Origin of the sequence: Bradyrhizobium tropiciagri, assembly GCF_018130505.1 — a bacterium.
GTDB classification, from domain to species: domain Bacteria; phylum Pseudomonadota; class Alphaproteobacteria; order Rhizobiales; family Xanthobacteraceae; genus Bradyrhizobium; species Bradyrhizobium tropiciagri_B.
This window is the reverse complement of the sequence record NZ_JAFCKH010000004.1, coordinates 390,763-501,745: the sequence shown is the minus strand read 5'-3', so window position 1 is coordinate 501,745 and position 110,983 is coordinate 390,763. Positions and strand designations below refer to the sequence as shown.

General features: G+C 65.0%; 112 protein-coding genes and 4 tRNA genes (2 of these 116 running past the window's edge). 44 read left to right on the top strand and 72 right to left on the bottom strand.

Annotated features, from left to right (window positions below; translation table 11 throughout):
* The 5 genes from JQ633_RS13170 to JQ633_RS13150 all read right to left on the bottom strand — a co-directional run.
* A protein-coding gene (locus tag JQ633_RS13170) for a valine--tRNA ligase (RefSeq protein WP_211985436.1) crosses the window boundary here: on the bottom strand, positions 1-1,650 show its 5' portion. It extends 1,215 nt beyond the left edge of the window; 1,650 of the gene's 2,865 nt are visible here — the first part of the coding sequence; its start codon is at positions 1,648-1,650; the stop codon falls past the left edge of the window.
* 136 nt (positions 1,651-1,786) lie between these two features.
* The gene (locus tag JQ633_RS13165) at positions 1,787-2,539 is read right to left on the bottom strand and encodes a PopZ family protein (protein WP_211985435.1); all 753 of its coding nucleotides are present in this window, start codon (positions 2,537-2,539) and stop codon (positions 1,787-1,789) included.
* Between the two features lie 334 nt (positions 2,540-2,873).
* A complete protein-coding gene (locus tag JQ633_RS13160; RefSeq protein ID WP_211985434.1) occupies positions 2,874-4,253 on the bottom strand; it encodes a TolC family outer membrane protein in 1,380 nt (459 codons plus the stop codon).
* A 213-nt stretch (positions 4,254-4,466) separates the two neighbouring features.
* Positions 4,467-5,132 carry a protein-L-isoaspartate O-methyltransferase family protein gene (locus tag JQ633_RS13155; RefSeq protein ID WP_211985433.1) on the bottom strand — a complete coding sequence of 222 codons (666 nt, stop codon included), beginning with the start codon at positions 5,130-5,132 and terminating at the stop codon, positions 4,467-4,469.
* A 149-nt stretch (positions 5,133-5,281) separates the two neighbouring features.
* Entirely contained in the window at positions 5,282-5,461 is a 180-nt protein-coding gene (locus JQ633_RS13150) for a hypothetical protein (protein ID WP_211985432.1), read from the bottom strand.
* Positions 5,462-5,845: 384 nt separating this feature from the next.
* On the opposite strand from JQ633_RS13150, the gene JQ633_RS13145 reads away from it, so the two are divergent.
* Positions 5,846-5,920: transfer RNA gene (locus JQ633_RS13145), tRNA-Asn, on the top strand.
* A 36-nt stretch (positions 5,921-5,956) separates the two neighbouring features.
* Here the strand turns inward: JQ633_RS13145 and JQ633_RS13140 are convergent.
* Complete coding sequence (locus JQ633_RS13140; protein ID WP_211985431.1) at positions 5,957-6,442, bottom strand: DUF1772 domain-containing protein; 486 nt, start codon at positions 6,440-6,442, stop codon at positions 5,957-5,959.
* An 80-nt stretch (positions 6,443-6,522) separates the two neighbouring features.
* On the opposite strand from JQ633_RS13140, the gene JQ633_RS13135 reads away from it, so the two are divergent.
* Positions 6,523-7,188: a TetR/AcrR family transcriptional regulator gene (locus tag JQ633_RS13135; protein WP_211985430.1), complete on the top strand. Its 666-nt coding sequence runs from the start codon at positions 6,523-6,525 to the stop codon at positions 7,186-7,188.
* A 286-nt stretch (positions 7,189-7,474) separates the two neighbouring features.
* On the top strand, positions 7,475-7,657 hold the full coding sequence (locus tag JQ633_RS13130) for a hypothetical protein (RefSeq protein ID WP_211985429.1): 183 nt from the start codon (positions 7,475-7,477) through the stop codon (positions 7,655-7,657).
* A 43-nt stretch (positions 7,658-7,700) separates the two neighbouring features.
* Here the strand turns inward: JQ633_RS13130 and JQ633_RS13125 are convergent.
* A tRNA-Cys gene (locus tag JQ633_RS13125) sits at positions 7,701-7,774 on the bottom strand.
* A 298-nt stretch (positions 7,775-8,072) separates the two neighbouring features.
* Here JQ633_RS13125 and JQ633_RS13120 point away from each other — a divergent pair.
* From JQ633_RS13120 to JQ633_RS13110, 3 genes are all read left to right on the top strand, one after another.
* Positions 8,073-8,240, top strand: a complete 168-nt coding sequence (locus tag JQ633_RS13120) for a hypothetical protein (RefSeq protein ID WP_211985428.1) — start codon at positions 8,073-8,075, stop codon at positions 8,238-8,240.
* 397 nt (positions 8,241-8,637) lie between these two features.
* Positions 8,638-9,081: a DUF4145 domain-containing protein gene (locus JQ633_RS13115; RefSeq protein ID WP_211985427.1), complete on the top strand. Its 444-nt coding sequence runs from the start codon at positions 8,638-8,640 to the stop codon at positions 9,079-9,081.
* Between the two features lie 315 nt (positions 9,082-9,396).
* The gene (locus tag JQ633_RS13110) at positions 9,397-10,467 is read left to right on the top strand and encodes an acyltransferase family protein (RefSeq protein WP_211985426.1); all 1,071 of its coding nucleotides are present in this window, start codon (positions 9,397-9,399) and stop codon (positions 10,465-10,467) included.
* Positions 10,468-10,484: 17 nt separating this feature from the next.
* On the opposite strand, the gene JQ633_RS13105 is transcribed toward JQ633_RS13110, so the two are convergent.
* The 6 genes from JQ633_RS13105 to JQ633_RS13080 form a co-directional block, all read right to left on the bottom strand.
* Positions 10,485-11,198 carry a tRNA-uridine aminocarboxypropyltransferase gene (locus tag JQ633_RS13105; RefSeq protein ID WP_211985425.1) on the bottom strand — a complete coding sequence of 238 codons (714 nt, stop codon included), beginning with the start codon at positions 11,196-11,198 and terminating at the stop codon, positions 10,485-10,487.
* A 72-nt stretch (positions 11,199-11,270) separates the two neighbouring features.
* Positions 11,271-12,179 carry a thermonuclease family protein gene (locus JQ633_RS13100; RefSeq protein ID WP_211985424.1) on the bottom strand — a complete coding sequence of 303 codons (909 nt, stop codon included), beginning with the start codon at positions 12,177-12,179 and terminating at the stop codon, positions 11,271-11,273.
* 256 nt (positions 12,180-12,435) lie between these two features.
* The gene (locus JQ633_RS13095) at positions 12,436-15,540 is read right to left on the bottom strand and encodes an efflux RND transporter permease subunit (protein ID WP_211985423.1); all 3,105 of its coding nucleotides are present in this window, start codon (positions 15,538-15,540) and stop codon (positions 12,436-12,438) included.
* Complete coding sequence (locus JQ633_RS13090) at positions 15,537-18,683, bottom strand: efflux RND transporter permease subunit (RefSeq protein WP_211985422.1); 3,147 nt, start codon at positions 18,681-18,683, stop codon at positions 15,537-15,539. The genes JQ633_RS13095 and JQ633_RS13090 overlap by 4 nt, the downstream gene beginning before the upstream one ends.
* A 48-nt stretch (positions 18,684-18,731) precedes the next feature.
* On the bottom strand, positions 18,732-20,171 hold the full coding sequence (locus JQ633_RS13085) for an efflux RND transporter periplasmic adaptor subunit (protein ID WP_211985421.1): 1,440 nt from the start codon (positions 20,169-20,171) through the stop codon (positions 18,732-18,734).
* Positions 20,161-21,594, bottom strand: a complete 1,434-nt coding sequence (locus tag JQ633_RS13080; protein ID WP_349631560.1) for an efflux transporter outer membrane subunit — start codon at positions 21,592-21,594, stop codon at positions 20,161-20,163. Before JQ633_RS13080 ends, JQ633_RS13085 begins: the two co-directional genes overlap by 11 nt.
* A gap of 642 nt (positions 21,595-22,236) precedes the next feature.
* Here JQ633_RS13080 and JQ633_RS13075 point away from each other — a divergent pair.
* Positions 22,237-23,271 (top strand): cysteine synthase A, encoded by a 1,035-nt coding sequence (locus JQ633_RS13075; protein ID WP_211985419.1) that lies wholly within the window; start codon positions 22,237-22,239, stop codon positions 23,269-23,271.
* Between the two features lie 102 nt (positions 23,272-23,373).
* Here the strand turns inward: JQ633_RS13075 and JQ633_RS13070 are convergent, their stop codons facing one another.
* The 4 genes from JQ633_RS13070 to JQ633_RS13055 are packed head-to-tail and all read right to left on the bottom strand — an operon-like array spanning position 23,374 to position 27,891.
* Positions 23,374-24,114 carry an amino acid ABC transporter ATP-binding protein gene (locus JQ633_RS13070; RefSeq protein ID WP_249159231.1) on the bottom strand — a complete coding sequence of 247 codons (741 nt, stop codon included), beginning with the start codon at positions 24,112-24,114 and terminating at the stop codon, positions 23,374-23,376.
* Between the two features lie 11 nt (positions 24,115-24,125).
* Entirely contained in the window at positions 24,126-25,649 is a 1,524-nt protein-coding gene (locus tag JQ633_RS13065; RefSeq protein WP_211985418.1) for an amino acid ABC transporter permease, read from the bottom strand.
* Complete coding sequence (locus tag JQ633_RS13060) at positions 25,646-26,851, bottom strand: amino acid ABC transporter permease (RefSeq protein WP_211985417.1); 1,206 nt, start codon at positions 26,849-26,851, stop codon at positions 25,646-25,648. The genes JQ633_RS13065 and JQ633_RS13060 overlap by 4 nt, the downstream gene beginning before the upstream one ends.
* Before the next feature lie 23 nt (positions 26,852-26,874).
* Entirely contained in the window at positions 26,875-27,891 is a 1,017-nt protein-coding gene (locus JQ633_RS13055; protein WP_211985416.1) for an amino acid ABC transporter substrate-binding protein, read from the bottom strand.
* A gap of 322 nt (positions 27,892-28,213) precedes the next feature.
* On the opposite strand from JQ633_RS13055, the gene metC reads away from it, so the two are divergent.
* The 5 genes from metC (at position 28,214) to JQ633_RS13030 (ending at position 33,982) form a co-directional block, all read left to right on the top strand.
* Positions 28,214-29,410: a cystathionine beta-lyase gene (metC, locus tag JQ633_RS13050; protein ID WP_211985415.1), complete on the top strand. Its 1,197-nt coding sequence runs from the start codon at positions 28,214-28,216 to the stop codon at positions 29,408-29,410.
* Between the two features lie 275 nt (positions 29,411-29,685).
* A complete protein-coding gene (cpaB, locus tag JQ633_RS13045) occupies positions 29,686-30,489 on the top strand; it encodes a Flp pilus assembly protein CpaB (protein ID WP_211985414.1) in 804 nt (267 codons plus the stop codon).
* Positions 30,490-30,526: 37 nt separating this feature from the next.
* A complete protein-coding gene (locus JQ633_RS13040) occupies positions 30,527-31,975 on the top strand; it encodes a type II and III secretion system protein family protein (RefSeq protein ID WP_249159295.1) in 1,449 nt (482 codons plus the stop codon).
* A gap of 28 nt (positions 31,976-32,003) precedes the next feature.
* Positions 32,004-32,726 (top strand): CpaD family pilus assembly protein, encoded by a 723-nt coding sequence (locus JQ633_RS13035; protein ID WP_211985412.1) that lies wholly within the window; start codon positions 32,004-32,006, stop codon positions 32,724-32,726.
* Entirely contained in the window at positions 32,723-33,982 is a 1,260-nt protein-coding gene (locus JQ633_RS13030) for an AAA family ATPase (RefSeq protein ID WP_211985411.1), read from the top strand. Before JQ633_RS13035 ends, JQ633_RS13030 begins: the two co-directional genes overlap by 4 nt.
* Before the next feature lie 244 nt (positions 33,983-34,226).
* On the opposite strand, the gene JQ633_RS13025 is transcribed toward JQ633_RS13030, so the two are convergent.
* Positions 34,227-35,045: a tetratricopeptide repeat protein gene (locus tag JQ633_RS13025; RefSeq protein WP_211985410.1), complete on the bottom strand. Its 819-nt coding sequence runs from the start codon at positions 35,043-35,045 to the stop codon at positions 34,227-34,229.
* Between the two features lie 149 nt (positions 35,046-35,194).
* Positions 35,195-35,440 carry a PilZ domain-containing protein gene (locus tag JQ633_RS35520; RefSeq protein ID WP_211985557.1) on the bottom strand — a complete coding sequence of 82 codons (246 nt, stop codon included), beginning with the start codon at positions 35,438-35,440 and terminating at the stop codon, positions 35,195-35,197.
* Between the two features lie 230 nt (positions 35,441-35,670).
* Between JQ633_RS35520 and JQ633_RS13015 the strand changes: the two genes are divergently transcribed.
* The 3 genes from JQ633_RS13015 to JQ633_RS13005 all read left to right on the top strand — a co-directional run bounded on the left by JQ633_RS13015 (position 35,671) and on the right by JQ633_RS13005 (position 38,384).
* Positions 35,671-37,356: a Na/Pi cotransporter family protein gene (locus tag JQ633_RS13015; RefSeq protein WP_211985409.1), complete on the top strand. Its 1,686-nt coding sequence runs from the start codon at positions 35,671-35,673 to the stop codon at positions 37,354-37,356.
* Between the two features lie 97 nt (positions 37,357-37,453).
* Positions 37,454-37,999 (top strand): DUF3990 domain-containing protein, encoded by a 546-nt coding sequence (locus JQ633_RS13010; RefSeq protein ID WP_211985408.1) that lies wholly within the window; start codon positions 37,454-37,456, stop codon positions 37,997-37,999.
* Positions 38,000-38,027: 28 nt separating this feature from the next.
* Positions 38,028-38,384: a hypothetical protein gene (locus JQ633_RS13005; protein WP_211985407.1), complete on the top strand. Its 357-nt coding sequence runs from the start codon at positions 38,028-38,030 to the stop codon at positions 38,382-38,384.
* On the opposite strand, the gene JQ633_RS13000 is transcribed toward JQ633_RS13005, so the two are convergent.
* The 8 genes from JQ633_RS13000 to JQ633_RS12965 all read right to left on the bottom strand — a co-directional run bounded on the left by JQ633_RS13000 (position 38,381) and on the right by JQ633_RS12965 (position 51,894).
* Positions 38,381-39,706: a hypothetical protein gene (locus JQ633_RS13000; protein WP_211985406.1), complete on the bottom strand. Its 1,326-nt coding sequence runs from the start codon at positions 39,704-39,706 to the stop codon at positions 38,381-38,383. The two genes, JQ633_RS13005 and JQ633_RS13000, sit on opposite strands and share 4 nt — an antisense overlap.
* Before the next feature lie 233 nt (positions 39,707-39,939).
* Positions 39,940-40,278, bottom strand: a complete 339-nt coding sequence (locus JQ633_RS12995) for a lipid-A-disaccharide synthase N-terminal domain-containing protein (RefSeq protein ID WP_211985405.1) — start codon at positions 40,276-40,278, stop codon at positions 39,940-39,942.
* A gap of 27 nt (positions 40,279-40,305) precedes the next feature.
* A complete protein-coding gene (locus JQ633_RS12990) occupies positions 40,306-41,106 on the bottom strand; it encodes a glycosyltransferase family 2 protein (RefSeq protein ID WP_211985404.1) in 801 nt (266 codons plus the stop codon).
* Positions 41,107-41,164: 58 nt separating this feature from the next.
* On the bottom strand, positions 41,165-42,010 hold the full coding sequence (locus tag JQ633_RS12985; RefSeq protein ID WP_211985403.1) for a phosphatase PAP2 family protein: 846 nt from the start codon (positions 42,008-42,010) through the stop codon (positions 41,165-41,167).
* Between the two features lies 1 nt (position 42,011).
* Complete coding sequence (locus tag JQ633_RS12980; protein ID WP_433995649.1) at positions 42,012-43,757, bottom strand: ArnT family glycosyltransferase; 1,746 nt, start codon at positions 43,755-43,757, stop codon at positions 42,012-42,014.
* 61 nt (positions 43,758-43,818) lie between these two features.
* Complete coding sequence (pbpC, locus tag JQ633_RS12975) at positions 43,819-45,870, bottom strand: penicillin-binding protein 1C (RefSeq protein WP_249159294.1); 2,052 nt, start codon at positions 45,868-45,870, stop codon at positions 43,819-43,821.
* Between the two features lie 59 nt (positions 45,871-45,929).
* A complete protein-coding gene (locus JQ633_RS12970; RefSeq protein ID WP_211985400.1) occupies positions 45,930-51,134 on the bottom strand; it encodes an alpha-2-macroglobulin family protein in 5,205 nt (1,734 codons plus the stop codon).
* Between the two features lie 385 nt (positions 51,135-51,519).
* Positions 51,520-51,894, bottom strand: coding sequence for a hypothetical protein (locus JQ633_RS12965; protein WP_211985399.1), 375 nt, complete (start codon positions 51,892-51,894; stop codon positions 51,520-51,522).
* Between the two features lie 309 nt (positions 51,895-52,203).
* Here JQ633_RS12965 and JQ633_RS12960 point away from each other — a divergent pair.
* From JQ633_RS12960 to JQ633_RS12945, 4 genes are all read left to right on the top strand, one after another.
* Positions 52,204-52,280 (top strand) — tRNA-Arg (locus JQ633_RS12960).
* A 103-nt stretch (positions 52,281-52,383) separates the two neighbouring features.
* A complete protein-coding gene (locus tag JQ633_RS12955) occupies positions 52,384-52,536 on the top strand; it encodes a hypothetical protein (protein WP_211985398.1) in 153 nt (50 codons plus the stop codon).
* Positions 52,537-52,640: 104 nt separating this feature from the next.
* Positions 52,641-53,024, top strand: a complete 384-nt coding sequence (locus JQ633_RS12950; RefSeq protein WP_211985397.1) for an acyltransferase family protein — start codon at positions 52,641-52,643, stop codon at positions 53,022-53,024.
* A complete protein-coding gene (locus JQ633_RS12945; protein WP_211985396.1) occupies positions 52,940-53,653 on the top strand; it encodes an acyltransferase family protein in 714 nt (237 codons plus the stop codon). The genes JQ633_RS12950 and JQ633_RS12945 overlap by 85 nt, the downstream gene beginning before the upstream one ends.
* Before the next feature lie 69 nt (positions 53,654-53,722).
* Here JQ633_RS12945 and JQ633_RS12940 read toward each other — a convergent pair whose 3' ends face one another.
* A complete protein-coding gene (locus JQ633_RS12940; RefSeq protein ID WP_211985395.1) occupies positions 53,723-55,921 on the bottom strand; it encodes a hypothetical protein in 2,199 nt (732 codons plus the stop codon).
* A gap of 1,546 nt (positions 55,922-57,467) precedes the next feature.
* Between JQ633_RS12940 and JQ633_RS12935 the strand changes: the two genes are divergently transcribed.
* Positions 57,468-57,755 (top strand): DUF5658 family protein, encoded by a 288-nt coding sequence (locus JQ633_RS12935; protein ID WP_211985394.1) that lies wholly within the window; start codon positions 57,468-57,470, stop codon positions 57,753-57,755.
* Between the two features lie 490 nt (positions 57,756-58,245).
* Positions 58,246-58,545: a hypothetical protein gene (locus tag JQ633_RS12930; protein ID WP_211985393.1), complete on the top strand. Its 300-nt coding sequence runs from the start codon at positions 58,246-58,248 to the stop codon at positions 58,543-58,545.
* Positions 58,546-58,595: 50 nt separating this feature from the next.
* On the opposite strand, the gene JQ633_RS12925 is transcribed toward JQ633_RS12930, so the two are convergent.
* From JQ633_RS12925 to JQ633_RS12915, 3 genes are all read right to left on the bottom strand, one after another.
* A complete protein-coding gene (locus JQ633_RS12925; protein ID WP_211985392.1) occupies positions 58,596-58,838 on the bottom strand; it encodes a hypothetical protein in 243 nt (80 codons plus the stop codon).
* Between the two features lie 751 nt (positions 58,839-59,589).
* Positions 59,590-59,823: a YdeI/OmpD-associated family protein gene (locus JQ633_RS12920; RefSeq protein ID WP_249159292.1), complete on the bottom strand. Its 234-nt coding sequence runs from the start codon at positions 59,821-59,823 to the stop codon at positions 59,590-59,592.
* Complete coding sequence (locus tag JQ633_RS12915; RefSeq protein ID WP_349631556.1) at positions 59,823-60,203, bottom strand: cupin domain-containing protein; 381 nt, start codon at positions 60,201-60,203, stop codon at positions 59,823-59,825. Before JQ633_RS12915 ends, JQ633_RS12920 begins: the two co-directional genes overlap by 1 nt.
* Before the next feature lie 164 nt (positions 60,204-60,367).
* On the opposite strand from JQ633_RS12915, the gene JQ633_RS12910 reads away from it, so the two are divergent.
* Positions 60,368-60,781: a hypothetical protein gene (locus JQ633_RS12910; protein WP_249159229.1), complete on the top strand. Its 414-nt coding sequence runs from the start codon at positions 60,368-60,370 to the stop codon at positions 60,779-60,781.
* Positions 60,782-61,184: 403 nt separating this feature from the next.
* Here JQ633_RS12910 and JQ633_RS12905 read toward each other — a convergent pair whose 3' ends face one another.
* From JQ633_RS12905 to JQ633_RS12895, 3 genes are all read right to left on the bottom strand, one after another.
* Positions 61,185-61,838: a 2-dehydro-3-deoxy-6-phosphogalactonate aldolase gene (locus JQ633_RS12905; protein WP_211985391.1), complete on the bottom strand. Its 654-nt coding sequence runs from the start codon at positions 61,836-61,838 to the stop codon at positions 61,185-61,187.
* Positions 61,835-62,764 carry a 2-dehydro-3-deoxygalactonokinase gene (locus JQ633_RS12900; RefSeq protein WP_211985390.1) on the bottom strand — a complete coding sequence of 310 codons (930 nt, stop codon included), beginning with the start codon at positions 62,762-62,764 and terminating at the stop codon, positions 61,835-61,837. Before JQ633_RS12900 ends, JQ633_RS12905 begins: the two co-directional genes overlap by 4 nt.
* A gap of 312 nt (positions 62,765-63,076) precedes the next feature.
* Positions 63,077-63,295, bottom strand: coding sequence for a hypothetical protein (locus tag JQ633_RS12895; protein ID WP_211985389.1), 219 nt, complete (start codon positions 63,293-63,295; stop codon positions 63,077-63,079).
* Between the two features lie 198 nt (positions 63,296-63,493).
* Here JQ633_RS12895 and JQ633_RS12890 point away from each other — a divergent pair, with 198 nt between their 5' ends.
* Positions 63,494-63,673: a hypothetical protein gene (locus tag JQ633_RS12890; protein ID WP_211985388.1), complete on the top strand. Its 180-nt coding sequence runs from the start codon at positions 63,494-63,496 to the stop codon at positions 63,671-63,673.
* A 26-nt stretch (positions 63,674-63,699) separates the two neighbouring features.
* Here JQ633_RS12890 and JQ633_RS12885 read toward each other — a convergent pair whose 3' ends face one another.
* Together JQ633_RS12885 and JQ633_RS12880 are read right to left on the bottom strand one after the other, a co-directional pair.
* Complete coding sequence (locus tag JQ633_RS12885; protein ID WP_211985387.1) at positions 63,700-63,948, bottom strand: hypothetical protein; 249 nt, start codon at positions 63,946-63,948, stop codon at positions 63,700-63,702.
* A gap of 141 nt (positions 63,949-64,089) precedes the next feature.
* Entirely contained in the window at positions 64,090-64,266 is a 177-nt protein-coding gene (locus JQ633_RS12880) for a hypothetical protein (protein WP_211985386.1), read from the bottom strand.
* A 171-nt stretch (positions 64,267-64,437) separates the two neighbouring features.
* On the opposite strand from JQ633_RS12880, the gene JQ633_RS12875 reads away from it, so the two are divergent.
* On the top strand, positions 64,438-64,671 hold the full coding sequence (locus tag JQ633_RS12875; protein WP_211985385.1) for a hypothetical protein: 234 nt from the start codon (positions 64,438-64,440) through the stop codon (positions 64,669-64,671).
* A gap of 208 nt (positions 64,672-64,879) precedes the next feature.
* A complete protein-coding gene (locus JQ633_RS12870; RefSeq protein WP_211985384.1) occupies positions 64,880-65,236 on the top strand; it encodes a DUF6481 family protein in 357 nt (118 codons plus the stop codon).
* 72 nt (positions 65,237-65,308) lie between these two features.
* On the opposite strand, the gene JQ633_RS12865 is transcribed toward JQ633_RS12870, so the two are convergent.
* Complete coding sequence (locus JQ633_RS12865) at positions 65,309-65,539, bottom strand: pentapeptide MXKDX repeat protein (RefSeq protein WP_211985383.1); 231 nt, start codon at positions 65,537-65,539, stop codon at positions 65,309-65,311.
* A 334-nt stretch (positions 65,540-65,873) separates the two neighbouring features.
* Here JQ633_RS12865 and dctP point away from each other — a divergent pair, with 334 nt between their 5' ends.
* From dctP to JQ633_RS12850, 3 genes are read left to right on the top strand one after another with little or no spacing between them, the layout of a single operon-like run.
* On the top strand, positions 65,874-66,896 hold the full coding sequence (gene dctP, locus JQ633_RS12860; protein WP_211985382.1) for a TRAP transporter substrate-binding protein: 1,023 nt from the start codon (positions 65,874-65,876) through the stop codon (positions 66,894-66,896).
* Positions 66,896-67,447 carry a TRAP transporter small permease gene (locus tag JQ633_RS12855; protein WP_433995651.1) on the top strand — a complete coding sequence of 184 codons (552 nt, stop codon included), beginning with the start codon at positions 66,896-66,898 and terminating at the stop codon, positions 67,445-67,447. The genes dctP and JQ633_RS12855 overlap by 1 nt, the downstream gene beginning before the upstream one ends.
* Complete coding sequence (locus JQ633_RS12850; RefSeq protein ID WP_211985380.1) at positions 67,444-68,802, top strand: TRAP transporter large permease; 1,359 nt, start codon at positions 67,444-67,446, stop codon at positions 68,800-68,802. Before JQ633_RS12855 ends, JQ633_RS12850 begins: the two co-directional genes overlap by 4 nt.
* A gap of 67 nt (positions 68,803-68,869) precedes the next feature.
* Here JQ633_RS12850 and JQ633_RS12845 read toward each other — a convergent pair whose 3' ends face one another.
* The 4 genes from JQ633_RS12845 to JQ633_RS12830 all read right to left on the bottom strand — a co-directional run bounded on the left by JQ633_RS12845 (position 68,870) and on the right by JQ633_RS12830 (position 74,679).
* On the bottom strand, positions 68,870-69,778 hold the full coding sequence (locus JQ633_RS12845) for a hydroxymethylglutaryl-CoA lyase (protein WP_211985379.1): 909 nt from the start codon (positions 69,776-69,778) through the stop codon (positions 68,870-68,872).
* On the bottom strand, positions 69,775-71,781 hold the full coding sequence (locus tag JQ633_RS12840) for an acetyl/propionyl/methylcrotonyl-CoA carboxylase subunit alpha (RefSeq protein ID WP_211985378.1): 2,007 nt from the start codon (positions 71,779-71,781) through the stop codon (positions 69,775-69,777). The genes JQ633_RS12845 and JQ633_RS12840 overlap by 4 nt, the downstream gene beginning before the upstream one ends.
* Before the next feature lie 2 nt (positions 71,782-71,783).
* Positions 71,784-73,388, bottom strand: a complete 1,605-nt coding sequence (locus JQ633_RS12835; RefSeq protein WP_211985377.1) for a carboxyl transferase domain-containing protein — start codon at positions 73,386-73,388, stop codon at positions 71,784-71,786.
* A 118-nt stretch (positions 73,389-73,506) separates the two neighbouring features.
* Positions 73,507-74,679, bottom strand: a complete 1,173-nt coding sequence (locus JQ633_RS12830) for an isovaleryl-CoA dehydrogenase (protein WP_211985376.1) — start codon at positions 74,677-74,679, stop codon at positions 73,507-73,509.
* Between the two features lie 194 nt (positions 74,680-74,873).
* On the opposite strand from JQ633_RS12830, the gene JQ633_RS12825 reads away from it, so the two are divergent.
* Both JQ633_RS12825 and JQ633_RS12820 read left to right on the top strand, forming a co-directional pair.
* Positions 74,874-75,536, top strand: coding sequence for a TetR/AcrR family transcriptional regulator (locus tag JQ633_RS12825; RefSeq protein ID WP_249159227.1), 663 nt, complete (start codon positions 74,874-74,876; stop codon positions 75,534-75,536).
* Positions 75,533-76,030 (top strand): Lrp/AsnC family transcriptional regulator, encoded by a 498-nt coding sequence (locus JQ633_RS12820; RefSeq protein WP_211985375.1) that lies wholly within the window; start codon positions 75,533-75,535, stop codon positions 76,028-76,030. Before JQ633_RS12825 ends, JQ633_RS12820 begins: the two co-directional genes overlap by 4 nt.
* Positions 76,031-76,144: 114 nt before the next feature.
* On the opposite strand, the gene JQ633_RS12815 is transcribed toward JQ633_RS12820, so the two are convergent.
* Positions 76,145-76,450 carry an ETC complex I subunit gene (locus JQ633_RS12815; RefSeq protein ID WP_211985374.1) on the bottom strand — a complete coding sequence of 102 codons (306 nt, stop codon included), beginning with the start codon at positions 76,448-76,450 and terminating at the stop codon, positions 76,145-76,147.
* Positions 76,451-76,690: 240 nt separating this feature from the next.
* Between JQ633_RS12815 and JQ633_RS12810 the strand changes: the two genes are divergently transcribed.
* The gene (locus tag JQ633_RS12810; RefSeq protein ID WP_211985373.1) at positions 76,691-77,854 is read left to right on the top strand and encodes an OpgC domain-containing protein; all 1,164 of its coding nucleotides are present in this window, start codon (positions 76,691-76,693) and stop codon (positions 77,852-77,854) included.
* Positions 77,855-77,879: 25 nt separating this feature from the next.
* Here JQ633_RS12810 and JQ633_RS12805 read toward each other — a convergent pair whose 3' ends face one another.
* Entirely contained in the window at positions 77,880-79,697 is a 1,818-nt protein-coding gene (locus JQ633_RS12805; protein ID WP_211985372.1) for a carbamoyltransferase family protein, read from the bottom strand.
* A gap of 359 nt (positions 79,698-80,056) precedes the next feature.
* On the opposite strand from JQ633_RS12805, the gene JQ633_RS12800 reads away from it, so the two are divergent.
* Positions 80,057-80,353 (top strand): hypothetical protein, encoded by a 297-nt coding sequence (locus JQ633_RS12800; RefSeq protein WP_211985371.1) that lies wholly within the window; start codon positions 80,057-80,059, stop codon positions 80,351-80,353.
* Positions 80,354-80,674: 321 nt separating this feature from the next.
* Here JQ633_RS12800 and JQ633_RS12795 read toward each other — a convergent pair whose 3' ends face one another.
* The 3 genes from JQ633_RS12795 to JQ633_RS12785 all read right to left on the bottom strand — a co-directional run bounded on the left by JQ633_RS12795 (position 80,675) and on the right by JQ633_RS12785 (position 83,782).
* Positions 80,675-81,451 (bottom strand): cyclase family protein, encoded by a 777-nt coding sequence (locus tag JQ633_RS12795; RefSeq protein WP_211985370.1) that lies wholly within the window; start codon positions 81,449-81,451, stop codon positions 80,675-80,677.
* Between the two features lie 403 nt (positions 81,452-81,854).
* Positions 81,855-82,292: a DUF2721 domain-containing protein gene (locus JQ633_RS12790; protein WP_211985369.1), complete on the bottom strand. Its 438-nt coding sequence runs from the start codon at positions 82,290-82,292 to the stop codon at positions 81,855-81,857.
* Positions 82,293-82,345: 53 nt separating this feature from the next.
* On the bottom strand, positions 82,346-83,782 hold the full coding sequence (locus tag JQ633_RS12785) for a DUF1254 domain-containing protein (protein ID WP_211985368.1): 1,437 nt from the start codon (positions 83,780-83,782) through the stop codon (positions 82,346-82,348).
* 338 nt (positions 83,783-84,120) lie between these two features.
* Here JQ633_RS12785 and JQ633_RS12780 point away from each other — a divergent pair, with 338 nt between their 5' ends.
* Positions 84,121-84,591 carry a hypothetical protein gene (locus tag JQ633_RS12780; protein ID WP_211985367.1) on the top strand — a complete coding sequence of 157 codons (471 nt, stop codon included), beginning with the start codon at positions 84,121-84,123 and terminating at the stop codon, positions 84,589-84,591.
* 92 nt (positions 84,592-84,683) lie between these two features.
* Here JQ633_RS12780 and JQ633_RS12775 read toward each other — a convergent pair.
* From JQ633_RS12775 to JQ633_RS12760, 4 genes are all read right to left on the bottom strand, one after another.
* Positions 84,684-84,760 (bottom strand) — tRNA-Pro (locus JQ633_RS12775).
* A 67-nt stretch (positions 84,761-84,827) separates the two neighbouring features.
* On the bottom strand, positions 84,828-85,265 hold the full coding sequence (locus JQ633_RS12770) for a DUF192 domain-containing protein (RefSeq protein WP_211985553.1): 438 nt from the start codon (positions 85,263-85,265) through the stop codon (positions 84,828-84,830).
* A gap of 194 nt (positions 85,266-85,459) precedes the next feature.
* Entirely contained in the window at positions 85,460-86,125 is a 666-nt protein-coding gene (locus JQ633_RS12765) for a cold-shock protein (RefSeq protein ID WP_211985366.1), read from the bottom strand.
* A gap of 199 nt (positions 86,126-86,324) precedes the next feature.
* Complete coding sequence (locus tag JQ633_RS12760; protein ID WP_211985365.1) at positions 86,325-87,086, bottom strand: SIR2 family NAD-dependent protein deacylase; 762 nt, start codon at positions 87,084-87,086, stop codon at positions 86,325-86,327.
* A 215-nt stretch (positions 87,087-87,301) separates the two neighbouring features.
* On the opposite strand from JQ633_RS12760, the gene JQ633_RS12755 reads away from it, so the two are divergent.
* Positions 87,302-87,463 carry a hypothetical protein gene (locus JQ633_RS12755; protein WP_211985364.1) on the top strand — a complete coding sequence of 54 codons (162 nt, stop codon included), beginning with the start codon at positions 87,302-87,304 and terminating at the stop codon, positions 87,461-87,463.
* Positions 87,464-87,577: 114 nt separating this feature from the next.
* Here the strand turns inward: JQ633_RS12755 and JQ633_RS12750 are convergent, their stop codons facing one another.
* Complete coding sequence (locus JQ633_RS12750; protein ID WP_211985363.1) at positions 87,578-87,853, bottom strand: hypothetical protein; 276 nt, start codon at positions 87,851-87,853, stop codon at positions 87,578-87,580.
* A gap of 660 nt (positions 87,854-88,513) precedes the next feature.
* Between JQ633_RS12750 and JQ633_RS12745 the strand changes: the two genes are divergently transcribed.
* A complete protein-coding gene (locus JQ633_RS12745) occupies positions 88,514-88,687 on the top strand; it encodes a hypothetical protein (protein WP_211985362.1) in 174 nt (57 codons plus the stop codon).
* A gap of 457 nt (positions 88,688-89,144) precedes the next feature.
* Here the strand turns inward: JQ633_RS12745 and JQ633_RS12740 are convergent, their stop codons facing one another.
* Positions 89,145-89,312 (bottom strand): hypothetical protein, encoded by a 168-nt coding sequence (locus JQ633_RS12740; RefSeq protein ID WP_211985361.1) that lies wholly within the window; start codon positions 89,310-89,312, stop codon positions 89,145-89,147.
* A gap of 455 nt (positions 89,313-89,767) precedes the next feature.
* On the opposite strand from JQ633_RS12740, the gene JQ633_RS12735 reads away from it, so the two are divergent.
* The 3 genes from JQ633_RS12735 to JQ633_RS12725 all read left to right on the top strand — a co-directional run bounded on the left by JQ633_RS12735 (position 89,768) and on the right by JQ633_RS12725 (position 91,416).
* Complete coding sequence (locus tag JQ633_RS12735) at positions 89,768-90,220, top strand: VOC family protein (protein WP_211985360.1); 453 nt, start codon at positions 89,768-89,770, stop codon at positions 90,218-90,220.
* 4 nt (positions 90,221-90,224) lie between these two features.
* On the top strand, positions 90,225-90,437 hold the full coding sequence (locus JQ633_RS12730) for a hypothetical protein (protein WP_211985359.1): 213 nt from the start codon (positions 90,225-90,227) through the stop codon (positions 90,435-90,437).
* A 337-nt stretch (positions 90,438-90,774) separates the two neighbouring features.
* Positions 90,775-91,416, top strand: a complete 642-nt coding sequence (locus tag JQ633_RS12725) for a glutathione S-transferase family protein (protein WP_211985552.1) — start codon at positions 90,775-90,777, stop codon at positions 91,414-91,416.
* Positions 91,417-91,432: 16 nt separating this feature from the next.
* Here JQ633_RS12725 and JQ633_RS12720 read toward each other — a convergent pair whose 3' ends face one another.
* Both JQ633_RS12720 and JQ633_RS12715 read right to left on the bottom strand, forming a co-directional pair.
* The gene (locus JQ633_RS12720; protein ID WP_211985358.1) at positions 91,433-91,675 is read right to left on the bottom strand and encodes a hypothetical protein; all 243 of its coding nucleotides are present in this window, start codon (positions 91,673-91,675) and stop codon (positions 91,433-91,435) included.
* A gap of 143 nt (positions 91,676-91,818) precedes the next feature.
* Positions 91,819-92,076, bottom strand: coding sequence for a PilZ domain-containing protein (locus JQ633_RS12715; protein ID WP_211985357.1), 258 nt, complete (start codon positions 92,074-92,076; stop codon positions 91,819-91,821).
* Between the two features lie 279 nt (positions 92,077-92,355).
* Between JQ633_RS12715 and JQ633_RS12710 the strand changes: the two genes are divergently transcribed.
* Together JQ633_RS12710 and JQ633_RS12705 are read left to right on the top strand one after the other, a co-directional pair.
* Positions 92,356-93,696, top strand: coding sequence for a molecular chaperone (locus tag JQ633_RS12710; RefSeq protein WP_211985356.1), 1,341 nt, complete (start codon positions 92,356-92,358; stop codon positions 93,694-93,696).
* A 68-nt stretch (positions 93,697-93,764) separates the two neighbouring features.
* A complete protein-coding gene (locus tag JQ633_RS12705; RefSeq protein ID WP_211985551.1) occupies positions 93,765-94,112 on the top strand; it encodes a hypothetical protein in 348 nt (115 codons plus the stop codon).
* Here the strand turns inward: JQ633_RS12705 and JQ633_RS12700 are convergent.
* Positions 94,109-94,372: a hypothetical protein gene (locus tag JQ633_RS12700; protein WP_211985355.1), complete on the bottom strand. Its 264-nt coding sequence runs from the start codon at positions 94,370-94,372 to the stop codon at positions 94,109-94,111. The genes JQ633_RS12705 and JQ633_RS12700 overlap by 4 nt on opposite strands.
* A gap of 112 nt (positions 94,373-94,484) precedes the next feature.
* On the opposite strand from JQ633_RS12700, the gene JQ633_RS12695 reads away from it, so the two are divergent.
* The 3 genes from JQ633_RS12695 to JQ633_RS12685 all read left to right on the top strand — a co-directional run bounded on the left by JQ633_RS12695 (position 94,485) and on the right by JQ633_RS12685 (position 95,706).
* Positions 94,485-95,087 (top strand): RNA ligase family protein, encoded by a 603-nt coding sequence (locus tag JQ633_RS12695; protein WP_211985354.1) that lies wholly within the window; start codon positions 94,485-94,487, stop codon positions 95,085-95,087.
* Positions 95,084-95,290: a hypothetical protein gene (locus JQ633_RS12690; RefSeq protein WP_211985353.1), complete on the top strand. Its 207-nt coding sequence runs from the start codon at positions 95,084-95,086 to the stop codon at positions 95,288-95,290. The genes JQ633_RS12695 and JQ633_RS12690 overlap by 4 nt, the downstream gene beginning before the upstream one ends.
* A gap of 236 nt (positions 95,291-95,526) precedes the next feature.
* Positions 95,527-95,706, top strand: coding sequence for a hypothetical protein (locus JQ633_RS12685; protein WP_211985352.1), 180 nt, complete (start codon positions 95,527-95,529; stop codon positions 95,704-95,706).
* On the opposite strand, the gene JQ633_RS12680 is transcribed toward JQ633_RS12685, so the two are convergent.
* On the bottom strand, positions 95,703-95,954 hold the full coding sequence (locus JQ633_RS12680) for a hypothetical protein (protein WP_211985351.1): 252 nt from the start codon (positions 95,952-95,954) through the stop codon (positions 95,703-95,705). The two genes, JQ633_RS12685 and JQ633_RS12680, sit on opposite strands and share 4 nt — an antisense overlap.
* Before the next feature lie 266 nt (positions 95,955-96,220).
* Between JQ633_RS12680 and JQ633_RS12675 the strand changes: the two genes are divergently transcribed.
* The gene (locus JQ633_RS12675; RefSeq protein ID WP_211985350.1) at positions 96,221-97,357 is read left to right on the top strand and encodes an acyltransferase family protein; all 1,137 of its coding nucleotides are present in this window, start codon (positions 96,221-96,223) and stop codon (positions 97,355-97,357) included.
* A 24-nt stretch (positions 97,358-97,381) separates the two neighbouring features.
* On the opposite strand, the gene JQ633_RS12670 is transcribed toward JQ633_RS12675, so the two are convergent.
* The 16 genes from JQ633_RS12670 to JQ633_RS12595 form a co-directional block, all read right to left on the bottom strand.
* The gene (locus tag JQ633_RS12670; protein WP_211985349.1) at positions 97,382-98,077 is read right to left on the bottom strand and encodes a hypothetical protein; all 696 of its coding nucleotides are present in this window, start codon (positions 98,075-98,077) and stop codon (positions 97,382-97,384) included.
* Positions 98,078-98,171: 94 nt separating this feature from the next.
* Positions 98,172-98,390, bottom strand: a complete 219-nt coding sequence (locus tag JQ633_RS12665) for a hypothetical protein (protein ID WP_211985348.1) — start codon at positions 98,388-98,390, stop codon at positions 98,172-98,174.
* A complete protein-coding gene (locus tag JQ633_RS12660) occupies positions 98,387-98,785 on the bottom strand; it encodes a hypothetical protein (RefSeq protein ID WP_211985347.1) in 399 nt (132 codons plus the stop codon). Before JQ633_RS12660 ends, JQ633_RS12665 begins: the two co-directional genes overlap by 4 nt.
* Entirely contained in the window at positions 98,785-99,186 is a 402-nt protein-coding gene (locus JQ633_RS12655; RefSeq protein WP_211985346.1) for a DUF1515 domain-containing protein, read from the bottom strand. The genes JQ633_RS12660 and JQ633_RS12655 overlap by 1 nt, the downstream gene beginning before the upstream one ends.
* The gene (locus JQ633_RS12650; RefSeq protein WP_211985345.1) at positions 99,183-99,536 is read right to left on the bottom strand and encodes a hypothetical protein; all 354 of its coding nucleotides are present in this window, start codon (positions 99,534-99,536) and stop codon (positions 99,183-99,185) included. Before JQ633_RS12650 ends, JQ633_RS12655 begins: the two co-directional genes overlap by 4 nt.
* Positions 99,496-99,900: a hypothetical protein gene (locus tag JQ633_RS12645; protein ID WP_211985344.1), complete on the bottom strand. Its 405-nt coding sequence runs from the start codon at positions 99,898-99,900 to the stop codon at positions 99,496-99,498. The genes JQ633_RS12650 and JQ633_RS12645 overlap by 41 nt, the downstream gene beginning before the upstream one ends.
* A complete protein-coding gene (locus JQ633_RS12640) occupies positions 99,897-101,123 on the bottom strand; it encodes a peptidoglycan-binding protein (protein ID WP_211985343.1) in 1,227 nt (408 codons plus the stop codon). Before JQ633_RS12640 ends, JQ633_RS12645 begins: the two co-directional genes overlap by 4 nt.
* A gap of 66 nt (positions 101,124-101,189) precedes the next feature.
* Positions 101,190-101,726, bottom strand: coding sequence for a DUF4376 domain-containing protein (locus tag JQ633_RS12635; protein WP_211985342.1), 537 nt, complete (start codon positions 101,724-101,726; stop codon positions 101,190-101,192).
* A gap of 24 nt (positions 101,727-101,750) precedes the next feature.
* Positions 101,751-103,118: a hypothetical protein gene (locus JQ633_RS12630; RefSeq protein WP_211985341.1), complete on the bottom strand. Its 1,368-nt coding sequence runs from the start codon at positions 103,116-103,118 to the stop codon at positions 101,751-101,753.
* On the bottom strand, positions 103,115-103,822 hold the full coding sequence (locus tag JQ633_RS12625) for a hypothetical protein (RefSeq protein ID WP_211985340.1): 708 nt from the start codon (positions 103,820-103,822) through the stop codon (positions 103,115-103,117). Before JQ633_RS12625 ends, JQ633_RS12630 begins: the two co-directional genes overlap by 4 nt.
* 10 nt (positions 103,823-103,832) lie before the next feature.
* On the bottom strand, positions 103,833-104,945 hold the full coding sequence (locus JQ633_RS12620; protein ID WP_211985339.1) for a baseplate J/gp47 family protein: 1,113 nt from the start codon (positions 104,943-104,945) through the stop codon (positions 103,833-103,835).
* A 22-nt stretch (positions 104,946-104,967) separates the two neighbouring features.
* Positions 104,968-105,627, bottom strand: a complete 660-nt coding sequence (locus JQ633_RS12615; protein WP_211985338.1) for a phage GP46 family protein — start codon at positions 105,625-105,627, stop codon at positions 104,968-104,970.
* Positions 105,624-106,277 carry a phage baseplate assembly protein domain-containing protein gene (locus JQ633_RS12610; RefSeq protein ID WP_211985337.1) on the bottom strand — a complete coding sequence of 218 codons (654 nt, stop codon included), beginning with the start codon at positions 106,275-106,277 and terminating at the stop codon, positions 105,624-105,626. Before JQ633_RS12610 ends, JQ633_RS12615 begins: the two co-directional genes overlap by 4 nt.
* A 4-nt stretch (positions 106,278-106,281) precedes the next feature.
* The gene (locus JQ633_RS12605) at positions 106,282-107,331 is read right to left on the bottom strand and encodes a phage baseplate assembly protein (protein ID WP_211985336.1); all 1,050 of its coding nucleotides are present in this window, start codon (positions 107,329-107,331) and stop codon (positions 106,282-106,284) included.
* Entirely contained in the window at positions 107,332-108,588 is a 1,257-nt protein-coding gene (locus JQ633_RS12600) for a DNA circularization N-terminal domain-containing protein (protein WP_211985335.1), read from the bottom strand.
* Positions 108,585-110,983, bottom strand: partial view of a phage tail tape measure protein gene (locus JQ633_RS12595; RefSeq protein WP_211985334.1) — the 3' portion only. The gene runs 160 nt beyond the window's last position; the window shows 2,399 of its 2,559 coding nt (coding positions 161-2,559); its start codon lies beyond the right edge, outside the window — the gene reads right to left on this strand; its stop codon occupies positions 108,585-108,587. Before JQ633_RS12595 ends, JQ633_RS12600 begins: the two co-directional genes overlap by 4 nt.

The window sequence follows — 110,983 nt, the reverse complement described above, 5'->3', positions numbered from 1 at the left end:
CATGAAATGCAGGCCCATCATCATCATGCGGGCGACCCAGAAGAAGATGATGTCGAAGCCTGTGACCAGCGTGTTGGTCGGGTAGTAGCGCGCGACTTCCGGGGTGTCGTCCGGCCAGCCCAGCGTCGAGAACGGCCACAGCGCCGAGGAGAACCAGGTATCCAGCACGTCCTCGTCGCGGGTGATGAAGCCTTCGCGCCTGGCGGGATCAGTGGCCATCTCATGGCCCTGCTCCGGCGTGATGACCTCCTGCTCGACGTAATAGCCGAGCGCGTTGCCGACCGCCTCTTCTTCGGTCTCGGCGACGAACACCTTGCCGTCCGGCCCGTACCAGGCGGGGATCTGGTGACCCCACCAGAGCTGGCGCGAGATGCACCAGGGCTGGATGTTCTCCATCCACTCGAAATAGGTCTTTTCCCAGTTCTGCGGCACGAACGTCGTCTCGCCCGAGCGCACCGCCGCCATCGCCGGCTGCGCCAGCGTGTGCGCGTCGACGTACCACTGGTCGGTCAGATACGGCTCGATCACGACGCCGGAGCGGTCGCCATGCGGCACCATGTGGGTGTTCGGCTCGATCCGCTCGAGGAAGCCGAACTCCTCCAGCCGCGCCACGATCTTCTTGCGCGCGGCGAAGCGCTCGATCTTGTCGAACTCCGCGGCGAATTCGGCCGAGCCTTCCGGCAGACCGCGCAGATAGTCCTCGTTGTCGGTCAGGCTGAGGCAGCCCTCCTGGTCGAGCACGCTGATCTGCGGCAGGTCGTGGCGCTTGCCGATCTCGAAATCGTTGAAGTCGTGCGCCGGCGTCACCTTGACCGCGCCGGAGCCCTTCTCCGGATCGGAATAGTCGTCAGCGACGATCGGAATCTTGCGCCCGACCAGCGGCAGGATGACGTTCTGGCCAACCAGCTTGTCGTAGCGCTCGTCGTCCGGATGCACCGCGACCGCGGTGTCGCCGAGCATCGTTTCGGGACGGGTCGTCGCCACCACGATGAACGAAGCGGGATCCTCGGGGCTAAAGGTCCGGCCCTCGATCGGATAGCGCAGGTACCAGAGATGGCCCTTGACCTCGACCTGCTGCACCTCGAGATCGGAGATCGCGGTGAGCAGCTTCGGGTCCCAGTTGACCAGCCGCTTGTCCTTGTAGATCAGCCCCTCGCGGTGCAGCTCGACGAACACCTTGACGACGGCGCGCGACAGGCCCTCGTCCATCGTGAAGCGCTCGCGCGACCAGTCGCAGGACGCGCCGAGACGCTTCAGCTGGTTGACGATGGTGCCGCCGCTCTCGGCCTTCCACTGCCAGACCCGCTCAAGGAATTTGGCGCGGCCCATGTCGCGCCGGCCCGGCTCCTGCCGTTCCATCAGCTGCCGCTCGACCACCATCTGGGTGGCGATGCCGGCATGGTCGGTGCCGGGCTGCCACAGCACGTCGCGGCCGCGCATCCGCTCGAACCGGCACAGGATGTCCTGCAGCGTGTTGTTGAGGGCGTGGCCCATATGCAGCGAACCGGTGACGTTCGGCGGCGGGATCACGATGGTGAAAGGCGCAGCGTCCTGGCGTTCCGGCCGTCCGGCCTTGAACGCACCGCTGTCCTCCCAAATCTGGGACATCCGGCGCTCGATATCGGCGGGCTGGTAATTCTTCTCGATCATGACACTGCAATATGGGGATGTGGAAACGGCTAGAAAGCCGCCTGAACGCACCAAGTCAACCGGACCGGCCCGCGGAAAGTGTAATTAGCCCATTTTGGGGTGGCCGAATCAGGGCCGATGGCGCTCCGGCGCAGGATCAGCGGCCGCGCGATACCCGTTCGATCTCGGCCTTGACGATCCGCTCGACCAGCCCCGGCAGATTGTCGTCCAGCCAGTTCTTCAGCATCGGCCGCAGCATCTCCTTGACCAGATCCTCCAGCGTCCGCGCATTGTTGCTGAGCACGGTGTTGGCCAGCGAGTTGAAGGCGGATTCGACCGCCCGCATCGTGGTTCCGGAGATGATCGGCTGGATCGCGGCGGCGTCGAGCGGCGGTGGCGGCTCGCGGACATCGTCCTGGACCGGCGCCCTCACCCGTCCGGACGGATCGGTGAACTCGACGTCGTCCTGCGGCTCAACCTTGCGGAACGAGGGTTGCGCCGGCGAAGCGGCGGCGGGCTGCGGCACCGCCATGTCGTCGGTGAGCTCGAACACGTCGCCGTCGGGCTGCGGCGGCCTGACCTCGGACGGCTGCGTCGCCTCGTCGAGGCTGGCGAGCAACGAATCGATATCGTCCTGGCTGTTGCTGGGCGCCGCAGCGGGTGCGGCGGACGCGGGCTTGGGTGCGGGCGCGGCGGCCTTCGCGGCCGGCGGCGTCGGTGCAGGCGGCGAGCTCTTCATGGCGGGCTTGGGTTGCGGTGGCGGTTCGACCTTGGGCGGCGCCACAGCGGGAGCTGCAGCAACCGGCTTCTCTGCAGCGGCCGGCTTCGCCTCGTCGTCGGCAATGATGCGACGGATCGACGCCAGAATCTCCTCCATCGAGGGCTCTTGGACCTTTGCAGGTTGCGTCATCTCCGACTCCACATCGAAACCATTTTACATCAAGCCCGAGAGGATTCGCCGGTTCCGATGATGCGAGCTGGGATTTTCATTGCTCCCGCCCGACTTGTCCCCAGATCAAGCCCGCCAGAGGCTTTTGCGCAGCCTCATGTCCTCCAGGCAGTCCTGGCGCCCGTCCCCGGCACCACGCCACGCGCTATGGCATTGGCCTCGCCGCGAATCGCCGTTCTGCCCGATAAAACGGTATGTCAGGGCATTTATCGATTGCAAGCAAACGCGCCCGCTTGTGGTCCTGATTGAACTCAGAACCACAAGCTAGACGCGACAAGCGACGTTGATATGGCGATTACTTGCCGTCGGGCGTGCGAACGCCGGCCCAATTGTCGCGAACCTGCTGGTAGTGCACGCTCGCATCGTAGACGTTGGTCTTCAGGCCAAGCACCGTCGGCGCCAGCCGGCCCACCGCATTGAGCACGTTGTACGAGGCAACGACGCGGTCATGCTGCGCGGTGACCAGCGAGTTGCGCGCATTGACCAGCGCCTGCTGCGCGTTCAGCACGTCGAGCGTGGTGCGTTGGCCGGCCTTGGCCTCTTCGCGGACGCCGTTCAGCGCGATCTCGGAGGCCTGCACCTGCGATTGCGCCGAGGCCACCTGCGCCTTGCCGGCGACCAGCTGGCCCCATGCGGTGACGACGTTGGCGCGCGCCTGGTCGCGCGTCTGTTCCAGCACCAACCGTTGCTGGGTCAGCGTTTCCTTGGACTGCCGGATCAGCGAATATTCCGAACCGCCCTGGTAGATCGGCACCGTCAGCTGAACTGCGGCCCCCGCAGTGAAGGTACGCGAAACCGTCAAGGACTGCTCATAGCCCTGGCTCGCGGACGCCTGCAGATTGACGGACGGGAACAAGGCTCCCTCGTTGATCTTGACCTGCAGGAAGTTGACGTCGACGCCGAACATCGCCGAGGTGACGTTCGGATTCTGGGTCAGGCTGAGCTCGACTGCGGCCGCCAGCGTGGCGGGCAGGAAGCGATCGACCGGCGAACCGGGCGCAAGATTCTGCGGCTCGTTGCCGATGATGCGGCGGAAGTTCGAGCGCGTCGTGGTCAGGTTCGATTCGGCCGTGAGCTGCTGGGTCTTGCCGGCCGCGAGCTGCGCCTCGGATTGCGCAACGTCGGTTCGTGTCACCTCGCCGACATTGAAGCGGTCCTGGGTCTGCTTCAGGGTCTGCTCGAGCACGCGGGTGTTGCTGCGCTGAACCTCGACGATCGCCGAGTCGCGCAGATAATCCATATAGACGGTGGCCGCGTTCAACAGCACGGTCTGCTCGAGCACCCGCAGGCCTTCGCGCGCCGACGACACCTGGCTTTCGGCCGCGCGCACGCGCTGTGGCGTCTGCGCGTTGAACAGGGATTGATTGACGGTGAGGCCGACGCTGCGCGGCGCCTGATTGCCACTGATCGGATTGCTGCCCGTCAGAGCGGTGTCGCTGTACTGATAGCCGCCGCTTGCCGTCAGCGCGGCCCTCGGCCGGTAACCGGAAAGCGCCTGCGGCACGTTCTCGTCGATCGACCGAACCTGTGCGCGCTGCGAGTTGAGCTGGGGATTGCTTTGGTAAGCCCGCACCAGCGCCGCCTCGATCGTATCGGCGAGTGCGGGCACCGGGCCCATCTCCGCCAATAGAAGGACTGCAGTCGCAGCCGCGGTGATAAGTTTCACCCCTCGCATCCCCGGTAATCCATTCATTTGTAGTCGCCAGCCCACGAAACGCAGACGAGCGTCGCCCTAAGCCGAAGTGAGTCCCGCCTCACCTTAGTCCGCAGCTAGGGTCAACGGAACCACCCCGCAACGGAACGCGGTGGAAACTCTTCACGTGGGGCAAACGGGCCACACTTCTGATTCAGAACGGTATTTTATCAGCTAGCGCAGCGCGGTCAGGAATCAGAAGACGAAGGCGGGCAGCCGCTCCAGCCCGGGCAGGACGGGAGCCGAAGCGTCGAACAGCTCGCGGTGGCCGTAGTCGGCGTGGGAATGGGTCACCAGGCTGGCCCGCGGCGGCGCCGTCAGGCCGAACACGCCGACCAGCCGGCCGCCCTCCTTTAGCTGGCCATAGAGCCCGGTCGGGACGATCTCGGTGGCGCCGTTCAGGACGATGACGTCGAACGGCCCGGCCCCAGCGTCGCCGTCGGCGGCAGCGGCGGTCTTCACGGTCACATTCTGAATGCCGAGCTGGGTCAGGGCGGCGCCCGCCGTGGCGGCCAGCGCCGGGTCGCTCTCGGTGGCGCTCACCTCGCCGGCAAAAGCCGCCACTACCGCGGCGGCGTAGCCGCTCGCCGCGCCCACGACCAGGACGCGGTCGGTGCCCTTGATGTCGGCCGCCTGCAGCATCCTGGCGAGCAGCGCCGGCTGGATCAGGCAGCGCTTCGCGGCGCCGGCGGCGGCGACATCGAGGTCGAGATCCAGATAGGCCAGCGCCTGCTTGTCGGCCGGCACGAACGCCTCGCGCGGCACGGCCAGCATGGCTTCGAGGATTCGCTCGTCGGTGACGTCGCTCGGACGCACCTGACCATCGACCATATACTGGCGCGCGGTCGAAAATCCGGACATTGGCTGAGACCCTGCAAGTCGTGCGGCATCGCCGCTGGAGGAGCTAGAACAGGGCCACTTTTGGAGCATGCTCCGTCAAAACGCAACACGCCGTTCGCAGGCGCAAACCGACTGCACGGCCGCCGGACGGGGCTGAATATTCGGCCGACTTACTCGATCGTGACGGCGAGCCGGCCGATCAACCGGGCCACCTCGTCGAGATGCCCCGAATCCTGATCCTCGACGGCCTTCGCCAATCGGCGCAGGCACTCGTCGTCGCTGATCTCGGGCGCATCCGATGGCACCAGTGTCGGCTGCGGTGTCGACAGGTCGAACGGGATCACAGACATGGACAATCACCTCTCAGGACCCGGCGAATGAGAAGATCATCGGCTATTGAGTCGATTTAGCGACTGATCCGGCCTGTCGACACCCAACCACGCGCTTGTGATCGAGAGAATCGGCGGTCCTCGCCCTCATGACCGGCGGCGATCACCATCACGGGGGGAATCAAGCGCCCGCAAATGCCTCGCCATTTGGCACCCCGGGGGTCTTACGGAGCCGGCCGCAAAGCCGACGGGACCAGCAAATACTGCGATTTCAAGCGGGCAAGCCCTGCTGCAACAGAGGCTTTACCGTCCCTGTTAAAGTTTCGCGGGAGGTGCCATTTGGTTCTTTGCAAGGCCGAAAGGCTTTGTTATACGCTGCCCGCTCGCGAACGGAAGTTCGCCTATTCCTCGGTAGCTCAGCGGTAGAGCATTCGACTGTTAATCGAATGGTCGCTGGTTCGAATCCAGCCCGGGGAGCCAGTTCTGGCCCCATCGACACATCACCATCGACCATCGCTAGCGCGCGGCAATTGCGACGATGAAGAGCGCGACCGACAGCGTGCAGGCGATCGTGCGCACGTGATTCCAGAAGGTCCAGTCGGACAGATAGCGCACCCAGACCGGCGCCGCGGCGCTGCTCGCCGGGTCGAGCGCGGCGAGCTGGTTGTTCAGCGGCACGTTGAAGATCACAGTCACTACGAACATCCCGACGACATAGAGAACGCCGCCGCAGATCGCCGCGATCGCGCCGGGCTCCTGCCACCGCACGCAAGCCAGCGCCGCCAGCACCGCGCATGCCAACGTCGTGCCGAAGAACAACGGCATGAACAGCGAGCGGACGATGTCGACATTGATCGCGTTCATCGCCGAGATCCCGGCGGCCTGCCCGATCCGGCCGAGCGCGGTCATGATGAAGGCCGAGAACGCGAAATAGAGCCCGGCAAGCAGGCCGCAGCCGATCGCGGCAAACCACAGCAGCGCGGACATCAGGAGCTGGCGCATGCTTCCTCCGAATGCGAGAGTTGCTCGTATTTATAAAATGCGATAATCTCTCGCATTAGAGACGTCAATCGGAGAGCGCGATGGCGAGACGAAAGGCCGCGGGGCCGCTTGCTGCGCCGCCCCCGGGCGCGCCGCCCGCATCGGGGCTGGCGCGGCTTGCACCGATGCAGCGGCGCAGCCGCGAGCGCTTCGAGCGCATCCTCGCCTGCGCCGCCGAGATCATCGCCGAGAAGGGCAGCGAGGCGTTCCGCATGAGCGACGTGGTCGAGCGCAGCGGCATCGCCTTCGGCTCGCTCTACCAATACTTTCCCGACAAGGCGGCGATCGTCGGCACGCTGGCCGAACGCTACAACGCAGTGGGGCGCGGCTGCGTCGCGCGCGACCTCGCCACGATGAAGACGATGCGCGACCTGCACCCTGCCCTGTGCCGCATCACCGACAGCTACTACGAGATGTTCATGCGCGAGCCCGTGATGCGCGACATCTGGCAGGCGACCCAGGCCGACCGCGCGCTGCAGCGGCTCGACGCCGAGGACACCGCCTTCCTCGCCGGGCTGCTCGCGGACGCCGTCAGGCGGGTTGCGCCGGACCTGCCGGCCGCGGCGCTCGCGACCTTCGCCGCGCTGACCATGACGCTGATCGCGGCCGCCGTGCGCCACGCGATCACGCTGCCGCCGATGCAGGCGCGGCGTTCGCTCGACCAGTTCAAGGCGATGCTGCCGCACGACCTTGCCAAGCTGACCTGAGCGGACGATTGCGGACACGCCGCGCCGCTCTCGTTGTCACGTCTCCCTAAAATTCCTGCGATATTTAACGGTTAGGAATACTGGCGAGATTGCGAGTGGGTTTTTCGTAGATTGTGATCTGCTTCACATTTGGTGCGACCGCGCCGACCTAGGTTCCGCGGGAGGTATCAGCCGTTTATTAACCAAGCCGGGCGCCATCGTTCTTTTCATAAAATTCGAACGATTCGCTCAATCCGGACCGAAGACCGTTTTGCGACCATGGCGCTCTCGAACCTCGGAGAGCGCAATGAGCGAAGTCGAATTTGAACTGGTGCTGGACGCCGTGCGAACGGCGGTCGCGCCCATTGCCCAGGAGGATTTCTTGGCCCAGCCGTCGCCCCGTATCCAGCCGCCGCCGCGGGCTGCCAACGACAATACGGCGCCCTGGCCGCTGATTCCGTTTCCTGAAGGCTGGTATGCCGCATGCTGAAGCGGCGTCTCATCGAATGGCCGTAAGCGCTTGATGAGATGAATGGAGGCCACGACCAGAATTGAACTGGTGTACACGGTTTTGCAGACCGTTGCGTAACCACTCCGCCACGTGGCCCCAATGACGGGCGATTGATATAGCCCTCCAAGCGCTTAGGCAACCTTCCTCGCGCCGAAAATTGTTTAGTTCTGAAACTGCGGAGTCGTGGCACTTCTGAAACCTGTGTGCCCGGTCTGTTCTCAATTGCGCTGGGACCACACCCAAGCCCCCGTCCGATGCCGCTCCGGCAGCGACTAAAGGCGCTTACGAAGGAGCCGTCGCGTGCCCGCGCGATGACGACAATCCTCCCGCAACAATCGGACGAGAAGCGCGCCGCCGGCGAGACGTTCACGCTGGACGACTGCCCGCTGGCGGCATGACAGAGCTCGAGGAAGCCGAGCTGACCGACGGCCAGGGCCGAGCCCTGTCCGGCCACCGATCGAAGGCCTATAAAGGCGATGCGAAGCAGACAGAGAAGCGGGCTCTGGCAGCGACGAAGAAGCGTTACGCGCACAGGGTGGCGATGCAGGAGATCGAGGCGTAAGCGCCGGCCGGACCGCCGGCCAACCGAAGACAGTTGTGACGCAAGCGACAAACCGTCATATGTAAGTACCCGCCCACATTGCAGAGCCTTAGTTATGCTATTTCAGATTAAACATTATTGCCCTGATCCAAAATGCGGAAACTACGTCGACTTTTCTGCCTCTCAAATTGGCGAAGTAGTTAAGCGGGAGCCGGATCCGAGCGAACCCGCAAGATGGCGCAACGTTTCCGGGACAGTGCTAGCTCAGAAAGGAGCCCTCGACAGTGTCGAGGGGTGCGCGCTGTCGCGCTGCCCGCTCTGTGGTGAGCCACTCTTAATCATCTTCCGGACGCTCCGGCATTTCTTGAACGAAGCCCTTCAAGTGTCGCGCCATCCGCAGAACTCGCACTTTAGGCTGATGGCCAACGACAACATCTTGATTGTGAGAACCTACCCACAGAGCCGAGAGCCGATTGCCCATCCAACATGGCCCGAGGAGATCCGAGAACCATTCGTCGATGCGCAGAAGATGCTCTCCGAAAACAAAACACCGAGCTTCATCATCGGCGGTTGCCGCGCGGTTCTCGACGTTGCGACCAAAAAGCTGGGTGGGAACAGCGCCAATTTGGCTGGCCGTATTAGTGAGCTTGCCCAAAAAGGCATCATCACCGGCGGCCTGCGGGAATGGGCTGACAAGCTCCGGCTCGACGGGAACAATGCCCTGCACGAGCTCAAAGGTGACCGAGATGGTGCCATTCAGCTCGTCGAGTTTATTAGGGTTTTCTTACACGTGGCATTCGAATTGCCAGCCGCGATCCGGGAAAAGTCCCCGCCCGATCAGAATTCTGAAACTGGCGAATAATCCAGCAGGATCAACAGGGCTAAATCCGGTTCCTTTCCGGAACCGCACGTTGTTTTCGCTGGCAAACCCGTCTGCTTTGCCAGACCGTTGCGTAACGACTCCGCCACGTGGGGGAGCCTAGGCAACTCCTCTCACGCAGTTTGCCGCCGGGTTCCGAAACTCGCAACCATTGCCCTTCCGAAACCCGCTTCGCCTCAGCCACATCCGGCCGCGTCGACCCGTCCGATTGTCGGGTCCGGGACAGGGTGATAAGCCCCCTCACACTCGACAGGAAACGGCGCCGATCATTGCCGGCGCCCCTCTTCCGGGCAGTGGATGGCGCGCAGTCGATTAGGATTTCTCGACGGTCTTCGCGGCTGGGGCGCGGTCAGCGTGGTGGTCTATCACGCCTTCGCCAGTGGCCTCGCGCCGGCACCCGGCTTCGAGCAGTTGCGCTACTTCGTGCTCCTGAACGGCTTTTTCGCGGTGCAGGTGTTCTTCCTCGTCTCGGGCTTCGCGCTCTCGTTCCGCTATTTGGCCGACGGCAATCTGGCAAAGCTGGCCGAGATCGCCGCCGGCCGCTATGTCCGGCTCGCGATCCCCATTCTGGCGGCCTGCGCCGTGGTGCACGTCGCGATGCTGGCGGGCTGGTTTTCGGGCGATCGGTTGCCGAAGTTCGCGCCGTTCCTGACGTTCGATCCGACGATCACGCATCTATTGAAGTTCGGACTGTTCGACGTCTTCTTCGACTACATCCCCGCCGAGAGCTATATCGGGCCGCTCTGGACGATGCGGCCGGAACTGCTCGGCTCCTACCTGCTGCTCGGTTCGGTCGTGGCGTTCAGGCCGGTACCGTTTCGCATCGTGCTGTTCTGCGCCATAGCCGCGGCACTGTTTTGGTCAGCCACCACGATCGGCCCCTACCTCGCGATGTTCATGATCGGCGCGGTCCTCGCCGACTGCTTCAATCGCGGCTGGCTGGACCACCTGCCCAGCCGCCTCGCTTTGGTGCTGATCGTGTTCGGAGTCTGCGCCGTTGCCTTGCCGATCGACATGGACAAGTGCCTGATCATCGGGGCGGTTCCGTTCATGGTCGGGTGCATCGCGCACCCCACCGTACGGAGCTGGCTGGAAAGCCCGCTGTCGCGCCGGCTCGGTGAGCTTTCGTTTCCGCTCTATCTGATCCATGGACCGGTCAACAACATCATCGGCGAGCCGCTGATGCGGAGCGCGAGCAGTCTGGCCTGGAAGATATCGATCGACCTGCTGATCATCGCGCTCGCGTTTCTCGCGGCCATCGCCTTCAAGCCGATCAATGACCGTGCGATCAGATGGTCACACACTTTCGCCCTGTGGGTGCTGCGGCCGTTTGCGCAAAGACCCAAGGCGGCGCAGCCGCTCGATTGAGACGGCCTGCCAATCAGCTAACGCCTGCGCCGGCGAAAATCCCGCTTTTTCGGCTTCGGCGCCAGTTCGGGCATTTTGGCCTGCACCTCGCGGAAGCGCGCCAGCATCCGCTCGAAACTGTCGTTCAGGGTCGCCGCGATATCCGGCCGCTTCTGCAGGCCGGCCAGCATCACCGCCGCCGCCTCGATGGTGGACAGGCCGTCGCGGCGCGGTTCGCGGCGCAGCTGGCCGTAGCGCGAGGGCCGCTTCGGGCCGAGGATGACGCGCTGGCACTTCAGCATCCACGGATTGCGCCACCACAGCGCCTTGGCCTGGCTCCAGGTGCCGTCGAGCAGCACGATGCCCTCGATGCGGCCGAGGATGCTGCGCTGGCTCGGCTCGAGTTCGCCCTTGCGGTTGATGGCGACGATCTCGGCGTCGGTGTCGAGGTCCTCGACCTTGGCCGAGCCGAGATACAGCACGGCCCAGCGCGACGGGTCGGCCACCGGCCGACCGAGCGCCTTGGCAAGGCCGGGCCAGGACAGGCCGATCCGGACCACCGCGTTCTCGAAGTGCTGCGCCGTCAGCCGCGCGGTACCGAGCGCCCTGTCCTGCTCCTGCGGATGCAGCAGGATCAGCAGCTGGACGCGGCTTTCGATCGGCGTGACGCTGTCGCAGATGCAGAGCGGCACTGGCTTGCCGCAATGCGGGCAGTCAGCCACGACATCGGGGGCTTCAAGAGGATTCGACATTCAACGGCTATACGCCGTGAATGGCCAAATCAGCAACACAAACACGAGGCCGGCCTCGCTCGGGCCTTTTCGCTAAACGGGCGGATCGGGCGCAATGATCAGAGCCTCGGGGTTGAAGCGAAGCGATAGCCGGTCCCCGGAGATCTCATAAGTATCGTGCATGTTGGCCTTTTCGCCGTTCGGAAGACGCAACGTGTCGTCGCGCCTGACCGGGTCCTCGCGTATCCAGCCGTCGAATTCGGACAAGCCGTCGTGGCCCTCACGGAAATAGGTGACCAGTCGCCTGAACAATTTGGGCCACATCACCAGGGTTTGGACATCATCGAGCGAGGCGATCGTAGCCGAATTTCCAACCCCGACGCTTTCGCTGCCGAACATTCCACCACCATTACCCCTGGCCTGCGCGATGATGGCACGCAAACGCTCAATCAGAGCGATCGGCATCGTGTCATAGGGTTCGACATAGGCGAGGCCCGAGCGGACCAGAATGGCGTTCACGCTGTCGTTGAGGCGCGCATCGTCGACAAAGAACGGCTGTCCATCTTCCGCCGGAGCTACGCCGACATAGACCAGTCCGAGCAAGCGGCCGTTGGACTCGATGCCATTGGCGAGCACGTATCCCGGCAAGGGGTCGACGTCGACCGACGACACGATGTTCGGCTCGTCGCCGAAGAATTTGACATGAGTGTAGCCGAGCAGCGCGAGATTCTTGTCGCGGGCGCCGAAGGCGAACGTGTCGGCCTGATGAGCCCCGTCAAAGTGCGTTTCCAGCGTATCGATGCCTTCGTAGCGAACGTTGATGCCATTCGACCTGATGTCCGGCGGCCGTGCGGAAAAGCGCGGCAACGAGGCGAGGAGCTGGAGGCTGGCCGGCTCGAAGCGAATGGTGTCGCCGTCCGGCTGCGGCCCTCGCCGCGGATCGTCGGCGCGATGAATACGAAACTGACCGCGGAGAACCGTATACCGTGCGTTGGCCATCATAGCCTCCTTCAGCAATACGACATCGAGTTGGCGGAGCGCGCTCGGCGCATCGCCGGCAACTGAGCCTAGCATCCTGACTGCAACCTAAAGTGTGAAGACGACAACAATTCGCCCCTGCCACGTCGGACCGCAGCGAGGCGCGGCACGATCGACAAGCCGTTCTGGTGCTTGCCGAAAATCGCGTTTCCTCCGCTCCGATGCGGGGTGCGGCATTTTGCCGGGCATCGACGAGCGATTTTCGGAATGGAGCTTCGGATTACTCCGCGGGCGCGGGTACGGCCGACGGCGCGGAGCGCCGCCGCAGCCGGTCGATCAACAGGTAGATCACCGGCGTCGTGTACAGCGTCAGGATCTGCGACACGAACAGGCCGCCGATGATGGTGATGCCGAGCGGCCGACGCAGCTCCGTGCCGGGGCCGGTGGCGATCACCAGCGGAATGCCGGCGAACAGCGCCGCCATCGTCGTCATCAGGATCGGACGGAAACGCGCCCGGCAGGCCTCGAAGATCGCATCGCGCGACGACAGGCCCTGATGGCGCTCGGCCTCGAGCGCGAAGTCGACCATCATGATGCCGTTCTTCTTGACGATGCCTATCAACAGGATGATGCCGACGAAGGCAATCACCGTCAGCGGCGTGTTGGTGACCTGCAGCGCCAGCAGCGCGCCGAGGCCGGCCGACGGCAGGGTCGAGATGATCGTGATCGGATGCGCCAGGCTCTCATAGAGCACGCCGAGCACGATATACATCGCGACCAGCGCGCCGAGGATCAACAGCGGCTGCCGCCCGCTGGTCTTGTTGAAATCGCCGGCATTGCCGTCGAAGCTACCGCGAATGCCCTCCGGCATATGCAGCTCGTTGACCGCCTGCTGGATGTTCGTGGTCGCGACCTCCAGCGGCACGTCGGGCAACAAATTGAACGACACCGTGGTCGAGGGGAAGCCGCCGGAGTGGTAGACCGCGAGCGGCGACAGGCCGCGCTGGTAGTGCACCACGGCCGACAGTGGCACCTGGGCGTCGCCGGCGCCGGCAACGTAGATGCGCTCGAGGTTCGACGGATCGCTCTGGAATTTCGGATCGATCTCCAGCACCACCATGTACTGGTTGCGCTGGGTGTAGACGATCGAGATCTGCCGCTGCGCGAACGCGTTGTTGAGCGCGTTGTCGATGTCCTGGACGCGGACGCCGAGGCTGGAGGCGGTCTTGCGATCGATCACGAGGTTGAGCTGCAGGCCGCCCGGATCGCGGTCCGAGGAGACGTCGGTGATGCCCTCGACGGTCTCCATCCGCTTGGCGACGATCGGCGCCCATTTCTGCAACAGCTCGAGATCGGTCGAGGCCAGCGTGTACTGGTAGTCGGAATCGCTCTGCCGGCCGCCGGTGCGGATGTCCTGCGCCGCGAACATGAACAGGCGGATGCCCGGCACCATGAACAGGTTGCGGCGCAGCCGGTCGATCACCTGCGCGGTCGACAGCCCGCCGCGCTCCTCCGGCGGCTTCAGGCTGATGAACATGGTGCCGCGGTTCGAGGTCGCCCCGCCCGGCCCGCCGCCGGAGCCGACCGACGAGCCGATGCCGGCGACCGCGGGATCGGCCATCACGATGTCGGCCAGCCGCTGCTGCAGTCCGAGCATCGCCTGGAACGAGATGTCCGCCGAGGCGCGCGTCGAGCCGATGACGAAGCCGCTGTCGTCGGTCGGGAAATAGCCCTTCGGCGTCTTGATGTAGAGCGTCACCGTCAGCGCGATGGTGGCGAAGAACACGATCAGGGTGAGGAACGGATAGCCGAGCACGATCCGCAGCGTCGCGGTGTAGAACGCGACGATCCGCGACAGCGTGCCCTCGATGGCGCGGTCATACCAGGTGGCATGCTCCGAGGTCGCTTCCTTGATGTAATGCGCGCAGATCATCGGCGTGATCGTCAGCGACACCACGGTCGAGACTGCGATCGCAAACACCAGTGTCAGCGAGAATTCGCGCAGCAGCCGACCGACCACGCCGTCCATGAAGATCAACGGCGTGAACGCCGCGATCAGCGACAGCGAGATCGACAGCACGGTGAAGCCGATCTGCTTGGCGCCTTCGACCGCAGCGGGATACGGCGCCATGCCCTGCTCGAGATTGCGGTACATGTTCTCGATCATCACGATGGCGTCGTCGACCACGAAGCCGACCGAGATCGCCAGCGCCATCAGCGACAGATTGTCGATCGAGAAGCCGGCCAGCCACATCCCGGCGCAGGTGCCGGCCAGCGCCAGCGGCACCGAAACGCCGGCCGCAATGGTCGGCACCATCCGGCGCAAGAACACGAACACCACCACCATGACCAGCACCACGGTCGCCAGCAGCGTGAACTGCATGTCCTCGACGCTGGCGCGGATGGTGCCGGTGCGGTCGACCAGGGTCGAGATCTCGACGCCGGCCGGGATCCATTTCTTCAGCTCCGGGATCAGGGCGCGGACGCGATCGACGGTGTCGATGACGTTGGCATCGCCCTGCTTGGTGATCTGCATCAGCACCGCCGGCTGCTTGTTGAACCAGGCGATCGAGCGCGAATTGCGCACGGAATCCTCGACCTCGGCGACGTCGGCGAGGCGGACGTAATTGCCGTTCGAACTCTTGATGATGATGTCGCGGAACTCGGCCGCGGTGCGCATCTGCTTGTTGATCGACAGCGTCTCGCTCTGCCGGCCGCCGTTGAAGATGCCGACCGGCCCGAGCGGATTGGCGTTGATGATGGCGAGCCGCACGTCGTCGGTCGCGATCCCGGCATTGGCCAGCGACACCGGGTTGAGCGCGATCCGCACCGCCGGCTGATCGGCGCCGGAGACGGTCACCTCGCCCACCCCCGGCACCTGCGAGATGCGCTGTGCCAGCACGGTGTCGGCGACGTCGTACATCGCGCTGGTCGAGATCGTCTTCGAGGTCAGCGCCAGCACGAACACCGGCGCTGCGGCCGGATTGGCCTTGCGGAACTTGGGCAGCGACGGCAGGTCGCTCGGCAGGTCGGCCAGCGAGGCGTTGATCGCGGCCTGCACGTCGCGCGCGGCGCGGTCGATGTCGCGGCCGATCGAGAACTGCACCTGGATGCTGGTGGTGCCGAGCGAGCTCGTCGAGGTGATCTGATCGACGCCTGAGATGGTGCCGAGCTTGCGCTCCAGCGGCGCGGCGACGGTCGCGGCCATCACGGACGGATCGGCGCCGGGCCGGCTCGCCGAGACGCGGATGGTCGGGAAATCGACGTTCGGAACCGACGACACCGGCAGGAACTGGTAGGCCACCGCCCCGATCAGGAACAGTCCGATCGCAAGCAGCGTGGTGCCGACCGGCCTGCGGATGAACGGCTCCGAGATCGACATCACTGCATGCCCTCGGTCGCCCCCGGAATCGGCGGGCCCCGCGGACCGGCTTCCGGCACCGCCTGTTCGATCCGGCGGTTGAGCCGGTCGAGCGCGAGGTAGATCACCGGCGTCGTGTAGAGCGTCAGCAGCTGGCTGAGCAGCAGGCCGCCGATGATCGAGATGCCGAGCGGAAAGCGCAGCTCGGCGCCGGTGCCGCTTTCGATCGCGAGCGGCAGCGCGCCGAACAGCGCCGCCAGCGTCGTCATCATGATCGGACGGAAGCGCAGCAGGCAGGCCTGCACGATCGCATCATAGGACGACATGCCCTTGTGGCGCTCGGCCTCCAGCGCGAAGTCGATCATCATGATCGCGTTCTTCTTGACGATGCCCATCAAGAGGATGATGCCGATCAGACCGATCACCGAGAGGTCCTGCCCGCACAGCATCAGTGCGAGGATCGCACCGACGCCGGCCGAGGGCAGCGTGGAGAGAATGGTGATCGGGTGGATGTAGCTCTCGTAGAGCACCCCGAGCACGATGTAGATCGTGACGATCGCGGCCAGGATCAGCCAAGGCTGCCCCGCGAGCGAGCGGGCGAATTCGGCGGCATCGCCGGAATAGATGCCGGCGATGCTGCCGGGCATGCCGATCCGGGTTTCGATCCGCTTCACCGCCTCGACCGCGTCGCCCAGCGCCTCGCCCGGCGCCAAATTGAAGCTGAGCGAAGCCGACGGAAACTGGGCCTGGTGCGAGATCGCGAGCGGCGCGGTGGTCCGCGTCAGCGTCGCCACCGCCGACAGCGGCACCTGTCCGGCCGGGCTGCCGGCGGTTGCCGCGACACCCGGGACGTACAACTTCGACAGGATCGAGGGATCGCGCTGATACATCGGCAGCGCTTCCAGCACGACGCGGTACTGGTTGGCCTGGCCGTAGATGGTCGAGATCTGCCGCTGCGCGAAGGCATCGTTCAGCGTGTCGTTGATGACCTGCAGGCTGACGCCGAGCTGGCCGGCGCGCTGGCGGTCGATGTTGAGCGCCGCGCGCAGGCCGCCCTCTTGCGCCTCCGACGAGACGTCTCGGAAGATCGGATCGCGGCGCATCTCGGCGACCAGCTTCTGCGCCCATTGCGCGACCTCGGCGGCGTCGGTGCCGGTCAGCGTGTACTGGTATTGCGAACGGCTCGACTGCGTCGAGATCTGCACGTCCTGCACCGGCTGGAAATAGACGGTCATGCCGGGAACGCCAGCCACCTTCTGCTTGAGGCGCTCGACAACCTTGGCAACGCCATCGGGCCGCTCGTCGAGCGCCTTCAGCGTCATCACGAGGCGCCCAACATTGGTCGTCGGGTTGACCGAGCCCGAGCCGATCACCGACACCACGCCGACCACGTCGGGATCGGCCTTGATGATGTTGGAGACCTCGGTCTGCCGCCGCTGCATCTCGGCGAACGACACGTCGGGGCCGGCCTCGGTTACCGCCGTGATCGAGGAAGTATCCTGCAGGGGCAGAAAGCCCTTTGGCGCGAGCACATACATCACCAGCGTCAGCGCGATGGTCGCGAAGGTCACGAACAGCGTCGCCCGCTGGCGTTGCAACACCCAGAGCAGCGTACGGTGGTAGACCGCCACCATCCAGTCGATGAAGCGGCTGATCGCGGCGAGGCCGGGGATCGCGACTTCCTCGTGGATGTTCTTGAGCAGCCGCGAGCACATCATCGGCGTCAGCGTCAGCGAGACGATCGCCGAGGTCACGACCGCGATCGTCAGCGTCAGCGCGAATTCGCGGAACATGCGCCCGACCAAGCCGGACATGAACAGCAACGGGATGAACACCGCGATCAGCGACACCGTCAGCGAGATCACGGTGAAGCCGATTTCGCTGGCGCCCTTCAGCGAGGCCTCCATCACCGTCTCGCCCTCTTCCATGTGGCGGACGATGTTCTCGATCATGACGATGGCGTCGTCGACCACGAATCCGGTTCCGATGGTCAGCGCCATCAGGGACAGGTTGTCGAGGCTGAAGCCGGCGAAATACATCACGCCGAAGCTGGTGATCAGTGACAGCGGCAGCGCGACGCCGGCGATCAGGGTCGCGCGAAGCGACCGCAGGAACAGCAGCACCACCAGCGTCACCAGCACGACGCTGAGCACCAGCGTGAACTGCACGTCGTGCACCGATGCGCGGATCGTCACGGTGCGGTCGGAGACGATGGTCAGGTTGACGCCGGCCGGAACCGCGCGCTGCATCCGCGGGATTTCGTTGCGGATCTGCTTGACCACGTCGATGACATTGGCGCCCGGCTGGCGCTGGATGTCGATGATGACCGCCGGCGTGCCGTTGTACCAGCCGCCGGTACGGTCGTTCTCCAGCCCGTCGATGATCTGGGCGACGTCGCCGATCGTGACCGGCGAGCCGTTGCGATAGGCGATGATAATCGGTCTGTAGGCGTCGGCCGCGGCGATCTGGTCGTTGGCGGAGATGGTATAGGATTGCTGGGCACCGTCGAGCGAGCCCTTCGGCCCCGACACGTTGGCGCCCGCGATCGCGTTGCGCAGATCCTCCATCGAGATGCCGTAGGCGGCGAGCCGGGCGAGATCGGCCTGCACCCGCACCGCCGGCTTCAGGCCGCCGAGGATCGAGACCCGCCCGACGCCGGAAATCTGCGCCAGCCGCTGCCCCAGCAATGTGTCGGCGAGGTCGCTCATCGCCCGCAGCGAGATCGTCTCCGAGGTCAGCGCCAGCGTCATGACCGGCGCGTCGGCCGGGTTCACCTTGTTGTAGACCGGCGGGTACGGCAGCGTCTTCGGCAGGATGCCGGCGGCGGCGTTGATCGCGGCCTGGACGTCCTGGGTGGCGCCGTCGATGTCGCGGTTGAGGTCGAACTGCAGCGAGATCTGGCTGACGCCGAACGAGCTCGTCGAGTTCATCGACGACAGCGACGGGATCTGGCCGAGCTGCCGCTCCAGCGGCGCCGTGATCAGCGACGCAATGACGTCGGGGCTGGCGCCCGGCAATTGCGTCGTCACTTGAACAGTTGGGAAATCGACCTGCGGCAGCGCCGAGACCGGCAGCGCCCAATAGCCGAGCGCGCCCCCGATCATCAGGGCGATGCCGAGCAGCGAGGTCGCGATCGGCCGGCGGATGAACGGTTCGGAGACGCTCATGGCTGCGTACTCGCAGTCAGATCGATCATTACGGGGCCGGTGGTTGGGTCATGGCTGCTTCGCCGCGCCGCCTGACTGTTCGCCCCCTGCCGCCGGCGCCGGTCCGGTCTGCCCCTTCTGATCGCCTTCGCTGTGCTCGTGGCGGCCGCGATGCTCGCCGTTCTTGCCCTGCCAGTCCTTCTTGCCGTCGCGGCCCTGACCGTCGCCGCCCTGACCACCGCGCTTGCCGTCGGGATTGCGGCTGCGCTTGCGCGGCGCGAGATCGGCGGCCGGCGCGCCGTCGTCCTTGCCGACCACGACCTTGGAGCCATCGGCGAGATTGGCAAAGCCGGTCGTCACGACACGGTCGGATGTGGTGAGCCCGCTCGCGATCACGGCGTCATGCTCGTTCTGCTGCGTCACCGTCACGGGCTTGGCGGTGACGATGTCGCCCTCGCCGATCACATAGCTGAACGTGCCGGCCGGGCCGCGCTGCACGGCCGAGGTCGGCACCACGATGGCCTGCGACAGGGTCTCGACCTTGAGGCGGACATTGACGAACTGGCCCGGCCAGAGCTGGTAGTTGGCGTTGGGGAATTCGGCCTTCAGCTTCAGCGTGCCGGTGGTGGGATCGACCTGGTTGTCGATGCCGGTCAGCTTGCCGGTGTCGATCACGGTGACGCCGTCATTGCCGAATACGTCGACCGCAAGCTGGCCCTTCGCCGCGGCCGCATTGACCCGCATGATCTGCTGCTGCGGCAGGCTGAACCACACCGCGATCGGCTGAAGCTGGGTCAGGATCACGAGCCCGGTCGCATCCGCCGCGTGGATGATGTTGCCCTGGTCGACCTGGCGCAGGCCGGCGCGGCCCGACATCGGCGCGATGATCTTGGTGTAGCCCAGGGTCGCGCCGGCATTGTCGATCGCGGCCTGGTCGGCCTTGATCAGCGCCTCCTGCTGGGCGACCAGCGCGCGCTGCGTGTCAGCCTGCTGCTTGGAGCCGGCGTTGCTCGCCGCAAGCTGTTCATAGCGGGCGAGATCGAGCTTCTGGTTGGCGAGCAGCGCAACGTCCTGCGCCTTCTTGGCCACCGCCTGGTCGTACTGGGCCTGATAGATCGCGGGATCGATCTCGCCGAGCACGTCGTCCTTCTTGACGTCCTGGCCCTCGATGAAATTCACCTTGATCAGCTTGCCGTCGACCTGCGAGCGCACGGTCACCGTGTTGAGCGCCTTCACCGAGCCGACGCCGTCGAGATAAACCGGCACGTCCTGCACGCGCGGCATCGCCGCCAGCACCGGCACCGGCAGGTCGGGCCGGCCGAACGCGCCGCGGCCACCGCCGCCACCCTGCTTGGGCTGGAACGCCATCCAGCCGAGATAGCCGAGCCCGCCGAGGATCACGAGCGTGACGAGCAGCGACACCAGGCGCCCAAGCACGCGCGAGAGCACGCTGCGCCTGGGCGGCGCCTTGCTTTTGTCGTCGTCTTTCGCGTCGGGCTTAAAGAGCATCGACCGGTCTTTCCATCTTCGGTTCCCAGCCGCCCCCCAACGCCTGATACAGGCTCACGATCGCCAGCAGCCGGGCCAGTTGGGCCTGCGAATAGGCATCTTCGGCCTGGAACAGGGTCAGCTGGGTGTTTAGCACAGTTACGATGTCGGCGGTGCCGGCCCGCAGCTGCTGCTCGGCCAGCTGGAACGCGCGGCGCGAGGCCGACAGCACGTCGCGCTGCAGCTGCAGCTTGCGCGTGGTCTCGCGAATCGCGACCAGCGCATTGTCCACGTCGGTGAAGGACTGCACCACGGTCTTGCGATAGGTCTGCAGCAGCTCGTCCTGCCGCGCCTTGGCATTCTCGAAATTGCCGAGGATCCTGCCGCCGTCGAAGATCGGCTGGGTCGCGCTGCCGACCAAGCTGAAGAACGCCGCATGCGGCTGGAACAGCGAGACCAGCGCCTGGCTCTGGTAGCCGCCGTTCCCGGTCAGCTGGATGCTCGGAAAGAACTGCGCCCGCGCGCTGCCGACGTTGGCGGTGGCCGAGGCGAGCTGCGCCTCCTGCCGGCGGATATCCGGGCGCTGGGTCAGCAGCTCCGACGGCAGGCCGGGCGTCACCTTCGGAATTGCGATGGCGTTCAGCGTGCCGCCGGCGATGCGCACGCTCTCCGGCGGCCGCGACACCAGCACCGCCAGGGCGTTGATGTTCTGGTCCAGCGTCTGGCGCAGCGGCGGCACCAGTGCGCGCTGGTTGGCGAGCACGCTCTCCTGCTGCGCGACGTCGAGGTCGGTGCCGGTGCCGGCCTTGAAGCGGTCCTTGATGGCGTTGAGGATGCGCTCGGCGCTGGCGATGTTGCGCTGGGCGGTGCGCAGCCGGTCCTGGGTGGCGAGCACGGTGAAATAGGCATTGGCGACCGTCGTCATCGTGGTCAGCGCCGTCACCTCGCGGTCAAACCGGCTGGCGACCGCGGTCTCCTCGGCAGCCTGCAGCGCGTCGCGGTTCTGGCCCCAGAAGTCGAGCTGATAGCTCGCGCTCAGCGAGGCGCTGTAGTTCACCACCTCGCGGCCGCCATTGGTGAGGCCGCTGGCGCTCGAACCGGAGGTCCGCGAGTAGGTTTCCTGCCCGCCGCCGTTCAGCGCCGGCAGCAGCGCCGCGCCGGCCTGCCGCGCCAGCGCGTCGGCCTGGCGAAACCGCGCCACCGCGGCGGCGATATCGAGGTTGACGGTCTGCGCCTCTTCCATCAGCTGCGTCAGCTCGGTCGAGCGGAAAGCGCGCCACCAGTCGAGCGTCGGCGCCGCGTCACCGGGCTTGCCGAGCCGCGCGGCCTTGTAGCCCTGCGGCACGTCGAGTGCCGGATCGGGGATGTCCTGGGTCAGGATGCAGCCGGCAGAGGTCACGAGCAGCCCAAGCGCGACAAATGACCGTCCCGCCAGCCGCCGCACGCGGACAGCGAGGCCGGGCCGGCCTTGGAGTACCGTCGCGAATGGAGATTGGGTCACACCCGTTCTCCGCCGAGCACAGACCTCGCCCGTGGCGCACGGGCGGCGCGTTCGGCAGTGGTCTGAGAGACGTTCACGGGGCAATACTTCCAATGGAACCGGTTTGTCCCATACTACCCTTGGGACAATGGGGCGGACAGTCCTGCCCGGACTGCATCCACGGTGTTCTCAGACCGCCGGAAACCTCGCCTCAGCCTATTTTTCAAGGCATTTGCGGGTGAACGACGGCCGCAACAGCCGCGTGATTCTTACAAAGATTTCATGGGGATTTCTCGGCCCCTGTTGCGCCGAATCCGCAGCGCAGCAGTCGGCACGATCACGGGGAATCGATCCCGGGAGCGCAGCTCACCGGATTGCGCGCAAACTGGCGCGAAACGCCGATCGGCAGCGCGATCGTGCCAGACAACTTCATCGCCGCAAAACCAGTTTCTCCGCGACATCGGAAATGCGCCCAGCCTCGTCCCGATCGCGCCGAACCCGGCCCTCGCCGCAGTGCAAAAGCCCTTTCCTTTTTCGATCAGCACACTAGGTTCGCAGCACAGGACCCTGCAAGTAAGACTCGGACAGACAAAGAAATTCCCCGACATGACATTCAACAAAGACGTCATCGAAGCGATAGGCAACACGCCGCTGATCAAGCTGAAGCGCGCCTCCGAGCTGACCGGCTGCACCATCCTCGGCAAGGCCGAGTTCATGAACCCCGGCCAGTCGGTCAAGGACCGCGCCGGCAAATGGATGATCCTGGAAGCCGAGAAGCGCGGCGACCTGAAGCCGGGCGGGCTCGTCGTCGAATCGACGGCCGGCAATACCGGCATCGGGCTCGCGGTGGTGGCTAGCGCGCGCGGCTATCGCACCCTGATCGTGATTCCGGAGACGCAGAGCCAGGAAAAGAAGGACATGCTGCGGCTGTGCGGCGCCGAGCTGGTCGAGGCGCCGGCGCTGCCGTTCTCCAACCAGAACAACTACCAGCATCTCGGCCGGCGCCTCGCCGATCAGCTGCGCAAGACCGAGCCGAACGGCGTGCTGTTCGCCGACCAGTGGAACAACCTCGACAATCCCAAGGCGCATTACGAATCGACCGGACCCGAGATCTGGCAACAGACCGGCGGCAAGGTCGACGGCTTCATCTGCTCGGTCGGCACCGGCGGCACGCTCGCCGGCATCAGCCGCTATCTGAAGGAAAAGAACAAGGACATCGTCACCGCCTGCGCCGATCCGCACGGCTTTGCGATGTACAATCTGTTCAAGAACGGCGAGGTCAAATCGACCCCGGGCGATTCGATCACCGAGGGCATCGGCCTCGGACGCAAGACCTCGGTCGTCGAGACCGCGAACGTCGACACCGCGTTCCTCGTCTCAGACGAGGACGCCGTGACCATCATCTATGAGCTCCTGGAGCACGAAGGCCTGTGCCTCGGCGGCTCGACCGGCGTCAACATCGCGGGTGCGATCCAGCTCGCCAAGCAGCTCGGCCCCGGCAAGACCATCGTCACCATCCTCGCGGACTCCGGCAATCGCTATCAGTCCAAGCTGTTCAATCCGGCCTTCATGCGCTCGAAGAACCTGCCGGTGCCGGAATGGCTGGAGAAGCGCAGCAACATCGAGCTGCCCCTCGTTTGAGCCGCGAATCCGTAGGGTGGGCAAAGCGAAGCGTGCCCACCTTCACGAGCACGCCGAGAATGGTGGGCACGTCGCTTTCGCTCCTTTGCCCACTCTACGACATCACCTCAAGATCTGGCTGAGGAACAGCTTCGACCTTGCGTGCTGCGGGTTCGCAAAAAATTCCTGCGGCGTGTTCGACTCGATGATCTGGCCGGCGTCCATGAACACGACGCGGTTGGCGACCTCGCGGGCAAAGCCCATTTCGTGGGTCACCACCAGCATGGTCATGCCTTCCCGGGCGAGATCGACCATGGTGTCGAGCACCTCCTTGACCATTTCCGGGTCGAGCGCCGAGGTCGGCTCGTCGAACAGCATCACCTTCGGGTTCATGGTCAGCGCGCGGGCGATCGCGACGCGCTGCTGCTGGCCGCCCGACATCTGGCCGGGAAACTTGCTGGCCTGATGCGGAATCTTGACCCGCTCGAGGAATTTCATCGCGGTCGCCTCGGCATCCTTCTTGGGGATGTTGCGCACCCAGATCGGCGCCAGCGTGCAATTGTCGAGCACGGTGAGATGCGGAAACAAATTGAAACTCTGGAACACCATGCCGACTTCGCGGCGCACCTCGTCGACGCGGCGCAGGTTCGGGCCGAGCTCGATGCCGTCGACCACGATCTCGCCCTCCTGGAACTCCTCCAGCGCGTTGATGCAGCGGATCAGCGTCGACTTGCCCGAGCCCGAGGGACCGCAGATCACGATGCGCTCACCGCGGCCGACCTCGAGGTTGATATCGCGCAGCACGTGGAAGTCGCCGTACCATTTGTTGAGACCGGAAATCTTGACGATCGGATCTGTGGACATGGTGACCTTGTTCAGTTGCGGCGGTGGGCGTTGAGCCGGTTTTCGACGAACAGCGAATAGCGCGACATGCCAAAGCAGAACACGAAGTAGATCATCCCGGCAAAGGCGAATCCAGTGAACGCGGTGGTCGGGGTCGACCAGGTCGGATCGGAGAACGTCGCGTGCAGTGACCCGAGCAGGTCGAACAGCGCCACGATCGAGACCAAAGACGTATCCTTGAACAGCGCGATGAAGCTGTTGACGAGGCCCGGGATCACGTGCCGGAGCGCCTGCGGCATCACGATCAGCGACGTCGTCTTCCACCAGGACAGGCCGAGCGCGCTCGCCGCCTCGCCCTGCCCGCGCGGGATCGCGGCAAGGCCGCCGCGCACCACCTCGGCCTGATAGGCACCGGCGAACAGCGCGATGCCGATCAGCGCGCGGACCAGGCCGTCGACGTTGAAATTGCCGGGCAGGAACAGCGGCAGCATGTAGGTCGCGAAGAACAGCACCGTGATCAGCGGCACGCCGCGCCAGAACTCGATGAACGCGATCGAGAAGATCCGGATCAGCGGAATGGTCGAGCGGCGGCCGAGCGCCAGCGCGATGCCGATCGGCATCGAGGTGACGATGCCGGTGACCGAGACCACCAGCGTCACCAGGAGGCCGCCCCACAGCCGCGTGTCCACGATCTGCAACCCGCCGCGGTCGAGTCCCATCAGCTTGATCACGGCGGCGATGCCGGCAAAGGTCGCAAGGCTAGCGAGCAGCGCGCGATGCCCGGTGCGCAGGCCGCCGCCGAGGAAGAACAGGATCAGCGAGACGATCACCGTGGTTAGCAGGAAGTCGAACCACAACGGCTGGTTCGACATCTGCAGCTGCTCGCGCAGCCAGGCCAGCGGGAAGATCACCCAGCCGATCAGGCCGCCGATCAAGACAATGAGCTTGCCGATCCCCCAAAGCAAAGGACCAGCGATCACGGAATTCTGGCTGAGATTGACCAGCACGGTCCCGGCATTGACGATGCTGTCGTCGAACAGCTGCAACAGACTCGCGGCCCAGCTGACGCCGAAACCAGCGAGCCCGCCGCCGCGCAGCAGGAAGAATGCGACCACCGGAAAGGCGAAGAAGAACAGGCTCGCATTGACGCCCTTGGCCGGCAGGCGCGGGATCAGCAGCGGCAGCAGGAGCACGACCGCGAGGATGAAGGTCAAATTGACGCGCCAGCGCTCGGCTTCCGGATAGAAGCCGTAGATCAGCTGCGTCAGCTTGGCCTGGATGTAGGGCCAGCAGGCGCCGACCTGGTGCCCGACAGTCTCCGCCAGGCACGCGTTGCGGTCCTTACCGCTCCAGACCGCATCGACCAGCAGGAATTTCAGCGCCGGGATGATGGTGTACCAGAGCAGCAGCAGGCCCAGCACGGTGAGCAGGATGTTGGTCGGCGAATTGAACAGCCGCGTGCGCAGGAAGCCGATCAGGCCGGTGGTCTTCACCGGAGCCGGACGTTCGGGCACGAGGTCCTGCCGGACGAAGGACGACGCGGTGATATCCGTCATGCCCCCAGGCTCCGGTTGATGCGCCAGCCATAGACGCTCATGATCGCGCTGGTGACCAGCGAGATCATCAGATAGACGCCCATCGTGATGGCGATGATCTCGATCGCCTGCCCGGTCTGGCTCAGCGTGGTGCCGGCGAACACCGAGACCAGATCGGGATATCCGATCGCGACCGCCAGCGACGAGTTCTTGGTCAAATTGAGATACTGGTTGGTCAGCGGCGGTACGATCACGCGCATCGCCTGCGGCACCACGATCAGCCGCAAGGTGGCGCCTCGCGACAGGCCGAGCGAGGAGCCGGCTTCCATCTGGCCCTTGTGGACCGACAGGATGCCGGCACGCACGATCTCGGCGATGAAGGCCGCGGTATAGGTCGACAGCGCCACCAGCAGCGCGACCAGTTCCGGAATGACGCGCGCGCCGCCGGCGAAATTGAAGCCCTTCAGCTGCGGCATCTCGAAGGTCAGCGGCAATCCGAACACCAGCATCGTGGCCAGCGGCAAGCCGATGACGAGGCCCAGCACATAGGGCCAGATCCGGATCGCCTGCCCGCGCTGGAACAGCGCCCGGCGGGCATAGCTGCGCAGCACCAGCGCGCCGACGATGCCGATGGCGATCGCGGCCAGGAAAGGATCGAGCCCCGCCTCGCCGATCGGTTTCGGGATCACCAGGCCGCGGTTGGACAGGAAGAACGCGTTGAACAGCGTGATGCTCTGGCGCGGCCCCGGCAGCGCCGCCAGCACCGCGAGGTACCAGAACAACAGCTGGAACAGCAGCGGCAGATTGCGCACGGTCTCGACATAGATCTCGCCGATCCGCGCCAGCAGCCAGTTCGGCGACAGCCGGCAAAGCGCCAGCACGAAGCCGATGATGGTGGCGAGCACGATGCCGATCACCGCGACCAGCAGCGTGTTCAGGAGGCCGACCAGGAACACGCGCGTGTAACTGTCCGATCCCGAATACGGGATCAGGTTCAGGCTGACGTCGAAGCCCGCGGTGTTCTTCAGGAAGCCGAATCCGGAGGCGATCCGCTGCGTCTCCAGATTGGCGCGGGCATTGGCCACGATCTCATAGGCGACCCAGGCCAGCACCGCGGCAAACACGATCTGCACGGCAAGTCCGGTCCAGCCGGACTTGCCGCCGAGCGTCCGCTTCAGGCGGAAGATGAGTTGCGGCGGTGGTTTTCGGGGCTCTGGCGTCATCGCCGCAGTCGCCTCGTCGTCGATCAGCGGATCGGCGGCGCGTACTGGATTCCGCCCTTGCTCCAGAGATTGTTGAGGCCACGCGCGATCTGCAGTTTCGAACCGGCGCCGACATTGCGGTCATACATCTCGCCGTAATTGCCGACCGCCTTGATGATCCGCGAGAACCAGTCCCTGGTCAGGCCGAGCTGCTCACCGAGATTGCCGTCGGTGCCGAAAGCGCGCTTCAGGTCCGGCTTGTCGGATTTCGCCATCTCGTCGACGTTCTTCTGGTTGACGCCGAGCTCCTCGGCATTGATCTGGGCGAACAGCACCCATTTGACGATGTCGAACCACTGGTCGTCGCCGTGGCGGACCATCGGGCCGAGCGGCTCCTTGGAGATCACCTCGGGCAGCACGACATGGTCGGCGGGGTTGGCGAGCTTGAGGCGCTGGGCGTAGAGCTGGGAGACGTCTGAGGTGAACACGTCGCAGCGGCCGGTCTCGTAGGCCTTCACGGTCTCGTCGGCGCCGGCGAACGCGATCACCTCATACTTCATGTTGTTGCCCTTGAAGTAGTCGGCGAGGTTCTGCTCGGTGGTGGTGCCGGTCTGCACGCAGACCGAGGCGCTGTTCAGTTCCAGCGCCGAGTTCACCTTCAGCGACTTCTTCACCAGGAACCCCTGCCCGTCGTAATAGGTCACGCCGGTGAAGTTGGCGCCGAGCGAGGTGTCGCGCGACAGCGTCCAGGTGGTGTTGCGCGACAGCACGTCGATCTCGCCGGACTGCAGTGCGGTGAAGCGGTCCTTGGCCGACAGCGGCACGAACTTGACCTTGGTCGGATCGTCGAAGATCGCGGCTGCGATGCCGCGGCAGAGATCGACGTCGATCCCGGTCCAGTTGCCCTTGTCATCCGGCGTCGAGAAGCCCGGCAGGCCTCCGCTGACGCCGCAGGACAGCTGGCCCCGCTCCTTGACCGTCTTGAGGGTTTGCGCCGAGGCGGCCTGAGCCGACAGGGCAGCGACAGCGGCAAGTGTGAAAACCAGGGAAACGCGTTTCATGGGCGGGCCTTTCAGGGTCGTCCGGTGGTGGACGTTTGCGTGCGATCGCCTCGCGTTCACGGGCCAGCCCAATGGATCCCCTGCGGCAGATAGGACTGATCCGGCGGGCAATTTGGACGTGCACGGCGGCCAGGCAACGGATCGCAGGTCGCGGCAAGCCCCTCAACGTGCGGCGACTGGTAGTTGCGGCGCATCACATAGCGACTGGCGAGCCGGGTCAAGGGGTTGACGCGGCTCTTCCGCGTCCTGTTAGTAACAGCTCCCGGCCGCGATCCTCCCGACGCGTGACGGCTGTGGCAAAAAGTCTAATGGCGACGACCTCATGACCTCCTCCGACGGCTCCGCCCCCACCCACCCGCAACATCCAGCAACTCGCCTCGTCACGACCGGGCGCGACACCAAGGCGCAGAAGGGTTTTGTCAATCCGCCGGTATTCCACGGCTCGACCGTGCTCTACCCGACCGCGGAGGACCTGCATGCCCACCGCGCCGACTTTACCTATGGCCGGCATGGCACCCCGACCACGCGGGCGCTGCAGGACGTGCTGATGGCGCTGGAGGGGCCGCAATGCGCCGGCGTCGGCCTCGCCCCGTCAGGGCTTGCCGCGATCTCGACCACGCTGCTCGCGGTGCTGAAGGCCGGCGACCATCTGCTGGTCTGCGACAACGCCTACCGGCCGACGCGCAATTTCTGCAACGGCATGCTCCAGCGCCTCGGCGTCGAGACCAGCTATTTCGATCCCATGATCGGCGGCGGCATCGCGGCGCTGTTCAAGCCGAACACCCGCGCGGTGCTGGTCGAGGCGCCGGGCTCGCAATCGTTCGAAATGCCCGACATCCGCGCGATCGCGGACGCGGCGCATGCCCACGGCGCACTCGTGATCGACGACAACACCTGGGCGACGCCACTGTATCACCGTTCGCTGGAGCAAGGCGTCGACATCAGCATGCAGGCCGGCACCAAATATATCGGCGGCCATTCCGATATCATGTTCGGCACCATCTCGGCGAATGCCAAGGCCTGGCCGCTGGTCAGCGAGGCGATCCGCCTGCTCGGCGTCTGCGCCGGACCCGACGATGTCTATCTCGCGCTGCGCGGCGTACGCACCCTGTCGGTGCGGCTTGCGCAGCATCACCACTCCGGTCTCGAAATGGCGCGCTGGCTCGCAGCGCGGCCCGAGGTCGCGCGCGTGCTGCACCCTGGCCTCGAGACCGATCCGGGCCACGCGATCTGGAAGCGCGACTTCACCGGCGCCTCCGGCCTGTTCAGCATCGTGCTGAAGCCCGCGCCGCAGAGCGCCGTCGATACGATGCTCAATACGCTCACGCTGTTCGGCATGGGCTTTTCCTGGGGCGGCTTCGAGAGCCTCGCAATCCCGTTCGACTGCAGCGAGTATCGCACCGCGACCGCCTGGGCGCCTGGCGGGCCGACGCTGCGGCTGCATATCGGGCTCGAGAATCTCGACGACCTCAAAGCCGATCTCGATCGCGGCTTCGCGGCGCTGAAGGCCGCACTCTGATCTGCGCGCGCGTTAGACGAAATTAACCACGAGCGATCTGCTTACGCGCGTTGTCGAGCGCGATGGCGTTGCGCGTGTCGCCTGAGCGACCTCCGGGATTCTGCGGAGATGCGGCCGCGAGAATAACCAGCCGTTCACCATCCCCACCAATCCCTTAATCGTCAGCGTCTGCTGGCAAGTTCCCTTATACTTTTGCGGCCGTAGTCATGCTCACGGGAAGGGCTGTCGTGCCGCAAGGTCGCGACTGCCCGGTGTAAGGGCATTCAGTCAGTCGCATGAAGACGGCACGCATCGTGGTCCTCGCCATTGCCGGCGTCGCAGGCCTCGCGGCCACCTACCTCGCGAGCATTGGCGAACAGAAACCGGTGGCCGTCGCGCCGCCGGTCGTCCAGTTGCCGACGGCCGAGGTGCTGGTGGCCAAGACCGATATCGGCCTCGGCCAGGCGGTCAAACAAGAAGATCTGCAATGGCAGCGCTGGCCGGCCGAGACCGCCAGCACCGCGTTCCTGCGCCACGACACCAATCCCGATGCGATGAAGGACGTGATCGGCTCGATCGCGCGCTTCCCCTTCATCGTCGGCGAACCGATCCGCGAGCAGAAGCTGGTGAAGGCCAATGGCAGCGGCTTCATGGCCGCGATCCTGCCCTCCGGCATGCGCGCGATCTCCACCGAAATTTCGCCGGAGACCGGCGCCGGCGGCTTCATCCTGCCCGGCGACCGCGTCGACGTGATCTTCTCCAGGCGCGAGAAGAATCCCGACAAGGTTGGCGCCGACGTCGTCTCCACCGAAGTCCTGCTGTCCAACGTCCGCGTGCTCGCGATCGACCAGGCGCCGAAGGAGAAGGACGGCAGCAACTCGCTGGTCGGCAAGACCGTGACGCTCGAGCTCAAGCCCGAGCAGGCCGAGACGCTCGCGCGCGCCCGGCAGGGCGGCGTCGTCACGCTCGCGCTGCGCAGCATCGTCGACGTCAACGAGAAGCCGGACGAGACCTCGAACAGCGACCATGCCCCGAAGCGGGGCGAGAGCATCAGGGTGGTGCGCTACGGCGTGCCCAGCTCTCAGACGACACAGAAGTGATGGGGACTTCGACATGACATCCGGTGCCAAACAATACATGAAGCGGACCGCGCTGGTCCGCGCCCTGCCCTTCACGGCCGTCGCCGTGCTGCTGGCGCTGCCGATGCTGGCGCCGGCGATCGCCGCCGACACCGACAAGAATGCCGATGTCGCGGTGACCGGCGGGCTGCCGGTCAAGACCCGCTTCCTCTCGCTCGGCGTCGGCAAGTCCGTCGTGGTCGACCTGCCGCGCGAAGCCAAGGACGTCCTCGTCGCCGATCCCAAGATCGCCAACGCCGTGATCCGCTCGGCGCAGCGCGCCTACATCATTGGTGCTGCGGTCGGCCAGACCAACGTCGTGTTCTTCGATGCCGACGGCCAGCAGGTCGGCTCCTACGACATCGCGATCAAGCGCGACCTCAACGGCATGCGCGCGGCGCTGAAGCAGATGCTGCCGGGCGTCAACATCGAGGGCGTCGGCGACAGCGTGGTGCTGACCGGTACGGTGGCGAGCCCGGTCGAGGCCCAGCAGGCCGGCGACGTCGCCGCCAAGCTGGTCGGCAGCGCCGACAAGGTCGTCAACTCGATCGTGGTGCGCGGCCGCGACCAGGTGATGCTCAAGGTCACCGTCGCCGAGGTGCGGCGCGACGTCATCAAGCAGCTCGGCGTCGATCTCAGCGCCAGCATGAACTTCGGCACCGCCGCCGTGGTCTTCAACAACAGCAACCCGTTCACCGCGAACAGCGGCCCGCTGGTCGCCAACCAGCTGACCGGTGCGGCGATCAACAAGCTGGGCCAGGCGTCGGTGACCGCGACCTTGCGCGCGATGGAGAGCGCCGGCGTGGTGCGCACGCTGGCCGAGCCCAATCTCACCGCGATCTCCGGCGAGTCCGCGACCTTCGTGTCGGGCGGCGAGTTTCCGATCCCGACCGGCGTGACCTGCCAGACCTCGAGCACCGGCACGATCGGCAATTGCGTGCAGACCGTCAGCTTCAAGAAATTCGGCATCTCGCTCAACTTCACGCCGGTGGTGCTGTCCGAAGGACGCATCAGCCTGAAGGTGATGACGGAAGTGTCTGAGGTCTCGACCGAGAACGCACTGACCGGCGGCGCCGGCGGCACCACGATCCCCTCGATCAAGACCCGCCGCGCCGACACCACGCTGGAAGTTCCGTCCGGCGGCTCGGTCGCGATGGCCGGCCTGATCCAGCAGCAGACCAAGCAGGCGATCAACGGCATGCCCGGCGTCGATCAGATCCCGGTGCTCGGCCAGCTGTTCCGCAGCCAGGACTTCGTCAACAACGAGACCGAGCTGATGGTCATCGTGACGCCCTATGTGGTGCGCGCGGTCGCGCAGAAGGAGCTGTCGCGTCCCGATGACGGGTTTGCGCCGGCCTCCGACGCCCAGTCGGCGCTGCTCGGCCGCATCAATCGCATCTACGGCATCGCCGCCCGCGCCGAACCGGTCGGGGCCACGCCGGCCAATTTCGGCTTCATCATCGACTGACGTCGCGCTCAGCCTGGGGGATCGAACGATGACACGCACCACAAGAACGGCCGGTGCCGGCGCCCTCCTCGCCGCGGCGATCGCGCTCGGCGGCTGCAACCTGACTGGCGACGTCACGACCGGCACGCTGCCGCCGGACAATTACCGCCAGCGCCATCCGATCGCGATCACCGAGGGCGAGCAGTCGATCGTCGTGTTCGTCGGCCGCAGCCGCGGCAACCTGACCGAGACGCAACGCGACGACGTGATGGGTCTCGCCCGCAGCTGGCGCCGCGAAGGCACCGGCGCGATCGCGATCGACGTTCCCGTCGACACGCCGAACGCACGTTCCGCGCAGGCGGTCTATCAGGAGATCCGCGGCCTGCTCACATCGATGGGCGTGCCCGCGCATGCCATCACCAAGCGGGCCTACCCGAGCGACGATCCGCGCGCGCTCGCCACCATCCGTCTCAGCTATCCGAAGATGGCGGCGGTCGCCGGCCCGTGCGGGCTGTGGCCGGCCGATCTCGGGCCGTCGATCTACAATCCCAACTACAACGAGAACAAGCAGTTCGACAATTTCGGCTGCGCCACCCAGCGCAACCTCGCCGCGATGGTCGTCAATCCGTCCGACCTCGAGCAGCCGCGCACCGAGACCGCGGCCTACACGCCGCGCCGCACCGTGGCGTTCGACCGCTACCGCAAGGGCGAGCCGACCACGACCACCTATCCGGAAACCGACAAAGCCAAGCTGAGCGACGCCGCGAAATGACCGCCCCACAGCAAGACGAGCCCTCGCACGCCGACGACTACATCGCGCCGGCGCCGCGAATCTCCGTGCAGGCGTTCTGCGCCACCGTCGCGACCGCGACCTCGGCGCGCGCCGCCGCCGAGGACCGCCGGCTCGCCAAGGCCCATCTCTCGGTCCACATGGGCGGCATCGTCGCGGCGATCGACGCCTACCACAAGGCGCCGACGCCCAACGTCATCATGCTGGAGACCGAGCCCGACCAGGACTTCCTGGCCGGTCTCGACGAACTCGCGACCGTCTGCGATCCCGGCACCCGCGTCGTCGTGCTCGGCAGCGCCGGCGATGTCGCGCCCTATCGCGAACTGGTGCGCCGCGGCGTCAACGACTACGTCGTCGGGCCCTTCAAGGTGCTCGACATCGTGCGCACGATCTGCAGCCTGTTCTCGGCTTCCGACGAGGCTTCGGTCGGACGCATCATCGCCGTCACCGGCGCCAAGGGCGGCGTCGGCGCTTCCAGCGTCGCCCACAACGTCGCCTGGACGATCGCGCGCGACCTCGCGCTCGATTCCGTCGTGATCGACCTCGACCTCGCCTTCGGCACCGCCGGCCTCGACTACAACCAGGACCCCGTGCAGGGCATTGCCAACGCGGTGTTCTCGCCGGAGCGGCCGGACACCGCCTATATGGAACGCCTGCTCGCCAAATGCAGCGACCATCTCAGCCTGCTGGCGGCGCCCGCCACGCTCGATCAGGTCTATGATTTCGGCGCCGATGCGTTCGACGCCATCTTCGACACCATGCGCATGACCACGTCCTGCATCGTGCTCGACGTCCCGCATCAATGGAGCGCCTGGACCAAGCGCACGCTGATCGGCGCCGACGACATCCTGATCGTCGCCGAGCCCGACCTCGCCAACCTGCGCAACGCCAAGAACATGCTGAACACGCTGAAGTCCGCGCGACCCAACGACCGGCCGCCGCTGTACTGCCTGAACCAGGTCGGCATGCCGAAGCGCCCGGAGATCGAGGTCAAGGAATTCGCCAAGACCATCGAGAGCCAGCCGATCGCAACCATTCCGTTCGACTGCCGGCTGTTCGGCGAGGCCGCCAACAACGGCCAGATGATCGCCGAAGTGTCCGCGCGTCACCGCACCAGCCGGACCTTCCTGCAGATCGCGCAGCGCCTGACCGGCCGTCCCGATCTCGCCGAGCAGCGCGAATCGTTCCTGTCGCCGATCCTCAGGAAATTGCAGCCGCGCCGCAGGGCCGCCGGATAGGCATCGCCGGCATCCTGAGTGCTGTTGAATCGTCTGCGACGACGGGACTAAGCCCGGCCTGTGCGAGACACCATCCTCGGCGTCGTCCCGGCGAAGGCCGGGACCCATAACCACCGAAGGTTATTGTTGGCGCAATGCTGGGGCCACAGTTCGTTTCAACAACGTGACCCTGTGGTTATTGGTCCCGGCCTTCGCCGGGACGACGCGCGGGGAGATGTTGCCAAAATCGAAAAAGCGGATGACGTCAGTCGCGGCGGCTCGACGCGACCGGAATCTTGTCGGCGTCGCGGCTCGCTTCCTTGCGCGCCAATAGGCGCTTCAGCGCCGTGACATTGGCGGCGCCCTGGTCCGGCGGCAGGTCCGCCTTCACGATGGTCTCGGCCTCGGACTGGCGGCCTTGCAGGCCCACCACCATGGCAAGGTTGGTGCGCACCCGCGCATCGCCGGGCGCGCGCTTCTGGGCCCGCCGCAGCGTCTCCTCGGCCATCGGCAGGTCCTTGGCGAGCAGATAGGACAGGCCGAGATTGGACAGCACCGACGGCTCGTCCGGCACGATCTTCAGCGCGCTGGAATAGTACTGACGGGCCTCCTCGTGGCGATCCATCTGGTCGAGCACGGCGCCCTGCGCCGACAGGATGCGCCAGTCCGGATCTTCGGGCGTATGCGCGCGGCCGAGCACGTCGAAGGCCTGCTGGAAATTGCCGTTGTCGGCGAGCGCGCGGCCGTAGCCGGCCAGCAGCGCCTTGTTGCCGGGCTGGGCCAGCACCGCCTGCTCGAGCACCGCGACCGCCTGCGCGCGCTGGCCGGTGGCGCGGAGCGCCCGGGCGTATTTCAGCGCGGCGTCGGCGTCCTTGGGGTTGGCGCGGACGCGCTCGTGGTAGCTCTCGATATCTCGCCGTGGGTCCGCCGAGGCCTGCGCGGTCTCCGCCGGCTCGCCCAGCGACCCAGTGATGTCTGGACCCGAGGTCTGGCAGGCCGACAGCCCGATCAGCAGGATCGCGGCAGATACCGTGCCCGCAAGACGGCTCACGCGGCCAGGCGCTCGGAATGATTTCTGAAGCATCAACGGGACTCGGAACAGCGAAGGTTCCGGGATGCTCACAGTTTAACCCTAAGGTCGGGTTAAGGCTGGCGCCATGCCGCCGTCATACCAACGGCGGACATTCCGCAGGGCCCGCGGCAAAGCCGGTCGAGCCCGCCACTATCTCGGGATCAATCGACGAACTGGGCGCCGAACTCGTGCCCGATGCGCCAGGCCAGGCGGCACTGACGGGGACTGCCGCTCGAGAAGATGATGGTAAATTCCGGGGGAATCTCGAGATATTCGGCGATTACCTTGACACCGCCGGACGAGATATCGGTGATCATGCAATCCCGCGGAAGCGAGCCCGTTCCGATCTGAATCTTGGCAACACTCCGGCACACCCGACGTTCGCTCTTGCGGCGATTCACAAACATCCTGATCCCCAAGCCCTTGCTGGACAAATTGACGTCCATCCTTGATAGCGGGGAAAGATTGGAAACTGCCTAGCGGAACGTCGCGCAATTGAGCGGTTGTCTTGCAGGTTCGTTTACCGCACCCGCCCTCCACAGCCAGGTTCCATGAGAACAAATAGGGGTTGATCGGCGGTCGATTGGCAATAAGTTCGCCCCCTTCGACTCGAATTGGGCTGGAAAGCAAAGCAAGCATGGGAAGTATCGTTCTGCTCGATCTGATGGGGGGCGTCGCGCTCCTGCTGTGGGGCCTGCACATGGTCCACAGCGGAATTCTGCGCGCGTTCGGGCCCGACCTGCGGCTCGTGCTGGCGAGGGCACTGAGCAACCGGTTCAGCGCCTTTGCCGCCGGTCTCGGCCTGACCGCCCTGCTCCAGAGCTCGACCGCGACCGCCCTGCTGACCTCCTCCTTTGCCGCCGAAGGGCTCGTCAGCCTGGTGCCGGCGCTGGCGATCATGCTCGGCGCCAATGTCGGCACCACCCTGATCGTGCAGGTGCTGTCGTTCAACGTCGCGGCGGTCGCGCCGGTGCTGTTCATCGTCGGCCTGGTCGCATTCCGCAGCGGGCCGCGCTCGAAGGTCAAGGATCTCGGCCGCGTCTCGATCGGCCTCGGCCTGATGCTGCTGGCGCTGCACATCCTGCTCGACACCATGGCCCCGGCCGAGAACGCGCCCGGCGTGCGCGTCTTCCTGAACGCGATCACCGGCGATCCCGTGCTGTGCATCTTCATCGGCGCGGTCGTCACCTGGCTGGTGCATTCCAGCGTCGCCAGCGTGCTGCTGGTGATGTCGCTGGCCTATTCGCAGTTCATCTCGCCCTATGCGGCGTTCGCGCTGGTGCTCGGCGCCAATCTCGGCAGCGCCATCAATCCGCTGATGGAGGGCACGCGCCGCGACAATCCGGCGAGCTACCGCCTGCCGGTCGGCAACCTCGTCAACCGCGTCGTCGGCGTGCTGTTGGTGGCGCCGTTCCTGCGCCCGATCACCGAGCAGCTCTACGCCTGGCAGCCCGACCTCGCCAAGGCGACGGCCCTGTTCCATATCGCCTTCAACGTCGCGACCGCGCTGCTGTTCATCGGCGTGCTCGACGCCATGGCGCGCCTGCTCGAGCGGGTGCTGCCGCGGCGCGCGCAGGAGACCGATCCGTCCCGGCCGCGCTATCTCGACGAGGCCGCGCTGGAGACGCCGTCGCTGGCGCTCGCCGATGCCGCGCGCGAGGTGCTCTACATGGGCGATCATGTCGAGGCCATGCTGCGCAAGGTGATGGCGGCGATGATGACCAACGACCGCGCGCTGGTCGACCAGGTGTCGCGGATGGACAACACCGTCGACAGCCTCAACGAGGCGATCAAGCTCTATGTGATCAAGCTCACCCGCGGCAGCCTCGACGAGCGCGAAGGCCGGCGCGCCATGGAGATCGTCGCCTTCGCGATCAACCTCGAGCATGTCGGCGACATCATCGACAAGAATCTGAGCGAGCTCGCGAACAAGAAGATCAAGCGGCGCCTGGAATTCTCCCACGAAGGCGCCGAGGAATTGTCCGCCTTCCACAAGCGGACCATCGCTTCGCTGCGGATGGCATTCGGCGTGTTCATGTCCGGCGAAGCCGGCGAGGCGCGCAAGCTGCTGGCCGAGAAGGCGGCGCTGCGCAGCGCCGAGTTGGCCGCGACCGAGCGCCACCTCGAGCGGCTGCGCGAGGGTCGTTCCGAGACCATCGAGACCACCTCGCTGCATCTCGATGTGCTGCGCGACCTCCGCCGCATCCACTCGCATATCTGCTCGGTGGCCTATCCCGTGCTCGACGCTACAGGCGATCTGGCGGCCATCCGGGAAGCTGCCGCGGCCGCGGAACTTCCGGCGCCGGCAGCGGGTGGATCATAAAAACTGGAGCCAACGACCCGAAACACCCTGTGGTTGCCGTCATAGACACGTTACACGCCGCGCGCTATGAACAAGAGACAGCGCAGGGGCTCGGACAATGCCGGCTTGGGGAAACAAGGATGTCGTCCTGTACCACGGGACCGATGATCTCGCAGTCGGCGCACAGCTTCACGGCCCGGGTTCACCCTTGCCTCTGGCGGTCAACCTCGCCCTTTGCCGCAGCTTTACGGATTTCGGACAGGGCTTCTACTGCACCACCTCCATTCACCAGGCCCAGCAATGGGCAAACGCTCGCCTCCTTCGTATGCTCGCTCCCACTGGACCCGCGCCGTGCGCAATAGTGCTGGAGTTCAAGCTGAGCCGGGATTGGCTGGCCTCGCTGGATATGCTGGCATTCGTGCGGCCGATCAACGATTTTTGGGACCTCGTGGACGATTGCCGTAACGGCTTTGCTCCGCATCAGCGATCGGTTCCCCACAATGTGTGCTATGATGTGGTCTGCGGACCCGTGACGATCTGGCCACAGCGTCTCGTGATCCAGGACTGCGATCAGTTCAGCTTTCACACACAGCGGGCGGTGCGAGGCCTGAAAACTCCGGTTGTCCATTCGAAGGGCTCGCCCGCCAACGGCGGCAAGTTCTGATCGCGGGCGATTGGCTCGAGGAGGTCTCATGATCGAGAACACGAAATCAGCCGAAGGCGAATACAAAATACTCGAGCGCGGCGACGCTCTGCCCGAAGACTTCAAGAACGAGTACTGGGAACAAGTGAAACGCATTTTGAGAGAGGTGTTCGATTCAAAACCCTCCGCTGCGGATGACCTTCGCAAGGACGTGAACGCGGCGTCGCCCGATACTCAAACTGCATTCTATCATGCTGATCCGTTCGAGGTGGCGGCCGACCTGATGGGGCGCCGGGGCAAGCCGATTACGCCGGACGAGAAGCAGCGCTATCTCAAGATAAAGAACTTGCCGAAGCCACCCGGCAACGACGATCTCAACATAAGCCGCCCGGAAGACAAGCCCTAGAGCGGCCTCGTCGCGATCGCATCGATGGCACCAATCATCGCCGCGCTTTGCTGCCACGTCAAAATGGCCGCCCCCATATTCGACGCTCCCGGCATGTACGGCAAATCGGCCGGAAGCACATCGAGCTCGGTGAAGGTGTGTTGCGTGCCATCTGGCTTCGCCAGCACGATCCGCGGCGGCGCGTCGGAAATGCTCATGAAGTATTTGAGATTTTGCCGAGGCGCGAACACGCCGCTGGCACGCGTCGCGATCTCAGGGTCGCGACCGGGTGCTTGCTCGATAAATTGAATCGCGAGCGTAACGGTGTCTTCGATCGCGTCGGTCGTCCGGTCCAGCAGCTTGATGCTGTCGGCGACGAACAATCTTGCAATGTTGTCCTTGCGCCAGACACGTCTGGCTTCGCTGCGCCGGGAGTTGAACAGCGCGAGATCCGGCATGATCGATGCGGCGGCGGCGCGAAGGTCCGCGGTGCGATATGCGATCAACCGCAAATACGCCGCCGGGTCCGGTCTGGCGAGGGTGGATGTGATTTCCCACGGTTTCCAGAATGGAGGAAGCGACGGTGTGGTCGCTTGCTCATAGATGAGACCGGACAGTTCGGCAGCCAGCCGGTTGAACAGCCATAGTTCCGGATCGCCGAACGCAGGAGCCCTCGACTCCGCGGCGGCCACCGCTTCCCTCAGGTTGCGGAACGCGACGCGGAACAGGCCCATCAGCCGCAGCTGCCGCTCCCGGGCCGCCTCCCGCTGAGCTTGCGATCCGCCGTGCGCAGCCAGCCAGGAGTCCATTTCCGAAAGCAGCCGGAGGAAGATCGTCTCGAGCGCGCTTTCCGCGGCGACAGCCCGCTTGATGAGATCGCGCCGTATTTCGTCGACGGCCTTTTGCTGGTCCGCGGACGGGTTTTGCGTGCCGGCGACGCGGGCGTTCAGGATCTCGCGTTCGCGGCCGACCGCCTTGAATTCGGCGACCACCTTGTTGAATTCCTGGACCAGCGCCTGGTCGAATTCCGCGCGCTTCTTGCGCATGTCCCAGCCCGCGGACAATCTAAGCCCGATTGTCCACGCCAGCAGCGTGCCGATGATGGCGGCCACGAGCCCTGTGATCGCGCCCGGCAGCGCCTCGACCATCAGCTGATCGAACGATTTCCCCGCAGACGGCGTCATGGTGACGGTGACGGCGGGCGGGACGGTGGAGACGATCGGAGTCGGGGTCGCAGACGGTGTTGGCGTCGGCGTGGGGGTCGCGATGCTGGGCGTCGCGGGCCCCGCGCCTTGCGGCGATGGGGTCGGCTGTTGAGCGAGGGCAACAGGCAGCGTCGTCAAGCAAACTGCGAATACGCACGCAGCTCGTTGGCAAAACGGCAAAATATGCGTCGCGGCGTTGCGTGGTGCTTCCGAATATCTACGCGTCAAATGGTTCGTCATGCCGCCCGCCCCAACCGCTGCGACAAACGACTATAATCGACCCAACTTCAGGTTGTCCATCCGCATGGCACGCCCGGCCCTAAAGTCTTTCTCGCCGGTACGCCGTCGCACGATGCGCCGGCATGAGGGCCTCAGCGATCGAGCGTCTTCGACGCGCTGCCGCGGTTCTTCACGATCAGCATGATATTGCGGATGTAGATCAGGGTGGCGAGGCCCTGCCCGACGATGATCACCGGCTCGCGCTTGGCGAAACCATAGATCAGCGTCATCAGGCCGCCGCCCATCGAAAAGAACCAGAACGCCATCGGCACCACGCTCTGGCCGGCGCGTTCGCTCGAGATCCACTGCACCAGGAAGCGCGCGGTGAAGAACAATTGCGCGATCAGGCCGAACGCCAGCCAGAAATCGAACTTGGCGACGAACACCTCGTAGAGATAGGCGCTCAGCGCCTGCCCGTATTGAATCAGCATCAATTCACCTTGGTCACATCAGGCACTTCAGCCGACGCGCGGCACTTGAGTGACGTCAGTCACTTCAGGGACGTCGGCCACTTCAGTGGCGACCGGCGTCGGCTTCTTGCGGCGGATCAGCCACCACACGCCGGCGAGATCCATGATTCCGATCCAGAGCCGGTCGAAGAAGCCGTAGTTCGACACGCCGGCATGACGCGGGCGGTCGATGACGTCGACATAGGCGATCTCAAAACCCTCGCGGCGGACCAGCGCGGGCAGGAAACGATGCAGCCCGTCGAAATAGGGCATCGACAGGAAGACCTCGCGCGGAAACGCCTTCAATCCGCAACCGGTGTCGCGGGTGCCGTCGCGCAGGATCACGCCGCGCACCGCATTGGCGATGCGCGACTGCATCTTCTTGAAACCGGTATCCTTGCGCCCGACCCGCTGGCCGGCGGCGAGGCCGACGCGGCCGTTGCCGCTTTCCACCGCGGATATCAGGTTCGGCAGGAACGCCGGATTATTCTGGCCGTCACCGTCGAGCGTCGCCACGATCGCGCCGCGCGCGGCGCGCACGCCGCTGCGCACCGCCGCCGACTGGCCGGTCGACACGGCGTGCCGGAGCTGCCGGAGATTGGGCAACCGCGCCATTATAGCTGCGAGCCGGTCGGCGGTGGCGTCGGTCGAGCCGTCGTTGACGTAGATGATCTCATAGGCCCAACGGCTGTCGAGCGCCGCCGCGATCTCGGCGATCAGCGGCGCGATATTGTCCGCCTCGTTGCGCACGGGCACAACGATGGAAACGGCGACCGGCGTTGGGTCGGAAGCAGACAAATCGACACTCATGGTTGGTTAAAGGGGGCGCGGCGGGAACCCGCCCGATCCGGCCGCCGGGCGACCGCTTTTATGGGGCGAAGGCGGTCCTCGCAACCCTTTTGAGGTGCCCTTCCGGCGGCCCGGAGAGCGCCATGACGGTGCCATCCTGCCGGATGGCGAAACCAAGGCGGCGGGCCGCAAACCAGTAGCGCACGGCCATCGCGCCGATCACGCCGACCAGCGCGCCGGCCACCACATCGCTCGGATGATGCGCCAGCAGCACCAGCCGCGTCGCTGCGATGATCAACGCATAGACCAGCATCGCAATCCGCAGCCGCGGCCACACCGCCGAGACGGCAAACGCCAGCGCGAATGCGGTGATCGCGTGCCCGGACGGCAGGCTCGAATAGGCCTCGGTGCCGTTGAAGTGCTGGAAGTTGAACGCATTGGCCTTGCCGCCGACGAACGGACGGCCGCGGCCGACGATCCACTTCAAGAGTTCACCCGCGGTCACCGACAGCGCGACCGACAGAAACAGATATTGCAGCCGGATTCCGAGGCCGAGCAGTGCCATGCGCGAGGTGCCGCGCAGCGCCGGCGCCGCAAGTGCGACCGCGATCAGCAACCCGCCGAGCACCGACAGCACGTACTCGTCCTTGCCGAAATTGGTCACCTTCTTCACCCACCACAGGCCTGGTGTGTCCCGCGGCGGCATCATGCTGATTTCGGCAACGTCGAGGGCGTACATCAGCGTGATGATGGCGGCGCCCAGGATCACCATGAGCAGAAGCACGTGGCGCGCCGAGCGCCGCGCCGCCTCAGCCCGGCGCGAGTGCGACGGCGCGCGCACGAGCTGCGCCAGCGACAGCCAGACCAGCGTCAGCAATCGTCCCAAATAATTGGCGGAGTCCGGGACTGCTGGCGGCGCCGGCATGTCACTCCGTCCCTTCGCTGCGGAAGATCGCGATCGAAACTGCCTTGCCCTGCGAGATGTTGTAGCCCTCGACCCGCACCGGCGCATTGTAGCGCAGCCCGATCGCCTCGGCACGCTGCACGAAGGATCGCTCCGACCGCTGCTCGACCAGCGCGAAACGGCAGCTGCCATGCGCGAGGAAATCGGCGGCACCCGATCCGTCGGTGAGCAGGGTCGAGGTATCGGTCATGAACACGAGGCTCGGCTCATGAAAGCCGGCGGCCGCAGCTTTCGGGCCGACGCAGGTCACGCTGCGCAGCGCGCGCGCCACCTCCTGGCTCGGGAACATCGTGGTGAGCCGCGGCAGCACCACGCCATAGGTGCCGCCTGCGAGCAGCGCGGCGGCGATGACGGCGTTGAGCAGCGAGCGCTCGGCGCGGCTGTCCTCGAACAGCCACCATGCGATCAGGCCGAATATCATCGCGAAGGCGAACAGCGGCCAGGCCGGGAACACCGGCTGATGGATCGCCTTGATCGCGCCGACGATCACCAGCACCGCGGCGATTGCCGGCAGCGCGAACCACCACGCGGCGCCGCGCACCAGCCATGAATTGCGCGACAGCACCCGGCGTTCCAACGCACCGATGGTCAGGATCGCGATCGCCGGATAGAGCGGCAGCACGTAATGCGGCAGCTTTGTCAGTACCGCCTCGAACACGATCCAGGACGGGATCAGCCAGGCCAGCAGGAACTGGGCCCCGGGCTCGCGCCGCGCCCGCCAGATCGCCGGCGCCGCCATGCCGGCCAGCGGCGCGCCGGGCCAGAACGTGATCCAGAACAGCAGCAGATAGAGCCCGGGCGGCGCGCCGTGGGATTCCTGGGCGCCGAGCTTGCTCAGCATGTCGCCGCCGACCGAGTCAGCAAAGAAGGTCTCGCCGGCGCGCAGGAAGATCAGCACGAACCACGGCAGCACCAGCACCAGCGTCCACATCAGGCCCCAGACCGGACGCATGCGCCAGAACCAGGCCGCCGATTTGTCGAAGAACGCCAGCACGGCCATTGCGAGGCCGACGAACATCAGGATCAGCGGCCCCTTGAGCAGGATGCCGACGGCGAGTGCGGTCCAGAACACCGCGGGCGGCAGCCATGACGGATGCGCCGGATCCTCGCCGCGTTGCCACGATAGATAGACTCGCGCCATCGCGCCCATCGCCGCGGTGACTGATAGAAGAAGCATAGCGTCGGTCTTGGCCAGACGCGCCTCGACCCCGAGCAGCACGCAACTCGCCATCATCAGGGCCGCCAGCACCGCGCCCTGTCGTGTCACGAAGGCAAGCGCCGTCCAGTAGGTCAAGAGCACCGCGCCGATGGCGCCGAGCAGCGACGGCAGCCGGTAGACCCAAATGCGGACCTGGGCGCGCGGAACCCCGAGCGCGGAGATGGTCTTCAGCGCCGCCGCCTGCATCCAATAGATGCCGACCGGCTTCTTGTAGCGGACGTCGTCCTGGAAGCGGATGTCGACGAAATCGCCGCTTTCGACCATCTGCTTGGTCGCTTGGGCGAAGCGAACCTCGTCGCGGTCGATCGGCGGGATCGTGAAGAAGCCCGGCAGGTACAGGACCAGACAGGTCAGAGTCAGGAACAGGATCGAGCGCCACTGGCTGGCCGTTGCGAACTCGAACGCCATGAACAGCCTGCGGCTGGAATGCGCAGGTTTTACAGACTGTTGCCCCGCTCCGAAGCGCCGGGGTTGGAGGCCATCCACCATGGGTTTCGCATACGATGAAACCGCAGCGCAAACAATGGTGCTGTTCCGCTTTCCCGCGCCATCATTGCACGCGGATCACAACTGTGTCCGCGGCGCCAGTGGCGTCGATCACGGTGAGGCGCGCGAAGCCCGGTCCGGGCGGATCGATCAGGCGCTGGCGGCGGCCGTCGATGTCCCCGGCTGAGACACCGTTCACCAATACCGTCAGCGGCAGCACGCCGCCGGCGACCTTCACCGGCATCGCCGCATAGCGGCCGCCCTCGGAATGATCGACGTCGATGCGCGAGCCGTTCAGCGGGAACTGGATGTGTGGGGCCTGGTCGCTGCCGGAGCGGACCAGTTCGCCGAGCGGCCGGAACCGGCGCAGCGGCGGCGGCAGTTTTGCGTTGCTGGCGACCAGCACGCCCTTCGGCGGCTTCGGCAACGCCGCCGGGATCTTGCCGGTGCGCGCGAAGGCATCGAACAGGATCGGCGCCGCCGCGACGCGGCCGACCAGGCCCGGCACCGGCGCACCGTCCGGGCGGCCGACCCAGACGCCGATCGTGAAGCGGCCGTCGAAGCCGACCGACCAGGCGTCGCGATAGCCGTAGCTGGTGCCGGTCTTGAACGCGATCTTGTTGTGCACGCCGTTCTCCGGCGGCGGCGTGCCGAGCAGGACATTGCCGACCTGCCACGCCGCGGCCTGATCCATCAGCCGCATCGTCTCGCGCTCGTCGCTGGCGCGCACGATCTCGCGCAGCGGTTTGGTGGCGCCGAGCCGCGGCAAGCCGACATAGAGCTGGGTGAGGTCCTGCAGCGTCACGCCGACGCCGCCGAGGCCCATCGCAAGGCCCGGCGTCTCGTCCTTCGGCAGCACGAGGCTGGTGCCGGCCTGCTTCAGCCGCGACGACAGCCGGCTGGCGCCGACGCGATCCAGGAGCGCGATCGCCGGCACATTCAGCGACAGTTGCAGCGCCTTGCGCACCGGCACCGTGCCCTGGAACGTCATGTCGAAATTTTCCGGCGCGTAAGAGCCGAACCTGATGGGGCGATCCTCGATCAGGCTGTCCGGATGCACGAAGCCGTCCTCGAAGGCGAGGCCATAGATGAACGGCTTCAAGGTCGAGCCCGGCGAGCGCACCGCGCGAGTCATGTCGACCTGCCCGGCCCGCCGCTCGTCGAAATAATCCGGCGAGCCGACCCGCGCCAGCACGTCGCCGCTCTCATTGTCGACGGCGATAATCGCGACCGAAACGTCGGGCCCCAGCGCGATCGCGCGGTCATGCGCCAGCGCCTCGAGGTTCCTCTGCAGCGTGGCGTCCAGCGTCAGCTGGATGACCGGCGTGTCCTTGATCGTCGCCACCGCCTGATCGGCGGAATGCGGCGCCAGGATCGGGATCTGCTTGCGCATCTTCGGCACCGCCGTCGCCTTGGCCTGCGCGGCGTCGTCCTGCGAGACCACGCCGTCCTCGACCATGCGGTCGAGCACGCGGTCGCGCGCGATGTGCGCGGCTTCGGGATAGCGGTCGAGCCGCCGCCGCTCCGGCGATTGCGGCAGCGCCACCAGCAGCGCGGCTTCCGCGAGCGACAGCCGCTTCGGCTCCTTGCCGAAATAGGCGATCGAGGCAGCGCGGACGCCTTCGAGATTGCCGCCGAACGGCGCCAACGCGAGATAGAGATCGAGGATCTGCTCCTTCGAGAGTTCGTGTTCGAGCTCGACCGCGCGCACCATCTGCCGCAGCTTGGCGTAGACCGAGCGCTGGTGCCGCGGCTCCATCAGCCGCGCCAGCTGCATGGTGATGGTCGAACCGCCCGAGATGATATGGCCGCGCGTGCCGAGCTGGAACGCGGCGCGTGCCAGCGCCAGCGGATCGACGCCGTGATGGTCGTAGAAGCGCTTGTCCTCATAGGCGAACAGGAGCTTCAGGTAGGTCGGATCGACCGAGGTCTTGGCATCGGCCGGCAGCCGCCAGCGGCCATCGGCCATCGCATAGGCGCGCAGCAGTTTGCCGTTGCGGTCGACCACGGTGGTCGAGACTTGCCTGGCCTGATCGAGTGGCAATGGCCCGAGCGAGACGACCCAGGCGGCGAAGACGGAGCTGACAGCGATCGTGGCGACGGCACAAGCTGCCATCGCCACCTTGGTCCATTGCCAGCGCGATCTGCGCGCCGGCGCTATCGTCGTCGTCCCGCTCATTTCGCCGGCTTCACTTCGACCGAGCCGGTGCCGCTGCGGCCGTAGCGCGAGGGATTGTACATGTCCTCGACATAGGCCTGCGGCAGCACATACTTGCCGGGCGACACGGCGCGCACGACATAGGCGACCGTGAACACCGACTTGTCGTTGGCGGCACGGTCGATCGCGGCGGTGAAGCGGTCATCGCGGAACTCGGTGTTCTTGGCCTCGACGCCGCCCTCGATCCAGTCCAGCGTGCCGGAATCGCCCGACGACACCAGACGCGGATTGTCGATCTCGAGCCCGGCCGGCAGATAGTCGGCCACCATGATGTGGCCGAATTCCGGCTTCGCCTCGGTGACCTTCAGGACAACGGCGAAACGGTCGTTCTGTTTCGCCTTGGTGACGTCGGCCGGCTTGCCGTCGAGCGTGAAATAGCTGCGCTCGATCTTGAAGCCGTTGGACGCCGCCGGCTCCGGCGTGACCGGCGAACCCGACACCGAGACCACCGCCTGCACCGGCGCATCGCCGGTGTTGGTGATCTTGAGCGGCTGCCCCACCATCTCGTCAGCCTTGTAGCTGCGATAGACGGCTGATTTCACCGGTTGGCCGTTGATGTCGAGCGTCAGCGTCTCCCTGGCGAGCGCGCGCGCCGCCAGCACCATCCACGCATTCTCCTGCGTCGAGGTGTAGGGCGACAGCCCGCGTGCGGCCTCGACGCGCTGGACGGCCTGGGTCAGCGTCGCACGCGGCGCGTTGCCCTCGCCGGCCAGCGACACCAGCGCCGCCGCATCGCGCAGCGCCGAGCCGTAATCGACCCGGCCGAACTCGAGCGCCGGCTTCGGGTTCAGTGCGTCGACCGCGGCGCTGTAGACCCGCTCCGCCCTCGCCTTGTCGCCGACCAGCGCCAGCGCCGCAGCGAGCTGCGCCTTGGCGATCGGCGTCGCCAGGTTGTTCAGCTTGGTGTCGGCGAGATAGCGCAGATCGCCGATCGGCGCCGCGCCGTTGCGCGCCAGCACGTAGAGGCCGTAGGCCAGGTCGCGGCCGCCGTCCTTCTCCGGCTCGTTGGCGTTGACCACCGAGTTCCTGACGCGGTCGAGCGCGTTCTTGAACAGCACGTCCGGCACCGCAAAGCCCTTTTCGCGGGCCCGGGTCAGGAAGTCCGTGACATAGGCGTCGAGCCAGGCGTCATCGCCGCCCGCGAACCACAGGCCGAATGAGCCGTTGGAGCCCTGCCGCGCCAAGAGCCGCTCGATCGCATCGCGGATGCGCTGATCGACCGCCGTGTCCATCGCAAGATGGGCGCCGGCGGCGAGATCGTTGACATAGAGCAGCGGCAGCGCGCGGCTCGTGATCTGCTCGGAGCAGCCATAGGGGTAGCGGTCGAGGGCCTTGAGGATGCTCGCCGCATCGAGCGCGGTCGACAGCGACGCCGAGATCGAGACGCCGCCGGTGCCCGGCACGAGGTCGGAGAACATGTCCGCGGTCAGCGTCAGGCTCTCGCCCTTCGCCAACGTGCGGATCGAGCGCCGCGCCAGCACTTGCGTGGCCGGCTTGACGTCGAGCGCATAATGCCGCGCCAGCGTCAGCCCGTTCGGCCCTGCGATGTCGACGTCGAACTCGGCGCGGCCGGCGCCGCCGGCCTCGAGGCCGAGCGACAGCGACGAGCGCTGCGTGGCGGCGAGCTTCACCTTGGTGGTCGGATTGCCCGACACCTTGATCGGCCCGCTGGCCTTGACGCTGATGGCGTAGTCGCCGGCGGCGCCTTCGACATTGTCAATGTCCATGCTCATGGTGGCCTTGTCGCCGGTGAGCACGAAGCGCGGCAGCGTCGCGGTCAGCACCACGGGATCACGCACGGTGACGTCAGTCGTCGCGCGGCCGAGCTTGGTGGCGCTCCATGCCACCGCCATCACCCGCGCTGTCCCGGCGAATTCCGGGATGTCGAAGCTGACCTCCGCTGACCCGTCGGGACCGACGGTGACGATGCCGGAATACAGCGCCAGCGGCTTTTGCGTGGGCGGCGAGCCCTGCAGCTCGGCGCCGGCGGCGTCACCGCCGCTGCGGATCTGGCCGCGCGTGCCCTGCATGCCGTCGATCAGCTGGCCATAGAGGTCGCGGATCTCGGCGGTGAGGCGGCGCTGGCCGAGATAATAATCGTCCGGCGCCGGCGGCTTGTAGTTGGTCAGATTGAGGATGCCGACGTCGACAGCGGCGAGCACCACCTTGGCGTCCTCGCCGGGATTGAGCCCGCCGAGCTTCACGGGGATCTTAAGCGTCGTGCCCGGCCGTACCAGCGCCGGCGGCGACAGCTCGACCGTGAGCGTGCGGCTCTTCTTGTCGATACCGAACCATTTCAGCCCGATCGCGCGGCCCGGCATGCGGCCGGCGGCGACGTCGAGCGGACGGCGCAGCGTGGTCAGCACATACGCGCCGGTGCCCCAGTCCTTGCCGACCGCAATCTTCACCTGCTGGGTGCCTTCCTTGACGTCGATGCTCTGGGTCGTCAGCAGGCGGTCGCCGAGCACATAGACGGAAAGCTTGCCGGCGCTGCGCGCATTCACCGAGACCGTCATGGTGTCGCCGGAGGCATATTCCGGCCGGTCGATCGAGGTCTCCAGGAGATCGGGCGTGTCGGCGCTGCCGTCGGAATACCAGCCGACGTCGAACTGCACCGACGTGACCGGACCGTCGGCATCGCTCGATTTCACGTCGAGCCGGTAGCGGCCGGGCTGCGGCTGGAACGTCAGCCGCTGCGGCTTGTCGGCCGCAAGGTTCACATCGCCGTCGGCGACACGCTGGGTCGATTTGACCGGCTCATAACTCCACGACGAGTCCTGCCGGTACCATTGGTAGCGCGACTCCAGTTTCAACAACTCGTAGCGCAGCCCGTCCCGCGAAAGTTGCTTGCCGTCGGGCGACACGAACACGACGTCGAACTCGGCCTTGTCGCCCTCGGCGACGCTCTTGTCGCCGAACGCAGGCTTGATGCCGATCAGCGAGGCCGTCGGCGCCACCGGCAGCACGATCTTGCGCTCGACCGAGCGGCCGCCGGTCTCCGCCATGCGGATGAAGATCTGGGCTTCCTGCGGCCGGGTCGAGCTCGGCGCCTTCTCCAGTTTCACCGGGAAGGTCGCCGCGCCATTGGCATCGGCCTCCGGCAGGTCGCCGATCGGGGTGCGTTCGTTGCTCGCGGTCTCCTCGTCGTCGACGCCGAACTTGTAGCCGGGATAGCCGGGACGGCCGGCGGCCGCGGGCGCGACCAGCATGTCGCCCTCGAGTTGCAGACCCGATGCCGGCGCGCCGTAGAGGAAATGGCCGCTGACCTGAAGCTCCACTGGAACTTCAGCTTTGATCAGCTTCTCCTTGCTGGTGAGGTCGAATTCGATCCGCTCGGGGATGTAATCCTCGACCATGAAGGTGGTCTCGCCGACCGACGTGCCCTTCGGGTCGGTGAAGACGCGGGCGCGCCAGGTGCCCGACGGCACCGCCGAGTTCAGCGCCACCGCCAGCGTGCGGCCGCCGGCGCCCTGATCAGGCAACACGGCGCGGCGGAATTCGACGCCGTCGGGCCGCTCGACCACCATGGTCAGCGGCGTTCCGGTCAGGGCATTGCCCTGCCCGTCGCGCAGCAGCGCGGTGAGATAGACGGTTTCGCTGGAGCGGTAAACACCGCGCTCGGCATAGACGAACGCATCCGCACCGGCGGGGATTGCGCGGCCGGCAACGCCGCGATCGGTGAGGTCAAAGGCGTTGGTTTTCAGGCTGAGGAACGCATAGTCCGCCTTGTCGCCCATCACGGTCAGCATTGCCGGCGACAGCCCGCCCTCGCCGCGCGCCAGCCCCTGCTCGAACAGCACATGGCCGGCGGCGTCGGCCTTGCGGGTGGCCAGGATCTCGTTGTTGCGGGCGACCAGCTTGACCTCGGCGCCGGCGACCGGCTCGGTCGATGCCAGCGAATTCACGAAGACGTGGATACCGTCATTGCCGGAGAACGCCGACAGGCCCATGTCGGAGACGATGAACCACTGCGTCGCCAGCGAGCTGTCGTCTTCGCCCCCGCCCTTGGCCGAGGCGGTCATGACATAGACGCCGGGCTGCAGATCACCGAGCGCCTGGTCGACCGGAAATGCCGTGACGACGTCCTGGTTCAGCGTGGTCGCGGTCGAGAGCTCGCCGGACCACACCTTGACGCCGCGCTGATCGCCGAGATCGGAGAGCTGGTAGCGGCTCAGCGCACTCTGGAAGTCGCTGTCGATCACGGTGTTGATCAGGTTGCGGTCGCCGATCCGGAACACGTCGATCTTGGCCGCCGGCGTGTTGACGCTGACCAGCGGGATGCCACGCTGCCCGGTCCGCGGCAGCACATAGGCGCGGCCGGTGAAGCGCACGAACGGCTTGCGGTCGCGGACATAGATGTTGAACTCGGCCGACTTCGGCAGCGTCTCCTTGACGGTCGACGGCAGGCCGGCGCGCAGGTTGATGTTGTAACGCTCGCCGTGCTTCAGCCCGTCGACGCAGAGCTGCTTGCCCTCGGTCGACAGCGCCGGCTTGTCGTTGCCGGCCAGCGCCAGGAACGGCGCGAAGTCGACGCGCTTGGCCAATTCCTCGGAGAACTGGAAGCAGGCCCGCGGCGAGGCCGAGTCGGAATCGACGGTGTAATCCAGCAGCCGGAAGCCGTGCTCGTCGCGCATCTTCTCATACTGGCCGCGGACCTCGGCGACCTCGCGCATGTCGAGCGACATCCGCAGCGCATCCAGCGCCGGCCGCCACAGCTTGCGTTCGGACATCGCCTTGCCGAGGGTCGCCAGCGCATCCGCCTCCTCGCCCTGATTGCCGGCGCGCTGATAGGCGATGTAGGCCGCGGTCGAGGCGCGCTCCATCAAAAAGGTCTGCTCGCTGGAGCTCGCCGAACGGACCTGGAAGACGCTCTTGGCGAGCCGCAGCCAGTTGGCGGCGTCCTCCGGCGCGCCGGCCGCGATCTGGCCGAGGATCTGCAGGCCGGTGCGGGCGTCATTGCGCCGGAACGCGGCGTCGGCATCGCTGCGCAAGGTCGCCGCCGACTTGTTGACGGCGCCGGCCTCGTTCTTGATCTGCGCCTCCAGCTTGATCGCGGAATCGGCGAGGTCGTCGCGCTTGAAGGCCTTGTCCGCCGCCTGGGCGACGCCCACGCCAAGCATCAGCGCTGCGCAAACGGCGGCGGCGCGAATCAAACCGGTCATGATGGAGCTCCCAAAGGCCGCCCGGACGGGCGGGCGCGGATGGCTGAAAAGTGCGCGAAAAGGTGACGGGGTGAAGGCGTCGAGATGAAGGTGCGAAAGCGTCACAGATTTCATTGCCGGCAATCCTTCGACCAGGCTCCGGCGGCACCATCGTGCCGGCGCGGCGAGCCGGCGGGCGGCCCCAAACGGCCCCCTGCTCGCCTTTGTCGCTCGACCGCAAAATTCGGTTCGGAGAGACTTGGCGAAAAAGCGGATTTTCACATCGGTGCCCACAGACCGTGGGAAGGCCCGCGAAATTGAAAACCAGCCGCGGGTCCCGCGGCTGGTTTGGCGCCGACACCGGGCGTATACCCAGCCGCTGACGCGTCATGAACCGGTCGGCATCTCAGCTCGGCGGGCCCATCGTGATGGTCCGAACCCTGTTGCGAGCTTCCTCGGCCGCGCCGCTGTCCAGGCTCGTGCCCGTCACTTCGATGAAGGTCCGCGCTCCCTGCGGCAGGCAGGTCACGAGAACCGCCGCGCCGGCGCCTCGCAGGCTCCCGGCGCCGCCGATGTGAGGCCCGGAGGTAAAGGTGACGCCGAGGCCGGTCTCGGTGATCGCGAACTTCGCGTCCCGCAGGCACTCCGCTTCCGATTTCGCCCGCGTATCCGATCCGACATGGATCGCGGGAGCCTGCTGGGCCAGCGCCTGAGTGGCCGTTCCACTCAGAGCGAAGCACAGCAGTGGTAACGCTGCACGCATGAACTTGTGGTGGGGCATGTTCATCTCCATTGATGGGTCCCGCGCTGCCACCGTCCGAAGTTCTCGCTGCAGCCGGCGCGGTCTACACACGCTTAACGAGCCGGATAATACAGCACGCCCCCAGCGAGAGCTGTGGGTCCATTCACACAAGCTCGCGGAAGCGAAAATGTCGCATCCGGTATTGGCCACCGCCCGGTGTCACCGGGGCGGTGCCGCCCTTCAATGTTGCGCGCCCGCTTGCAAGCGTTGCCAAATCACAAAAATCGGCCCGGACGGACTTGGCGAAAAAGCGGATTTTTCATAATGCCGGTGCTACAAGGCGGCCACGGTCCCGTAGCTCAACTGGATAGAGTAGCGGATTTCTACTCCGCGGGTTGCAGGTTCGAATCCTGCCGGGATCGCCAACGCAAAAATCGCGCTCTAAAATCACTGCCGCAAAGCCGGCAAGCGGCCGGTCGCCGAGCTGCTACAGCTCGCGGCGCGCCGATCGACGGCAAGCGAGGCGTCATGACCGACCCGCTGCTGCTGCGCCGGACCGTGATCGCTGGCGACACCGTGCCCGACGATTACGTAGTGATCTGGGACGGCATCACGATCGGCCGCATTCATCGCCCGGGCGGCCTGCCGCCGGGATGGGGCGCGGGAGTACGAGGCGAATAGCAAAGACCGTCCCTCCGCCGCATTAACTAACGGCTCCTTCCCGCTGTTGCTCAACCAAGAAATGCGATGATAGGTTGCGACATTTTGGGGTTGGGCTGATTTTGATGAACGTTTTACAGCCGGAGCCATCGCACCGTTCCGAGCCGCTTGATGCACTCAGGGGCCTCGCGATCTCACTCGTGATCGCCCACCACTATCTCGACTTCGGGTTCGGCGCGCTCGGCGTCAATCTGTTCTTTGTCCTCAGCGGCTTTCTGATCGGCGGCATCCTGCTCGACACGCGCGATCAGCCCGGGTTTTTCACGTCGTTTTACGGCCGCCGCGCGTTCCGGATACTGCCGCTATACTGGCTGCTGCTGCTCGCCGCGCCGCCCGATCATTGGGGCTACTTTTCATCCAGCAGGTGCCGTGGCTGCAGTTCGGCTACCACATCCACGATCCGACGTTCGTCACGTGGTCGCTCGCGATCGAGGAGCAGTTTTACCTGATGCTTCCGGTCCTGATCGCCGCGCTCCCGAGACGCTGGCTGATCCGGGTCTTATGGTGTGGCGTGCTGCTGGCGCCGCCCTGGCGCTGGGCTCTGAATGCCTATTTGCCTCACCCGACCTGGGTCGTCATGCTGCCGGGCAGACTCGATGATCTGTTCGGCGGCGTACTGATCGCCTGCTTCATGCGCGGATATTGTCAGAGCCGCGTCGGCTGGGCGATCCTGGCGCTCATCGCTCCGCTTTGCGACATCGTCCACAACGCGATCGTCGACGCGCCCACGGTGTTCTCTGTCGTGTCGCTGGCCTGCTGCGTGGCCATCATGTCGGCCGCAGCGACTGACCGGCCTGTGATGCTGCGTCCGCTGATCTGGATGGGGCGCCGCTGCTACGCGCTCTACCTTTTCCACATGCTGATCTTCAACGCCGTTTCCGATCTGAAAGTGCAGTGGCCCGCCCTGGCTTCGTTCGCGATCGTCTGCGCATTGGCCGAGATCAGCTGGCGCGCGATCGAGGCGCCGCTGATCGGGTATGCAAAGCGGCGGTTCGTGAGGCGCAGCTCAGATGACGGACACCCCGGCGAAAAGCCGACGATGCAGGATGATTTTGCGGTCGAAGTGCCGCGCAAATAGAAAAGTCCGCGCCGCCGGGCATGGCGACGCGGGCACTTGCGTCCCTTGAGAGCACACCAATGAAACTCGCTAGCTCTTGCCCCGTGTCGGCATCCAGGCGGATAGAAGGTAAAAGCAAATCGCTAGGATGAGCAGATAACGGAAGCCAAGCAAGGTAGAGAATGACTCGGTCAGGCCACCAATGACCGATCCCGCAATATTTGATCCAAAGGCTTGATCGGGATTGAGTTCGTCACGAAACGAGCGAGCGAATATCACGCCCGCGAAGAACATCGGGCCAAGCGAGAGCGCGCAAGGGATGATGTAACGCCAAACGATGCCACCGCTCAGGAACGTATCCAGTGGCACCAACACCGTGACCGCCAGCAACGCAAGCAACCCAATATAGTGGCGCGCCACCCGGATGGACGGTACTTTGATCACGTATAGATTGGCAGCGAGTATCAACACCAATGCAGTGAAGAAGACCGCGGAGTTGACCAACCACGTGCTGCCGAACAGCAGTGCCATCTGTACCACCGCCTTGGTTTCGAGCAACATGAAGGCCGCGCCAAGGAAGAACATCCGGCTATTGGGTCGCCAGACCCCCTCGGGCTTGAAGAAATAGATCAGGCCGAATCCGAGCACGCCGAGCAGGATGATCGAACGAACGGTCAGATCGGGAATCAGCTTTCCACTGACATAGAGGAACGGCCAATCATCGCTGGTCGATTGGTTGGCCCCTTCGCTGTCGACGACCAGCTTAGTCGGAGCCAACGGCAGCCAGTCGCCGTGCTGAATCGCCGTCTGGTTTTGTGGCTGGTCAAAGCCATTGACCAGCAGGTTCTCCGGCGGAAGGCTGCCTAGCCAAAACTTGCCGTTCTCCCTGAAGGCACTGGACATGCGCGCATTGCAGCCAGCGATGATCGTCGTGAAGCCCACCGTTTGAGACGATGTCAGCGTCTCTGCATATGGCAACGGTAGCACGAGCGGATCGCAGCCGAACACCTGCTTGGCCATGGCTGCTACGCGTTGGACGATCCAGCCCTTACGGTAGAAGTTGTACATCACGAAAATGCCATCGGGCTTTAGCACGCGTCGGACGTCCTGGAACGCCTGTTCGGTGAATAGGTAGCTCTCGAGACGGATGTTGGCGTAGCCGCTATGCAGAATCAGCGAATCGACGAGCGCATAAACGACGAGATCGTACTTTCGCTCAGTCGTGCGCAGGAAATGCCGACCATCATCGAGATGTGGGACGACCCTCGGATCTTGGTAAGGTTTGTCGGGGTGCTCGTGGATGCCGATGTACTGAATTACGGGATCGATCTCGACCGCATCGACGCGCTCTACGCCAAACCGCAAAGCGTGCGTCACGTCGTTGCCGGAGCCGGCCCCGATGATCATGACATCCTTGAACGGTGCGCCGCCGCTGTTTTTTTGCAATAGGTGGATCAACGAATAGGCCGAGCCGCCGTCATGGAACGGGATCATCATCTGATGACCAATCGTGTTAACAACGATCTCGCCACTCGACCTGTTCAGGTCGATGGCGTAATAAGGCGACCAGCGGGTTTCATGGATCTTGGAACGATCCGTGTAGAATAGGCTAAATCCAGCAACAACGAACAATGCAACTATGCGCGGCATCAACAAAGCTTTGTCTTGATACAGCAGATAAGCGATGCCGGCGCAGCTAATCAGGAACCAGACCACCGGCGGCGCGTGCGCGAACGACAAGAGCGAGAACGCCACGATGCCCGCGAGGCTGCCGCCGATATTTAGAGAATAGCCGGCGACGCGATTGGAATAGGCATCGAAAGCGCGGCCGAGCTTTTGGCCGAGGCCAACAAACAGCAGTGCGATTAGGACGAAGAACAGCCCAGCGATCGCTTCGATCGGCACGACGAATTTGGCTAGATCTGGATTGCGGTACTCGGTACCGAAAAAAACTTCCTGCGGTGAAGCCTGATGGCCGACGTCAATCGCAAGCTGGTCCCAACTTGTATACAGCGCCATGATCACGAGTGCCGCCGTGAATGTCACCACGGCCAGCCAAGGGAACATTGCAAGCCAGTTGGTGGTCCGCCGCGCCGCCAAACAGCCGCAAGACATGCCGAGGAAGGCCGCGAGCAGCACAACGTTGGTGAAGAACTGAAGAAAAATCACCTTCGCGGAGAACCAGCGAATGCAGGCCAATTCGAGAAACAAGATCAGAAATCCGACAAGGAAGAGATTGAAGCCGACTTGTCGCTGATTAAGGCCGTCGCCGGCATTCACTGCAAGCATCGCCGATCTCTCGCAATATCTCAAAGAATAAACGGCATTCAAATATAAAGGCGGCTGTCTACCACGCCGTGCATGATTGCGGCAATGCTCCTTTCGAGGAGGGATTCAGCTCGTCTGGCGTGACCGCGAAGGATCAATCCCTTCGCAGAGCGTGGAAATTGAAGGTCGCGAGCGGAGACGCGAGGAACGTGATCTGCCCATGCGCCATTGAGTCCGTAGAATTACGGGTTCGTTCAAGTAGACACCCCTTGGCGCTCACGGCAGCCGTGGCACCGAAGTTTGCCGTAAAGTTCTGACCAGACGCGCTCGTGAATACGATTGCTGGCGCGTAGCTAATCATTGATCGAATCGTTAGGCCACCAATGTTCGTCGCCGGGTTCGCCGTCCCGCTACCGTTCCGCGTTCCGTCACCAACAGCTAAACCAGTTGTCCAGATCGACCGCGATCTCGGTAACGTCGCCCGGCGACACAACGCCAATCGCCCGACCGCCGTACTCCCGCTGGGGAGCAGTGGACCAGGGCCAAAGGCTGTGAAGTTTGGAAGATATTCGACCGCCGCCCCAGAATCTCCGTTGATCATATTTCCATAGGAGTACACGGCAACGGCGACGGAAATCGCATTCGAGGTCCTGCTCGATGTGAAGGCACGGGAGTGGCAATTGCAGAGCTCCGCAAATGCCATATGGGATGGCCTCCGGCGCAAGGGCTGCACGATTTCGGAACAATGAAAGGACACCGCTGAGTAACTCGACGTGTCAAGTTGCCGTCGCCTACGTCGGCAGCCGTTGACTTGACGACCCGTTGAGCTGTCTGCTTCGCGAATTGATCGACCACGCTCACGCGCGAACCGCCGGCCTTCGTGCGGCAGCAACGCCTTCTAGCGGACCAGAGGGCTCAGATAGAGAGCTACCAGCGCGCTCAAGGCGGCCACGAGGATCAGGGTCAAAATGGACAATGAATAGAACGACGGTCGGTCCATCTCGATACCTTGGGGCCATTGGTTCTGGAATTGTAGCACCTTCCCGACGCCTATGGAACGAGCCTCGGCCGATGACGATGTCCGGCAAGTCTTTTTGTCCGGCAAGTCTTTTGTCCAGCAGGCGTTGGGCGCGCGCAGTTGCCGCCGGCTACTGCGTGGTCCAACCTCCGTCGATCGGAAACGCGGCTCCCGTGATGTTGTGGGACATCGGCTGCGCGAGCCAGAGCCAAGTGAGACGGCCGACCATTTCGGAATAATGGAAGGATGCGACTGAGTTGCCCGACGTGTCAAGTTGCCGTCTCGAACGACGGCGGCCGCCGGCTACTTTGCATGGGGTTGTTTTTCGATATTTCGGCAGCACGCCCCCGCGCTTCTCCGCGAACGTATTTCGCCGGCCGTCACCCGAACGTTACCGGCGCGAGATGCACCCGCACTTGGCCGGCGCTGCCCTGGAACATATCTCCCGGATATTCGTTACAATCGGCTGCTCGAACGAAGGTTTAACGAATCGTTGGTAGCAATTTCAGCATTGCCAGCCAGGTTTTTGCGGTACCGAGAGACGGAAATATGAGTTGGGTGAAGACAGTTCTGGTGCTCTCGGTGTTGTTATTCGGGTGCGCTGACCTCATTACGACGAATGTGGTGCTGAGCCTCGGATTCGGCGAGGCGAACCCGTTCATGCACATGGCCCAGACATGGTTCGGCGCCTGGTGGCTGATTCCCAAGCTGGGTTTCACCTTCCTCGTGATGGCGCTGCTCTGGCGCAGCAAGAACCTCTACAACGTCGCGCTGGTGGCGGCGTTCTGCTCCACGCCCGTCATCAATAATCTCCTGCTGATCACGAGTGCGAGCTGACCGCTCGCACGCCGGGCGCTGCTCGGTATCGTGGCCGTTCGATACAGCGCGCTCTGATCGATGAAGCGCGCACCCCGCTATGGCGCGATCCACACGCCAAGCACGAGAATTCCGAGAACGACCGCGATGACGAGCAGGTCCGTGGTGAGCCAGTCAGGCATTCCACTTGATGGCTTTGCGCTCATGTCCGGGACTCCTTCTGTCCGCGTCCGAGCTCCATGCTGCAGCCGATTAGGCGCCGATGCGCGTGAGGCAGTTCACATCGATCGGGAAAAAGTAGCAATGCAGGATTCCCGCGAAATTCGCGCGCTCTCGTTGCAGCGCGCGATCGTCGCATCCTGCAAGATAGAGATCAGGCGTCCTTAACCCCGATAACGTGCCTCTTGTCTGGATGCACCAATGTTTCACGATTTGTATATTGTGATCGACAATGCTTCTCCGGGGCCGGCGATGCCGGCCAATTTCAAGACCAAGCATTTGAAGATCGCCAATGGAAGATTCCATCCAGCTCCAGTGCACACGCTGCAAGAACGTGTTTCGCGATCGCGCCAAGCGGGTGCAGAACGGCTATACGCGCCAGTGCCCGAGCTGCGAGATCGTGCTGTTCTTCGACGAGGACTCGCCCAATCCGATCATCAAGAAGGCGATGCGGGCGGCGCGGCGCGCACGCAAGGCGATGCGCGAGAACGAAGGCGCGCTGCCGAGCCGGGCCGCCGCCGCTTCGCGCCGCTTCAGCGGGCGCTCCGGATCGAACGGGCGCGAGGAACCCGCCGCCGAGGACGACGAGTGATCGCAGCTGCGCGATGGCTTCGCCGCGCCGGCTGACTTCTGTGCCCGCAGCTACCCGCCGAGGCCGACGCCGGACGAGGCACGGTCGAGCCATTGCCGCGTCGACTCGTCGCTCCAGCCGGGCACCGCGAAACGGGCCCCGGGTCTTGCATCCGGCTGGCTCGCATCCGGCCGGTTCGCATCCACAGGCAGACGGCTGACCGCGGGCTGCCGTGCGCGCGGATGACGCACCGTCGCGGCGTCTGCGGACGCGCACAGGACGACCAGGAGGCCAAGTGCCAGCATTGAGCGCATCGCAAGTGCTCCCGACGATCGATTTTGCCAGGCGGTCGATCCGGATGTTGACGCCAAATTTGCCGCTGGTCCATGCTGATCCCGACCCTTCCCGCTGGCCGGCGAGCCCACTCCATGCGTCCATGACTGCCTGACCTGATCGTCGGCGCCGCTCTCGCCGATGCCAACGCGCGCCCGCTCGGCTGCGTGGTCCGGAAATACATCGTCTGCCGGTGACACCGTTGCCGATCCCGCACGAAACCATTTTCCCGGTCCGGCGAAGCCAGCCCGAAACAATCCGGGTCTAGGCTGTCATCGTTGGACCAAAGGGGATTGCGGTCATGTGGGATTTCATCAACACGCTTTACCGGGATTATTGCATGGCTCGCCTGCAGGAGATGCGGAAGCTCGAGCACACCATCTAACCCCGTGCGATAACGGGTCGCTTGAACTTCGGCGCCCGCACTGCAGACAGACTAGTGCTGGGGATTTCAGGGCCCAGTTTCGAGGCAGCGCCGCTCAGCCATGCATACTCGGCTGCAGCGGCGTTGTGCTTTTCGAGGACGAATCAGTCGGTCCTGTGCCGCTATCCGCCCTGCCCCTCCGAGCTTAGCGCCAGGAAAGTGACGAGACCCAATAATCCGGCCCAGACCAAGAAATGTTCAGCAATCATGCCTGCCCCTTGTCTTCGCCAAATCCGCGAAGCACAAATCGGGCCAATCAGGCCGCCCGGGGTCGCCATCGATCGGGCAATGCGGGGATCGGCGGCAGCCTACCGCTCGCTGGGCCGGTGCAGCATCCCCATGTAGACCCCGCCTGCCTTCAATTCCGCGAGCATCTGCTCGATTCGTTTGCGCCGCGTGCCCGGTCTGACGGCGCGGGCGATCCAGTGCAGATAGTCGTTGCGCTGGTAGGGCGGCCTTAGCCTGAAAGCCTGCAGCAGTCCGGCCGCTTCGAGCTCGCGGCGAATGCCGGCCGGCATCACCGCCCGCGGGCGTTTCAGCATCACGCCTGGCTTTCGCGCGGCGCGGCCACCTGGCCCTGCGGGCGCTCGGCTTCCGGCACCAGCCATTCGGTGATGAAGCGGTCGGAGGCGTGGATATCGACCTGCAGCAGACGGCCGGGCCCCGGATTTTCGAAGGTATGGGCCGCATTCGCCGGCGCGACCACCACCGAGCCGGCGACGGCCTCGATTTGTCTGCCCTCGATCGTGAACCGCGCACGCCCTTCGAGCAGGACGAAGGTCTCGGCATAGGGATGCCGATGCAGCGCCGGTCCCGGGCCGGGCGGCATGTCGACGACGATCACCGAACTGCCGGATCCCGTCACACGTCCCTCGATCTCGTTGGCAGGTCCAAGCTGCCAGACCTTCAATGCCTCGATCACATCGACCTCCCCGCACGGCCGGATTTGGAACCGGCGTCCCGCGCCGACAGGTTAGGATGTTCGGGCAGATCCACAAATGCCGCCGGCGAGACACCCGGTTCCTCGGGCCCGGCTGCTGCACCATGGGCGACCGCCGCGGGACGGTTCAACGAACCGGATGGTGCGTGGGCAACGATTTCGTCAGGAAGGACCGTGTTAGGGAACGGCGATGTAAAGGCTGGATGCCGGGCGCCTCGACCGATCGAGCCCGGCGCGGCGCCGAGAGGACATCGATGCAGAACCTGAACGCCATCGTGAGCAAGCTGAACGACCGACTGCTGCGGCTGGAGGGCGAACTCTTCGTCCTGCGCTCGATCGCACGGGCGTCGCTGACGGCCGGCGACGAGACCGCCGGGCGAACCCGTCAATTGCTCGAAGGCGCGCGGCTTGCCCTGTCCGACGAAGCGCAGCGGCCGCTCGATCGTGCCACGACCAAATACGTCGCGGCCGCGATGGCGATGGTCGACGAATTGCTCGAACAGCCGCGCGAGGCGGCGCCGTTGTTTCGGGTGATCGACGGCGGCAAGCGCGACGAGTAGCGGCGGCGAACCGCCGCCATGCCAAGGCCAGAAGCCTCTCATTCGGCCCGCCTATCTCAGGTAGTATTTTTCTCCGAGATATGCTCTTTAGCCACCGATCTATTTTTTGCAGATGGGTGGAATAATGAAAATCGTATTCGCTGCTGTTGCAATGCTGCTGGTGGGTGTGTCGGTCGCCGAGGCCGCGCCGTTGTACGAATGTGCCGCCGGCGATACGGCCTGTCAGGCAAAGCGAAGCCGCATGTCCAGCGCGACCTATAATCGAAAAATCAGCGGATGCCTGGCCTCCGCGGGGGCAACCCGGGCCCAGTGGAGGGCGCACGCCGTGCCGCGGGCGCAGGCCGACATCGTCCGCGCTTGCCTAACCTCCGGGCAATAAAGAGCGGTCGAATTCCGTCATCGATCAGGCGCGGCCCGCCGCCGCGCCCGTTCCCTGAACCGCCCGATCATATGAATCAATCGTCACCCTCGCCCTGACCGCAATCTCAGCCGCCGTCATGCCCGGCTTGTAGAGGCTGCTGCCGAGGCCGAAGGCCAAAATCCCGGCGCGGACATAGTCGGCAAAATTCTGATCCGAGACGCCGCCGACGGCCGCGATCATCACCTCGGGCGGCAGCACGGCACGGATCGCAGTGATGCCGGCCGCGCCGAGCACGCTGGCCGGGAAGAATTTCAGGCTCGATGCCCCGGCCCTCGCCGCCAGCAGCGCCTCGGTCGGCGAGAACACGCCGGGCATCGTCACCATGCCGTGCACTCTGGCGCTCGCCAGCACCTCGACATCGACATTGGGCGACACCATCAGCCGGCCGCCGGCATCGTGCAGACGATCGACGTCGCCGGCCGACAGCACCGTGCCGGCGCCGATCAGAACTCCGGCCGGCGCGCGCTTTGCCGCCATCTCGATCGAGCGGAACGGCTCCGGCGAGTTGAGCGGGATCTCGATCGCGGTCATGCCGGCCTCGATCAGCGCACTCACGATGCCGTCGGCTTCATCCGGCCTGACGCCACGCAGGATCGCGACCAGCGGACGCGTCATCGGTGGAAACGGAATGCTCATGCGTTGATTCCTCGGATCTTCCATATCGCGGCCGCAGCGGCGGCGAGACCGCGGCGGACCGCTTCATCGGCATCGACCGAATGAAGCCGGATCGACAGCGTGTCGAAGGCCAGTCGATACAACAACTGCAAGCGTCCGGATGCAATCAAAGTGACTGCGGCTCCCGGCGCGCGCCCGGCCAGCGCTGCCGCCAATTCCGCGCCGATCAACGTGCCTGAAATGGTCTCACGCGCCGCCGATGCGCTGCCGCCGAACAGCAATTGCCGCGCGCGCACACGGAACAGCAGATTGGCAGCGCTTGCGGGCGCGGCAAAGGCATCCGCGACCGCCGACCGGAATGCGTCCTGATCCACCGCCTCCTCCGCACCGGCCACGGCATGCGTCAGGATGGTGTCGCGCGCGACCGCGCCGAACAGTTCCCCGGTCATGAAGGTCGCGAAGCGCTCGACCGTCCCGCCGACGGCATGCACCCATTTGGAATGCGTCCCCGGCATGCAGACGAGCGCATCTCCGGTCGCGTCCAGGCCCAATGCGCCGAGCAGCTGGGTTTCCTCGCCGCGCATCACGTCGGGCGCCGTGGCATCGCGCTGCGCGATTCCCGGCAGGATCCGGATGTCGCGCGGCTGCCCGTCGACCACGACCGCGCGGCCGAGCACATCGGAGAGATGCGCCGGCGTGTCAATGTAGCCGGCCTCGACCCAGCCCTGCCGCGCGCCCGCCATGCCGCAGATCACGACCGGGACGGCGGCCGCGACGCCGAGCGCATCGAGATGCGATTGCAGCACGGATGCAAAGCCTGCCCTCGCCGCCGCCGTCATGCCCTGGTCGCTGCGACGCTCGCCGAGCACGTCGCCGGACGCATCCATCGCCCAGAGCCGGAAGCTGCTGGTGCCCCAGTCGACCGCGACATAAGCAGGCCCGCGCATGCTGTGTTCCAAATCCTCTACCTACCGGCTCGCCGAATTGGCGATACCGGCGTTCATAGCGTCGTGCAAGCGCCGGAAAGACAGCAAAGCTCGGACAAATGATGTCGCGGAGAAAACGAGGCTGCATCCCATCCCAGCTGTCATCGCCCGGCTTGACCGGGCGATCCAGTACGCCGCGGCCCATCGGCTCAACTGTGGCTGCCTCTGGAATACTGCATCACCCGGTCAAGCCGGGTGATGACACCGAGGGTGTGGCGAGCGGTATGCCCACACGCGGCGTCGCCTTTGCCCACCTACGAGATCGCCCCGCCCTTACCGCGCGCCCTTCAGCGTGCAGGACGTCGTGCAGGTCTGAACGCTGCCGCGCTCGCACTTGATGCAGGCGTTGACGCACTGCTCCATGATCTTGGGATTGTAGCGGCTGTAGAGGTTGGTCGTGCAGGCATTGTTGGTCGAGCCTGTCACCTCCGGTTCGGGCCAGCAGCCGGACAGGCAAAATGCAGCGGCACTCAGAATGGCGACCTTGCGCATAAGGCCTTCCTGCCACGTTCTCCCCGAGTAACCTTGATAGGTTAGGTTAAATTCCGGTTTCAATTGCGGCCTTATCCGGAAGCAGTATTGCTTATCCACCGGACAATTCCCCAAGGTCCGGGCCCACACCGGCAAAGCCGTCAGGCCCCCCGCCTGGCGGCTTTGTTGGGTTTAGCAATGCAAGGACATGGAAATAAGATGGCCCGAAAGCCGCGCTGGTCGTTCAAGGAGGACCGTCGACTGATGGAATTGGCACGTGCCTCCAAATCGCTCGAGGAGGTTGCGAAGGCCACCGGACGCTCGCCCGACCGAATCAAGAAGATGGCGATGCGCCTCGGCCTGTCGATCAAGCCGAAGCCGCGGAGCGCCAAGAAGTAGTCCGCTACGGACCCCGGCGATCACAGCTAGATTCCCGGCGGGCACTCATCCTGCTTCGCCCGCACCGGGATCACCCGGCCCCCCGCCTCGACGGCGCGGATGCAGGTGGTGAGCACGAAGGCCACCCGGCTGCATTGCCACTCCGGCCCGAGGGCCCCGCTTGATACCGCCGCGGGCGAGACCACGCTCCACGACAGCAGGGCCGCCAGAACGGCGCACGTCACGACGGCGGTGGCGATCGCCACGCCCTTTCCGGACCACAGCTTGGACATCATGGCCTTGGTTCCAGTCGATTCCTGGGAGTCTAGGAACGGCCTGCCCCGGCCCATGTGAAACGAATCACAAACCGGCCTGAATATTCCGAACTGACCGTCGGGGCAGGATCTGGGATCGATAGTGCACTGCCGCAAGAACCGTCAGCGCGCCGGCTCGATCACATTGCAGTTGGTACGGCCCGACATCAGGCAGTCCTGCAGCTTGCTCGCCGCAGTCAGGTCATGGGCGAGCCAGAGGCCGACCGCCAGCATCACAACCGCCACCAGCAACCCGACCAGCGCGCCGCGGCGGCTGCCTCCGTCTTCGGGATCACTCATCTTCTGTTCGGGTTCCAATTGACCTGACCATCATGACCGCTTTGCCCGGTGGCGTGCGATCAAATCTGCAACAGTCGCGCACGAAATCGCCGCGGCGAAGCTGCACCCGTTGCGGGCAGTGATGGCATGCTGAAAAATGTTGCTGCGGATTCGCTAGTGCGGGGCGTGCCGATGAGCGAACAAGAAACGAGCCACGAGGCGAGCTACGATTATCGCCGTTACCAGCAGCTGCTCCTGCAGGCCGGTGACGAGGAGAGCCGGCTGCGGCTGATCGCCCTCTTGATCAGGGAAAAGGCCCGCGATCGCCTCGAGGCGCAGCGCGCCTCCGACCGGGCGGCGATGACGGCCGAGACCGTCGCCAGGGTGCTGGGCAACGGGCGGCGCGAGTTCTCCCAGCGCAATTAGCGGCTTCTCGAAAGCGGTGACCATCCGCTCACCAGGCGCTGGTCATGCGCGCGACCACGCATCGCGAGCCGGATTTGCTGTTGGCTCATATCTCTCCTGCTTGGCCGCAGGCCTTCGGCGCTGGCGTTTTCGCCGCGCTTCGCTTATTGAAACGCCGAACTGACTCCCCCAATTCCAGCATCCAACAGAAAGCAGCAAGGCTTCCTCTATGAGTGGCTTCAAGGAACCGGGTTTTGCCGACCGCGCGAAGGCGGCCCAGCAGGCGCGGCAGAACCTCCTCAACAAGTTTCGCGCCCAACCGGGTGCTGACGATCCGGCCGTAAAGGCACGGGCCGACGAGCGCGCGGCGATCGCCGACCGCCGCACCAAGGCCAAGGAAGCCCGTGAGGCCGAGAAGGCCGAACAGAAGCGCCTCGAGGAAGAAGCCGCCGTAGCCGAGGCCGCCCGCATCGCGCGGGAAAAGGAAGAGGAAGAGGCTCGCGAGGCGGCACTGCTCGCCGAGCAGAAGGCCAAGCGCGACGCCCGCTATGCCGCGCGCAAGGAGCGCGGCAAGAAGAAGCGGTAGGCCGCAGACCAGGCCCGCCGCCGCGGCGGGCCTGTGGACGGCGGCGCTGCGAACAGCGATCTGACGACCGCGTCAGTTCTTCTTCATCCCGTCGTCTTTCTTCATCATCGCGCCGCCATCCTTCTTCATGCCGTCGTCCTTCTTCATCATGCCGTCTTCCTTCTTCATGTGATCCTTGGACATCGTGTCCTTCTTCATCGCATCGTCCTTGCCCATCTTGTCCTGAGCGAAGGCGGCGGGCGCGAGCGCCACGGTCAGCGACAGCAGCGCGGCGGAAAGGGCGATGGAGGTCTTGCTGGTCATGATGAGGATTCCTTGTGTGGTCGGGTGTGAGCGCGACATCTGCCGCTCTCTCCTCGACGCACCGGCACCGTCAATCGTTACCTCCATGAAAAATTATTGAACCGCCGGGAGCCCCGGCGTTGGAAGACGCGACGCGCGCGAGGGTTGAACAATGACGCTGCGCCGCCGCGCCGCAGTGTGCGCCGCAACAACGGCGGGGCTTGCGGCCGGACGTCCGCCCGCACTATCAGGGCGCCTCGAACTATCAGACTAGAGAAGTTTCACAGGAAGTCCGGGTAAGCTGGCGCTCTGCCCGGCCTAACAGCCACTCAAGAAGCTCTTCAGGGGAAGAACAATGCTCACACGCCGCCACGTTCTCGCGTCCGCCCTCGCCGCCCCCGCCGTCCTGCGGATGGGCGTCGGCACCGCACACGCCGCGACCACGCTGAAGATCTCGCACCAGTTCCCCGGCGGCACGATCGATAAGGGCGACTTCCGCGACCGGCTGTGCCGGATGTTCGCCGCCGAAGTGGCCAAGCGCTCGGGCGGCGAGATCGCAGCCGAGGTCTATCCGAACTCCTCGCTGATCAAGACCAACGCGCAGTTCTCGGCGATGCGCAAGGGCGCGCTCGACCTCAGCCTCTATCCGATGCCCTACGCCGGCGGCGAACTGCCGGAGACCAATATCGGCCTGATGCCGGGCCTCGTCACCACCTACGACCAGGGCCTGCGCTGGAAGAAGGAGCCGGTCGGCAAGGCGCTGAGCGACTTCCTCGCCGATAAGGGCATCCTGCTGATCTCCTGGGTCTGGCAGGCCGGCGGCGTCGCCAGCCGCTCCAAGGCGATCGTGGCGCCTGAGGACGCCAAGGGCCTGAAGGTGCGCGGCGGCTCGCGCGAGATGGACATGGTGCTGCAGACCGCCGGCGCCGCAGTGCTGTCGGTGCCCTCGAACGAGCTCTACGCCGCGATGCAGACCGGCGCCTGCGACGCCGGCATCACCTCCTCCACCAGCCTGATCTCGTTCCGCCTGGAGGAGGTGGCCAAGTCACTGACCTCGGGCGCCGGTGCCTCCTACTGGTTCATGCTGGAGCCGCTGATGATGTCGAAGGCGATCTTCGACAAGCTGCCGAAGAACCAGCAGGACGTCATCCTGGCCGTCGGCGCCGAGCTCGAAGAGTTCGGCCGCAAGGGCGCGCAGGACGACGACGTCGAGGTCGCCAAGGTCTATGAGAAGGCCGGTGCCAAGGTCTCGGCGCTCGATGCCGCCATCGTCGGCAAGTGGCGCGACATTGCGCGCGATACCGCCTGGAAGGACTACAGTGCTAAGACGGCGAATGCAGCCAAACTGCTGAAGCTCGCAACCGACGTCGCCGCATGATGCATGGTCCGGTCGCGGATCAAGAGGAACGCACAGACACAGCCGTGGGCAACGCGCCCCTGGCTGTGCTCGCGCGCGCGCTCGGCTTCTGCAACAACGTCATCGTGGTGTTCGCCGCGATCGCCCTGATCGCGGCCTGCATGATCCTGAGCTACAGCGTGCTCGGCCGCGCTTTGTTCCACAGCCCGAACTACTGGCAGGACGAGGCCGCGGTGTTCTTGCTGGTCGGCGCCACCTTCATGACCTCGGCCTACGTGCAGAGCCAGCGCGGCCATGTCAGCATCGAAGCGTTCGTCGGTCTGCTCTCGGCGCGAGCCAACGCCATCCGGCTGTGGCTGGTCGATCTCGCAAGCCTGGCGTTCTGCGCTTTCTTCGCCTGGAAGTCCTGGACCCTGGCGCATGAGGCCTATGTCGACGGCCAGGTCTCCAATTCGATGTGGTCGCCGCCGCTCGCGATCCCCTATGTGCTGATGGCCGTGGGCATGACGCTGCTCTGCGTCCAGCTCCTGCTGCAGATCCTGATCCCGCTGACCGGTGGCACGCGCCGATGACCGTGTTTGGAATTGGCCTTTCCTACGGGCTCGCCACCCTGCTCGCGATGTTCTCGGGCATGCCGATTGCGTTCGCGCTCGGCGCCGTCGCGGTCGTCTTCATGGCGATCTACATGCCGGCGGCCTCGCTCGATACGGTGACGCAGAACGTCTACGAGGAGATGGCCTCGATCACGCTGCTGTCGATCCCGCTGTTCATCCTCAAGGGTGCGGCGATCGGCAAGTCGCGCGCCGGCCAGGATCTCTATTCGGCGCTGCATGCCTGGCTGCATCGCGTGCCCGGCGGCCTCGGCGTCGCCAACGTGTTCGCCTGCGCGCTGTTCGCAGCGATGGCCGGCTCCTCGCCCGCGACCTGCTCCGCGATCGGCTCGGCCGGCATCCCCGAGATGCGCAAGCGCGGCTATTCCGGCGGCTTTGCCGCCGGCATCATCGCCGCCGGCGGGACGCTCGGCATCCTGCTGCCGCCCTCGATCACGATGATCCTGTTCGCGGTCGCCGCAGAGAAATCCCTCGGCCGGCTGTTCCTCGCCGGCATCGGCCCGGGCCTCTTGCTGGTGACGCTGTTCGGCGTCTACGCGGTGTTCCGCTTCCGCAAGGAATACGCGATGGCCAAGGCCGCCTATGAGGCGACCGGCAAGGACGCCGCGATCCTGCAGCGCGACGAGTTCACCATGGCCGAGCGCTTCAGTGCCCTGCCGCGCGTGATTCCGTTCGTGCTGCTGCTGACCGGCGTGATGATCGCGCTCTATGGCGGCTACGCGACGCCGTCGGAGACCGCCGGGCTCGGCGGCCTGCTGGCGCTGGCGCTGATCGCGGTGATCTACAGCGTCTGGAAGCCGAGCGACCTGTCGCCGATCCTACGCTCGACCATCCGTGAATCGACCATGCTGATGATGATCATCGGCATGTCGCTGCTCTATTCCTACGTGATGAGCTATCTGCACATCTCGCAGTCGGCAGCGGAGGCGATCGTCGCGATGCACCTGCCGCGCTGGGAGCTGTTGTTCGCGATCCTGGTGATGGTGGTCGTGCTCGGCTTCTTCCTGCCGCCGGTCTCGATCATCCTGATGACCGCGCCGATCATCCTGCCGCCGCTGCGCGCCGCCAATTTCGACATCATCTGGTTCGGCGTCGTCATGACCATCGTGATGGAGATGGGCCTGATCCACCCGCCGGTCGGCCTCAACATCTTCGTCATCCGCAACGTCGCGCCCGACATCCCACTCAGCGAGGTGATCTGGGGCACGCTGCCGTTCGTATTGCTGATGATGCTCGCAGTGCTGCTGTTGTGCTTCTTCCCGGGGATTTCCACCGGGCTGCCGGACCTCGTGATGGGCCCGGACGGGAGCCGGTAAACTCCCTAGGATGGGTAGAGCGCAGCGAAACCCATCACCTTCGTGGGTTCGCTGCGCTCTACCCACGCTACGCAGCACGCTTCTTCTTCGCGTTCAGCGCGCTTGCGACGCGGCTGACCGGCGGACGACCGAGCAAGCCAGCAATCTCATTCGTCGCGCCGAGCAACCTCTCCATGTCGACGCCGGTCGCAATTCCCATGCCCTCGAGCATGTAGACCACGTCCTCCGTGGCAACGTTCCCTGTCGCACCGGGCGCGTAGGGACAGCCGCCGAGGCCGCCGGCGGCGCTGTCGATGACGCGGACGCCCTCCTCCATGCCGGCATAGAGGTTGGCGAGCGCCTGGCCGTAGGTGTCGTGGAAGTGCATCGCGAGGTTGGCCACCGGCAGTTCGGCGCTGACCGCGCGCAGCATCTCCCTGGCCTTGAGCGGCGTGCCGACGCCGATGGTGTCGCCGAGCGAGATCTCGTAGCAGCCGAGGTCCCAAAGGGTCATGGCAAGGTCGGCGACCGCCTTGGGCTTGATCTCGCCGTCGAACGGACAGCCGAGCACGCAGGAGATATAGCCGCGCACCCTGACGCCATCGGCCTTGGCGCGCGCCAGCACCGGCTTGAAGCGCTCGATCGATTCCGCGACCGAGCAGTTGATGTTGGCGCGGGAAAAGCCTTCGGAGGCGGCGGCGAACACCGACACTACCTTGGCGCCGGCGGCGCGGGCCGCGTCGTAGCCCTTCTCGTTCGGCACCAGCACGTGGAATTCGGCGTCCCTGACGTGGCTGACGCCGCGCAGCACCACATCCGAGCTTGCCATCTGCGGGACCGCCTTCGGCGACACGAAGGCACCGACCTCGACGGTACGAAGCCCGGCCGCCACCAGCGCCTCGACGAAGGCGATGCGTGCCTCGACGCTGACCGGCGTCTTCTCATTCTGCAGGCCGTCGCGCGGCCCCATCTCGATGATGCGGATATGACTGCTCATGACGCCGCCGCCTCGACCTCGGCAAGCTCGACGCCCTCGCCGACGATGTCGCCGACCTTGCATTTGAGCTTCTTCAGCACGCCGGCATAGGGTGCGCGCAGGGTCTGCTCCATCTTCATCACTTCCAGCGTCAGGATCGGCGCGCCCTTCTCCAGCGTCGCGCCCTCCTCGGCCAGCAGCGCGACCACGGTGCCCGGCAAGGGCGCCACGATCTTGTCCTCGCCGACCTGCTCCTCGCTCTCGCCGCCGAACGGATCGACCCAGTGCAGGTCGAAGCGACCGTTGCGGGTGCGCAGGTAGAGTTCGTGGCCCTCGATCACGGAGGCGACGCGTGACTTCACGCCGTTCAGCGTCAGGTCGAAGCCGGCCTCGTCAGACGACGAGATCGCAAATGCAAGCTCGCGCCCGCCCATCGACAGCGTCGCCGGTCCGCTGCCATAATGCAGCGTGATAGTTTGCGCGGGCTCGTGACCCTGCCGGAGCGAGAAGACGCGCTGACGGCGGCCGACCGGCTGCCAGCCAAAGGTCTGCCAGGGCGAGTTGGCAGCGCCCTTCGCGGCCTTCTGCTCGTCGTTGACGATCGCGGCCACGGCGGCGCAGAGCTCGAACTCTCCGGCCGCGCCGGTACCGGCGGTCAGGTTCTTCAGCTCGCGCTCGATGAAGCCGGTGTCGATCGCGTTGGCCCGCGTGTCCGGATGCGTCACGAGCGCCGACAGGAACGGGATGTTGGTGACGATGCCGCGGACATCGGTCTCCTCCAGCCCGCGGTTGAGCTTCTCGATCGCGGCCTGCCGGGTCGGCGCCCAGGCGATCACCTTGGCCAGCATCGCGTCGTAGTACGGCGAGACGCTGTCGCCGCTGCGATAGCCGGCATCGATGCGCAGGCCATCGCCTTCCGGCGGCGTCCGCCACGTCTTGATGCGGCCGACCGAGGGCATGAAGTTCTTCTGCGGGTTCTCCGCGTAGACGCGCGCCTCGATGGCGTGGCCGTTCAGCCTGATCTCGTCCTGCTTGAGCGGCAGCGCCTCACCGAAGGCGACGCGCAGCTGCCATTCGACGAGGTCGACGCCCGTGATCAGCTCGGTGACGGGATGCTCGACCTGCAAACGGGTGTTCATCTCGATGAAGAACACATCCTTGCCGTCGGAGACGAACTCGATGGTACCGGCGCCGACATAGTTGACAGCGCCGGCTGCCTTTCGCGCAGCTTCGCAGACCGTGTCACGCTGCGCGGCGTTGAGGGTCGGCGACGGTGCCTCCTCGATCACCTTCTGGTGCCGCCGTTGCAGCGTGCATTCGCGTTCCCAGAGCGAGAGCAGGTTGCCATGGCTGTCGCCGATGATCTGCACCTCGATATGGCGCGGGTTCTGCACGTATTTCTCGATCAGCATGCGGTCGTCGCCGAACGCCGCCTTGGCCTCGCGCTTGGCGCTGGTGATCGCGGCCGACAATTCGCCCGCCGAATTGACCACGCGCATGCCGCGGCCGCCGCCGCCGGCCGAGGCCTTGACCAGCACCGGGAAGCCGATCCGGTTGGCGGCCTCCGCCAGCGTCGCCTCGTCCTGCGCCTCGCCGTGATAGCCGGGCACCAGCGGCACGCCGGCCTTCTCCATCAGCGCCTTCGAGCCCGACTTCGAGCCCATCGCCGTCATCATCTCGGCGGTCGGGCCGACGAACACCAGCCCGGCCTCGAGGCAGGCCTGGGCGAATTCGGCATTCTCCGAGAGGAAGCCGTAGCCAGGATGCACCGCCTCGGCGCCGGTCTCCTTCGCCGCCGCGATGACGCGCTCGATGTTGAGATAGCTGTCGCGGGCACGTGCCGGGCCGAGCAGCACCGCCTCATCAGCGAGCGCGACATGCATCGCGTCGCGGTCGGCCTCTGAATACACCGCAACGGTGCGCAGTCCCATGGCGCGCGCGGAGCGGATGACGCGGCAGGCGATCTCGCCGCGGTTGGCGATCAGGAGCGTACGGAAACGCCGGTAGAGTTTTGAGCGGTCCATGGTCACATCCTGAACAGGCCAAACTTGGTGGGTTCGATCGGCGCATTGGCGGCAGCCGACAGGCCGAGCCCGAGCACCAGCCGCGTGTCGGCCGGGTCGATCACGCCGTCGTCCCACAGTCGCGCGGTGGCGTAATAGGGATTGCCCTGTTTCTCGTATTGCGCACGGATCGGCTCGCGGAATTTCTCTTCCTCTTCCGCCGACCAGCTCTCGCCCTTGGCCTCGATGCCGTCGCGGCGCACCTGGCTCAGCACCATCGACGCCTGCTCGCCGCCCATCACCGAGATGCGGGCGTTCGGCCATAGCCATAGGAAGCGCGGGCTGTAGGAGCGGCCGCACATGCCGTAATTGCCGGCGCCGTAGGAGCCGCCGATCACCACGGTGAATTTCGGCACGCCCGCGGTCGCGACCGCGGTCACCAGCTTGGCGCCGTCGCGGGCGATGCCGCCGGCCTCGTATTTCTTGCCGACCATGAAGCCGGTGATGTTCTGCAGGAACACCAGCGGGATGCCGCGCTGGCAGCACAGCTCGATGAAATGTGCGCCCTTCAGCGAGCTCTCGCTGAACAGGATGCCGTTGTTGGCGATGATGCCGACCGGATAGCCCCAGATGTGGGCGAAGCCGCAGATCAGCGTTGTGCCGTAGAGCTTCTTGAACTCATCGAATTCGGAGCCGTCGACGATCCGCGCGATGATGTCGTGCACGTCGAACGGCTTTCTGCCGTCGGCGGAGACCACGCCGTAGATCTCCTCAGCCGGAAACAGCGGCTCCTGCGGCGGGCGCATGTTGAGCTGTGCCTTGACCGGCTGCTTCAGCGTGCCGACGATACGCCGCGCGATGCCGATGGCATGGGCATCGTTCTGCGCGTAGTGATCGGTGACGCCCGATTGCCGCGAATGGACATCGGCGCCGCCGAGCTCTTCGGCGGTGACGACCTCGCCGGTCGCCGCCTTCACCAGCGGCGGACCGCCGAGGAAGATGGTTCCTTGATTGCGCACGATGATGCTCTCGTCCGACATCGCCGGCACATAGGCACCGCCAGCGGTGCAGGAGCCCATCACGATCGCGATCTGCGGGATGCCCTGCGAAGACATCTGGGCCTGGTTGTAGAAGATGCGGCCGAAATGCCGCTCGTCGGGGAAAATCTCGTCCTGCAGCGGCAGGAAGGCGCCGCCGGAATCCACCATGTAGACGCAGGGCAGATTGTTCTGCCGCGCGATGTCCTGGGCGCGCAGATGCTTCTTCACCGTCAGCGGATAATAGGTGCCGCCCTTGATGGTGGCATCATTGGCGACGATGATGCATTCACGTCCCGAAATACGCCCCACACCGGTGATGACGCTCGCCGAATGTACGTCACCGCCGTAGAGGCCATTGGCGGCCAGCGGCGACAGCTCCAGGAACGCGGTGCCGGGATCGACCAGCAGGTCGACGCGGTCGCGCGCCAGCATCTTGCCGCGCGACGTATGGCGCTTGCGCGAGGTCGCGCCTCCGCCGCCGGCGACTTCGTTGAGCTTGTCGCGGAGCTCCGCGACGAGGCCACGCATCACATCGGCGTTGCGGGCGAATTCGGATGATGTCGGATCGATCGTCGAATGAAGCGGCATCGGTGTTGCACGTTTCGTTGGAGGTGGGACTGCGGATCGGGTCACTGTCACCGCCGGCGTGGTGACAGCCCCTCACCCCGGCCCTCTCCCCGCAAGAGCGGGGCGAGGGAGAGGAAAGTTAGGCCGTCTTGGTGAACAGCTCGCGACCGATCAGCATGCGGCGGATCTCGCTGGTACCGGCGCCGATCTCGTAGAGCTTGGCGTCGCGCAGCAGACGGCCGGTCGGATAGTCGTTGATATAGCCGTTGCCGCCGAGCAGCTGGATCGCGTCCAGCGCACATTGCGTGGCCTTCTCCGCGGCGTAGAGGATCGCGCCGGCGGCGTCCTCGCGCGTGGTCTCGCCGCGGTCGCAGGCTTTCGCCACCGCATAGACATAGGCGCGCGAGGCGTTCATCGTGGTGTACATATCGGCGATCTTGCCCTGCACCAGCTGGAACGAGCCTATCGGCTCGCCGAACTGCTTTCGCTCGTGGACGTATGGCAGCACGACGTCCATGCAGGCCTGCATGATGCCGATCGGCCCCGCCGCCAGCACCGCACGCTCATAGTCGAGACCCGACATCAAGACGTTGACGCCGCGGCCAACGTCGGAGAGCACGTTCTCCTCCGGCACCTCGCAATCCTCGAACACCAGCTCGCAGGTATCGGAGCCGCGCATGCCGAACTTGTCGAGCTTCTGCGCGGTGGAAAATCCCTTCATGCCCTTCTCGATCAGGAAGGCGGTGATGCCGCGCGGACCGGCATTCGGATCGGTCTTGGCGTAAACCACCAGCGTGTCGGCGACCGGGCCGTTGGTGATCCACATCTTGTTGCCGTTGAGCACGAAGTGGTCGCCCTTCTTCTCGGCGCGGGTCTTCATCGAGACCACGTCCGAGCCGGCCGACGGCTCCGACATCGCCAGCGAACCGACATGCTCGCCGGAAATCAGCTTCGGCAGATATTTGCGCTTCTGCGCCTCGTTGCCGTTGCGGCGGATCTGGTTGACGCAGAGGTTGGAATGCGCGCCGTAGGACAGCCCGACCGAAGCCGACGCCCGCGAGATCTCCTCCACCGCGATGCAGTGCTCGAGATAGCCGAGGCCCGACCCGCCATATTCCTCCTCGACCGTGATGCCGTGCAGGCCGAGCGCGCCGATCTTCGGCCAGAGGTCGCGCGGAAACTGGTTGCTGCGGTCGATCTCGGCCGCGCGCGGCGCGATCTCGTTGGTCGAGAAATCATGCACCGTCTCGCGGATCGCATCCGCGGTTTCGCCAAGGTCGAAATTGAAGACTGCGGCCTGGTTCGACGCCATGATCCCTCCCTACAGGATTCATCTTGCAATTAAACGATCATACGTTTTTTTATTGGCTTCGCAAGCGGACCTGCTATGATCAGTGCATGAAATCCACAATCGGTTGAATTTGCTTGGATTTCATGAGATAAACATACGGTCGTTCGCTTGTTTCCGGTCCTCCCTGACAAGCCCAGACCCATCCGAGGCCCCCGATGGCACGTACGATCGGCTCACACGGCCCGAAGACGCTGGAAGCGATCCGCAAGGCCGGTGTGCGCCTGATCTACGAGCACGGCTACGAGGCGATGAGCCTGCGCCAGCTCGCGGCCGAGGTCGGCATCCAGGCCGGCTCGCTCTACAATCATATCTCAACCAAGCAGGAATTGCTGTTCGATCTAGTGCAGGATCATATCAACGATCTGCTGCGCGAGCTCGACCTTGCCCTCGAGGACAAGGGCAACCCGGTCGAGAAGCTGCGCGCCTTCGTCGCCTTCCACGTCACCTACCACATGACGCGCAAGCGCGAGGTGTTCATCGCCAATTCGGAGCTGCGCAGCCTCGACGGCAAGAACTACGACGCTATCGTGGCATTGCGCGGCGTCTACGAGCAGCGGCTGGCGCAGATTCTCGTCGACGGCGTGTCGGACGGCGACTTTGAGGTCGTCGACATCCAGGTCGCGACCTTCGCGATCCTGGCGCTGCTGACCGGACTCTGCACCTGGTACCGTCCCGGCGGCCGGCTGACGCGGGAGGCGATCATCGCCGCGCATGAGAAGCTGGTGCTGTCGGGTGTCGGCGCCGGAGCGGCGGTGACCGCCAAAGCGCACAACAGCGGCAAGCATGCCAGCGACGACCTGGCGGGCGAGCGCCCGTGACAGAACGCCCACAGTTCGATGACATCGACCTCAGGATCCTGTCCGAACTGCAGCGCGACGGCCGGATGCGGATCAACGAGCTCGCCGCGCGGGTCGGCATCACCGCCCCGCCCTGCCTGCGCCGGGTCCGCGCCCTGCGCAGCCGCGGCGTGATCCAGGCGGTCCGGGCGACCCTCGACGAACGCCAGCTCGGCTATGAGGTCACGACCTTCGTGCTGATCCAGCTCGACAGCCAGACGCTGACCGCGATCGAGGCCTTCGAGGCCGCGGTCGCCGCTGTGCCGCGCTTCCTGCAGTGCTGGCGGATCTCGGGGGATGCCGACTTCATGCTGAGATGCGTCGCGCCCAGCGTCGACGACATGCGCCAGCAGCTGCTGCAGTTCGCCGGGCTGCCCAATGTCCGTAAAATCAGGAGCTTCCCGGTGCTCGGCGTCTCCAAGGACGCCCCGCTGCCGATCCCGGGCAGCCTGGCGTCATCGAACCCGGCGGGTTGACCCGGCTACGTAGGGTGGGCAAAGGCGCGAAAGCGCCGTGCCCACCATTCACGTCGTGCTCGCGATGGTGGGCACGCTGCGCTTTGCCCACCCTACGACACGTCGGCCGACGCGTTAATGCGTCCAGGGCTCCCAGCGGCGGAAGGCGAAATTGTCGGCGTAGGCGATCTGGCGGTGCGCCGAATCCTTCGGCTCGATCACCTGGTAGGCGATGCCCTTACGCTCGCAATAGGCGATCGCCTCCTCCTTGGTGTCGAAGTGCAGGGTGAGCTGCTGCTTCATGTCGCCCGAGGAGGTCCAGCCCATCAAGGGCTCCACGGTGCGCGGCTGCTCCGGCTCGTAATCCAGTTGCCACTCACGGGTCTTGGCGCGTCCCGATTGCATCGCGTTTTTGGCGGGCTTAAAAATGCGTGCGGTCATGGATGGTCGGGCCCTTCGGGATATGCGACATGGAAGCGTTTGGAGGAAACCGCCGGGATAGTATAGAGACACCGCTCAGCGACGTGATCGGTGATTCCTTATTTCCGGAGGTACCCTTCGCCGGACCGGTATAGTCATTCTACCGCGCTGTGACAATCTGGCCCCGGGACCTCCTTGGAGTGTGCCTTGGGCCCGCGGCGCGGCCTTCTCGACAGCATCACCTCGAAGAAGCGGCGCCCCATGGAAATCCACGCTACCCTGCCCGACAAAGGACGTGACCTCCGGCTCGACCTGTTCCGCGGCATCGCGAACTGGGCGATCTATCTCGATCACATCCCCGACAACGTCGTGAACTGGATCACGACGCGAAATTACGGCTTCAGCGACGCCGCCGACCTGTTCGTCTTCATCTCCGGCTACACGGCGTCCTTCGTCTACGCCCGCATGATGCTGGAGCGCGGCTTCATCGTCGGCGCCACCCGGCTGACCAAGCGGGTCTGGCAGCTCTATGTCGCCCACATCATCCTGTTCGTGATCTACATCGCCTCGATCAGCTATCTGGCGCTGCGCTTCGGCGATTCCGAGATCATCAACGAGTTCAACGTCGCCGGCCTCGTCGACAACGCCACCGAGACGCTGCGCCAGGGCCTGTTCCTGAAGTTCAAGCCGGTCAATCTCGACGTGCTGCCACTCTACATCGTGCTGATGGGCCTGTTCCCGCCGGTGCTGTGGTTTATGCTGCGCCAGCCGAACTGGACCATGCTGGCCTCGATCGCGCTGTGGCTGGTGTCGCGGCAGCTGGGCTGGAACCTGCCGGCCTATCCGGCCGGGACCTGGTACTTCAATCCGTTCGCCTGGCAGGTGCTGTTCGTGTTCGGCTCGTGGTGCGCGATGGGCGGCGCCCGCAACAACATGCACATCATCAATTCGCGCTACACGCTCTGGTTCTGCATCGCCTACATGATCTTCGCGCTGATCATGACCATGGCCGGCCGCTTCCCGGACTTCGGCGCCATGTTCCCGGACTGGCTCTATTCGGCGTTCAACCCGAACGACAAGACCAACCTCGCGCCCTACCGCTTCCTGCACTTCGTGGTGATCACCGTGCTGGTGATCCGCTTCGTCCCGAAGGACTGGGCGGCGCTGGAGTGGAAGATATTCGATCCCTTGATCGTCTGCGGCCAGCAATCGCTCGCGGTGTTCTGCGTCGGCGTGTTCCTGTCGTTCGTCGGGCATTTCGAACTCTCGATGAGCTCGGGCTCGCTGTTCGCGCAGATCTTCGTGTCGATCTCCGGCATCGCGATCATGACGATCGTGGCCTACTACATCTCGTGGTCGAAACGGCAGGACAAGCCGGTCAAGCCGCCGGCGCCCAAGCCGGCGGCGCCGGCCAAGGCCGGCTGAACCAGGTTCGGGCTAGAAACAGGTTCTAGCCGCCGCGATTGCGGTCCTGCGTGCTCGAGGCGACGATGGTCGAGACGTCGCCGAACGTGGTCATGACCGGCGCGACGACCCGGTGCATCCTGGTCTTGGACACCACGGTGTCGTGTAGCACGAGATTGTCGATCCCCGTGGTCAGGAAACAGCTCACGGCGTCCTGCGGCGTCTCGATGATCGGCTCGCCCTTGACGTTGAAGGAGGTATTGATCAGCACCGGCACGCCGGTCAGCGCTTCGAACTCCTTCAGCAGGCGATAGAGCATCGGGTTGGTGCTCTCCCGCACGCTCTGCACGCGCGCGGTGCCGTCGACATGCACGATCGCGGGGATCTTGTCGCGCCATTCGGGGCGCACCGGCTTTGCGATCAGCATGAAGGGCGAGTCCTCCTCGCCCTCGAAAATCTCCGTCATGCGCTCGGCCAGCACGAGCGGCGCGAACGGGCGGAACGCCTGCCGGTGCTTGACCCGGCTGTTGAGGATGTCTTTCATCTCGGCCTTGCGCGGATCAGCCAGCAGGCTGCGATTGCCGAGCGCACGCGGGCCGAATTCGGACGGCCCCTGAAACCAGCCGATCACGCGCTGCTCGGCCAGCAGCCTTGCGGTGTCGCGGCAGACGTTGTCGCTGCGCCGCGCGTCGACCTGGATGCGCACCAGAAAGTCTTTCAGCGCCGACGCCACCTCGGCGTCGCTGTAGGGCCTGCCGACATAGGCGTGCTCCATCACGAAGGCGCGCCGCTGCTTGAGCACTTCGAGCCAGCCGTAATAGGCGCAGCCGATCGCGATGCCGTCGTCGCCGGCGGCGGGCTGGATCCAGATGTTCTCGAAGCCGGCCTCGCGCGCGACACGCCCGTTGGCCACGCAGTTCAGCGCGACGCCGCCGGCGATGCAGAGGTTCTTGGCGCCGGTGGTCTCGCGCAGCCAGCGCGCGCGCGCCAGCAGCACGTTCTCGGTGTCGTCCTGCACCCGCCAGGCGATGTCCTCCCAGTGCCGCATCGCCGGGTTCTTGTCCCAGCTGCCGCTGTCGAGCACGTAGGGCCGCTGGTTCTCGGCACTCCAGAACGGGATGCTGAGCTTGCCGTCGGTGATGTCAAGCAGATGGCCGACCTCCTCGCGGCGGCCATAGGGCGCAAGCCCCATCAGCTCGCCGCACTTGTTCCAGTCGCCGAACACATAGGTCGAGACGCGGCTGTAGAGCGCGCCAAGACCCGGCATGTTGTAGAACTCGTCCGACAGCAGCCCACGCGCAGGCTCCATCCAGACCTTCTTCAAGCATTCCAGACGGGTGTCGTCGAATTTGTAGTAGCTCTCGGATTCGCGGGCCAGCGGCGTCGCCGCATCGGCGGGATAGGCCTCCATCACGTCGGCCTGGTAGTTGCCGACGCCGTCGACGATCATCACAACACCGTCCCTGAACGGCGACACCGCAAACGCGCTGTAGGCGTGTGCAAGGTGATGCGAGATCGACACCACTTTGTCGGACTTCGAGCGAAACAGCGGGTGCTTCTCCGCGTCGTCGCGCTCGGCGATCGGCAGGAAGCCCGGCATATCCTGGTGCGCCAGCCGCTCCTCCATCTCCGGCACCGGCAGGATGTAACTGTTGCGCACGACGAGATCGACGTCGTCGAGCGTGATGCCCTCGGCCTCGAGGCAATAGTCGATCACCTCCTTGTAGAAGCCGGAGGCATGCTTCTCGCGGGTGATGCGCTCCTTGGCGATCGCAAAGGCTATCGCACCGTCACGCAGCAGGCAGGCGCTCACGTCATGGTCGTAGGTGTTGAGACCAAGCACGTAGATGTGTTGTTTCGGCATGGGGACTCTTCAGGGACGGACTTCAACGTTCGAGAGTACGATCATGTCGACTTCAAGTTCACGATCAGTCATCCCGAGCTTTCGCAGATATTCGATGCGGCAGCGCACAATCCAACCAAGATCAGATGAACAGAATGAACGGCAGATGAACGGAAAGATGAACGCAACACCATGATTTTCCTTCATAATCGGGACTGTAACTTGACTTGGGCGTTCGTCTCAATAGAGTTGCAAGAAGTCGCAAGAACCTTCGTGAAAATATTGTCTTGGCGTATGCGAACCGAATGCCGGTCTCGCGCGTCAAAGCAAGACGGCCAACATCGGTTCAGATGTTTTGGAAGTACCGGGAGATCTTCAGAATGACCAAACGCTACAATATCCTGACTCGTTGCCTCGCAGCGGTCGCTTTATTGTTCGTGTATGTCGTCAGCACCTCCGCCATTCTGGTTGGTGCGACCACTTCGCCTGCGCAGGCCTACCGCGGACGCGGCGGTGGTTGGGGCTATCGCGGTGGCGGCTATCGCGGCGGCTGGGGTCGTGGTTACGGCTATCGCGGCGGCTGGGGCCGCGGCTACGGCTATCGCGGCTACGGCTACGGCGTCGTCGGTCCGCGTTGCTGGTGGACCCCGCGCGGCGTTCGCGTCTGCCGCTGGTAACAGCGCTTCGCTCCACGCACATATTGCAGCAGAGATTGTTGGGTGCGCCGGCTCCGGCGCACCTTTTTTTTTGGCGCGCAGCCGCACTGACGCAGCCATGCTGACGTCATGCAAGAAAGAGCCCCGGGAGACCGCCGGGGCTCTAGTCACGGGAGAGAACTTCGCAAATCAGAAGTGCTGGCGGCACCGTCGCCGGGCCGGTCATCCAAATCAGGACACCACCACTACGTGCATGAAAGCACAATTTGCCGCCTTGGGCTGTCGCCAAACAGTCACAACCTGCCGCAAACGATCCACTGTCCCGGGTTCCCGCCGATCGACCTAGCCATCGAGGATGGCGACCGCCCGCGTCCATCCCGCCGAGGCGCGCTCGATCTTCACCGGGAAGCAGGACACCATGAAGCCGGTCGGCGGCAGCTGTTCCAGATTGTGCAGCTTCTCGATGTGGCAGTAGCCGATGTGCCGCCCGGCCTTGTGCCCTTCCCAGATCAGGCTGGCATCCTTTGTCTCGGCGTACTTCTTCGCGGTGTAAACGAACGGTGCATCCCAGCTCCAGCCGTCGATGCCAGTCAGCCGCACGCCGCGTTCGAGCAGATACATCGTCGCCTCATAGCCCATGCCGCAGCCCGAGGTGACGTAGTCCGGCCGGCCGTATTTCGCGCCCGCGCTGGTATTGACGACGACGATCTCCAGCGGCGACAGCGTGTGGCCGATGCGCCTCAGCTCGGCCTCGACATCGGCGGCGGTCGCGACATAGCCGTCGGGCAGATGCCGGAAGTCGAGCTTCACACCGGGTTGAAAGCACCAGTCGAGCGGCACCTCGTCGATGGTCCAGGATCGCTCGCCGCGGTTCATCGTCGGATGAAAATGCCAGGGCGCGTCGAGATGCGTGCCGTTGTGGGTCGAGAGCGAGACCTGCTCGACCGCCCAGCCCTGCCCGTCCGGCACATCCTCCGCCTTCAGCCCGTCGAAGAACTGCAGCATGCGCGGCAGGCCCTGCTGGTGATCGATATACTGGATGGTCGGATGATTGCCCGGCGGATCGGCCGGAACGTCGTTCTGCAGGGGAACGGAGATGTCGATCAGTCGGCGCGCCATGGTGTCCTCACGGATTGTTCTTTTGCGGCAGCGCCAGCCTGCCAGCACGACCGGCCGATCGGCAAGGCACGTCCGCTTGATACCGAACGGCTTCGGACCTGCGGCAAGCTGCAACGACGATTTGCTCGAACCTTTTCGCGGCTGGCGAGACTCATAGACGCTGGGGATTTGAGGGCCCAGTCATTCGCGCAGCGCTGTCTGGACGATTATATTCCGCCCAGACGGCGCTGTTGCATTCCACGATGCAATCTCCAGCTTAGAAATACGTCGGCGGCGCCGCCCTTAAATCCTCATTGCCGCCGGCTGAAAACCCCGCCCGCGTTGCGGGGTTTTCATTTGTCGGCACGTCGCGCCTCGCGGACGCACGCCGACAGCCGCTTCACCTCTCATGATGCCGAATTGCTCAGGCCTGCAGGTCGCTGTCGTGCAGCGAAATCCGGGCCTCGCGCACCAGGTCAATCAGGGATGAACAGAACAACAGAAGCGCGCCGATGAACAACAGCGCGACGCCATATTCATGCGCCATGCTGAACCATGCGCTGATGAATGCGACGATGATGATGAGGCCGGTGAAGATCGAAGAGATCACCGCACATATCAATGCCCGGTTCAGCAAGGCAGCGCGACGCTTCAGACGCGGCAGGTCGGCTTTCAGGTGAGCCTTGGATTCGTGATCGCCGGGGATGGCGTGCAGAAACTGAGCCCGATCGACCACGCGATTGATCCTGCCTACCAGCACCGAAATGAAGCTGGCGACGGCGCCCAATAGGAAAGCCGGCGCCGCAACAGTCGCAATGATTCTGCTGAGCTGGTCTATCGAAGGCGTCACTATGGACAGCATCTTGTCACGCTTCGCCTCCGATGAACTCAAGACTAGCCAGGAGACGGCGTCCCCTAGCTGCTGCTCACCTTCCGTACCGGCGGCGGCTTCCAGGTCCCGTTGATGATCGACGGCGACTTCTCGTTCGGCCAATACATGCGCAGCATCAGGACGAACTTGCCCTCAGGCGCGGGTAGCCAGTTGCTCTCCTTGTCCGGGCCCGGATTGTCCTTCTGAATGTGGAGATCAACCGAACCGTCCGGATTGGGTTTGAGTTGCTGGCGAGCGCTGATCGACTGGCGATTGATCGGATTTTTGACGAAGAAAAAGTTCTCGTCATACATCGTGAGCGACCAAAAGCCTCCGACCGGGGGAAGCTGCCCCTTCGGGAAACGCATGGTGTACTTGTTGCTGCCGACATAGTCCTTGCCGTCGACGTCCTTTTGCGACGTCGGATAGCACGCGTCCTGGATGCGATTGGCGCCGAGGCCGATCGCGGTGACAAGGGCACGGTTGAAATAGTTGGTGCCATAGATGCCGGCTTCGCTATCGAACGCCCAGCCGTTGACGTTCTTGATCGCCTTGTTGACCTTGAACTGCAGCATGATCCGGTCGAACGCCACCTGCGGCACGCGCTTGGCCAACGCGACGTCGAATTTGCTGGCATCAAAGTCCTTGCCGGGGACAAGGCCGAGCTTGGCAAATCTGGCGACCTCCTCCGCGTCGGCGGGCACCGGCGGATTGCGCTTCATCAATTGCGCAAGAAGGGTGAAATAGGCAACCGCGTCCAGGCTATTGACCTGATCGCGCACCGCCGTCTTCATGTCGATTGACGCATCCACCTTGCCTGCCGGGGGCGTATACGACTTGCCGTAAGAGCTGAGGGGCACGAGCTTGCACTCGTCCTGGGCCGCGTGCACGGCCGCGTAGTCCTCGGGCGTGCCGGTGCAGTATATCCGGCCCAGGATCCAGACCATGCTGGTCGGAGACTTGTACTCGCGGACACCCGCGGGAAGCGTGCCCTTCCAACCCGGCCCGGTGATCGCGTAGGTCTGCGCCTTCGTGCCCGTCGTGCGCTTGCCCGGCACCTGAAACACCGTGGTCCAGCCATCCAGCATGGGAAACAGGAAGTAGCGGTCCTTCATGTCCGGCGTGCTCACGACCCAGGGTTCGTCCCCAACGTCGATCCAGGCGCTCGTGTAGAGCGTGTCGGCATTAGGCGCCGTGACGTCCCTGAAGCTGGCGTCCGGATACTTGCGCAGCTTGACGAACTGGCCCATCGGCCCGCGTGTGCCCTCGGGAGACGCGACATTCGTCATGACCCTGCGGGTCATCTCCATCGTGACGAGCGGATAGCCGTAGATGTAGGCGTCCTGGGCGAGCCAGAAATCTTCCCCGCCTTCGACAGCCCGGATAATCAGACCATCAAAGTCCGCGCGAGCGCCCTGGACGAGCGCAATGGTCGAGGCTGCGCTCAACCCGACGAGTGCTTGGCGACGATTGATCGACATGTTGTACCTCCCTGCCTGTTCAGCAGGATAGTAGGTCCGGTTCCATGCGCCTTGATTTACATCAACGGAGCAATTCGAGATGTCCGTCCTCTTCCGACACTGTGCGGTAGGTAGCGGCGGCTTCCGGAGTGATTTTGCCTTTTCAAGACCCTGCCATCGATCGTGCGCAGGCTCACAACATCCGCTGTATGCTGGTTGCCGGACTACGACGACCATGCTCGAACACGGAGCTAGAGCGCGATGACGATTTGCCCCGATACCGCGCCCCTTCCGTAGGGCGATTGACAAGGAGAGCGCGCAGGCCTCAATTATTTGGCACGAAACGCGGAGTGGTCAACATGTTGAAGACTTTTGTCGCCGCCCTTCTGGGATTGATTGTTTTCGCTTCTTCCGCAGTCGCCGAGATGGCCGAAACCATCGCGCGTAATGACAAGAATACCAGTTGGCTCTTCATTTCTACCGCGAACAAACTGTCGTTCAATGGAACGACCGTGACCCTATCGGAGGTTTCTCCGCGGATCGTGATGTTTGCCGACCGACCCCGCCGGGTGGCCGATGCAGTGTCCTTGCAGGACTTTGTCGATGGATGGACGAAGGGCAAAGGCAATAGCTTCCAGAGCACTCCCCCAAATGCCGGATTCACGGTTTGGGTCGATGGAGCCTACCAGGTGTCCGTGATGGAACTTAGCGACCCGGCCTATGATGGGCGGAACCTTTCGTTCAAGGTCAAGTCAGTGAAAGGTCAACTGCCCAAATCCGGCGAGCAAACTTCTATATTTATAGATTGGTGCAATCAAATTATGTGCTGAATCGGCCCCGCGAGTTGCGCCGGAGCAGCGCAAGGGCTGGTCGCTTCGGAGAATTTCGGATTTTGGCTAGGCCGCCAAGATATTGATTTTATTGGTCGGGGCAGCTGGATTCGAACCAACGACCTGCAGTACCCAAAACTGCCGCGCTACCAGGCTGCGCTATACCCCGATATTTTCGAGAAGCCCCGTGGATACACGCATAACCGCGCGCCAGCAAGGCGCCGGTTCGAGCGGCCTCAGCGGCCGTTGAACAGCGGATGGGCGATACGGTCGCCGGGCTGTATGCCGTATTTCTGCGCGGTGCCGGCGATCACCTCGAGCACGCCCTTGGCGAGCCCGCGCGACGGGATGATCTTGGTCGACATCGGCTCGGTGTTCTCGGCGATGCGCAGGATGCGGCCGTCGGCGCGGATGAAGATCATGTCGAGCGGGATGTAGGTGTTCTTCATCCACATCGACACCTCCTGCTCCGGCGAGAAGTCGAACAGCATGCCTTTGCCGTCCGCAAGCTCCTTGCGGTACATCAGGCCGGTTTCCTTCTCCTGCTCCGTGGTCGCCATCTCGACCGAGAAGACATGGACGCCGGACTTGGTGACGATCTCGAGCGGCTGGAAGCTTGCAGCCTGCGCAGCCGGGCCGGCCAATGCGCCGAACATGATGACGAGCGCGGTCATCAGCCACGGGCGAAGCCGCCCAACAATGGAAACGAAATTCATCGACAAATACTCACGCCGGAGAGGTTTTCCGGCGGACCCTAACCCGATGATTGCGGCAAATGCCAGAGCCTTGGCAAAGGCGGGAGGCTCGATGGCCACCCGGCGGCTCACGTTTGCGTCAGGCGCCCAAGCGCTTGACGCCGAGGCAAGGCTCAGTGCGACGACAGTGCGGACGGACCGCTCTCCGGATGAATCTCGGCAGCCATCATGCCCTTGGAGCCGGGCCCGAACCGCACCAGCACGTACTGGCCGGGACGCAGCTCGGTCATGCCGAACCGACGCAGCGTCTCCATGTGCACGAAGATATCGGGCGTCCCCTCGCCGCAGGTTACGAAGCCGAAGCCGCGCAGCCGGTTGAACCACTTGACCTGCGCACGCTCAAGCCCGCTGGTCGCGGTCACCGTGACGTGGGTGCGCGGCGGCAGCATCTGCGCCGGATGGATCGCGGTCGACTCGTCCATCGAGACGATGCGGAAAGCCTGGTAGCCCTTGGCGCGCTGCACGCATTCGACGACGACGCGCGCGCCTTCATAGGCGGTCTGATGGCCGTCGCGCCGCAGCACCGTCACGTGCAGCAGGATGTCGGGCCAGCCATTGTCCGGAACGATGAAGCCGTAACCCTTCGAGGCGTCGAACCATTTGATGACGCCGGTGAGCTCGACGAGATTGGCCGCGGTATCGCCGAGACCTGAGAACGCATCCAACGCCGCATCGCGCGGCGCGTTGCTCGCGTAGTCGCCAGGCCCAAGTCTGCTCTGCCCGCCTCCGCTCGCCGGCGGGCCGCCGAGCTTCTTGGACTCAAATCCGTCCGACCCCATGACCCCGGACCCCACACATCAATTGCAGCTCGCCGTCATTGCGGCCGAGCCTGAACACGCTGCTATCCATCACCAACTCGCGATAACGTCGCGCGAATCTCGAATCAAAAGATAACACTCCCGCCCGCATCGCATAGCCAAAAAAGCGAATCCATCTGGAACTATGAACAGGCTTGCACAGCCGCGAATCAAACCGGCTTCAGTTGCCTACGAACGGACCAAGCGTCTCGCCGATGTCGTGGCGGATCACGAGGTCGGCGATGTCGTCCTGATCGGTCGGCTCGTTGTTGATGATCACGAGCCTTGCGCCGCAGTTCTTCGCCATCATCGGAAAGCCTGCGGCCGGCCACACGACCAGCGACGAACCGATCGCAACGAAAAGATCGCAGTGCCGGGTTAGTTCCGTCGCGCGATGCATCGCATCCTCGGGCATCGCCTGACCGAATGAGATTGTCGCGGTCTTCACCGGATCGCCGCAGTCGTCGCAGTCGGGAGCGCTACCGGTACTGTCGAACAGCCGCTTCACCCACGATAGATCGTAGGCCTTGCTGCAACCGATGCAGCGCGCGTAGGTGGTGTTGCCGTGCAACTCGATCACGTCGTCGGCCTTGAAGCCTGACGCCTGATGTAAATTGTCGATGTTCTGGGTGATGATGCCCGGAACCTTGCCGGCGCGATAGAGCGAGGCGAGCGCGCGATGCCCGCGACCGGGCTTAGCCGCCGCGAAGGTCGGTTCCATCGCAAAGCGGCGGCGCCACGATTCGTCGCGCGCATCCTGGCTGGCGACGAATTCGTCAAACGGGATCGGCCGGTTGCGCGTCCAGATCCCGCCCGGCGAACGGAAATCCGGAATGCCGCACTCCGTCGAGATGCCGGCTCCGGTGAACGGAACGATCGACGACGCCTCGGCAATCATGTCGCCAAGCTGCTCGACGCCGCTGTGCAGATCTCTTGCAATCACGGGGATGATCCGGTTGACCGCACCGACTATAGCACGGCCCGACCGATTGCGAGATCGATGCGCAGCGCCGGCCGACGATCAGGCCGCGCGGGCGGCTCGCGCGTTTTCCACCGCCTTTGCTTCATCACAATCCTGCACTGCCTGCTCCCCATTCATGCCCAATTAGGCAACGCCAATGCCGCCGGGGACAGGGACTACAAGCAGAAGGATGGGCAATGACCGATCAGAAAGACGCCCTCGCGCGCGAGCGCGAAGAGATCGCCGCACGCGTTGCCAGTTTCAGAGCGACGCAGCAGAAGTTCGAGCGCGATCGCCAGGAGTATTACGCCAGCACGCTCGGCAATGCGTGGAGCGGATTTCAGACGAAGACGGCCTGACGCCGCGCAGCCTGCAACAGCGCGATGGCGAGTGCTTCGCGCTCTGACGTTGCGAAGCAAAAGCCCGGAGCGAGGAGCTCCGGGCTTTCTCTGTCGCCAGCGATGCTGGGTTCGTTACCAGTCGTAATAGCGACGGTGATGGTAATACGGGCGGCCGTAATAGGCGTACGGTCCGTCGCCATAGTAGGTGTGATAGCGCGGGCCATAGTAGCCCGGCCCGTAACCGTAGTAAGGGCCATACGCGCCTGCCGCACCGGCGGCGATCGCGCCGGCGGCCAGACCGAACGCCAGGCCAGGACCGATACCGCGGCCGCGCGCCTCAGCCGGCGCGCTCAGCGCCGTTGCGCCAACCGTCGCAACGGCCACCAGAACTGCCAATGTCTTTTTCATGCGCAACCTCCTCCACAGTGGTCAGGTGGCTAACGCCACGCGGCGGAGATGGTTGCAGATGACCTGAGCGCGGCACGCCGCACGTCGGATGTTGCACGCGATTTCAAGCACATAATCAGTGTGCCGGGATGGATCCCGGTTCCGTAGCCATGCGATCGCGCAGAGCTACCATCAGTTAGCGCCGGAACAAAAAGACAACCTTCGCGTTATTTGATGCGCGCAAGTGGGAATGACGTCATGCCGGCGTGGATGGAACTTCTGCTCAACGTGATCGCGTTTGCCGGCTTCATCGGCATCGCCGTCTATCACAAGCCGCCGGGTGAGAAGGCGGACTGATCGCGCTGTTGCCTCACGCCGATCCGCTTCGCCATTCCGGCAGCCTGCTACCAGCGAGCAGCACTTTTCCGCAGCATATCCCATGGTTGTCCGCAGCATATCCACAGGCCCGCCAGCGCTCTTTATCCAGCAAGTTCGATAGCTTGCTGCGCACAAAGCCACACCCATCGCGGAAATGTCACGGATCTCGCCGATGCGCTGAAAGCGGCACGCAATTGCGCCAAAAGGCCGCGCCGCACCGACAATCGGTGCCACGATTCGCACCGATCGGCGCAACAAATCGTTAAGAAATCACTGAAAAGGTTCCGCCCAGGAGGGAGAGCCATGCTCATTTACCCCGTCCCAACCGAAGTGACCCAGGCCCGCGTGCAGCTCGTCGTCGACCAGACGGCGAAGGCGCATCCCCGCGTCCTCAGCGAGGACGTGCTGGACATCTTCGCCGCCAAGAACAAGGCCGACCGCGAGGTGGTCGAAACCATTCTCGACATCAAGGTGTAGAACCACCGCTGCACCCGACCGCTAGAGCATGAGGCGGCACCGATGCGGGCACGACCAACGACGCCGTCCATGAGGGCAGCCATCGGAGCCGTACGGTCCCAGGTCAACGGTCCTCCCGTCCAAGCTTGCGACACCCTGCCCCCGCCGGACCTTTCCTTTGAACCTTTCGCGCCGTGCGGCGACACACGGGCGCTGGGGGATTTCAGGGCCCAGTATCTAGCGCAGCGCTGCGGGACGAACATATTCCGTCGCCGCGGCGCTGTTGCATTTTCCAGATTCAACCTTAAGTTTGGTGCCGCAGTTGACGGCTCACGCCCTGAATCCCCAGTCCGTCAACTGGGAAAGCCCCGCATCCAGCCTGCGGGGCTTTCCATTTCGGGCGCGAAATTGTTTGCGCAACGGCCGAGACCGAAGCAGGCCGGCGGCCGGGATGATTTGCGCGCGGCGACAACGTGCGTCACGGATGCGTGCGACAGTTCTGCGGCAGAACGGCCGGCCCCTTCTCTTCCTTCTCGAGCTGCTCTTCGACATAGAGCAACACAGCGCGGCGCAAATCCGCGCTCTTGATCTTGTAGAACGCCTTCGCCAACCTCAACATCTGCACGTCTTCGACGCGGTTCGACATCAACGGGCTCCAATAGGTTGCGCGGAAAATAGCGCATGCCGGGGCGCGCGTTCATTAAACTGCTGCAACTTTAAGCATCATTATGCCGCACCTTTGCCGGATGAAATTTCGGACATGATTGATTCTGTTGTTACGAATATCGAATGAAGCCATTCGCCGTGCTTTGCTTGGCCGGGCGACGCGCACAACAAGCGCTCCTGCTCTCTGACGGGCTCAGAGCGACAACAGAAGTCTGCATGCGTTCTCAGCGTTCAGCGAGGTCTTCGATTGAGGGCCGGTTGATTTGCATGTCTGAGGCTCGCGAAAGGTTGAGAGCACAACGCGCATAAATGGGATTCTGATCCGCCCGCGAACCGCCCGAGAACCCTGCCCCTCGCCGCGGATTGCTGCTACCTTCCGCTCCGGACCACCCCGCCCAAAACAAAATCTCTGACGTTCTCAGGAGGACAAGAAAAATGCGCTATCTGCACACCATGCTGCGCGTCCGCAACCTCGATACCGCGATGAAGTTCTATCAGGATGCGCTGGGGCTGAAGGAAGTGCGCCGCATCGACAACGACAAGGGCCGCTTCACGCTGGTGTTCCTCTGCGCGCCGGAGGATCTCGACCTGCTGAAGTCGCTGCCGCAGACCCGTGGTGCGCCGCTGGTCGAGCTGACCTACAATTGGGACGAGGAGAAATACGGCGAGGACCGCTATTTCGGCCACCTCGCCTACGAGGTCGACGACATCTATGCGACCTGCGACAAGCTGATGAAGATGGGCGTCACCATCAACCGGCCGCCGCGCGACGGCAACATGGCGTTCGTGCGTTCGCCCGATCTGCACTCGATCGAGATCCTGCAGAAGGGCGATGCGAAGCCGCCGGCGGAGCCCTGGGCCTCGATGCAGAACACCGGCCACTGGTGAGCCCTTGTATCGTTTCCTCGTGCACGTCCGCCATCCCGCCTATCGCCTGGTGGTGAAGGCGGACGCGCCGTTTCCGGAGGGCACAAGCGCAAGCGAGTGGCAGATCAGCCGCAGCCGCCGGGCCGACGACGTCAATCGGGAGATCCGTGAGGCGATTGAACGCGACGGCTATTCGCTGTTCAGGATCGGGCTTTCACTCTCTGAAATACCAAGCTGATTCTTCGCGTTGAAGGGCGGTCCGGCTGTTAGGAACCGCCCGCAACCATCGACGTTGTCTCCCCACATGAGGGATTTCAGGAGGCAATGCGATGGGAAGAGGAATCTTGCTTTGGCTGTTGGGTGTACCGATCCCGGTGATTATTCTGCTTTGGTTGTTCTTCGGTCACTGAATCGGTTGCGCGCGTAACGCGCGGATAACCGAGCTGGAGACAAGAGGCCCTGCCGCGCGCCGCGGCGGGGCCTGTTTTTTGTCCTGCGTGCAATTCACCACGGGCTTTTTGCAAGGCACTCCGCTAAAGAACGCTGCAAACAGCAAACCGCGGGAGAAACGCGTGATGGACGGCAAGCCGCAACTGACGATCTGGGGTCGGGCCAACTCGGTCAATGTGCAGAAAGTGCTCTGGTGCCTCGCCGAGCTCGACTTGCCCTATCAGCGCATCGATGCCGGCATGCAGTTCGGCAAGAACGATCAGCCCGACTATCTCGCGATGAATCCGAATGGCCGCATTCCGACGCTGGTCGACGGCGACTACGTGCTGTGGGAATCCAACTCGGTGATGCGCTATCTCTGCATGGCGCACGGACAAGGCTCGCCGATCTATCCGCAAGCCCCCGCGGCGCGCGCCGGCGTCGACCGCTGGCTCGACTGGACGCTGTCGACGCTGCAGCCGGTCGACCGTCCGGTGTTCTGGGCGCTGGTGCGCACGCCGCCCGAGAAGCGCGACATGATCCAGATCCAGAGTGATGTCGATGCCGAGGGCGTGGTGTGGCGTGTGGTCGAGGCCCGGCTCGCAACCCGCCGCTTCATCGAGGGCGATCAGTTCACGATCGCCGACATCGCAATCGGCGCCTTTGCGCGGCGCTGGCTCGGCGTCGAGGGCGTCACCAAGCCGGTTCTGCCCAATCTGGCGCGCTGGTTCGGCGAGCTCGGACAACGCGCGGGCTTCGTGCGCTTCGTCGCGCCGCCGATGTCGTAGAAGCGACGCGCGCTGTTCAGCGTGCGCCCGACATGCCGGCGCCGACGCTGACGGCGCCGCCGAGCTTCACGCAGGTGTCGGTGCCCTCGACCTTGACGAAACCCGGCCCGAACGACGCACACGGATTGCTCCGCGATGTCGTCTTCGGCGCCAGCGTCTTGCCGGCGTCGGGTGGTGTCTGAAAACTCCGCCCGTTGCCCTGCTGCGCGAAGGCGGCAGCGGGAAGCAGGGCAATGACGGCAAGGCTGATGATCCGCATTCGGCCTTTTATCGCGCGAGGCTGAATGAGACCACAGCGTTCTAGAGCCATTTCCGTTCCGATGGGATCGGAACCGAGCTCTAGATTCCTGTTTTGACGCGTTTTCTTTACGCGAACCGGTATCCACCTCGCTCGAAAACGCTCTAGTTCACGAATTTGATGCCGAAGGTTTTGCCGTCGCGCCAGACCACCTCGCAGGCGCGCCCGGTGCGGGCGTCGCGCGAGAATGCCAGCCGCAACTTGGCCGGCAGCGCGCTGTTGTCCTGCACCGTGATCCTGGCGCCGGAGGACGACATGTCCTCGACCACGCAGGGCCGCGCCGCAAATCCGCCGTCGAGCGTGATCCAACCGGATTGGCGCAGCGATTTGCGCGTTTCGCGCTTCCTGGTCCCTGAAGGCATGGCATCATTCCCCGGGGCCCAGCCCTAGCGCCGCTGGCTTACCAAAGCGTTGCGAAATCGCCGCGGATTGCCGCAATCACCGGCTCGCTGCGGGATCGAACGCGCCGGGCCGCTGGCCTTACAGAAATTTCGTTTGGGACGGGGTCATGGCGCTCCCTAGCGGGGCGGTCCGGAGGGCATCGGAAGCAGTTGAAAAGGTTGAAAAACCCGCAAAAAGCTGGCCAATTCTCGCCGTTCCATGGCAGCTTGTGTGCAACAAACTGTGCAACAGGGATGGAAATGCCCGAGCGTCTGACCAAGCGGGGCGGCCTTTGGTACTACGTGCGCCGCGTGCCGCCGGAATTCGCCGCCTTCGACGCGCGCGACAGCGTCCGGATCTCCACCAGAATCAAGGTCAGGGACGATCGGACCGGCGTCCGGGCCGCCCGCGTGGCGACCCAGCTCGATATCGACCAGGAAGCCGCATGGAAGGCCGCGGCGGGCCAGGGAGCGCGTCAGGCCGCGGTGGCGTTCGATGACGCATGGCGCCGGGCGCAGGCCCTGGACCTGCCCTACAAGCCGATCGAGGAGATCGCCAAGGAAACCGCCGACGAGATCCTGCGCCGGTTCGACACGCTGGCCGTCGGCGAGCGCCGGCATGATCTGGCGACCGTCGATGCCGCCCTCGGCGGGGTGCCCACCCCGCAGATCCTGCTCTCCGGCCTCTATGACGAGTTCGAGATCGCCAAGAAGACCACGATCGCCAAGATGTCCGAGGGCCAGGTCAAGAAATGGCGCAACGGCAAGAAGCGCGCGGTCGAGGTGCTGATCAACGTGGTCGGCGACAGGTCGATCCGCCTGAGCCATGAGGACGCGCTCAAATACGTCGACTTCTGGACCGAGCGCGTCGTCGACGGCGAGGTGCAGGCCGGCACCGCCAACCGCAACCTGACCCACATCACCGGAATGCTGACGGCCGTCTCCCGCCGGCACCGGCTACGGCTCGACCGGGTGTTTGCCGGGCTGCGCCTCGAGGAAGAGGAGGTCCGGCCGCGGCCGCCGTTCTCGGCATGGTGGATCGTCAACCGCCTGCTGACGCCAGGCGCGCTGGCGACAATGAACGCCGAGGAACGCGCCGTGGTGCTGATCATGGTCAACACCGGCGCGCGGCCGTCCGAGATCATCAATTTGCAGCCGGACCGGATCCTGCTCGAGTCCGAGATCCCGCACATCCAGGTCCGCCCCGACGACCGGGTGCTGAAGACCGCCTCGTCCTATCGCGACATCCCGCTGGTCGGGATCTCGCTGGAGGCCATGAAGCTGTTTCCACGTGGGTTCTCGCACTACCGCGACAACGGCGATGCGCTCTCGGCCGCGGTCAACGCCTACTTCACCGACCACAAGCTGCGCGAGACCGAACGCCATACGCTCTATTCCCTGCGGCACGGCTTCAAGGACCGGCTGCGCGAGGTCGAGGCCTCCGACGAGCTCAAGGACGAGCTGATGGGCCACGACACCAAGAAGCCGAAATACGGCGACGGCCACGGCCTGCGTCTCAAGCTGAAATATATCGAGATGATCGCCTTGGCCGGCGGCATGACCGTGGCCCGCCCGCTGCAGCTGGTAAAGGCGAGCGCGTAAGGGCGATTCGACTCCGCGGCGACGGGCGCCTATCTTGGAGGGAGCCCCTGTATGCGTGGAGTTGCGTGATGCCCCGGTCCGGCTGGGTTCCCTCGATCGTCCCCTCGACCGATCAGACCGTCTACCTGGTCGCCGACGATTTCGGCCCGATCGGCCGCGCTTGGCGTGAGGCCGACCTCGAGGCGACAGACCTCGAGACCGTAATCCGGGAGATGCTGGCCGGCGAGTTCACCAGCCCGATCCGGGTAATCGGCTTCAACACCGCCGAGGGGTGGAGCGAGGACGTCTCCGAGGACATTGCCCACGAGCTGCAACGCCGCTGCGACCTCGAGGCGATCGACGTTCCGTCCGCGCTCGAGGCCTTCGTCGAGCGACACACCGGCGGCCGGCGCCAACTGACCTTGCGACTGGTCTAGCGCCGCAGCAGTTCGCTCAAATAGGTTTCCGGAAGCTCACGCCCAGTCGGATAGCCCAGATCGGCGCGCTGGATGTCAACTTTCTTCGCGATACCGCGGACAAGCGCCTCAAGCGCGAAAATACGCTCTTCGGCCACCCCCAACGCGTTCGCTGCACCGAGCAGCTGCATCTTTTCTTGAGGTTCAGCCCTAACCGCAAGCTGTTGCAGGCAGCTCTTGGCATAGTCGAGCCGCTGCTGATGATCCAGAAATTCCGCCACGACAACCACCCTCCCTATTTGGAACCGCAGATGACATAGGCCCGCGCAGAGCCCTGTCCAGCCGTAGTCCACAGGATTCGCAAAACCGGCCCCGGATACCTATTTCCGGCGCATGCCAAAACCCCTGTTTCAGCCCTGCGTGCCGGTCGCCGCCAAGGCCGTCCCGGCCGGGCCCGACTGGTTGCATGAGGTCAAATACGACGGCTACCGTGGCCGCGTGGAACGCGACGGCAAGCTGGTGCGCGTCAGCTCGAGGTCCGGGCTCGACTGGACGTGGCGCTTTCCGTGGATCGTCGAGAGCGCCCTGAAGCTGAAGGCGCCCCGCTTTGCGATCGACGGCGAGATCTGCGTGCTCGACGTGCGCGGGATCTCCGACTTCGATGCCCTGCACTCCAACCGTCACAACGAGGACGCCCAGCTCTACGCCTTCGACCTGGTCGCGCTCGACGGCGACGACCTGCGCGAGCTGCCGCTGTTCGAGCGCAAGGCGCGATTGGCAAAACTACTGGCGCGCCGGCCGGAAGGCATCTTCGTCGCACCCGATGAGCTCGGCGAGCTCGGCCCGGACCTGTTCCGCAAGGCCTGCGAGTTCGGCCTCGAGGGCATCGTGTCGAAACACCGCGAGCGGCGCTACCGGCCGAAGACCTGCGACTGGGTCAAGGTCAAGAACCGCAAGCACCCGGCGTTCTCCAGGGTCAAGGACGCGCTGTCGTGATCCGTTTCTGCGCCCGCTGCGACAACACCCGCTGGGTCTGCGAGAACCATCCCGACGTGCCATGGCTCGGCAACCGCGCCTGCAGCTGCGGCGGCGCAGGTGCGCCCTGCCCGGTCTGCAACCGGGCCGACGGCGACGATCCGGAGGATGTGCCGGACATGCCGGAGGGCTTCGTCGTCGAAAGCGGCAGGCGGACGACGTAGCTGCGCGTTTTCGATCCGCGATCCCAGCTCAATTTCTGCACGCAACGCGAGCGTCATGCGCGCCAAGTGGCTTTAACACACGCTGCGCGTGCTACACCCGTAGTTTCACGGCCGCTAAAAAACACCATCTTAAGTCGTGCGACATAATGACCGTTTTCATGATATCAGATTGAGCCGCATCCTCCGCGCCGGTGGGGCCAACAACAAGTTGCAATGACCAATAATTGGGGAAGACCATGGAGCACGAAACCACCGGCAAAACTGACGACATTCCTGAGTTACGGATCATCGCCGAGGACGACGTTCACGCGGTCGTCGCGGTGCGCATCAAGAAGGCGTGGCTCGCGAGCAACCTTCACTTCCTGGCAGCGCTGGCGGATGTTGCGGTCGCACCGCACATCCTGCCGATCACCTAGCCATCACGGGGCGGCGAGATCTTGCGCTTTTCAGCGGCCTCCCTGCGCTTGATCTCGCGGTCCACCTCGAGGCGGATCTGCTCTCGCCGCTCGATCTCGACAGCTACGGCGCTGCGGATGAAGTCAGCCCGCTTCTCCTTATCCCGCAGCAACGCGTCGACACGCCGCAAGGTCCCCTTGGGGAACCTTGCCGGCATGCCTTCATCGTTGATTCTCTTGCGTCCCACGGGACGGAGTTTTGCAGCCATTCGCGCTCCGGAGTCAAAATTCCCGTCACTTTAGAATGGTTTAGCGCCACGGCGTGAAAATAGACGATATCATCTAAGCTGGCAACTGCACGCCGGACGTGTGCCGTCCGCGTCCGCGCAGCCGGGCAATTTTACTGCCCGCGGTCGGTAACCTTGGCCGAAAGTCGGCGCCCGCTGGAGTTGTCACGGCGGCCACCGCACGCTAGAAAATGACTGCCCGCGCCACAACCGCACGGCGATTTTGAGGCAAATGTTGTTTTTTGCAGGTGAGCAGTTTGCGCTCTGATATTTCAACAGGTCATGGCGCACGGCCGGATCTGCCATCGCTGACCGGCCTTCGCGGCTTGGCCGCGAGTGTCGTCGCACTGGCGCATCTCCAGGACACGCCCGGCGTGTTCATGTGGCATAACGCCGTCGACCTGTTCTTCGTCCTTAGCGGCTTCACGCTGTCCTACATCTACAGGCGAGAGACGTTCGCCTTCGGCGAGTACCTGAAGGCCCGCATCGCCCGCATCTATCCGCTCTACCTTGTGTGCCTGATCCTCGCCGGCGCGATCTACATCGGGCCGTTCGTGATCGACCCATCCGGCTATCCCGTGCGCAACGCGGTGGCGGATTTCCTGATGCAGCTCGCCATGCTGAACGCGTGGCCCGTGATCGGCTCCAGCGTTCATTGGGACGCCCCGGCGTGGTCGCTCTCGGCTGAATGGTTCTGCTATCTGCTGCTGTTTCCGCTCCTGATCCTGGCAAAGGCGCCGCCCACGACGGCGACCAGACTGCTCGGCATCGTCGTCGCCTCGGCCGCGTCATACACCTGGTTCTCTTGCTTCTTCGACTACCATCTCGCGGAGCCGCAGGTTCACGCGTCAATCAAGACCCTGAGCGATTGGACCGCCGTCGCTCGCGCGGTGTTCGGCTTCACGGCCGGATGGATCGCCAACGCATGTTTCCAGAAGCGAGACGGACTTCAACAGGCCTGCGCCAGGTTCGCGTGGCTGATCTGGTGTGCCGTCGCCATCATCGTGCTACTGGCGAGCCGCGACATGTTCAATTCGCACGCCCTCGTCTTCGTCTATCCCTTCGTCATACTCGCCGCGACCGATCCCTCATCGGCATCCTCGCGCCTTCTGGCATCGAAGCCGCTGCACTTTCTCGGCGAGATCTCCTACTCGATCTACATGACGCACATGATCATCCTGCTCGTGCTGTTCGCGCTGGGTTTGCTGCCCGACAGCTGGTCGCTGCCGATGACCGCCGCGACGTTCTGCGTGACGCTGGTCGTATCGACCGTCAGCTATTTCACTATCGAGAAGCCGGCGCGCGACTGGGTCAGACGACTTCGCCCGACACTCCTTGACGGCGCAGTCCGCCGTGAAGCGCCATCGCCCGACGCGGCGCAATGAAACGCCCCGCGTCGCCGGGGGCGGCTACGCTTTGGTCTGCTCGATCAACTGCTCGATGCCGGCCGCAGTGAACGCCGCAAAAGTCTCGCGCAGCCAGGCGCGGACGTAGCCGACCAGGATCCGGGAGTCGGACTTCTCGATGAAGCTGCCGAACGCCAAGCCCTGCCGCTGCACCTCGGTGCAGGCGCGCGCCTCGAGGTGGGGGACGGTCACGACGTGCCCTGCCCGGCTCGACAGGAAGCCGGAAAACCGCGGGTCGGCATCCCATTCCTTGAAGCCGGCCTCGTTGACGTAGTTCTTGACCAGCAGATGGGTCGCGCCGGCGCCGAGCTTCTCCGAGATCTGCGCCATCTCCGACAGGCTCGCAACGCTCGGACCGAGCACGTGCAGCAGCGCCAGATTGAACCGGCCGGCCCGGACGTCATCGAGCAGCCCGGTGCGGTTGAGCGAGCCGAGCACGTCGGTGAACAGCCCGGCCTTGATGTCGACCAGCGTGACGCCGGTAAGGCGATCGAACACGCGCATCTGGTCGTCGACCGACTGCATGTCGACGACCTCGCTGCTGGCCGCGAACTGCCGAAGATCGCCGTTCGGCCACTCGCCGTCGAATATCTTGCAGCCGACCTGCCGGTACCGCATGTAGTCGTCGAGCGCACGGCTGACGGTGGTTTTGCCGACGCCGCCCTTGTCGGCGCCGACCATGATGACCAGAGGCTTCATTTTTCACCTTTCCTGATGTGGAAGGCCCGCGAGCGGGCATGCTCGCGGGCCTGAAAGCCGCCGGAGAATTCCGACGCTTGGAGACGCAGGGATCTCAGAGCAGCCCGAACCAGACGCCGATCACGATCCAGCAAACGAACACGGCCGCGACACAGGCGAGCGCGAGCCAGCCGAGCAGCTCGAGCACGGCGCGCAGCCGAAACTCGGTCCCCACCCAGAGCAGCAACAGGAAGATCGCCACGATCATCAACGCCGCCGCAGCGTTGCGGAAATCGCCAAGCAGCAGCGCGGCGTCATAAACAGCCTTGGTCATTTTGCCTCCGAAGGGTCGACGATGACGTAACCGGCGAGCGAGCGCGCATGCAGGCGCGTCAGGCCGCCGCCGGAATTGGAATCGTGCGCGAGCCAGGTCCCGGCCTCGATCTGCTCGACCAGGACGAACACGTGATGCTGGCGGACCGCCGCCATCCGCGGCGCCGGCCGCGCCCGCGGGAAATCGAACCAGCGGGCGGCCAGGTTGAGCCGCGGGATGATGCGGCCGAACAGATAGAGGCTCGCGCCGCAGCCGCAGAACGCGTGCGGACAGCCGGCCGGCCGGCCGCCGAGGATCTGCGGCGCTGGCACCGCGCGTGTCAGGCGGGGGCGTCCTTCGGCCGGCGGGTTCGCAACAATCAGCGCGAGCGCAGCGGCGGCAACGATCCGGAACATCAGCGTTTGAAATGGATGTCGACGAAATTGGTGATGATCCAGCCGACGCCGCCACTGAGCAGGACCGCTATCCAGTACAGCCAGCGGCCGGCGTTGCGCACGCCGGTCGCTTGAACCTGGACGTTCTCGACCGCATCCACAGTCGGCTTCATCTCCGCGATCTCCTTGATCGCGGTCGACAACTGGCCGCCCATCACAGTCAATTCGCCGCGCATGCCGTCGACCTTGGCCGAGACCTCGGACCGCAGCGCCTCGACCTTTTGATGCAGCTCGCGCCGGCCGCTCGAGGCGCTCTGCTCCTGTGTCCGCCAGGTCGCCTCGAGGCTCTTAACCGTGGACTCGAGCCCACCGATCACACGTGCCATTTCACGCAAGGCCGACTGCGTCGCCTCGTCGCTCATTTCGCTTTCTTCCGCTTGAGCAGTCCAAACCGACGCGCCGGCTTTTTCGCCGGCGCCGCATCCCCGCAGGCCACGCCTTCGACGCGGCCGATGCCCTCGCGAACGTCCTGGTACTGACAGACGGCGCGACGGAGACAGGCATTCACCTTCGCCAGTGCGGCACGGTCGGTCTTCCAGAGCCGCTCGATCTCACCGGCATCGAGTTCCCGGTCCGGCGGATCGACCGGCGCCCGCTCGCACGCCGCGACGTCGGCCGGCAGCGGCGGGATGTTCGGCGCGTCCGGCGCCGGCGCCTGCAGCTCCTCGCGGCTACCTGACGTTCCGCACCCGGCGAGACATATCGCGATCAAAACACTTGTTAGGATTTGCAGGCGTCGCATCGATTTTTCCCTGATTTGCCTCGATCTGCTTTTCAGCCGCCGCGGCGCGGCCGGCGTCGCGCTGCTGCAGAGCGTTGACGGCATCGAGCTGGCGATCCTTTTCCGCCAGCCGCGCCTGCAATTGCGCGTTCTGCGCCGTGACGGTCGCTGCCTCGCAGCGGGCATCCGCGTTGCGCTCGCCGGCGTTGTAGAGATGCAGGCCGCCGGCGATCGCGCCGCCGCCGGCGAGCAGCGCCAGGACGCCGGCGAACAGCGCGCCGGCGGCGAACGGCGACAGCTTGATGCCGGCGAAGCCCGCCAGGCGCATGACGATCGGGACAACCACGCCCATCATGGATTTTTCCCCGTGCGGTAGTCGGCCACGCGGTGCTGCTCGAGCAGATGCGCGCCGTACCAGAGCAGCAGGCCGGCGCCGGCGACGACGGCGAGCGCGAGCACGGCCGCGAGGATGATCCAGCCGATTTCCGGCGTGAGGCCGAGGCCGCCGGCGGCATCCTTCGCCGCCGAGATCTGCGTCGCCCGATCGGTGAACCAGGCGAGCAGGCTGGATAAACCAAGGCCGGTGGTACCGCCGACCAGCCGCCCGCCCCACGCCTTGACGCGGTCGGTGATGCCGATGGTCTGCGACCCGCTCTCGCGCAGATCCTCGACGGTCGCGTTGGCGCGTGTCTCGGCGACGTGACGCGGCGCCTGCGGCTTGCCGAGCTCCTCGAGCAACTGATCGTCGATCGCCGCCGTCAGCGGCAGACCGTGCTCATTGCGGTAGAGCAGGATCGCGCCCTCGGTCCGGCCGCCCGGCGTCGGCTCGCCGTCGATCTGGCCGACGTCGAAATAGTTGAGCTCGCGCAGCCGCGCCTGGACATGCGCGACGACGTCGGGATCGACTGGCGCCGGCGTCGTCAGCAGCTTCGCCGCCTCATGCGGATGCGTCACGGTCAGGCCGTGCTCGAACAGCGCGGCCTCGTCGTCGCGACGATCGCGCAGGCCGCGGCTGTCGGGCCAGAGCCGTTTCATCGACCGCAGCAGGCCCGGAATGCGCGCCAGGTCGCCGGAGCCGATGCAAGCCTTGATCTGCCGCATCTCGGACCAGCGCGGCCCCGGCTTGTTGAAGCCGCCAGCATCACGATTGAACGCGACGGACAGGATGACGCCGGCGCAATCCGGCGAGAGCTCGTCGAAGCCCGGCAGCAGCCGCCGGCAGATTGCCAGATAGCGCGGCACATCGCGGTTGGAGAACACGTCGAGGGCGACATCCCAGGGGATGTCGATCATCCCGCGCGTGCGCTTGCAAAAATCGGCCGCCGCAGCGCCCTTGATGCCGGCGGCCTTCGCCAGCACCTTCAGCATCGCGTCGGGCAACTTGCCGGTCCAGTCGGACAGGATCTGCGCGCGCGTCTGCTGGCCGAAATCATAGCCAACGGCGCCGGTCGGGCCCGACTGCTCGCCGGGATATTCCAGCGCGCGCTGATAGTGGCGCACGTAATACGCCTCTGACGTAACCTCCGCGGCGACGATCAGATCGAACGACGCGCGCGAAATGCCATGCAGGTCGAGCATGTTGGATGGGCTCCAGAGAGTGAGAGAGGTGAAACGGTGCGCCCGCCAAGGCGCTGGGAAGGCGCCTTACCCGAACGCCGCGTCGACCTGGGACCGGTTGACGATCGCGCCGCTGTCGATCCTGGTGACGACATCCTGCTCGGTCGCAAAGCACGCGTTGACGAAGCCGCCAATCGCCGCGGCGACGGCGATCATTTCCGAGGCCGTCAGGACCGGTGCGAACGTCCCATCGGCCAGCTTCCAGCGGAAGGTCTGGCTGCCGTCGACCTGGGCAAACACGGCCGCCGCGGTCAGCTTCGACTGCGTCTCCCGATCGGTCGGATATCTCACCTCGCCGACCGTCACGCCGCCGGTCTCCTTCGCATAGCGAACGGCCGCCGCGTACACCTTCAGGTCGACGTAGAGCCCGTAGGGCGTCAGGACGTCCTGCAGGGACATAGTCGTCTGCAGGCCGGCAGCGTCGGCCGGCCAGCGCGTCGCAGCGCGGCCGCCGGCGCGCCACGCCTGATAGGCCGCATCGTCGGCCGGAACGACCGCCTGCACGGCGCTGCTGAACAGGCGTCCATCGTCGGCAAGCCAGTACCAGTTGAACGGGTCGTACATTGTCCGCGTCTCCCTCTCGAAGGCTTAGACGTACTCGCCGCCGGTCGCGAAGATGCCGGCGATCGTGCCGGGGAAATAGTTCACGCCGCCGCCGTTGGTGTCGATCACTGCGTTGACCGATACCGAATAGCGCATGCCCGTCACGTTGCCGGGGTTCGTGACGCTGGAATAGATCACGCCTTCGCCGGAAAAGATGAGGCCGAGCCGGTTCGAGTTCGCAAACACGCTGGAGAACGTGACCGGCGTGGTGATGGTCAGCGCCTGCGACCGAACGTCGATCGTGCCGTTGATCGCGATCATATGCGCCGGGCAGCTGCCGCTGATCTTGGTGTAGGCGCCCGCCATGCCTTGCCCCGGACCTTCGATGACGATCTGTCCGCCGCGCTGCGAGACGATGTGCGCCGGGCCGGCGCAGGCGCCGTATTCCATGTACGACAGGAACAGATTGCAGCCCGCGCCATCGGCGAACACGCCGTCGCCGCCCGACGAGACGCACTTGAAGCCCTGGATGCGATAGGTGCCGATGCCGGCATTGCCGGCAAAGCTGGTGCCGGCGCCGCTGACCACGCAAAGCGCCGAATTCAGGATATTGCCGATGATCGTGCAGATCCCGGAACCGGTGATGCGCGGCAGGATCACTGGGGAATATGTCCCGTTCGCGACGATGATCGTGACCGAGAAGCCGTTGTTGTCGAAGGTCGACATGACGTCGAGCGCCTTCTGGATCGACGCGAAGGGCGTCCCCACGGTGCGCCCGTCGTTCGCAGTGTCCGATCCGGTCGCAGCGTTGACATAGTAGGTCTGGTTGGCCGCGATCGCCGGCTTGATCGGGACAGCCAGCAGTTGGAAATAACCGGATACATGCGTGCCGACGTAGACCATCAAGGCGACCATGCCCGCCTTGATATGATCGACCGACAGGTCGTCGCCGGAGATCAGCTTCACCGGCCGGTTACCCAGGCCGTTCAGGTTGATCGTCGTCGCCTTGGTGTTGCTGTTGTTGGCGATGACGAACAGATGCATGCCCTGTTTGTATTCAGGCGGGGCCGGACTGAGCGAGACGACCATCGCGTTCGACAGACCCGTATCGAGGCCAAAGCACGTCCGCCCACGCTGGATCAGGTACTGGACCGCCTTCAGCCCCATCGCATCGTCAGCGTTGTTTTCGGGGACGATCTTCGCACCGGCTTCCGTGAGCCCGTTGCCGCGGGCCAACGAGCGGGCGAAGCCGATAATGGCGTTCATTTCCCCGGCCTGCAGCTTCGTGCCGTCGTTCAGTTCCGACGACGTGCAATCCTTGAACCAGGTGTCGTCGGCACCGAACGAACGCGTGTCGGAAGGACGGATGGTGACCGCATTGGGAGCGTTCGCCGGTCCAAGAATATCGGTCATATGATGCTTCCTTCGAGCTGATATTGAATGACCAGGTGCGCGTGCACGACGCGATCCAGCACGCATTTGAGCGGTGTGATGTCCGGCCCGCAGGAGAGCGAGCCGCCGATGCCGAAGTTTCCGATGAACGGCTGGGCCTCCGACGGAGCGACATAGGCGGGGCTGTCATCGAGATTGACCTTGACGATCAACAGCGCTCCGCCGCGAAGGCCGCCGATGACGTCGAGGCCGATCTGCGCGCAGCCGATCGCGGCGCCGCAAGCGTCCGAACCATTGGCGCACGTGATCGACCAGCCTGCCCGCGCTGCGATCTCGGCGTAGTATTCACAGCGCGTGCCGCCGATCGCGGCAACCTTGGTGCAAAGGTCGGGGAACGGGTCGCAGTCGTCGGGCAACCCGTATTCGATCATCCATTGATCGTGCGTCTCGCTGTGCGTGGCGCACCAGAACTCGAGCCGCAGCGCGCACAGCCGCGTCTCGATGTAGTTCCGGACCGCGGCGATCGCGGCGCTGTATGCGGCCTGGACGAAGCCCGCCGGCCAGACTGAAGGCGCACTGAGGAGTCCGGAGAGCCAGCTCAGATAGCGCGCCGGCGTTGCCCCGTCGCTGACCGGCCAGGCGCGGCCGCGAGGCCACAGCGCGCAGGTCGCGAGGAAACTCTCGACGAACGTCGGACAGTGAAACGGTTTTGAATTATCCGCCATGATGGGTCGCTCAGGCGAATGTCACGGAGCCGAGGGTCGCCGTCTCGCCGGACGCGAGATCCGCGTCCGCGGTCAGCGGCAGGTCGAAGCTCTCGACGCCGCTCGCGTTTGCGATCGCCTGATAGATCCACGACAGGGAGAAGGATGCGGGCGTCGCGAGGAACGGCATGCCGCCGTGCTGGGTGTCGCTGCCCGACACGCGACCGAGCCGGAGAAAGGCCGCGCGTAATTCGGTGAGAATGGCCTCCTGCACCGTCACCGTATTGGGGACGAGGTTGCTGATCGTGACGTCGATCGGGTGGGCGACGGGCGCGGAGACCGTCACGATCGCGCCGGCCGGACATACGGTCTGGATGTAGTCCTCGACGCGCTGCGCCGCGGTGGCGTCCGGGATCCCGTCCGGGAATAGACCGTCCATGAACACGAACACGCGGACGGTGCCGGCGCCGCTCCAGAGACGCTCGACGAAGACGCGGGACACACCGGCCATCTGCCGCGCCCAGATCACGTAGTCGGCGGCCGAGCCACCGTGCGGCGGATTCCGCTTCCGGAACAGGATGCGCTGCCGATAGCTTTCGATGTCCTCGACGTCGGCGCCTTGGGTAATATCGCCGTCGCCGACGCTCGCCAGCGCGGCGCCCGATCCGGCACCGGTCACGCCAGATACAATCTGCAGCGACGTCCCTTCGGCCGCATTGGCAAGCCCGCCGGCCACCGAGGCCGTCACCTTCGCGACCAGAGTCCCGGCGCCGGGAAGAACGCCGCCTGACGTCACCAGATAGGTCACGCCGTCGGCGCGCTGCAACGTCGCGCCATTATCGACGGCGATCTCGGCCGTCGCGGTGAAGGTCACGTTGCCGCTGGCCGGCGCCGCGGGCAGCTGCGGAATGCCGAACTCCGCGCCGTGCAGCCGCAGCGTCTCGATGTCAGGCGCCGTCGACGCGAAGATCATCCTCGAGATGTAGCTGGCGAACCCGAACACCTCGAAGGCCATGCCGGCGATGACCTTGGCCGAGGCGTAGACGTTGTTCGGCCACACCCAGGCGTCGGATCCCGGCAGATAGGTCCGGAAGGCCTGGCGCGCGCGCGCCAGCAGGTCCGCAAGCGACGGAATTTGAAACATTCTGTTGTCCTGTCCGGAACGTTCAGATGAGCGGAATCAGCCCGCTGTTGCGCTTGTCCGAGAAGTCCAGCTTTCCGCGAAGACCGGGCGCCGAGCCGCCCGGCGGCAGCGGCTCGAAGGGCAGCGGCGGCGGCGACGTGATCGACTGCCGCCAGATATCGTCGAACCGCTGATCGTAGATCTTGGTGCCGTCGCGGCCATAGACCTGGATCTGCAGCTCGAGACGGTCCAACGCGAATTCCGCGGAGGCCTGCGCGTCGATCCGGGTCGCGGCGCCCTGCTTGATCAGCGGCGACAGCGCGTCGAGCGCGATCGCCTCGACCCATCGCCGGATGTCCTCGGTCAGGATCGACCGCTCGAACACCCACAACAGCGAGCCGAGCTCGGTCTCCGACAGCGATGCATCGACATCGGAGCCGTCGCCCCACCATCCCCGCTGGTCGCCGCCCTCCAGCAGATAGAGCAGCGGATGGTTGTCGGGAATGCGCTTGTCGGTGAACAACAGAAGGATGATCGCCGTGTGAAGCGCGGCGAGCGACCGAAGGCCGCCGCGGTTCTGCGTCTCGCCGGCGCCAGCCAGCGCCCAATCCGCGGCGCCATCCTGCGGACGCCACTGGCTGTCCCAAAGCAGATTAGCCTGCTGGGTGTTGCCCTCGCTGATGCGGACCCTCAACATGCTCATACCGCGAAGACCTTAGTGGCGCAGCTGTCATCGCAGCGCCTCACCAGGACGCCGCCATCGCCGCCCAGATGGACTTCGCCTTCAAGAACAATCTTCGGCGACGTATGTGTGATCTGGCCGCTCTGCAGCTTCACGGAGCTGTCGTCGTAGGTCACGACGATGCTGTCGCCCGTCAGGACGACGGAGATCGTCTTTGTGTCCTTGCCGCTGGCATCGTCCGGCTGCCCGTTCGCGGTCGGGCTGCCCTGCCCCTCGCCGTTGTCGCCGGCGTTGTAGCCGTGGCCGATCCGGATATTGATGGTCTTCGCATGGACGGCGTCCATCTTGTCCTTGAACACCCGGATGATATCGCCGGTGTGGTTGAACAGCACCGTGCCGCCCTCCGGCGTGTTCTTCGGCCGGTACTTCTCGTGCCCGCCGTCGAGATACAGCGTGCGGTCGGACCGGCTGCCCATCTGCACCATGCAGCCGTCGCAATCCTTCGGGGGATTCGACGAGTAGCCGAAGTCCTGCGGCCGCCAGATCTTCATCGGCTTTTCGTTCTTCAGGCCCTTGAGGTCGATCCGCTGCTGGCTCTTGCTGTCGTCGACCTTGACGACGCGGGCGCGGCGTGTCGTCGAGCGGATGCCGTCATCGTGTTCATATTGCATCGACCTAACCCATGTCCCATTCGCCGCCGGACTGATTACCCTTGCCGCCGCCGGCGCCTGAGCCGTCATAGGCCTGCGGATCGACCAGGCTCAGTGACGCAATGCTGCCGGCCTCGCTCTGGCGGTAGCTGACGCTCTCGATCAGCATGTCCTGCGCGATGTCGAGGAACGGGCTTTCGGTCCACGACAGCGCGCCCGGCGTCCAGAGCTTGCCGCCTTCATCGTGAAAGCCCTGAACCGAGATCGTCGCCTTGGTCGAATTGCCGGCGGCCCGGTTCTTCCTGTTTCTGGCGCGCTTCTTGGCACGGTCCTTAGTGGTGTCCTCGTCCTGGACGATGATGATCGTCCGGTGGCGCTTGACCGAGGAGTCCTGCTCCTGCTCCTCGATCTCGAGGTTCTCGTCACCATGGCCGAACGGCCGCTGGCCGCGCACCACTATCTTCGAATGCCGGTTCGAGCCTGAGTGGTGACCGCGTCCGACGAGCATATTCTGCCCCTCGATCAGCGCGCCGTTGCGCTCCTGCCCGGCCTTGGTGATCTTGGCGTTGCCTTCCGGCGTGCCGGTGATCGTCTTGCCCTGCTGGCGGGTCAGCTTCTCGACGCAGCGGAAGCAGCTTTCCCCGGGCGTCAGCTGATACTGCTCGACCTTCTCCAGTTGCTGATCGCTCTCCCATTTCGGCTCATACTCGCTGGATACCTCCTGCGCGATCTGCAGCGGATCCTTGTTCTCGAACTGCCCGGTCTCATGCTCGGCGCTGCAGTCGACAAGATCGGCCGACTTCGACCGACCGGAAACCTCGATGTAGGCGTTCTTTGCATTGAAGTAGGGCTCACGATCGTCGACATAGCCGGTCAACAACAGGTCGCCGTTCGCCCTGATCGAAACTTCGGTGCCGACCTTGAAGACCGCGTTGGTCTCCGATGCTCCTAGCTCGGCCGCCACGGTGAACGAAAACGTCCTCGCCGCGGCGTTGAAGGCCGCCGTGACCGTGATCTCCTCGAAGGCGGAATAGGTCATCCCGCCGACGCTGATGGTGACGACTTCGATGCCCATCTACTTTGCCAGCGCCTCGAAGTCGTTCGGCATGAACGACGGATGCGGAACGCGGTTGCGCGCGGCCAGCTCGGTCGACCGCGTCGGATCCTGATAGAGCTTCCACGCCCAGAACAGCGACGGCATCGACAGGTTCGCCTCGATAATCAGGACCGACGCCAGATCGAGCACCGCGCGCGACAGGTACTTGATGACGGCATCGCGCATCTGCATCAGTGCGTGCGCCAGGTCGGTGTCGCCGGCGTCGAGGGCGAGCAGCTCGCTTTCGAAAAGCTCGGCGACGTCGGCGCGCAAGGTCAGCGCGGCAGGCCGATCCGACAGCGTCACCCGCGCAATCGCCTCGCCATAGACGGCGAGCGCCGCCACGCGCAGCGCCCGGTAGGCGGTCGCCTCGTTCGAGGCTTCGGCGATCGTGCCGGGTGTGGAGAAGATCGGCGCCGGCACCTCGACTTGCGCCGACGCGAGCAGGTTCTCGAAGGTCGAGACCGCCTCCGCCGGCGGAATCCCGTCCCCGATCGCGCGCGCCGAGGCCATGATCCGCGCGCCGAGATCGACGGCCGGCGAATTCGCGGCGAGGCCGGCCGGCGTCGCATAGGCCCTCGCGCCGACCACCGGCGTCGTGATGACGTCGCTGGCCGCATCGAAGATCGACTGGATCTCGACCTTCTGCGCCAGGCTGACGGCCGGGTCGACGGTCGCCGAGGACCGGATCGATTCCAGCGCCGCGGCGTTGGTCTCGACCGCCGTCACCGCGGCATCACGGACATAATCCGGCTGGTTGGCGAATGTCAGTGAGGACGCAAAGGCGGTCGCCGCAACGAATGAGAGATTGTCCGCGGCGGCAAAGATGAGGTTGGCGAGCGCCGCGACCGTCGCCAGCGCGAACGCCGAGCCCTCGCGCACGAAGTCGAGCCTGAACGCAATATAGCCGTGCTTGTCCTTGTCGCGCTGCCGCTGGAACGACAGGCAGCGCACAATGATCGGGCCATGCGTCGGCAGCACCAGGTTGCCGGGCCCGCGCGAGGCGCAGGACGCCGCCAGCGCGGCCGCCTGGGTGTCGGCGGCGTCGGATGCAACATAGGCGACGACCTGGAATTCGCGCTTGTCCTCGCCGAGATCTTCCAGATACGGATCGTCGCGCATCGGAAACTGATGCACGACGATGCGCCGGCCGCCCTCCTCCTCGTCGCGCTCGACGAAGAACGGCGTTCCCTTGTAGGACGCGCTCCAGAGCGTCTTCAGCCAGTTCCGGCTCATAGCGGCGAATTCCCCTGCGAACCGACATGGGCCGGCGCCGGCGCCGCGGCATCCGGCGATGACCTGCCAACGGATCCGGGACCGTTGGCATTCAGCTGCCCCCTGACCTGCACGCTCAGCGTCTGCATTTGCTGCACGATGCGCAGCAGCTCGCTGCCGGCCTCGACGACGTTCTTGACGGTGACCTCACCCTGCACCTCCGCCGAGCCGGTCAGCTCGGCCTGCACCGACTTGTCGCCGCCGACGCCGGTGCCGTAGACCGTCGTGTGCGTGACCTCCGGCGTCTTTTCCAGCTCGTCGTAGCCGCGCGTGCCGGTCAGCTCGTCGTAGCCGAAGGCGCGCCGGTAGACGTCACGCATCGATCCGCCGCGCTGGCGCCGCAGCCGGTCGCCGCTGGTCAGGCCGGTATAACCGGCGTCTTCCACCGACTTGTGCATGGCGTAGAGACCGCCCGCCGTGGCGAGCCCGGCGGCGACGAACGGCGCCGCGGCGACGCCGGCCGTCCAGAGGGTCGACCCGACGCCTGCGCCGGCTGCCGTGGTTGCTGCGGTGGTCGCGGCCGTCGCGGTCGCTCCCTTGGCCGCGCCGACCGCCGCGGCGGCCGACAATTCCGCGGCGGCCGCGGTCAGCGCGGCGGCGGAGCCGTCCAGCGCGATCGCGGAGGTCCCGAGGCCAAAGCCATTGAACAGCGCCTTGGCGAACAGCGCGGCGCCGCCGGTACCGACCGCGCCGGCCGCGACCGCACCCGTTCCGATCGCCCAGGGCGGCAATTCTGCCGCGCCCTGGACCGTACGCCCCAGAAAATCGGTCGCCTTCGTAAGGACGCCGCCCTTGCCGTCCTTGTCGAGCGCCCGCCCAATCGCAGTTTCCAGATTCTTCGTTGCACCCTCGAGGCGGGAGACCGCCCCGTCGAAGCCGGACATCCGCTCGGCGGCGATCTTCTCCGAATAGCCCGCAGACCCCTTTTCGATCTCCTCGATCACATGCCGCAGCGTCGCTTCATCCGACAGCGCCGTGGCGATGCGGCCGCCCTGCTTCGAGCCGAACATCGCATTCGCCAGCGGCAAATTGCCGGCCAGCTTCGGCATCAGGTCCTTGATCAGCGCGTTGGCGTCGATCGACTGCACGCTGGCGTTCCGATAACGCAGCGCCGCGCCGGCGATGCTTTTCAGCGATTTCGCGTCGTTGCCCTCGAGGCTGTCGCGCAGCAGCGACGTCACCGCAGGCGCGAACTTCGCGGGGTCGGACACCGCCGCCTTGTCGCTGAAGATCTTCTCGAGGCCGGACTTCGTCGCCTTATCGAGCTGGACGCCATATCGAGCCGCGACATCGGCGGCGAACGGCTCGACCTCGATCCGGTCCTTCATCGTCTGGTAGTTCTTGTAGTCCAGCCCGGCGGCCAGCATGGCCGTCTTGGCGCCGGCGGTCGGCGCCTGGGTGGTCGCCGTGAGCGCACGGAACGCGGTGCCGGCTTCGTCGCCGCGGATGTTCGCCTTCTTCAGCACGCCGCCGAAGCCGAGCAGCGAGGCCTCTGAAATGCCGGCCAGCCGCGCCGGCGTCGCGCCGAACTTGTAGAGCTGCGAGATATCCTCCGGCGTCATGCCGGTGACCTTGGCCGCCTTGACCTGGAAATCGGCGGTCTGGCGCGCCGCCCGCAACGCCGCTTCCTGCGTCGAGGTGTCCTTGCGGAAGCCGAAGATCGCGCCTTCCATCTGCTTGACGGCATCCGGAAGGCTGAGGTCCATCGACATGCCGAGAGCCGCCGCCGGCTCCATCATGCCCATCACCTGTTCCTTCTTCAGGCCGCGGGCCGCGAGCTCGCGCTGCGCCTCGAGCACCTGGACGTCGTTGTATTTGGTCTTGGCGCCCATGTGGATCGCCTGCTCGACCAGCGGCGCCTGCTCCTCGTCGGTCAGCCCCATGACGGCCTTGGCGAACCGACGCTCCTTGTCGAATTCGCGATAGGCGTGCACGACGGCGCCGGCGCCGCGCTTGACCTCATGCGCAACGAAGCCGCCGGCAACCCCGGCCGCCATGCCGATCGCCTCGCGCCGCCGCGCCGACTTCTCCGACTTCGCGGCCTGCCGGTCCAGCGACGCATTGGTGCGCTCGATCGCGGCGCGCAGCTCGTTCTGCGCCGCCGCGGCGCGGCCGGCCGGGACGCCGAGCTGCTCGAGCCCGGATTTGGCCTGCAGCACGGCGGACTTCTGTCGCTCCAGCGCCGCTGCCGCCCGGCTCACCTCCGCCTGCATCCGCTGATAATGCCGCGCGTCGCCCTCGCCGCGTTTCATGGCCCTCGCGGCTTCGTCGACCGCCGCCTGGGCGCCCCGGAAGCGGGTTCGCGCGTCGACATATCCGGTTCGCGCGGCAAAGAAACGATCGACCGCCGCCATCT

Coding starts and splice junctions, on each gene's coding strand:
- JQ633_RS13165 (WP_211985435.1), bottom strand. CDS start 2,539: ATGACGCAACCTGCAAAGGTCCAAGAGCCCTCGATGGAGGAGATTCTG.
- JQ633_RS13160 (WP_211985434.1), bottom strand. CDS start 4,253: ATGCGAGGGGTGAAACTTATCACCGCGGCTGCGACTGCAGTCCTTCTA.
- JQ633_RS13155 (WP_211985433.1), bottom strand. CDS start 5,132: ATGTCCGGATTTTCGACCGCGCGCCAGTATATGGTCGATGGTCAGGTG.
- JQ633_RS13150 (WP_211985432.1), bottom strand. CDS start 5,461: ATGTCTGTGATCCCGTTCGACCTGTCGACACCGCAGCCGACACTGGTG.
- JQ633_RS13140 (WP_211985431.1), bottom strand. CDS start 6,442: ATGCGCCAGCTCCTGATGTCCGCGCTGCTGTGGTTTGCCGCGATCGGC.
- JQ633_RS13135 (WP_211985430.1), top strand. CDS start 6,523: ATGGCGAGACGAAAGGCCGCGGGGCCGCTTGCTGCGCCGCCCCCGGGC.
- JQ633_RS13130 (WP_211985429.1), top strand. CDS start 7,475: ATGAGCGAAGTCGAATTTGAACTGGTGCTGGACGCCGTGCGAACGGCG.
- JQ633_RS13120 (WP_211985428.1), top strand. CDS start 8,073: ATGACAGAGCTCGAGGAAGCCGAGCTGACCGACGGCCAGGGCCGAGCC.
- JQ633_RS13115 (WP_211985427.1), top strand. CDS start 8,638: ATGGCCAACGACAACATCTTGATTGTGAGAACCTACCCACAGAGCCGA.
- JQ633_RS13110 (WP_211985426.1), top strand. CDS start 9,397: ATGGCGCGCAGTCGATTAGGATTTCTCGACGGTCTTCGCGGCTGGGGC.
- JQ633_RS13105 (WP_211985425.1), bottom strand. CDS start 11,198: ATGTCGAATCCTCTTGAAGCCCCCGATGTCGTGGCTGACTGCCCGCAT.
- JQ633_RS13100 (WP_211985424.1), bottom strand. CDS start 12,179: ATGATGGCCAACGCACGGTATACGGTTCTCCGCGGTCAGTTTCGTATT.
- JQ633_RS13090 (WP_211985422.1), bottom strand. CDS start 18,683: ATGAGCGTCTCCGAACCGTTCATCCGCCGGCCGATCGCGACCTCGCTG.
- JQ633_RS13085 (WP_211985421.1), bottom strand. CDS start 20,171: ATGCTCTTTAAGCCCGACGCGAAAGACGACGACAAAAGCAAGGCGCCG.
- JQ633_RS13075 (WP_211985419.1), top strand. CDS start 22,237: ATGACATTCAACAAAGACGTCATCGAAGCGATAGGCAACACGCCGCTG.
- JQ633_RS13070 (WP_249159231.1), bottom strand. CDS start 24,114: ATGTCCACAGATCCGATCGTCAAGATTTCCGGTCTCAACAAATGGTAC.
- JQ633_RS13065 (WP_211985418.1), bottom strand. CDS start 25,649: ATGACGGATATCACCGCGTCGTCCTTCGTCCGGCAGGACCTCGTGCCC.
- JQ633_RS13060 (WP_211985417.1), bottom strand. CDS start 26,851: ATGACGCCAGAGCCCCGAAAACCACCGCCGCAACTCATCTTCCGCCTG.
- JQ633_RS13055 (WP_211985416.1), bottom strand. CDS start 27,891: ATGAAACGCGTTTCCCTGGTTTTCACACTTGCCGCTGTCGCTGCCCTG.
- metC (WP_211985415.1), top strand. CDS start 28,214: ATGACCTCCTCCGACGGCTCCGCCCCCACCCACCCGCAACATCCAGCA.
- cpaB (WP_211985414.1), top strand. CDS start 29,686: ATGAAGACGGCACGCATCGTGGTCCTCGCCATTGCCGGCGTCGCAGGC.
- JQ633_RS13040 (WP_249159295.1), top strand. CDS start 30,527: ATGAAGCGGACCGCGCTGGTCCGCGCCCTGCCCTTCACGGCCGTCGCC.
- JQ633_RS13035 (WP_211985412.1), top strand. CDS start 32,004: ATGACACGCACCACAAGAACGGCCGGTGCCGGCGCCCTCCTCGCCGCG.
- JQ633_RS13030 (WP_211985411.1), top strand. CDS start 32,723: ATGACCGCCCCACAGCAAGACGAGCCCTCGCACGCCGACGACTACATC.
- JQ633_RS13025 (WP_211985410.1), bottom strand. CDS start 35,045: ATGCTTCAGAAATCATTCCGAGCGCCTGGCCGCGTGAGCCGTCTTGCG.
- JQ633_RS35520 (WP_211985557.1), bottom strand. CDS start 35,440: ATGTTTGTGAATCGCCGCAAGAGCGAACGTCGGGTGTGCCGGAGTGTT.
- JQ633_RS13015 (WP_211985409.1), top strand. CDS start 35,671: ATGGGAAGTATCGTTCTGCTCGATCTGATGGGGGGCGTCGCGCTCCTG.
- JQ633_RS13010 (WP_211985408.1), top strand. CDS start 37,454: ATGCCGGCTTGGGGAAACAAGGATGTCGTCCTGTACCACGGGACCGAT.
- JQ633_RS13005 (WP_211985407.1), top strand. CDS start 38,028: ATGATCGAGAACACGAAATCAGCCGAAGGCGAATACAAAATACTCGAG.
- JQ633_RS12995 (WP_211985405.1), bottom strand. CDS start 40,278: ATGCTGATTCAATACGGGCAGGCGCTGAGCGCCTATCTCTACGAGGTG.
- JQ633_RS12990 (WP_211985404.1), bottom strand. CDS start 41,106: ATGAGTGTCGATTTGTCTGCTTCCGACCCAACGCCGGTCGCCGTTTCC.
- JQ633_RS12985 (WP_211985403.1), bottom strand. CDS start 42,010: ATGCCGGCGCCGCCAGCAGTCCCGGACTCCGCCAATTATTTGGGACGA.
- JQ633_RS12980 (WP_433995649.1), bottom strand. CDS start 43,757: ATGGTGGATGGCCTCCAACCCCGGCGCTTCGGAGCGGGGCAACAGTCT.
- pbpC (WP_249159294.1), bottom strand. CDS start 45,870: ATGGCAGCTTGTGCCGTCGCCACGATCGCTGTCAGCTCCGTCTTCGCC.
- JQ633_RS12970 (WP_211985400.1), bottom strand. CDS start 51,134: ATGACCGGTTTGATTCGCGCCGCCGCCGTTTGCGCAGCGCTGATGCTT.
- JQ633_RS12965 (WP_211985399.1), bottom strand. CDS start 51,894: ATGCCCCACCACAAGTTCATGCGTGCAGCGTTACCACTGCTGTGCTTC.
- JQ633_RS12955 (WP_211985398.1), top strand. CDS start 52,384: ATGACCGACCCGCTGCTGCTGCGCCGGACCGTGATCGCTGGCGACACC.
- JQ633_RS12950 (WP_211985397.1), top strand. CDS start 52,641: ATGAACGTTTTACAGCCGGAGCCATCGCACCGTTCCGAGCCGCTTGAT.
- JQ633_RS12940 (WP_211985395.1), bottom strand. CDS start 55,921: ATGCTTGCAGTGAATGCCGGCGACGGCCTTAATCAGCGACAAGTCGGC.
- JQ633_RS12935 (WP_211985394.1), top strand. CDS start 57,468: ATGAGTTGGGTGAAGACAGTTCTGGTGCTCTCGGTGTTGTTATTCGGG.
- JQ633_RS12930 (WP_211985393.1), top strand. CDS start 58,246: ATGGAAGATTCCATCCAGCTCCAGTGCACACGCTGCAAGAACGTGTTT.
- JQ633_RS12925 (WP_211985392.1), bottom strand. CDS start 58,838: ATGCGCTCAATGCTGGCACTTGGCCTCCTGGTCGTCCTGTGCGCGTCC.
- JQ633_RS12920 (WP_249159292.1), bottom strand. CDS start 59,823: ATGCTGAAACGCCCGCGGGCGGTGATGCCGGCCGGCATTCGCCGCGAG.
- JQ633_RS12905 (WP_211985391.1), bottom strand. CDS start 61,838: ATGAGCATTCCGTTTCCACCGATGACGCGTCCGCTGGTCGCGATCCTG.
- JQ633_RS12900 (WP_211985390.1), bottom strand. CDS start 62,764: ATGCGCGGGCCTGCTTATGTCGCGGTCGACTGGGGCACCAGCAGCTTC.
- JQ633_RS12895 (WP_211985389.1), bottom strand. CDS start 63,295: ATGCGCAAGGTCGCCATTCTGAGTGCCGCTGCATTTTGCCTGTCCGGC.
- JQ633_RS12890 (WP_211985388.1), top strand. CDS start 63,494: ATGGCCCGAAAGCCGCGCTGGTCGTTCAAGGAGGACCGTCGACTGATG.
- JQ633_RS12885 (WP_211985387.1), bottom strand. CDS start 63,948: ATGATGTCCAAGCTGTGGTCCGGAAAGGGCGTGGCGATCGCCACCGCC.
- JQ633_RS12880 (WP_211985386.1), bottom strand. CDS start 64,266: ATGAGTGATCCCGAAGACGGAGGCAGCCGCCGCGGCGCGCTGGTCGGG.
- JQ633_RS12875 (WP_211985385.1), top strand. CDS start 64,438: ATGAGCGAACAAGAAACGAGCCACGAGGCGAGCTACGATTATCGCCGT.
- JQ633_RS12870 (WP_211985384.1), top strand. CDS start 64,880: ATGAGTGGCTTCAAGGAACCGGGTTTTGCCGACCGCGCGAAGGCGGCC.
- JQ633_RS12865 (WP_211985383.1), bottom strand. CDS start 65,539: ATGACCAGCAAGACCTCCATCGCCCTTTCCGCCGCGCTGCTGTCGCTG.
- dctP (WP_211985382.1), top strand. CDS start 65,874: ATGCTCACACGCCGCCACGTTCTCGCGTCCGCCCTCGCCGCCCCCGCC.
- JQ633_RS12855 (WP_433995651.1), top strand. CDS start 66,896: ATGCATGGTCCGGTCGCGGATCAAGAGGAACGCACAGACACAGCCGTG.
- JQ633_RS12850 (WP_211985380.1), top strand. CDS start 67,444: ATGACCGTGTTTGGAATTGGCCTTTCCTACGGGCTCGCCACCCTGCTC.
- JQ633_RS12845 (WP_211985379.1), bottom strand. CDS start 69,778: ATGAGCAGTCATATCCGCATCATCGAGATGGGGCCGCGCGACGGCCTG.
- JQ633_RS12840 (WP_211985378.1), bottom strand. CDS start 71,781: ATGGACCGCTCAAAACTCTACCGGCGTTTCCGTACGCTCCTGATCGCC.
- JQ633_RS12835 (WP_211985377.1), bottom strand. CDS start 73,388: ATGCCGCTTCATTCGACGATCGATCCGACATCATCCGAATTCGCCCGC.
- JQ633_RS12830 (WP_211985376.1), bottom strand. CDS start 74,679: ATGGCGTCGAACCAGGCCGCAGTCTTCAATTTCGACCTTGGCGAAACC.
- JQ633_RS12825 (WP_249159227.1), top strand. CDS start 74,874: ATGGCACGTACGATCGGCTCACACGGCCCGAAGACGCTGGAAGCGATC.
- JQ633_RS12815 (WP_211985374.1), bottom strand. CDS start 76,450: ATGACCGCACGCATTTTTAAGCCCGCCAAAAACGCGATGCAATCGGGA.
- JQ633_RS12810 (WP_211985373.1), top strand. CDS start 76,691: ATGGAAATCCACGCTACCCTGCCCGACAAAGGACGTGACCTCCGGCTC.
- JQ633_RS12805 (WP_211985372.1), bottom strand. CDS start 79,697: ATGCCGAAACAACACATCTACGTGCTTGGTCTCAACACCTACGACCAT.
- JQ633_RS12800 (WP_211985371.1), top strand. CDS start 80,057: ATGACCAAACGCTACAATATCCTGACTCGTTGCCTCGCAGCGGTCGCT.
- JQ633_RS12795 (WP_211985370.1), bottom strand. CDS start 81,451: ATGGCGCGCCGACTGATCGACATCTCCGTTCCCCTGCAGAACGACGTT.
- JQ633_RS12790 (WP_211985369.1), bottom strand. CDS start 82,292: ATGCTGTCCATAGTGACGCCTTCGATAGACCAGCTCAGCAGAATCATT.
- JQ633_RS12785 (WP_211985368.1), bottom strand. CDS start 83,782: ATGTCGATCAATCGTCGCCAAGCACTCGTCGGGTTGAGCGCAGCCTCG.
- JQ633_RS12780 (WP_211985367.1), top strand. CDS start 84,121: ATGTTGAAGACTTTTGTCGCCGCCCTTCTGGGATTGATTGTTTTCGCT.
- JQ633_RS12770 (WP_211985553.1), bottom strand. CDS start 85,265: ATGACCGCGCTCGTCATCATGTTCGGCGCATTGGCCGGCCCGGCTGCG.
- JQ633_RS12765 (WP_211985366.1), bottom strand. CDS start 86,125: ATGGGGTCGGACGGATTTGAGTCCAAGAAGCTCGGCGGCCCGCCGGCG.
- JQ633_RS12755 (WP_211985364.1), top strand. CDS start 87,302: ATGACCGATCAGAAAGACGCCCTCGCGCGCGAGCGCGAAGAGATCGCC.
- JQ633_RS12750 (WP_211985363.1), bottom strand. CDS start 87,853: ATGAAAAAGACATTGGCAGTTCTGGTGGCCGTTGCGACGGTTGGCGCA.
- JQ633_RS12745 (WP_211985362.1), top strand. CDS start 88,514: ATGCTCATTTACCCCGTCCCAACCGAAGTGACCCAGGCCCGCGTGCAG.
- JQ633_RS12740 (WP_211985361.1), bottom strand. CDS start 89,312: ATGTCGAACCGCGTCGAAGACGTGCAGATGTTGAGGTTGGCGAAGGCG.
- JQ633_RS12735 (WP_211985360.1), top strand. CDS start 89,768: ATGCGCTATCTGCACACCATGCTGCGCGTCCGCAACCTCGATACCGCG.
- JQ633_RS12725 (WP_211985552.1), top strand. CDS start 90,775: ATGGACGGCAAGCCGCAACTGACGATCTGGGGTCGGGCCAACTCGGTC.
- JQ633_RS12720 (WP_211985358.1), bottom strand. CDS start 91,675: ATGCGGATCATCAGCCTTGCCGTCATTGCCCTGCTTCCCGCTGCCGCC.
- JQ633_RS12715 (WP_211985357.1), bottom strand. CDS start 92,076: ATGCCTTCAGGGACCAGGAAGCGCGAAACGCGCAAATCGCTGCGCCAA.
- JQ633_RS12710 (WP_211985356.1), top strand. CDS start 92,356: ATGCCCGAGCGTCTGACCAAGCGGGGCGGCCTTTGGTACTACGTGCGC.
- JQ633_RS12705 (WP_211985551.1), top strand. CDS start 93,765: ATGCCCCGGTCCGGCTGGGTTCCCTCGATCGTCCCCTCGACCGATCAG.
- JQ633_RS12695 (WP_211985354.1), top strand. CDS start 94,485: ATGCCAAAACCCCTGTTTCAGCCCTGCGTGCCGGTCGCCGCCAAGGCC.
- JQ633_RS12685 (WP_211985352.1), top strand. CDS start 95,527: ATGGAGCACGAAACCACCGGCAAAACTGACGACATTCCTGAGTTACGG.
- JQ633_RS12680 (WP_211985351.1), bottom strand. CDS start 95,954: ATGGCTGCAAAACTCCGTCCCGTGGGACGCAAGAGAATCAACGATGAA.
- JQ633_RS12670 (WP_211985349.1), bottom strand. CDS start 98,077: ATGAAGCCTCTGGTCATCATGGTCGGCGCCGACAAGGGCGGCGTCGGC.
- JQ633_RS12665 (WP_211985348.1), bottom strand. CDS start 98,390: ATGACCAAGGCTGTTTATGACGCCGCGCTGCTGCTTGGCGATTTCCGC.
- JQ633_RS12660 (WP_211985347.1), bottom strand. CDS start 98,785: ATGTTCCGGATCGTTGCCGCCGCTGCGCTCGCGCTGATTGTTGCGAAC.
- JQ633_RS12655 (WP_211985346.1), bottom strand. CDS start 99,186: ATGAGCGACGAGGCGACGCAGTCGGCCTTGCGTGAAATGGCACGTGTG.
- JQ633_RS12645 (WP_211985344.1), bottom strand. CDS start 99,900: ATGATGGGCGTGGTTGTCCCGATCGTCATGCGCCTGGCGGGCTTCGCC.
- JQ633_RS12640 (WP_211985343.1), bottom strand. CDS start 101,123: ATGCTCGACCTGCATGGCATTTCGCGCGCGTCGTTCGATCTGATCGTC.
- JQ633_RS12635 (WP_211985342.1), bottom strand. CDS start 101,726: ATGTACGACCCGTTCAACTGGTACTGGCTTGCCGACGATGGACGCCTG.
- JQ633_RS12630 (WP_211985341.1), bottom strand. CDS start 103,118: ATGACCGATATTCTTGGACCGGCGAACGCTCCCAATGCGGTCACCATC.
- JQ633_RS12625 (WP_211985340.1), bottom strand. CDS start 103,822: ATGGCGGATAATTCAAAACCGTTTCACTGTCCGACGTTCGTCGAGAGT.
- JQ633_RS12620 (WP_211985339.1), bottom strand. CDS start 104,945: ATGTTTCAAATTCCGTCGCTTGCGGACCTGCTGGCGCGCGCGCGCCAG.
- JQ633_RS12615 (WP_211985338.1), bottom strand. CDS start 105,627: ATGAGCATGTTGAGGGTCCGCATCAGCGAGGGCAACACCCAGCAGGCT.
- JQ633_RS12610 (WP_211985337.1), bottom strand. CDS start 106,277: ATGCAATATGAACACGATGACGGCATCCGCTCGACGACACGCCGCGCC.
- JQ633_RS12605 (WP_211985336.1), bottom strand. CDS start 107,331: ATGGGCATCGAAGTCGTCACCATCAGCGTCGGCGGGATGACCTATTCC.
- JQ633_RS12600 (WP_211985335.1), bottom strand. CDS start 108,588: ATGAGCCGGAACTGGCTGAAGACGCTCTGGAGCGCGTCCTACAAGGGA.